The organism is Actimicrobium antarcticum (genome assembly GCF_039536745.1).
Lineage (GTDB): Bacteria > Pseudomonadota > Gammaproteobacteria > Burkholderiales > Burkholderiaceae_D > Actimicrobium > Actimicrobium antarcticum.
Genome location: NZ_BAAAZE010000008.1, coordinates 741,865 through 857,207, shown reverse-complemented (window position 1 = coordinate 857,207; position 115,343 = coordinate 741,865). Strand labels below are relative to the sequence as shown.

Annotated in this window: 108 protein-coding genes, 1 other RNA gene and 3 pseudogenes (1 of these 112 running past the window's edge); 53 read left to right on the top strand and 59 right to left on the bottom strand. The window is 58.5% G+C overall.

The features are described 5' to 3' along the window. The 6 genes from adk to ABD720_RS11855 form a co-directional block, all read right to left on the bottom strand. Positions 1-445, bottom strand: partial view of an adenylate kinase gene (adk, locus tag ABD720_RS11880; RefSeq protein ID WP_344763503.1) — the 5' portion only. Its footprint begins 212 nt before the window's first position; the window shows 445 of its 657 coding nt (coding positions 1-445); it begins with the start codon at positions 443-445; its stop codon lies beyond the left edge, outside the window. A 152-nt stretch (positions 446-597) separates the two neighbouring features. After that, positions 598-1,350 (bottom strand): 3-deoxy-manno-octulosonate cytidylyltransferase, encoded by a 753-nt coding sequence (gene kdsB / locus ABD720_RS11875; protein WP_344763502.1) that lies wholly within the window; start codon positions 1,348-1,350, stop codon positions 598-600. 95 nt (positions 1,351-1,445) lie between these two features. After that, positions 1,446-1,649: a Trm112 family protein gene (locus ABD720_RS11870; RefSeq protein ID WP_344763501.1), complete on the bottom strand. Its 204-nt coding sequence runs from the start codon at positions 1,647-1,649 to the stop codon at positions 1,446-1,448. Further along, positions 1,630-2,652, bottom strand: coding sequence for a tetraacyldisaccharide 4'-kinase (lpxK, locus tag ABD720_RS11865; protein WP_344763500.1), 1,023 nt, complete (start codon positions 2,650-2,652; stop codon positions 1,630-1,632). The genes ABD720_RS11870 and lpxK overlap by 20 nt, the downstream gene beginning before the upstream one ends. Before the next feature lie 10 nt (positions 2,653-2,662). After that, positions 2,663-3,100 carry an ExbD/TolR family protein gene (locus tag ABD720_RS11860; protein WP_344763499.1) on the bottom strand — a complete coding sequence of 146 codons (438 nt, stop codon included), beginning with the start codon at positions 3,098-3,100 and terminating at the stop codon, positions 2,663-2,665. 31 nt (positions 3,101-3,131) lie between these two features. Next, positions 3,132-3,737 (bottom strand): MotA/TolQ/ExbB proton channel family protein, encoded by a 606-nt coding sequence (locus ABD720_RS11855; protein WP_344763498.1) that lies wholly within the window; start codon positions 3,735-3,737, stop codon positions 3,132-3,134. A gap of 387 nt (positions 3,738-4,124) precedes the next feature. Here ABD720_RS11855 and xseA point away from each other — a divergent pair, with 387 nt between their 5' ends. From xseA to ahpF, 4 genes are all read left to right on the top strand, one after another. After that, positions 4,125-5,489 (top strand): exodeoxyribonuclease VII large subunit, encoded by a 1,365-nt coding sequence (xseA, locus tag ABD720_RS11850; protein WP_344763497.1) that lies wholly within the window; start codon positions 4,125-4,127, stop codon positions 5,487-5,489. Between the two features lie 135 nt (positions 5,490-5,624). Further along, positions 5,625-6,203: a superoxide dismutase [Fe] gene (gene sodB, locus ABD720_RS11845; protein WP_344763496.1), complete on the top strand. Its 579-nt coding sequence runs from the start codon at positions 5,625-5,627 to the stop codon at positions 6,201-6,203. Positions 6,204-6,379: 176 nt separating this feature from the next. After that, positions 6,380-6,943 carry an alkyl hydroperoxide reductase subunit C gene (ahpC, locus tag ABD720_RS11840; RefSeq protein WP_344763495.1) on the top strand — a complete coding sequence of 188 codons (564 nt, stop codon included), beginning with the start codon at positions 6,380-6,382 and terminating at the stop codon, positions 6,941-6,943. A gap of 171 nt (positions 6,944-7,114) precedes the next feature. After that, entirely contained in the window at positions 7,115-8,695 is a 1,581-nt protein-coding gene (gene ahpF / locus ABD720_RS11835; protein ID WP_344763494.1) for an alkyl hydroperoxide reductase subunit F, read from the top strand. Between the two features lie 84 nt (positions 8,696-8,779). On the opposite strand, the gene ABD720_RS11830 is transcribed toward ahpF, so the two are convergent. Next, positions 8,780-9,505, bottom strand: a complete 726-nt coding sequence (locus tag ABD720_RS11830; RefSeq protein WP_344763493.1) for a DUF2076 domain-containing protein — start codon at positions 9,503-9,505, stop codon at positions 8,780-8,782. A gap of 270 nt (positions 9,506-9,775) precedes the next feature. On the opposite strand from ABD720_RS11830, the gene ABD720_RS11825 reads away from it, so the two are divergent. After that, positions 9,776-12,163 (top strand): GspE/PulE family protein, encoded by a 2,388-nt coding sequence (locus ABD720_RS11825; RefSeq protein WP_344763492.1) that lies wholly within the window; start codon positions 9,776-9,778, stop codon positions 12,161-12,163. A 249-nt stretch (positions 12,164-12,412) separates the two neighbouring features. Then, on the top strand, positions 12,413-13,063 hold the full coding sequence (locus ABD720_RS11820) for a DUF642 domain-containing protein (protein ID WP_344763491.1): 651 nt from the start codon (positions 12,413-12,415) through the stop codon (positions 13,061-13,063). Positions 13,064-13,129: 66 nt separating this feature from the next. Here the strand turns inward: ABD720_RS11820 and ABD720_RS11815 are convergent, their stop codons facing one another. The 4 genes from ABD720_RS11815 to dacB all read right to left on the bottom strand — a co-directional run bounded on the left by ABD720_RS11815 (position 13,130) and on the right by dacB (position 17,820). Continuing rightward, positions 13,130-15,292 carry a prolyl oligopeptidase family serine peptidase gene (locus tag ABD720_RS11815; RefSeq protein ID WP_344763490.1) on the bottom strand — a complete coding sequence of 721 codons (2,163 nt, stop codon included), beginning with the start codon at positions 15,290-15,292 and terminating at the stop codon, positions 13,130-13,132. Between the two features lie 98 nt (positions 15,293-15,390). After that, positions 15,391-15,948 carry a hypothetical protein gene (locus tag ABD720_RS11810; RefSeq protein ID WP_344763489.1) on the bottom strand — a complete coding sequence of 186 codons (558 nt, stop codon included), beginning with the start codon at positions 15,946-15,948 and terminating at the stop codon, positions 15,391-15,393. 66 nt (positions 15,949-16,014) lie between these two features. After that, on the bottom strand, positions 16,015-16,305 hold the full coding sequence (locus ABD720_RS11805; RefSeq protein WP_344763488.1) for a DUF427 domain-containing protein: 291 nt from the start codon (positions 16,303-16,305) through the stop codon (positions 16,015-16,017). Positions 16,306-16,419: 114 nt separating this feature from the next. After that, complete coding sequence (gene dacB / locus ABD720_RS11800) at positions 16,420-17,820, bottom strand: D-alanyl-D-alanine carboxypeptidase/D-alanyl-D-alanine endopeptidase (RefSeq protein WP_344763487.1); 1,401 nt, start codon at positions 17,818-17,820, stop codon at positions 16,420-16,422. 91 nt (positions 17,821-17,911) lie between these two features. On the opposite strand from dacB, the gene ABD720_RS11795 reads away from it, so the two are divergent. Next, the gene (locus ABD720_RS11795) at positions 17,912-18,370 is read left to right on the top strand and encodes a MarR family winged helix-turn-helix transcriptional regulator (protein WP_344763486.1); all 459 of its coding nucleotides are present in this window, start codon (positions 17,912-17,914) and stop codon (positions 18,368-18,370) included. A 127-nt stretch (positions 18,371-18,497) separates the two neighbouring features. Continuing rightward, a complete protein-coding gene (locus ABD720_RS11790) occupies positions 18,498-18,917 on the top strand; it encodes an organic hydroperoxide resistance protein (protein WP_344763485.1) in 420 nt (139 codons plus the stop codon). A 198-nt stretch (positions 18,918-19,115) separates the two neighbouring features. On the opposite strand, the gene ABD720_RS11785 is transcribed toward ABD720_RS11790, so the two are convergent. Beyond that, the gene (locus ABD720_RS11785; protein ID WP_344763484.1) at positions 19,116-21,071 is read right to left on the bottom strand and encodes a helix-turn-helix domain-containing protein; all 1,956 of its coding nucleotides are present in this window, start codon (positions 21,069-21,071) and stop codon (positions 19,116-19,118) included. 38 nt (positions 21,072-21,109) lie between these two features. Between ABD720_RS11785 and ABD720_RS11780 the strand changes: the two genes are divergently transcribed. From ABD720_RS11780 to groL, 6 genes are all read left to right on the top strand, one after another. Then, positions 21,110-21,349, top strand: a complete 240-nt coding sequence (locus tag ABD720_RS11780; protein WP_344763483.1) for a hypothetical protein — start codon at positions 21,110-21,112, stop codon at positions 21,347-21,349. An 87-nt stretch (positions 21,350-21,436) separates the two neighbouring features. Beyond that, positions 21,437-22,717 carry a hydroxymethylglutaryl-CoA reductase, degradative gene (locus ABD720_RS11775; RefSeq protein WP_344763481.1) on the top strand — a complete coding sequence of 427 codons (1,281 nt, stop codon included), beginning with the start codon at positions 21,437-21,439 and terminating at the stop codon, positions 22,715-22,717. A 148-nt stretch (positions 22,718-22,865) separates the two neighbouring features. Then, positions 22,866-24,080, top strand: a complete 1,215-nt coding sequence (locus ABD720_RS11770; protein WP_344763479.1) for an ABC transporter substrate-binding protein — start codon at positions 22,866-22,868, stop codon at positions 24,078-24,080. A gap of 32 nt (positions 24,081-24,112) precedes the next feature. Beyond that, entirely contained in the window at positions 24,113-24,316 is a 204-nt protein-coding gene (locus tag ABD720_RS11765) for a hypothetical protein (protein WP_344763478.1), read from the top strand. Positions 24,317-24,529: 213 nt separating this feature from the next. Then, a complete protein-coding gene (groES, locus tag ABD720_RS11760) occupies positions 24,530-24,820 on the top strand; it encodes a co-chaperone GroES (protein ID WP_344763477.1) in 291 nt (96 codons plus the stop codon). Between the two features lie 97 nt (positions 24,821-24,917). Further along, a complete protein-coding gene (gene groL, locus ABD720_RS11755; protein ID WP_344763476.1) occupies positions 24,918-26,567 on the top strand; it encodes a chaperonin GroEL in 1,650 nt (549 codons plus the stop codon). 149 nt (positions 26,568-26,716) lie between these two features. Here the strand turns inward: groL and ylqF are convergent, their stop codons facing one another. The 3 genes from ylqF to ABD720_RS11740 all read right to left on the bottom strand — a co-directional run bounded on the left by ylqF (position 26,717) and on the right by ABD720_RS11740 (position 30,982). Next, positions 26,717-27,649, bottom strand: coding sequence for a ribosome biogenesis GTPase YlqF (gene ylqF / locus ABD720_RS11750; RefSeq protein ID WP_344763475.1), 933 nt, complete (start codon positions 27,647-27,649; stop codon positions 26,717-26,719). A 99-nt stretch (positions 27,650-27,748) separates the two neighbouring features. Further along, the gene (locus ABD720_RS11745; protein ID WP_344763474.1) at positions 27,749-29,965 is read right to left on the bottom strand and encodes a bifunctional diguanylate cyclase/phosphodiesterase; all 2,217 of its coding nucleotides are present in this window, start codon (positions 29,963-29,965) and stop codon (positions 27,749-27,751) included. A gap of 72 nt (positions 29,966-30,037) precedes the next feature. Next, a complete protein-coding gene (locus ABD720_RS11740) occupies positions 30,038-30,982 on the bottom strand; it encodes a histone deacetylase family protein (protein ID WP_344763473.1) in 945 nt (314 codons plus the stop codon). A 171-nt stretch (positions 30,983-31,153) separates the two neighbouring features. Between ABD720_RS11740 and ABD720_RS11735 the strand changes: the two genes are divergently transcribed. Genes ABD720_RS11735 through mltB form a run of 4 tightly spaced genes read left to right on the top strand, consistent with a single transcriptional unit; the run spans position 31,154 to position 36,264 of the window. Beyond that, on the top strand, positions 31,154-32,074 hold the full coding sequence (locus tag ABD720_RS11735; RefSeq protein ID WP_344763472.1) for an AAA family ATPase: 921 nt from the start codon (positions 31,154-31,156) through the stop codon (positions 32,072-32,074). Between the two features lie 10 nt (positions 32,075-32,084). Next, positions 32,085-33,092 carry a DUF58 domain-containing protein gene (locus ABD720_RS11730; RefSeq protein ID WP_344763471.1) on the top strand — a complete coding sequence of 336 codons (1,008 nt, stop codon included), beginning with the start codon at positions 32,085-32,087 and terminating at the stop codon, positions 33,090-33,092. Next, positions 33,089-35,119, top strand: coding sequence for a transglutaminase TgpA family protein (locus ABD720_RS11725; RefSeq protein WP_344763470.1), 2,031 nt, complete (start codon positions 33,089-33,091; stop codon positions 35,117-35,119). The genes ABD720_RS11730 and ABD720_RS11725 overlap by 4 nt, the downstream gene beginning before the upstream one ends. Next, on the top strand, positions 35,116-36,264 hold the full coding sequence (gene mltB, locus ABD720_RS11720) for a lytic murein transglycosylase B (RefSeq protein WP_344763469.1): 1,149 nt from the start codon (positions 35,116-35,118) through the stop codon (positions 36,262-36,264). The genes ABD720_RS11725 and mltB overlap by 4 nt, the downstream gene beginning before the upstream one ends. Here mltB and ABD720_RS11715 read toward each other — a convergent pair. After that, positions 36,251-36,790 (bottom strand): YaeQ family protein, encoded by a 540-nt coding sequence (locus ABD720_RS11715; protein WP_344763468.1) that lies wholly within the window; start codon positions 36,788-36,790, stop codon positions 36,251-36,253. The two genes, mltB and ABD720_RS11715, sit on opposite strands and share 14 nt — an antisense overlap. Positions 36,791-37,028: 238 nt before the next feature. Between ABD720_RS11715 and ABD720_RS11710 the strand changes: the two genes are divergently transcribed. Both ABD720_RS11710 and ABD720_RS11705 read left to right on the top strand, forming a co-directional pair. Next, complete coding sequence (locus ABD720_RS11710; RefSeq protein ID WP_344763467.1) at positions 37,029-37,625, top strand: DUF1415 domain-containing protein; 597 nt, start codon at positions 37,029-37,031, stop codon at positions 37,623-37,625. A gap of 451 nt (positions 37,626-38,076) precedes the next feature. Next, the gene (locus ABD720_RS11705; protein WP_344763466.1) at positions 38,077-38,412 is read left to right on the top strand and encodes a hypothetical protein; all 336 of its coding nucleotides are present in this window, start codon (positions 38,077-38,079) and stop codon (positions 38,410-38,412) included. A 130-nt stretch (positions 38,413-38,542) separates the two neighbouring features. On the opposite strand, the gene cysM is transcribed toward ABD720_RS11705, so the two are convergent. The 15 genes from cysM to gyrA form a co-directional block, all read right to left on the bottom strand. Continuing rightward, positions 38,543-39,445 carry a cysteine synthase CysM gene (gene cysM / locus ABD720_RS11700; RefSeq protein WP_344763465.1) on the bottom strand — a complete coding sequence of 301 codons (903 nt, stop codon included), beginning with the start codon at positions 39,443-39,445 and terminating at the stop codon, positions 38,543-38,545. Positions 39,446-39,544: 99 nt separating this feature from the next. Further along, positions 39,545-39,916 carry a ComEA family DNA-binding protein gene (locus ABD720_RS11695; RefSeq protein WP_344763464.1) on the bottom strand — a complete coding sequence of 124 codons (372 nt, stop codon included), beginning with the start codon at positions 39,914-39,916 and terminating at the stop codon, positions 39,545-39,547. Between the two features lie 118 nt (positions 39,917-40,034). Next, positions 40,035-40,961 (bottom strand): D-glycero-beta-D-manno-heptose-7-phosphate kinase, encoded by a 927-nt coding sequence (gene rfaE1 / locus ABD720_RS11690; RefSeq protein ID WP_344763463.1) that lies wholly within the window; start codon positions 40,959-40,961, stop codon positions 40,035-40,037. 2 nt (positions 40,962-40,963) lie between these two features. Continuing rightward, positions 40,964-42,337 carry a UDP-glucose dehydrogenase family protein gene (locus ABD720_RS11685; RefSeq protein WP_344763462.1) on the bottom strand — a complete coding sequence of 458 codons (1,374 nt, stop codon included), beginning with the start codon at positions 42,335-42,337 and terminating at the stop codon, positions 40,964-40,966. Positions 42,338-42,377: 40 nt separating this feature from the next. Continuing rightward, positions 42,378-43,553 carry a lipopolysaccharide assembly protein LapB gene (gene lapB, locus ABD720_RS11680; protein WP_344763461.1) on the bottom strand — a complete coding sequence of 392 codons (1,176 nt, stop codon included), beginning with the start codon at positions 43,551-43,553 and terminating at the stop codon, positions 42,378-42,380. Between the two features lie 41 nt (positions 43,554-43,594). Further along, the gene (locus ABD720_RS11675) at positions 43,595-43,909 is read right to left on the bottom strand and encodes a LapA family protein (protein ID WP_344763460.1); all 315 of its coding nucleotides are present in this window, start codon (positions 43,907-43,909) and stop codon (positions 43,595-43,597) included. 219 nt (positions 43,910-44,128) lie between these two features. Further along, the gene (locus ABD720_RS11670) at positions 44,129-44,434 is read right to left on the bottom strand and encodes an integration host factor subunit beta (protein ID WP_344763459.1); all 306 of its coding nucleotides are present in this window, start codon (positions 44,432-44,434) and stop codon (positions 44,129-44,131) included. 17 nt (positions 44,435-44,451) lie between these two features. Beyond that, entirely contained in the window at positions 44,452-46,170 is a 1,719-nt protein-coding gene (gene rpsA, locus ABD720_RS11665; protein WP_344763458.1) for a 30S ribosomal protein S1, read from the bottom strand. A gap of 168 nt (positions 46,171-46,338) precedes the next feature. After that, positions 46,339-47,034, bottom strand: coding sequence for a (d)CMP kinase (gene cmk / locus ABD720_RS11660; protein ID WP_344763457.1), 696 nt, complete (start codon positions 47,032-47,034; stop codon positions 46,339-46,341). A gap of 87 nt (positions 47,035-47,121) precedes the next feature. After that, entirely contained in the window at positions 47,122-48,447 is a 1,326-nt protein-coding gene (aroA, locus tag ABD720_RS11655; protein WP_344763456.1) for a 3-phosphoshikimate 1-carboxyvinyltransferase, read from the bottom strand. Further along, positions 48,447-49,355 (bottom strand): prephenate dehydrogenase, encoded by a 909-nt coding sequence (locus ABD720_RS11650; RefSeq protein ID WP_344763455.1) that lies wholly within the window; start codon positions 49,353-49,355, stop codon positions 48,447-48,449. The genes aroA and ABD720_RS11650 overlap by 1 nt, the downstream gene beginning before the upstream one ends. A gap of 16 nt (positions 49,356-49,371) precedes the next feature. Continuing rightward, entirely contained in the window at positions 49,372-50,478 is a 1,107-nt protein-coding gene (gene hisC, locus ABD720_RS11645) for a histidinol-phosphate transaminase (RefSeq protein WP_344763454.1), read from the bottom strand. Between the two features lie 93 nt (positions 50,479-50,571). Further along, positions 50,572-51,648 carry a prephenate dehydratase gene (gene pheA / locus ABD720_RS11640; protein ID WP_344763453.1) on the bottom strand — a complete coding sequence of 359 codons (1,077 nt, stop codon included), beginning with the start codon at positions 51,646-51,648 and terminating at the stop codon, positions 50,572-50,574. Positions 51,649-51,714: 66 nt separating this feature from the next. Further along, positions 51,715-52,818: a 3-phosphoserine/phosphohydroxythreonine transaminase gene (serC, locus tag ABD720_RS11635; RefSeq protein ID WP_344763452.1), complete on the bottom strand. Its 1,104-nt coding sequence runs from the start codon at positions 52,816-52,818 to the stop codon at positions 51,715-51,717. 3 nt (positions 52,819-52,821) lie between these two features. Next, positions 52,822-55,500: a DNA gyrase subunit A gene (gyrA, locus tag ABD720_RS11630; protein ID WP_344763451.1), complete on the bottom strand. Its 2,679-nt coding sequence runs from the start codon at positions 55,498-55,500 to the stop codon at positions 52,822-52,824. 253 nt (positions 55,501-55,753) lie between these two features. Between gyrA and ABD720_RS11625 the strand changes: the two genes are divergently transcribed. The 8 genes from ABD720_RS11625 to ABD720_RS11590 all read left to right on the top strand — a co-directional run bounded on the left by ABD720_RS11625 (position 55,754) and on the right by ABD720_RS11590 (position 63,636). Further along, entirely contained in the window at positions 55,754-56,443 is a 690-nt protein-coding gene (locus ABD720_RS11625; RefSeq protein ID WP_344763450.1) for an OmpA family protein, read from the top strand. Between the two features lie 297 nt (positions 56,444-56,740). Continuing rightward, positions 56,741-57,385 (top strand): outer membrane protein OmpA, encoded by a 645-nt coding sequence (gene ompA, locus ABD720_RS11620; RefSeq protein ID WP_344763449.1) that lies wholly within the window; start codon positions 56,741-56,743, stop codon positions 57,383-57,385. 119 nt (positions 57,386-57,504) lie between these two features. After that, on the top strand, positions 57,505-58,200 hold the full coding sequence (ubiG, locus tag ABD720_RS11615; protein ID WP_344763448.1) for a bifunctional 2-polyprenyl-6-hydroxyphenol methylase/3-demethylubiquinol 3-O-methyltransferase UbiG: 696 nt from the start codon (positions 57,505-57,507) through the stop codon (positions 58,198-58,200). Positions 58,201-58,256: 56 nt separating this feature from the next. Further along, positions 58,257-58,946, top strand: coding sequence for an HAD family hydrolase (locus ABD720_RS11610; protein WP_344763447.1), 690 nt, complete (start codon positions 58,257-58,259; stop codon positions 58,944-58,946). Between the two features lie 45 nt (positions 58,947-58,991). Further along, positions 58,992-59,353: a transfer-messenger RNA gene (gene ssrA / locus ABD720_RS11605) on the top strand. 90 nt (positions 59,354-59,443) lie between these two features. Then, positions 59,444-60,952, top strand: coding sequence for a DUF6538 domain-containing protein (locus ABD720_RS11600; protein ID WP_344763446.1), 1,509 nt, complete (start codon positions 59,444-59,446; stop codon positions 60,950-60,952). A 351-nt stretch (positions 60,953-61,303) separates the two neighbouring features. Next, positions 61,304-63,151: an HsdM family class I SAM-dependent methyltransferase gene (locus ABD720_RS11595; protein WP_344763445.1), complete on the top strand. Its 1,848-nt coding sequence runs from the start codon at positions 61,304-61,306 to the stop codon at positions 63,149-63,151. Beyond that, a complete protein-coding gene (locus tag ABD720_RS11590) occupies positions 63,151-63,636 on the top strand; it encodes a restriction endonuclease subunit S (RefSeq protein WP_344763444.1) in 486 nt (161 codons plus the stop codon). The genes ABD720_RS11595 and ABD720_RS11590 overlap by 1 nt, the downstream gene beginning before the upstream one ends. A gap of 211 nt (positions 63,637-63,847) precedes the next feature. On the opposite strand, the gene ABD720_RS11585 is transcribed toward ABD720_RS11590, so the two are convergent. From ABD720_RS11585 to ABD720_RS19340, 4 genes are read right to left on the bottom strand one after another with little or no spacing between them, the layout of a single operon-like run. Continuing rightward, complete coding sequence (locus tag ABD720_RS11585; protein ID WP_344763443.1) at positions 63,848-64,207, bottom strand: hypothetical protein; 360 nt, start codon at positions 64,205-64,207, stop codon at positions 63,848-63,850. Further along, positions 64,194-65,216 (bottom strand): MobV family relaxase, encoded by a 1,023-nt coding sequence (gene mobV / locus ABD720_RS11580; RefSeq protein ID WP_344763442.1) that lies wholly within the window; start codon positions 65,214-65,216, stop codon positions 64,194-64,196. The genes ABD720_RS11585 and mobV overlap by 14 nt, the downstream gene beginning before the upstream one ends. Then, positions 65,213-66,805, bottom strand: coding sequence for a replication endonuclease (locus ABD720_RS11575; RefSeq protein WP_344763441.1), 1,593 nt, complete (start codon positions 66,803-66,805; stop codon positions 65,213-65,215). The genes mobV and ABD720_RS11575 overlap by 4 nt, the downstream gene beginning before the upstream one ends. Positions 66,806-66,818: 13 nt before the next feature. Then, complete coding sequence (locus ABD720_RS19340; RefSeq protein WP_425547968.1) at positions 66,819-67,076, bottom strand: helix-turn-helix domain-containing protein; 258 nt, start codon at positions 67,074-67,076, stop codon at positions 66,819-66,821. A gap of 754 nt (positions 67,077-67,830) precedes the next feature. Between ABD720_RS19340 and ABD720_RS11570 the strand changes: the two genes are divergently transcribed. From ABD720_RS11570 to ABD720_RS11560, 3 genes are all read left to right on the top strand, one after another. Continuing rightward, positions 67,831-68,088, top strand: a complete 258-nt coding sequence (locus tag ABD720_RS11570; RefSeq protein ID WP_344763440.1) for a hypothetical protein — start codon at positions 67,831-67,833, stop codon at positions 68,086-68,088. Between the two features lie 367 nt (positions 68,089-68,455). Beyond that, positions 68,456-68,791 carry a hypothetical protein gene (locus ABD720_RS11565; protein WP_344763439.1) on the top strand — a complete coding sequence of 112 codons (336 nt, stop codon included), beginning with the start codon at positions 68,456-68,458 and terminating at the stop codon, positions 68,789-68,791. Continuing rightward, positions 68,775-70,037: a type II toxin-antitoxin system HipA family toxin gene (locus ABD720_RS11560; RefSeq protein ID WP_344763438.1), complete on the top strand. Its 1,263-nt coding sequence runs from the start codon at positions 68,775-68,777 to the stop codon at positions 70,035-70,037. The genes ABD720_RS11565 and ABD720_RS11560 overlap by 17 nt, the downstream gene beginning before the upstream one ends. Positions 70,038-70,284: 247 nt before the next feature. On the opposite strand, the gene ABD720_RS11555 is transcribed toward ABD720_RS11560, so the two are convergent. The 13 genes from ABD720_RS11555 to ABD720_RS11490 form a co-directional block, all read right to left on the bottom strand. Beyond that, positions 70,285-71,211: a F0F1 ATP synthase subunit gamma gene (locus tag ABD720_RS11555; RefSeq protein ID WP_344763437.1), complete on the bottom strand. Its 927-nt coding sequence runs from the start codon at positions 71,209-71,211 to the stop codon at positions 70,285-70,287. After that, positions 71,208-72,773, bottom strand: a complete 1,566-nt coding sequence (locus ABD720_RS11550; RefSeq protein ID WP_344763436.1) for an alternate F1F0 ATPase, F1 subunit alpha — start codon at positions 72,771-72,773, stop codon at positions 71,208-71,210. The genes ABD720_RS11555 and ABD720_RS11550 overlap by 4 nt, the downstream gene beginning before the upstream one ends. After that, positions 72,770-73,621: a F0F1 ATP synthase subunit B family protein gene (locus ABD720_RS11545; protein ID WP_344763435.1), complete on the bottom strand. Its 852-nt coding sequence runs from the start codon at positions 73,619-73,621 to the stop codon at positions 72,770-72,772. Before ABD720_RS11545 ends, ABD720_RS11550 begins: the two co-directional genes overlap by 4 nt. 3 nt (positions 73,622-73,624) lie before the next feature. Beyond that, positions 73,625-73,906, bottom strand: coding sequence for a F0F1 ATP synthase subunit C (locus ABD720_RS11540; RefSeq protein WP_344763434.1), 282 nt, complete (start codon positions 73,904-73,906; stop codon positions 73,625-73,627). Between the two features lie 64 nt (positions 73,907-73,970). Further along, positions 73,971-74,672 carry a F0F1 ATP synthase subunit A gene (locus ABD720_RS11535; protein WP_344763433.1) on the bottom strand — a complete coding sequence of 234 codons (702 nt, stop codon included), beginning with the start codon at positions 74,670-74,672 and terminating at the stop codon, positions 73,971-73,973. Then, positions 74,662-74,976 carry an N-ATPase subunit AtpR gene (locus ABD720_RS11530; RefSeq protein ID WP_344763432.1) on the bottom strand — a complete coding sequence of 105 codons (315 nt, stop codon included), beginning with the start codon at positions 74,974-74,976 and terminating at the stop codon, positions 74,662-74,664. Before ABD720_RS11530 ends, ABD720_RS11535 begins: the two co-directional genes overlap by 11 nt. Continuing rightward, entirely contained in the window at positions 74,973-75,335 is a 363-nt protein-coding gene (locus ABD720_RS11525; RefSeq protein WP_344763431.1) for an AtpZ/AtpI family protein, read from the bottom strand. The genes ABD720_RS11530 and ABD720_RS11525 overlap by 4 nt, the downstream gene beginning before the upstream one ends. Continuing rightward, entirely contained in the window at positions 75,328-75,717 is a 390-nt protein-coding gene (locus ABD720_RS11520; RefSeq protein ID WP_344763430.1) for a F0F1 ATP synthase subunit epsilon, read from the bottom strand. The genes ABD720_RS11525 and ABD720_RS11520 overlap by 8 nt, the downstream gene beginning before the upstream one ends. Next, a complete protein-coding gene (gene atpD / locus ABD720_RS11515) occupies positions 75,707-77,152 on the bottom strand; it encodes a F0F1 ATP synthase subunit beta (protein ID WP_344763429.1) in 1,446 nt (481 codons plus the stop codon). Before atpD ends, ABD720_RS11520 begins: the two co-directional genes overlap by 11 nt. 51 nt (positions 77,153-77,203) lie before the next feature. After that, positions 77,204-77,977: a PRC-barrel domain-containing protein gene (locus tag ABD720_RS11510; RefSeq protein ID WP_344763428.1), complete on the bottom strand. Its 774-nt coding sequence runs from the start codon at positions 77,975-77,977 to the stop codon at positions 77,204-77,206. Between the two features lie 144 nt (positions 77,978-78,121). After that, entirely contained in the window at positions 78,122-80,524 is a 2,403-nt protein-coding gene (locus ABD720_RS11500) for a phosphoketolase family protein (RefSeq protein ID WP_344763427.1), read from the bottom strand. A gap of 105 nt (positions 80,525-80,629) precedes the next feature. Then, positions 80,630-81,388, bottom strand: coding sequence for a polyphosphate kinase 2 (ppk2, locus tag ABD720_RS11495; protein WP_344763426.1), 759 nt, complete (start codon positions 81,386-81,388; stop codon positions 80,630-80,632). Between the two features lie 36 nt (positions 81,389-81,424). Next, complete coding sequence (locus tag ABD720_RS11490) at positions 81,425-81,643, bottom strand: hypothetical protein (protein ID WP_344763425.1); 219 nt, start codon at positions 81,641-81,643, stop codon at positions 81,425-81,427. A gap of 286 nt (positions 81,644-81,929) precedes the next feature. Between ABD720_RS11490 and ABD720_RS11485 the strand changes: the two genes are divergently transcribed. From ABD720_RS11485 to ABD720_RS11440, 10 genes are all read left to right on the top strand, one after another. Beyond that, complete coding sequence (locus ABD720_RS11485) at positions 81,930-83,246, top strand: glucoamylase family protein (protein ID WP_344763424.1); 1,317 nt, start codon at positions 81,930-81,932, stop codon at positions 83,244-83,246. A gap of 14 nt (positions 83,247-83,260) precedes the next feature. Further along, the gene (locus ABD720_RS11480; protein ID WP_344763423.1) at positions 83,261-84,784 is read left to right on the top strand and encodes a mercuric reductase; all 1,524 of its coding nucleotides are present in this window, start codon (positions 83,261-83,263) and stop codon (positions 84,782-84,784) included. A 235-nt stretch (positions 84,785-85,019) separates the two neighbouring features. Beyond that, positions 85,020-85,364: a PepSY domain-containing protein gene (locus ABD720_RS11475; protein ID WP_344763422.1), complete on the top strand. Its 345-nt coding sequence runs from the start codon at positions 85,020-85,022 to the stop codon at positions 85,362-85,364. A gap of 210 nt (positions 85,365-85,574) precedes the next feature. Next, positions 85,575-86,357 (top strand): COG4705 family protein, encoded by a 783-nt coding sequence (locus ABD720_RS11470; protein ID WP_344763421.1) that lies wholly within the window; start codon positions 85,575-85,577, stop codon positions 86,355-86,357. A gap of 28 nt (positions 86,358-86,385) precedes the next feature. Beyond that, positions 86,386-86,856: a hypothetical protein gene (locus ABD720_RS11465; RefSeq protein ID WP_344763420.1), complete on the top strand. Its 471-nt coding sequence runs from the start codon at positions 86,386-86,388 to the stop codon at positions 86,854-86,856. Further along, entirely contained in the window at positions 86,853-87,611 is a 759-nt protein-coding gene (locus tag ABD720_RS11460; protein WP_344763419.1) for a COG4705 family protein, read from the top strand. Before ABD720_RS11465 ends, ABD720_RS11460 begins: the two co-directional genes overlap by 4 nt. 39 nt (positions 87,612-87,650) lie before the next feature. Continuing rightward, a complete protein-coding gene (locus tag ABD720_RS11455; protein ID WP_344763418.1) occupies positions 87,651-88,205 on the top strand; it encodes a cytochrome b in 555 nt (184 codons plus the stop codon). A gap of 101 nt (positions 88,206-88,306) precedes the next feature. Further along, positions 88,307-88,972, top strand: coding sequence for a response regulator transcription factor (locus ABD720_RS11450; protein WP_344763417.1), 666 nt, complete (start codon positions 88,307-88,309; stop codon positions 88,970-88,972). Beyond that, positions 88,948-90,357 carry a sensor histidine kinase gene (locus ABD720_RS11445; RefSeq protein WP_344763416.1) on the top strand — a complete coding sequence of 470 codons (1,410 nt, stop codon included), beginning with the start codon at positions 88,948-88,950 and terminating at the stop codon, positions 90,355-90,357. The genes ABD720_RS11450 and ABD720_RS11445 overlap by 25 nt, the downstream gene beginning before the upstream one ends. Next, positions 90,354-90,788 (top strand): EamA family transporter, encoded by a 435-nt coding sequence (locus tag ABD720_RS11440; RefSeq protein ID WP_344763415.1) that lies wholly within the window; start codon positions 90,354-90,356, stop codon positions 90,786-90,788. Before ABD720_RS11445 ends, ABD720_RS11440 begins: the two co-directional genes overlap by 4 nt. Positions 90,789-90,872: 84 nt before the next feature. On the opposite strand, the gene ABD720_RS11435 is transcribed toward ABD720_RS11440, so the two are convergent. From ABD720_RS11435 to ABD720_RS11425, 3 genes are read right to left on the bottom strand one after another with little or no spacing between them, the layout of a single operon-like run. After that, positions 90,873-91,799, bottom strand: a complete 927-nt coding sequence (locus ABD720_RS11435; RefSeq protein ID WP_344763414.1) for a cation diffusion facilitator family transporter — start codon at positions 91,797-91,799, stop codon at positions 90,873-90,875. Positions 91,800-91,833: 34 nt separating this feature from the next. Further along, on the bottom strand, positions 91,834-93,153 hold the full coding sequence (locus ABD720_RS11430; protein ID WP_344763413.1) for a PQQ-dependent sugar dehydrogenase: 1,320 nt from the start codon (positions 93,151-93,153) through the stop codon (positions 91,834-91,836). Beyond that, a complete protein-coding gene (locus ABD720_RS11425; RefSeq protein WP_344763412.1) occupies positions 93,150-93,611 on the bottom strand; it encodes a DUF2231 domain-containing protein in 462 nt (153 codons plus the stop codon). The genes ABD720_RS11430 and ABD720_RS11425 overlap by 4 nt, the downstream gene beginning before the upstream one ends. A gap of 388 nt (positions 93,612-93,999) precedes the next feature. On the opposite strand from ABD720_RS11425, the gene gnd reads away from it, so the two are divergent. From gnd to pgm, 6 genes are all read left to right on the top strand, one after another. Further along, complete coding sequence (gene gnd / locus ABD720_RS11420; RefSeq protein WP_344763411.1) at positions 94,000-95,025, top strand: phosphogluconate dehydrogenase (NAD(+)-dependent, decarboxylating); 1,026 nt, start codon at positions 94,000-94,002, stop codon at positions 95,023-95,025. A gap of 1 nt (position 95,026) precedes the next feature. Then, positions 95,027-96,451, top strand: coding sequence for a glucose-6-phosphate dehydrogenase (gene zwf / locus ABD720_RS11415; RefSeq protein WP_344763410.1), 1,425 nt, complete (start codon positions 95,027-95,029; stop codon positions 96,449-96,451). Next, complete coding sequence (locus tag ABD720_RS11410; RefSeq protein WP_425547967.1) at positions 96,378-97,112, top strand: HAD family hydrolase; 735 nt, start codon at positions 96,378-96,380, stop codon at positions 97,110-97,112. The genes zwf and ABD720_RS11410 overlap by 74 nt, the downstream gene beginning before the upstream one ends. Further along, entirely contained in the window at positions 97,109-98,182 is a 1,074-nt protein-coding gene (gene tal / locus ABD720_RS11405) for a transaldolase (RefSeq protein ID WP_344763408.1), read from the top strand. Before ABD720_RS11410 ends, tal begins: the two co-directional genes overlap by 4 nt. 74 nt (positions 98,183-98,256) lie before the next feature. Beyond that, positions 98,257-100,359, top strand: coding sequence for a transketolase (tkt, locus tag ABD720_RS11400; protein ID WP_344763407.1), 2,103 nt, complete (start codon positions 98,257-98,259; stop codon positions 100,357-100,359). Continuing rightward, positions 100,356-102,014 carry a phosphoglucomutase (alpha-D-glucose-1,6-bisphosphate-dependent) gene (gene pgm / locus ABD720_RS11395; RefSeq protein ID WP_344763406.1) on the top strand — a complete coding sequence of 553 codons (1,659 nt, stop codon included), beginning with the start codon at positions 100,356-100,358 and terminating at the stop codon, positions 102,012-102,014. Before tkt ends, pgm begins: the two co-directional genes overlap by 4 nt. A gap of 47 nt (positions 102,015-102,061) precedes the next feature. On the opposite strand, the gene ABD720_RS11390 is transcribed toward pgm, so the two are convergent. The 6 genes from ABD720_RS11390 to ABD720_RS11365 form a co-directional block, all read right to left on the bottom strand. Continuing rightward, positions 102,062-102,991 carry a formate/nitrite transporter family protein gene (locus ABD720_RS11390; RefSeq protein ID WP_344763405.1) on the bottom strand — a complete coding sequence of 310 codons (930 nt, stop codon included), beginning with the start codon at positions 102,989-102,991 and terminating at the stop codon, positions 102,062-102,064. 227 nt (positions 102,992-103,218) lie between these two features. Continuing rightward, entirely contained in the window at positions 103,219-104,262 is a 1,044-nt protein-coding gene (locus ABD720_RS11385; protein WP_344763404.1) for a zinc-dependent alcohol dehydrogenase family protein, read from the bottom strand. 1 nt (position 104,263) lies between these two features. After that, complete coding sequence (locus ABD720_RS11380; RefSeq protein ID WP_344763403.1) at positions 104,264-104,512, bottom strand: hypothetical protein; 249 nt, start codon at positions 104,510-104,512, stop codon at positions 104,264-104,266. A gap of 32 nt (positions 104,513-104,544) precedes the next feature. After that, entirely contained in the window at positions 104,545-106,782 is a 2,238-nt protein-coding gene (locus ABD720_RS11375; protein WP_344763402.1) for a copper-transporting P-type ATPase, read from the bottom strand. Positions 106,783-106,927: 145 nt separating this feature from the next. After that, positions 106,928-108,175 carry an acetate/propionate family kinase gene (locus ABD720_RS11370; protein ID WP_344763401.1) on the bottom strand — a complete coding sequence of 416 codons (1,248 nt, stop codon included), beginning with the start codon at positions 108,173-108,175 and terminating at the stop codon, positions 106,928-106,930. Between the two features lie 31 nt (positions 108,176-108,206). Beyond that, a complete protein-coding gene (locus ABD720_RS11365) occupies positions 108,207-108,587 on the bottom strand; it encodes a hypothetical protein (protein ID WP_344763400.1) in 381 nt (126 codons plus the stop codon). Between the two features lie 14 nt (positions 108,588-108,601). Here ABD720_RS11365 and petA point away from each other — a divergent pair, with 14 nt between their 5' ends. The 3 genes from petA to ABD720_RS11350 all read left to right on the top strand — a co-directional run bounded on the left by petA (position 108,602) and on the right by ABD720_RS11350 (position 111,953). Next, positions 108,602-109,195, top strand: coding sequence for a ubiquinol-cytochrome c reductase iron-sulfur subunit (gene petA / locus ABD720_RS11360; protein ID WP_344763398.1), 594 nt, complete (start codon positions 108,602-108,604; stop codon positions 109,193-109,195). Between the two features lie 170 nt (positions 109,196-109,365). Continuing rightward, on the top strand, positions 109,366-110,697 hold the full coding sequence (locus ABD720_RS11355; RefSeq protein ID WP_344763397.1) for a DUF2254 domain-containing protein: 1,332 nt from the start codon (positions 109,366-109,368) through the stop codon (positions 110,695-110,697). 5 nt (positions 110,698-110,702) lie between these two features. Further along, complete coding sequence (locus ABD720_RS11350) at positions 110,703-111,953, top strand: cation:proton antiporter (RefSeq protein ID WP_344763396.1); 1,251 nt, start codon at positions 110,703-110,705, stop codon at positions 111,951-111,953. 244 nt (positions 111,954-112,197) lie between these two features. Here the strand turns inward: ABD720_RS11350 and ABD720_RS19335 are convergent. Next, positions 112,198-113,069, bottom strand: a pseudogene (locus ABD720_RS19335) (nucleotidyl transferase AbiEii/AbiGii toxin family protein). Continuing rightward, positions 113,066-113,671, bottom strand: a complete 606-nt coding sequence (locus ABD720_RS11335; RefSeq protein WP_344763393.1) for a type IV toxin-antitoxin system AbiEi family antitoxin domain-containing protein — start codon at positions 113,669-113,671, stop codon at positions 113,066-113,068. Before ABD720_RS11335 ends, ABD720_RS19335 begins: the two are co-directional and overlap by 4 nt. Positions 113,672-114,070: 399 nt before the next feature. Between ABD720_RS11335 and ABD720_RS11330 the strand changes: the two are divergent. The 3 genes and pseudogenes from ABD720_RS11330 (at position 114,071) to ABD720_RS11325 (ending at position 115,280) form a co-directional block, all read left to right on the top strand. Beyond that, positions 114,071-114,643: pseudogene (locus ABD720_RS11330) on the top strand (DUF3375 family protein). Beyond that, positions 114,577-114,927, top strand: a complete 351-nt coding sequence (locus tag ABD720_RS19330; RefSeq protein WP_425547975.1) for a hypothetical protein — start codon at positions 114,577-114,579, stop codon at positions 114,925-114,927. The pseudogene ABD720_RS11330 and the gene ABD720_RS19330 overlap by 67 nt, the downstream one beginning before the upstream one ends. Then, a pseudogene (locus ABD720_RS11325) lies at positions 114,870-115,280 on the top strand (Wadjet anti-phage system protein JetD domain-containing protein). Before ABD720_RS19330 ends, ABD720_RS11325 begins: the two are co-directional and overlap by 58 nt. The last annotated feature ends 63 nt before the right edge of the window (positions 115,281-115,343 follow it).

Here is a 115,343-nt window from a genome sequence, read left to right as displayed (position 1 = left end):
TCAGGTCATCCAGTCCGGCGACTTTTGGCGGATTGAAGGCAACATGGTAAGTACGCCCTGAACCGGGATGCACACGACGCCCGCTCATGCGCTCGATGATCGAGGCATCAGGAACATCAATCTCCAGCACGTAATCCAGATTGACGCCAGCTTCCTTGAGTGCGTCTGCCTGCGGAATCGTGCGCGGAAAACCGTCGAACAGATAGCCGTTGGCACAATCAGCATCGGTCAGACGTTCCTTGACCAGTCCGATGATGATGTCATCCGACACCAGACCGCCGGCGTCCATCACTTTTTTTGCAGCCATGCCGAGTTCCGTGCCTGCCTTGACGGCGGCGCGGAGCATGTCGCCTGTGGAGATTTGCGGGATGTTGTATTTCTCTTTGATGAAAGTAGCTTGTGTGCCTTTACCGGCACCAGGCGCTCCTAAGAGGATGAGGCGCATTTTGTTCCCTAACTAGTTTTGAATTCTTTTGGTGATTGTCTCGCACGACATGACCTGAGCATGACCGCGCAGGCTGTTGTATCACACTTACTTTGCACGAAACTTACCATACAATTTCGCCAACCCGATCGCCCACTTTGATTTGACCTGATTCATCGCGTGAAATGCAGCCGGACACGCGCCAGGTCCTCGGCCGTATCGACACCACCTGCCGGTGCACTGTGCGTCACGTGCACGGCAATCGGAAAGCCGTTCCACAGCACACGCAATTGTTCCAGCGCTTCGATCTGTTCAAGCGGACTCGGTGTCAGCCCCGGATACGCCTGCAGGAAATCATTGCGGTAGGCGTACAGGCCGATATGACGCAACGGCTGGTATCCATCAGGCATCACGGCCTGCGACACGGCAAACGCGTCCCGATGCCACGGCATGGCCGCGCGTGAAAAATACAGCGCCCGGTCGTGACGGTCCAGCACCACCTTCACCACATTGGGATTGAACAGATCGTCACAGTCGGTGATCACATGGGCGGCAGTTGCCATCGGCACCTGATCCGAAATCCGTGCTGCCGTCGCGGCAATCAATTCCGGATCGATCAGTGGCTCGTCCCCTTGCACATTGACCACCACAGCCTGCGCCGGCAAACCCAGCTCGGCTGCCACTTCGGCGATCCGGTCGGTGCCCGACGGATGATCGGCGCGGGTCAATCGCACTTCGACACCATGCAACTGACAGGCTGCAAAAATAGCTGCATGGTCGGTGGCGACGATGATGCGCGCCGCGCCCGACAGCTGCGCTCGCTCTGCGACCCGAACCACCATCGGTTTTCCTCCCAGGTCAGCGAGCGGCTTGTTGGGCAGGCGGGTCGACGCCAGGCGAGCGGGGATGATGACGATAAAGGACATGGGATGGGGTCTGATCTGGCGGCAATGCGGGGCGTCGGCAATTGGCTTGCCGGGCGGGTGCTGGGTGGTCAGCCTGACGTACTACAGCACGCTGACTACAGCGGCTCTCCGGCCGCCGGCAAGACCAGCTGACGCACCACGGTCTCGCGCGCTTCGTCGGCCCACATGATCGGGATGCCATCGCGAATCGGATAAGCCAGCTTGTCTGCCTTGCAGATCAATTCCTGTGCTTTCCGGTCGTAATCCAATGGCCCTTTGCAGATCGGGCAAACCAGTATGTCAAGCAGTCGGGTATCCACGCAATTTCTCCACGATGAGTTCGGTCAGCGGGCCGTCGATGTGCGCCGCCACAGGCACGACCCACAGACGCGGGTCGGTTTTCAATGCCTCGATTTGGACACATTTTACTGCATCCTTCTCCGTAATCAGGATGACGTCTGCCGAGATCCCGGCAAAGGGGTTATCGGAAAAATCATGATGATCCGGCAAAGGCATGGTCGTGATCGAGAGTCCTGCGGCGCGCAGCATGCGGAAAAATCGCTCGGGATTACCGATACCGGCAGCCGCCAGGATAGTTCCGCCGAGACCGGACAGCGCCACGGCACGCGACCGATCCGCGAGCGCTTCGGCAGTTGTGCCAATTAATGTCATTTGCAAGGTGGCGGGCGGAAAACCCGCCGGTACCTGCCGGGCATTGACAACCGTCACATCGCGCCGGCGGGACATCGGTTCGCGCAGCGGCCCGGCCGGCAGCAGCCAGCCGTTGCCGCCACCACGCTCGTCAAACAGGACGATCTCGGCAGCACGCTGCAACCGGTAATGCTGCAAGCCGTCGTCGGAAATGATGACATCGACCGCAGGATGGCGCAGCAACAACGCACTGGCAGCCGCAACGCGGTCGCGTCCGACCACCACCGGGCAGTGTCCGCGCTGTGCAATCAGCAGCGGCTCGTCGCCCACCTGCACTGGCAGCGAATCCGGCAGCACCTCGGCGACCGCATCCGGTTGTCCGCCATACCCGCGCGAAATCACGCCTGGCACAAACCCGGCCTGGCGCAATGCATCGACCAGCCAAAGCACCAGCGGTGTCTTGCCAGTGCCCCCCACGAAGATGTTCCCGACCACCACGACAGGCACCGGCATGCGTGTACTCGACAGCCAGCCGACGCGATACAAGTTACGTCGCAACGCGGTCAGCACGGCAAACAGGATGGACACGGGCCACAGCAGGCAGGCCAGCACGCCACGGCGCTGCCACGCTGCGGTCAGGCGCTGTTCGAAAGAGTCGGGACGGGAAGACAAGACGAGCGCGCTACTTGCCGCTGCCGGCACTCTGCGCAGCGAAGGTAATCCGTTCGAACCCGGCCAGGCGTGCTGCCTCCAGCACGTTAATCACCGACTGATGCGTCGCAGTCCCATCGGCACTGATGATGACGATCGGATCTTTTTTGCTGTCGCCCTTGCGATTGCCTGCGTTGCGCAATTCCTCCGCCAAACCACGCGCATCACGAAACGCCACCTGCACATTGTTGACCGCATAACGCCCTTGCGAATCCACTGCGACGTTGATCTCGAACGGACGTTCGACCGCTTTCTCGGCGTCGGCCGTTGGTAGCGTGATTTGCAGCTCGGTGAACTTGCTGTAGGTGGTACTCACCATCAAAAAAATCAGAATCACCAGCAGCACGTCGATGAATGGAATCAGATTGATTTCGGGATCTTCCCTGGTCTTGCCGCGTCGAAAATTCATTGCCTCGGTCCCTGGGCTGTTGGGTGGCCTGTCATTTCCGGTTGCCGTGCACGGTATCGACGAAGCGCACTGCCTGCTTTTCCATGTCGACCACGAAGGTATCGACCAGGGCGCGGAAATGGCGATAGAACACCAGCGCCGGCATCGCAATCGCCAGGCCAAATCCGGTGTTGTACAGCGCCACCGAAATGCCGTGTGCCAGTTGCGCCGGATTCGCACCGGTGGCATTTTGTGCGCCGAAAATTTCGATCATGCCGACCACGGTGCCAAACAACCCCATCAGCGGCGCCAGCGTGGCGATGGTTCCCAGCGTTGTCAGGAAGCGCTCCAGTTCGTGGGCACTGGCCATGCCGGCTTCTTCGATTGATTCTTTCAGGATGTCCCGTGGCGCATCGACATTGCGCAGGCCGGCCGCCAGGACCTGGCCGAGCGGTGAATTCTGCTCCAGATTGGCCAGTACCTCGGCGTTGATTTTGCCGTTGTGATAGACCCGGATGACTTCCTGCAAGAGCTTGGGCGGCAAAATCCGGCTGCGGCGCAAGTACAGCAGGCGCTCGACAACCAGAGCCATGCCAATGACGGAAGCAATTAAAAGCGGCCAGATCGGCCACCCAGCGGCTTGAATGATTGCGAACAAAACGAACTCCCTGAAGCAGGTGAAAGGAATGGATCCTGAATGTAACTTGTTGTGGCAAGCAGAGCAAGCAGCCTTCTCGGACTGTGATTGCAGAGAAAAATTCCGGCGCTGATTCGTATCACAACGGCAGTTGCCAAAACAGGTATCGTGTCTGCAAAATCGGCCATCGCGGGGCTCGGCGTGCTGTGGATAACTTTGTGGGCAACTTCTTGCGATGTTAAGCGATCCATTTACCAGTGCTGTCGCGCCTCCTGCAACCAACATTATTTATCCATAAATTCCTATTAAAATCAAAGACTTGAAAATGGTTCCACTCAACAGGAAATATACTTCAACACTGCTGGACCGCAGACATGCCTGTGGACAGATTCTCCTATGGAAGCGCCCATGAATACCGACTTGCTGTCAACGACCCCCGACGCTCCCGCCCCTGTTCTGAGCGTATCGGCGCTGAACCAGTCGGTTGCGCGACTTCTGGAGCGACACTTTCCGTTGCTTTGGGTGTCGGGCGAAGTGTCCAACTTCACCAAGGCTGCATCAGGACACTGGTATTTTTCGCTGAAAGATGCGTCGGCGCAGGTGCGTGCCGTGATGTTTCGCGGCCGTGCCCAATACGCCGGATTCATCCCGCGAGAAGGCGACAAGGTTGAGGTTCGCACTCTGGTGACGCTGTATGCGGCACGCGGGGACTTCCAGCTGAGTGTGGAGTCGATCCGGCGCGCTGGTGTCGGCAACCTCTTTGAAGCGTTTTTGCAGCTCAAGCAAAAACTGGAGTCCGAAGGCTTGTTCGATCCTGCACGGAAGCGCCGCCTGCCGGTGTTTCCGCGCACGATCGGCATCGTGACCAGCCCGCAGGCAGCGGCATTGCGCGATGTGCTGGCCACGCTGCAACGCCGCACACCGCACCTGAACGTCATCCTCTATCCGACGCCGGTACAGGGCGACGGCGCTGCGCAAAAAATTGCGCAGGCTATCACCACCGCGTCACGCCGGGCGGAATGCGACGTGCTGTTGCTGTGCCGGGGCGGCGGCAGCATCGAGGATCTCTGGTCGTTCAATGATGAATCGGTGGCGCGCGCCATCGCGGCCTGCGCCATGCCGGTGATTGCCGGCGTGGGCCACGAAACCGATTTCACGATTGCCGATTTTGCCGCCGATCTGCGCGCCCCGACCCCGACTGCGGCAGCCGAACTGGCGGCACGCCCGCGCGCGGAATGGCATGCGCTGGTTGAGGGCAATGCGCTGGCGCTGACCCGCACGGTCAGGCGCCGTCTGGCCGATCGGGGCCAGGGCCTCGACTGGCTTTCGCGCCGTCTGGTCAGCCCTGCGGCCATGATCCGCCATGAAAAAGTCAAGCTGGCGAGCTGGCAAATGCGCCTGGTCACTGCTACCCGTACGCCACTCACCACTGCGCGCCACGCACTGCAGCAGATGGGCAGCAGACTGACTTCGCAATGGCCGGACACCCGCCCTGCCCGACTCCAGGTTGCCGAAAACCGGCGTCGCATGACGACTGGCATCTCGATCCGGACAGCACGCATGCGTCAACAGTTATCTGCCCTGAGCGCACAACTGGAACTGCTTGCACCGCAACGCACACTGGAACGCGGTTACGCGATCATCACGGATGCGCAGGGCAACATCGCACGCTCGACCAGACAGTTGCAGCCGCGTGAAATGATCACGGTCCGGCTAGCGGATGGCAGCGCGCAAGTGGGAATTGCCAGCGTGCAAACGAACCTTGGCGACTGACTGCAGTATCGATTGCCGCATTGCGTGTCGCATTGATTTACTCGTGCAGCCTGTCGATGCAGGCCATCGGCTTACGACTTACAATGAAGCCCGCACAAATTTTGTACTTCTGCCCACACACCCGAAAGGACGACCATGGAACACACCCTGCCCGCTCTGCCCTATGCAATGGATGCTCTCGCGCCGCATATTTCCAAGGAAACACTTGAGTACCACTACGGCAAGCATCATCAAGCCTATGTCACGAACCTGAACAATCTGATCAAGGGCACCGACTTCGAAAGCGCCACGCTCGAAGAGATCATCAAGAAATCGTCCGGCGGCGTCTTCAACAATTCGGCCCAGGTCTGGAACCACACGTTCTACTGGAACTGCCTGACGCCGAACGGCGGCGGCGAACCGACGGGTGCGCTGGCAGATGCAATCAATGCCAAATTCGGCTCGTTCGACAAATTCAAGGAAGATTTTTCCAAGTCGGCTGTCGGCAACTTCGGTTCCGGCTGGACCTGGCTGGTCAAGAAAGCCGACGGCTCGGTTGACCTGGCAAACACCTCCAATGCTGGCTGCCCGCTGACCGGCGCCGACACACCGTTGCTGACCTGCGATGTCTGGGAACATGCTTACTACATCGACTACCGCAATGCGCGTCCGAAGTATGTCGAGACATTCTGGAAACTGGTGAACTGGGATTTCGTGGCAAAGAACTTCGCCTGATAGCCTGACCCGCAGTATCAGAGGGTTAGCTCCCACCGGGAACTGACCCTTTTTTTTAGTCTCAGCCAGGCTCATACCCTATCCCTATCGAATGCATTAAGACAATTGCATTTACGTTTTTACTGCACTTGGCTATTCTTCACTCACCCAATCACTTCAACAAAGCGAGAACCTCCATGTCTTTGATCAATACGAAAGTTGCACCCTTCACCGCCAACGCTTACCACAACGGCAAATTCACCACCGTCACTGAAGCTGATCTGCTCGGCAAATGGTCCGTATTCGTGTTCTACCCGGCTGACTTCACGTTTGTCTGCCCAACCGAACTCGGCGACCTGGCCGACAACTACGCGACCTTCCAGAAGCTTGGCGTCGAAATCTACAGCGTCTCGACCGACACGCATTTCACGCACAAGGCCTGGCACGATACGTCGGACACCATTGAAAAAATCACCTATCCGATGCTGGCAGACCCAACGGGCAAAATCACCCGTGCTTTCGATGTGATGATCGAAGAAGAAGGCCTGGCACTGCGCGGTACTTTCGTCATCAATCCGGAAGGCGACATCAAGCTGTGCGAAATTCATGACAACGGTATTGGCCGCGATGCCACCGAACTGCTGCGCAAAGTGCAAGCCGCTCAATACGTTGCCGCACATCCGGGCGAAGCCTGCCCGGCCAAATGGACCCCGGGTGCAGAAACACTGACTCCGTCGTTCGACCTGGTCGGCAAGATCTAACAGCAACAACTGAAATGCAAACTGGCGTGCCATCCGTGGCACGCCAACCGGCAGCACCTCCTCCCGAACAGCTTGGTCAAGCGGTGGCCCAGGCTACTCCGGCGGTGGAACTGCATCGTGACTTTTGCGCCAATTTGCGCTAACCGAACATCACTTTAAAGCGAGCTCAACATGCTGGATGCAAACACAAAAACCCAATTAAAAGCCTATCTTGAAAAAGTCGTCATGCCGATCGAGATCGACGCGTCGCTGGATGACAGCACCAAGTCGGCCGAGATGCTTTCCCTGCTCAACGACATCAAGTCGCTGTCCGACATGGTGACCCTGCGCGAACACCGCAATGATGGTCAGCGCACGCCGTCCTTCGCAGTCAACCGCGTCGGTGCGGACATGGGAATCCGTTTTGCGGGTATCCCGATGGGCCATGAATTCACCTCGCTGATACTGGCTCTGTTGCAGGCCGGGGGTCACCCACCAAAAACCGAAGCCGATGTCATCGAGCAGATCCGCAATCTCGACGGCGAGTTCCGGTTCGAGACCTACATCTCGCTGTCTTGCCACAGCTGCCCGGAAGTGGTCCAGTCACTGAACCTGATGGCGGTCATCAATCCGAAAATCCGTCACGTCATGATCGACGGCGCGCTGTTCCAGGATGAAGTCAAGGAACGCGAAATCATGTCGGTACCCAGCGTGTTCCTCAATGGCCAGCTGTTTGGTTCGGGACGCATGGAACTGGCCGAGATCCTGGCCAAGCTCGATACCGGCTCGGTCAAGCGGGATGCAGAAAAAATCTCGCAGAAAGACGTCTTCGATCTGCTGATCGTCGGTGGTGGCCCGGCCGGTGCGTCGGCAGCGATTTATGCCGCACGCAAAGGCATCCGTACCGGCATCGTCGCTGAACGTTTTGGCGGCCAGGTCATGGACACGATGGGCATCGAAAACTTCATTTCCGTGAAAGCCACCGAAGGACCGAAACTGGTCGCGGCGCTGGAGCAGCATGTGAAGGAATACGACGTTGACGTGATGAACCTGCAGCGCGCAGCAGCGCTGATCCCGGGCGACCTGATTGAGATCAAACTGGCCAGCGGTGCCAGCCTGAAAGCGCGTTCGGTGATTCTGGCGACCGGTGCACGCTGGCGCGAGATGAATGTCCCGGGCGAGCAGGAATACCGCAATCGCGGCGTCGCGTATTGTCCGCATTGCGATGGCCCTCTGTACAAAGGCAAGCGCGTTGCAGTGATCGGTGGCGGTAATTCCGGCGTCGAGGCGGCGATCGACCTCGCCGGGATCGTCAAGCATGTCACGCTGATCGAATACGACAGCCAGCTGCGTGCCGACTCGGTGCTGCAGCGCAAGCTGCACAGTTTGCCAAACGTCACCGTGATCACCAGCGCACAGAGCACGGAAGTATCCGGCGACGGTACACGCGTCAATGGTTTGCACTACACCGATCGCAAGAACGGCACGGCGCACACCGTCGATCTGGAAGGCATTTTCGTGCAGATCGGACTGCTGCCGAATACCGACTGGATCAAGGGTACGGTGGCATTGACCGCGCGTGGCGAGATCGAGATCGATGCCCGCGGCCAGACTTCGGTACCAGGCGTGTTTGCGGCCGGCGATGTGACCAACATCCCGTTCAAGCAGATCATCATCGCCATGGGTGAAGGATCGAAAGCGGCACTCAGCGCCTTCGACCACCTGATCCGCAGCTCGGCGCCAGCCGAAGCAGAGGTCGCTGTCGCCGCGTGAAGCAGGACGGTTGATGCATGAAAAAAGGGACGGCTGATTGCCGTCCCTTTTTTTGTCTGGCGAACCGGTACCGGAACATGCAGGTCAAGCGAACGAATCGTCTCCGTCAAACATGCTGTCATCGCTGGCCACGCTGGTATCAGCGATATCGGTCACATCGCTATCTGCCAGCGGTGTGGCCGCCGGTGTCGATGTCGCCGACGGGGTGCTGCCAACGCTGTCAGCCATCGATGAAAACGGGTTGGCCTGACCGGCTGCCGGAGCGCCCGCATGCGCGGCATCGCCATGATGCCCCATCAAATTGCCGATTCCCTGAAACAAAAACGCGCCACCGGCAACGCCCGCTGCAGTCGCCGCCATGGTGCCCAGAAAATTGCCCCCGCCACCGCCAAAAAAGCCGGCGGCGGCAGGTGCCTGTGCCGTCGCTTGCACGGGTATCGGCATCGCCTGCGCTGGCGCGGAAAAGGCAGGACGGCTATCGACCGACGTGGCTTGCACCTGTGTACTGGCCGTCACCGATCGCCCCCAGGCATTGCTGCCGCCATCGAGAAAACTGCTGGCAGCAGCAGCCGGAGCCACCGGGACAACCAGCGTACGCAGCTCCGCCTCAAGACTGGCAATCCGCTCATTGGCAGCAACGAGTGCCTGATCCTGCAGCAAGGCACGCTGCACCAGAAAATACGGCGCGTCGGGCTGGGCTGCGACTGCATCGGCAATCAACGTCGCTGCCTGCGGATCCCGGGGTGCGCCAGCGACGGCGCGCAACTGACCAAGAAAGTCAGTCAGCATGCGGGTTTCATTGGGACTCATCGTGACTCTCCATCGTGAAAAACAAGGTTCATGGCAGATGGGGCCAGTATCCTTCCGGCACAAGATGACATGGCATCGGAAAAAAATTTCATCGAGAAAACAAGTCAGTTACACTCCGCGAGTATCAGGCGTTGCCAGGCAGCCGCAACCCTGCGATCAAGGCCCCCATCAAGGAGAACGCGCAGTGTTACCCATCATCGCTCATCCGCTGTGCCACGCGGCGGAATCGCCAGCACAAAGTTGCAACGAAACTGGTCGTGGAACCGTTCGATGCTGACAGATTTCAACTGGCCGGTTCCGGCACATTACGACACGCTGTTACTCCCTGTCAGCGCGAACGAGGTCGACGACGAACCGGCCGAACTTACGATGCAGAATGGTCGGTCCCAAGAGGGCATACTGATGCATCTCGATGGCGCCGAAATGTATGTTGAATTTCGTACCCGGCGGTCTGCGTCGAGCGTGCGGATCGGCTTCACCAACCTGAGAATGCTGTGCCTGATCACGCCGGTCGCCATGCACAAGTTGCCGTTATCGGACGACGTCATCGCGACCGGCATCGCGATCGCATCGACACAGCAGAAATGCGTGGTCCACTACCACACCGGTGACCCGCTGATCCTGCAAACAATCAGTCTGGTCGCCAAAGCCTACGGTCTGTTTCTGTACCTCCCCGTGGAGGGAAGTGACAAGGTACTACGCTGCTTCATTCCCGCCGCCGCGATCAAGAATTACGAGATCGGCGACCAGCTCGGAAAAATGCTGGTCGCCGAAAAAATCGTCACCGAAAGCCACCTCAGTGCCGGCCTCGAAAAGCAGGAACAGCTGCGCTCGCAAAAGCTCGGGGATTACCTGAAACAGCAACATATCATCACCCAGGAAAACGTCGAAACGGCGCTGCAAAGCCAGAAAGGCAAGCCGCAATTGCGCCTCGGCGAAGCACTGCTGCAAGAAAACCTGATCACCGAAACACAGTTGGCCGACGCGCTGGCTGCCCAGACGCAAAATCGCAAGGTACCGCTGGGCGATATCCTCATCGAGATGAACATCGTCAGCCTGGATACGATCAAGCGCGTGCTGGCCCAGAAACTGGGTATTCCGTTCGTGACACTGCGTGGCTTCAAGTTTGATCCGGCTCTCACGAAAGCCATCCCGGGTGACTTTGTCCGCAAGTACAAGATGATGCCGCTGTACCAGACCCCGTCGCGCATGGTGGTGGCGATGGAAAATCCGCTGGCCCATCATGCCCTGCAGGAGCTGGCGTTTTACACCAAACTGAAGATCGATCCGGTGATGGCATCGGCCGATGAGCTGCGGACCGTGATTAGCCAGATCTATGGCGCAAAGGGCGATGGCGGCAACATTGCCGAGCTCGTTTATGAACTTGGCGCAGATGAAGTCAAATTCGACACACCAGTCGAAACCATCACCGAGTCGGACAATACGCTGGTCCGGCTGGTCAACAAAATCATCCTCGATGCGAATGACCAGGGCGTCTCCGACATCCACATCGAGAACATGAAAGGCAACCGGCCAACCAGGGTGCGCTTTCGCAAAGATGGTGTGATGCAAGCCTACTCGGAAGTGCCGGCGCAGTTTCGCAATGCACTGGTATCGCGCATCAAGATCATGTGCCGCCTGGACATCTCGGAAAAGCGCCGCTCGCAAGACGGCAAAATGAATTTCGAGCAGTACGGTCCGGCCAGCATCGAGCTGCGGGTATTGACCATCCCGACCACCGAAGGTCTGGAAGATATCGTCATGCGTATTCTGGCGGCGCCCAAGGCCGTCACGATCGAGAGCCTCGGCCTGTCGGAATACGGCATGGAAGGATTAAAAAAACTGGCCCTGAGACCACATGGCTTGCTGTTCGTGTGCGGTCCAACCGGCTCGGGAAAAACCACCACACTGCATTCGCTGCTGAACTTCATCAATACCCCGGAGCGCAAGATCTGGACCGTCGAAGACCCGGTTGAAATTACCCAGGATGGCCTGCGTCAGGTGCAGGTGCAAGCCAAGATCGACTGGACCTTTGCGGCCGTGCTGCGCAGCTTCATGCGAGCCGATCCGGACGTCATTATGGTGGGAGAAACCCGCGATCCCGAGACAGCGAAAACCGTCATTGAAGCGTCACTGACCGGCCATCTGGTGTTCTCGACCATGCACACCAACAGCGCGGCCGAGAGCGTTGTGCGGCTGCTCGATTTCGGACTGGACCCGTTCAACTTCGCCGATGCCTTGCTCGGTGTAGTCGGGCAGCGGTTGGCGCGCAGACTCTGCAATCAATGCAAGACATCCCATGCGGCGTCCGAGGAAGAGCTGGACATGCTGGCCAGCGAATACTGCTTTGAAACGGACCTCGACAAGACCGAGGTCCGGCAGCGCTGGCAGCGGCATTACGGTCGCGACGGTGGCCAGATAGCGCTGTTTTCAGCCAGCGGTTGCGATTCCTGCAATGACACCGGTTACAAGGGACGGCTCGGCGTGCATGAAGTGCTGATCGCCACCGCGGCCGTCAAGAAAAAAATTCATGCTCGCGCCAACGTGCCAGAAATTCTGAAGGTCGCGATGTCGGAAGGCATGATGACGCTGCGTCAGGACGGCATTGAAAAGATTTTTCAGGGGCACACTGACTGGGAGCAAATTCGCACGGTATAAAGTTGTCGTTCGGGCGCCTTCAGCCAAACAGTGCCCTTGATTGATCGCCCCTCGAAACGCTCTATTGTTGCTAAATCAGCCATGAATGTGAACTATTGATAATTCGGGAAAATAGCGGAACTAACAGCTTATGATCACTCCCGTTGGTGGTGTTATTAACAATTAACAACACCCTCAGAGAGTTTCACAAACCTGTTTCATACAACTATTTCTGGCGCTTCGCCCCTACCCGTTTATTGGAGTCACACCATGAAAATTCAAATTCTAATTGCTGGCGTCGCACTGGCAGTTGCGAGCATGGCGTCCCAGGCGGCGACCAACATCGTCACCAACGGCAGCTTCGAAGCGCAGCAGATTTCCAGCGCATGGACCTCGTTGGCCAGCATCAGCGGCTGGACGTCCACCGACAGTTTCGAAATCCAGCGCGGCAGCAATTTCGGTGGCCAGTCGAACTTCAACACCGCAATCGATGGCCAGCAGTACCTGGAACTGAATGGCCGCCAGCTCACCACCGTGTCACAAAACCTGTCGACCACCACCGGTGGACTGTATCAATTGAACTTCCTGTACTCCGGACGGCCCGACCAGATCACCAGCCAGAACAGCAGCATGGACGTACTCTGGAATGGCACCAGCATCGGCAGCGTGTCTGCCGCGGGCAATTCAGGATGGAAGACATTTTCGTTCAGCAATCTGGCTGCCGGCGTCGGTGGCGCTACGCTGTTGTCGTTCCAGTCCACTGGACCGACCGGCCAGCCTAGCTATGGCTCATACCTGGATGGCGTCAGCGTGAGCGCGGTTCCGGAGCCAGGTATCTCGGCGATGATGGTGCTTGGACTGGGCATGATCGCTTTCGCTGGCAGTCGACGCAACAAACAGACCAAGTTTGACGCAGCATAACTAACTGTCCAAGTCACAAAAAAGCCGGATCAGCTGATCCGGCTTTTTTATTGCTGATTTGCGCTGTCAGTCCTTGCCAGCAGCCGTCGTACGCAGCGGCGCCATGCCGAGCACCCGGATCAGGAAGCCCCAGCGATCCGTGACTTCCTCGATCAATTTTCCCGTGGGCTTGCCAGCGCCATGTCCGGCCTTGGTCTCGATACGTATCAGCACCGGCGCCGCGCCACCCTGCGCCGCCTGCTCGGCGGCCGCGAACTTGAAGCTGTGCGCTGGCACCACCCGGTCATCGTGATCGGCCGTGGTCACCAGCGTGGCCGGATAACAGGTACCGGCACGCAAGTTATGCAACGGCGAATACGCATACAGTGCCTTGAACTGCGTAGCGTCATCGGCCGAACCATAGTCCGAGGTCCAGGCCCAGCCGATCGTGAATTTGTGGAAGCGCAGCATGTCCATCACGCCCACCGCTGGCAAGGCCGCACCGAACAGCTCGGGGCGCTGCGTCAGTGCGGCGCCGACCAGCAGCCCGCCATTGCTGCCACCACCGATGGCCAGTTTCGTGGTCGAGGTGACCTTGTTGGCGATCAGCCATTCTGCTGCACCGATGAAGTCATCGAACACGTTCTGCTTTTGCAGCTTGGTGCCGGCCTGATGCCAGCGTTCGCCATATTCACCGCCACCGCGCAGGCTGGCCACGGCATAGACGCCGCCCATTTCCATCCAGGCCAGGTTGGCGACCGAGAACGCCGGTGTCAGCGAAATATTGAAACCGCCATAGCCGTACAGGTAGGTCGGATTGCTGCCATCGAGCGGGATGCCTTTCTTGTGCACGATGAACATCGGCACGCGCGTGCCATCCTTGCTGTTGAAAAAGACCTGGCGGGTTTCGTACTGCGCCGGATCGAATGCAATTGTCGGTTGCCGCACCACGCTGCTGGTGTCCGATGCGATGTCATACCGGTAGATGGTGCTGGGCGTGGTGAAACCGGTGTACGAATAAAAGGTCTCGGCATCGTCCCGCTTGCCACCAAAACCGGCCGCAGTGCCAATGCCGGGCAATGCCAACTCGCGCAGCAATGTGCCATTCAGATCGAACACCTTGACCTGGCTATGCGCATCCTGCAAATAGCTGGCAACCAGCCGGCCACCCGGCGCGCTGGCCGACAACAGCGTTTGCGGCGCCTGCGCGACCAGTTCTTTCCAGTGCGCCGGGGCCGGCTTGCGAATATCGATGGCAACGATGCGACTGCGTGGCGCCGCGTTGTCGGTCACGAACAGGAATACCGGGCCGTTGTTGTCGATGAACGTATAGGCAGCATCAAACCCGTCGAGCAGCGGCAACACCGGATTGCCAGCGTTGGCAAGATCCTTGTAATAGATCCGCGACTTGCGCTCGGTACCTTGCGAGATGGTGATGATGAGGTACTTGCCGTCATCGGTGACCGCGCCACCGAAACCCCAATCCTTGTGGTCCGGCCGGTCATACACCAGCGTGTCATCGGCTTGCGCCGTACCGAGCCGATGAAAGTACAGCTTCTGAAAATAATTGGTATCGGCCAGCTTGGTCGCTTCGTTCGGCGCATCGTAGCGACTGTAGAAAAAGCCCTTGCCGTCTTTGGTCCAGGACGCGCCGGAAAACTTCACCCAGCGCAATTCATCGTCCAGATCCTTGCCGCTGTCGATGTCTCGAATCTTCCAGTTGTTCCAGTCCGAGCCAGACACTGCGGTACCGTAAGCCAGATAGTTGCCATCGGGACTAACGGCCATACCAGCCAGCGCAATCGTGCCATCGGTGGCCAGCGTATTCGGGTCCAGCAACACGCGTGGCGCGGCGTCCAGCGTTGGCATGGTGTACAGCACCGCCTGGTTTTGCAGTCCGTCATTGCGACTGATGAAGTAGCGTCCGCCCTCCTTGAAGGGCACGCTGTAGCGTTCGTAATTCCAGAGTGTCGTCAGGCGCTGGCGTAACGCCGTGCGTTCGGGAATCTGTGCCAGGAACGATTGCGTGAGCTGGTTCTGTGCGCTGATCCAGGCCTGAGTCTGGGGACTGTTGCCGTCTTCCAGCCAGCGATACGGGTCGGCCACCTTGACGCCATGGTAGTCGTCGACCTGCCCGACTTTCTGACTGTCCGGATACGTCAGCCTGTTGTTATCATCCGGACATTGCGCGGCCATGACGCTATTGACCGACATGGCGGCGGCGAGAAGTACTGCGTGCTTGCGTTGCATGGAATGCGTCCATTTGAGGAGTCCGGAAACCGCCTTAGCGGCACTATCGAAAAAAGTCCATCGAAAGGATGGAGGGAGTGGCTGATCAACCGATCTCGCTACTCGATCGACATCATCGGCAGCCAATGCGTACTGGCATCGCCGACGCTGAGGTCAGAGGGACGCAGCGGCCGGACGCGGCGCTCCGGCGGTACCGAATCCGGCGTGATGAACGGGTCCATATCCACATCGTGCAGCGTGCCGGTCAGCTTGTCACCAGCCCACGCCAGTTTGTAATAGACGCCATTGAACGGATTCAGATGCTGCGATGCCGGCTTGGTGCGCATGAACATGAGCGCGTATTCCAGCGGCACCAGATCGGTGGCGCTGATCACCTGCGCCTCGCGGTTGACCGGGAACCAGCATAGTCGCTGTTGCGGGCCGCTCAGACACCGGAACGGTCGCATCGCCAGAAAGTACTCGCCGAACTCGGGCGCGATATCGACCGTGAACGCCGTCTTCTGATGTCCGGCATCGGTAAAGTTCACCGTCCCAATCTGGACGCGTTCGCCGGCAGCATTGCCCAGCACGATTTTTCGGGTACCGGTCATCGATTGGGCGTAGGCCGATCCGGCCACCAGCACGGCGAGGCACAACAGCAGGACTAGCTTGGTCATTCTCATCGCGGTCGTCCTGGTGAAGTAGTAAGCATCAAGCGTCAAGCTGCAAGCAACATGGAAAAATCAGGAAACGACCTGAACACCACGCCAGAAGGCAACGTATCCGGCAATCTGTTTGGCCGCCTCTTTCGGTTCAGGATAGAACCAGGCAGCGTCGCCATTGACCTGGCCATCGACCACCACGTTGTAGTAACTGGCCGCGCCTTTCCAGGGGCAGACGGTGTGCTTGTCGCTCGGCGTCAGGCACTCGGGGCGCACCGCACTGAGCGGAAAATAGACATTGCCTTCGACGACTTCAACATCGGCGGTGGCGGCTTGCGCAATGACTGCGCCATTCCAGGTGGCTGTGGGCATGATGACTCCGGTGGATTCGGTGATTGCTGAAAATACCACAGCCGGACATCGGCTGCTGCCAGTCTCAACCCCACAAGCCCGGCGCAACACTGGCGAGCGCCGAGCTGCATCGCCTCATTTGTTCTCGTACACCCATTGCAGCAGCGCGTCCTGCGCCTCGGCACCCCGTGCGGCATCCGCATGGTTGATCAGGAACGCCACTGCATACTGCCGTCCCGACGCCGCAAACACGTAGCCGGCGATGCTGCGCACATCCTGCAGGCTACCGCTCTTGATATGCGCGTGCCCTGCTACGCCGTCACTGCGCAAGCGCTGCTTCATGGTGCCGTCGTAGCCCACCAGCGGCAGCGAGGCGATGAATTCCGGCATGGTCGGTGAACGGAATGCCGCCACCAGCACCGTCCCCATCGTGCCGGCAGAAATGCGTTCGATACGTGACAGGCCAGCGCCGTTTTCGAGCACCAGTCCGGTCGCGTCGATGTTCTTTGCAGCCAGCCAGCGCAGCACGGCAGACCTGCCGGCGTCGACACTCGCAGGCTGCAGCGAGCCAGTCGTTCCGAGCGTCAGGAATAGCTGGCGGGCCATCACGTTATTGCTGAATTTATTGACATCGCGGATCAGCTCGGGAATCGCCGGCGAATCCCACTGTGTCAGTAGCAGTGCCTCCGGCGTCAGCGTGCCATCTACCACGCTGCCCTCCAGAGTTCCGCCCAGTTCGCTCCAGAGCTGGCGAAACACCAGCTCGAAATAACGGTTGCGAGGCATGTCGTACGGATGCAGTTGCCAGGTCTTCTCACCACAGCCGCTGGCAAACGAGCCGTCAAAACTGGCACGCTCGGCACCGAGTTGCGCCCGCATCGCCTGGCGCCAGTCACCAATACAGTCGCCAGTGGTCAGCTGTGGCGGCCGTGCCGTGTAGGCACCCAGGCCAGGGTCAAACGTCACCTGCACCTGGCCCTGCGCGGCATCCGGCGTGAACCGCACCGCCAGCGCGTGAAAATTGAGCAGCAGGGCATCCGGCGCGACGTTGTATGCCTTCAATGGGTCACCGTCGAACAGCGCCGGATCGACCACGGTGGCGTCGAAAGCGCCACGGTCGAGCACCAGATTGCCGCGGATGACGCGCACGCCCTGTGCCCGGATCTTGCGCAGGAATAGCCAGAAGTTTTCGACCACCAGTTTCGGATCACCGCCACCACGCAGGATCAGGTCACCCAGCAACTGGTCGCCGCGCCGCGTGCCGCGCGTGTAGGCGCGCGTGGCGAACGTGTAGGTCGGACCGAGCAGTTCGAGCGCCGCGTCGGTGGTCAGCAGCTTCATGGTCGAGGCCGGATTGAGGGCCAGTTCGGGATTGAGCGCGAGCACGCTTTTGCCGCTGGCGACATCGATCACCTGCAGCCCGACCGCCGCCGGCGCGATCCCGGCGCGCTTGAGCGCGGCGGCGACAGGCACCGGCAGAGCGGCATGGGCTGCACTGGCAAGCAACAAAGCGAGTAGCACTAGTTGGAGTCTCATCGGAATTCGCATAGCATTGGAACCAATTCGCCATAGTAATGTGACGACCGATTATCCCATGCGCGACTACCCGTCATATCAAGGAACACCTATGCCTTCTGCCAAACTCGCCACGGATGACATGCTGGCGCTGGACAACCAGTTTTGCTTCGCGTTGTACTCCGCTTCACTGGCGATGACCAAGACCTATAAACCCTTCCTGGAAAAACTCGGCATCACCTACCCGCAATATCTGGTAATGCTGGTGCTCTGGCAAAAGGACAATGTCCTGGTCAAGGACATCGGTGAAAAACTGTTCCTCGACTCCGGCACGCTGACACCCTTGCTCAAGCGACTGGAAGTGCTGTCGCTGGTACTGAGGTCACGTGACGAGATCGATGAGCGTCAGGTCCGCATCACGCTGACCCGCGAAGGCAAACTGCTCAAGCGCAAGGCACAGGCCATCCCGCAACAAATCCTCTGTGCCAGCGGACAGACGCCAAAAACCCTGGTGGACATGCGTTCGCAACTGATGCTGATCCGGGACGATCTGGTACGCAGCAACGAATGATGCCAGCAAGGCCATCAACAACATTGATCAAAATTAAATTGCACACAATCTAATTGCGCGTTAGACTCAGACACGCCATCGAAAAAGATGCCTCCTGAAGCACCAACACCATCCTATTGGAACCACCATGCAAATCATCTACACAGCAGAAGCCACTACCACCGGCGGTCGTGACGGCCGTTCGATCAGCAGCGACAAACAGCTCGACGTCAAACTGACCACACCACAAGCAATGGGCGGCAGCGGCGGTGACGGCACCAATCCCGAGCAGCTGTTCGCGGCGGGTTACTCGGCCTGTTTCATCGGCGCGATGAAGTTTGTCGGTGCAGCAACCAAGGTCGCCGTGCCAGCCGACACATCGGTCCATGCCGAAGTCGGTATCGGCCCGAACGACAAGGGTGGTTTCGGCATTGCCGTGACGCTGAACATCGCACTTCCGGGCATGGACAAGGACGTAGCGCAAACTCTGGTCAACAAGGCACATGAAGTGTGCCCGTACTCGAACGCTACCCGTGGCAATGTGGATGTGAAGATCGTGTTGGTTTGATGCTGGCTTGACCGCAACAACGAACGGCCGCCTCCGGAGTCATCTCCGGCGGCGGCCGTTTTTTATTGGAAGAACTGAGTGTACGTTGGCCTTACGCCGAATCGTTTCTTCCTCAGATGGCTGAACAAGCGAACTGCCAAGCACCGACCGAATTTCATGACCAATTGCGGCTAATTGCCGCTGGTCGCAGCAGAAGGTCTACTGCCGCAACGCCCAGATTCGTAGCGCGGCGTGAATGTCCAGACTGCGTTGAGCAAGTGCGCCCTCGCCCAGCAAGGCATGGATGGACTCCAGTCTCTGGCGAAAAGTGTTGATGTGAATCTTGAGGTCGAGGGCGACGGAGCGGGCGTTGTGTCCGGCGTCCAGAAACACCAGCAGCGTTTTACAAAGCTCGGCCTTGCGGGCGTCAGTGCCAGGATGCAGTTTGCCGAGCACCGACGCCAGGAATGCATCGATTTCCTCGCGTGATTTTCCGGCAAACAGCATTGAATACAAGGACAGCTCGGATTCGTTGAAGATGGAACCGCTGCGGCCAAGCGCGGGCAGCACGGCCAGACAGCGTGACAGCGTCTGATAGGTCGCCGGCATGTCGGATGCATGCGCAACCGGTTTCGAGACCACTCCGGTAACCACCTCACTCTTGTTTTCTGAAAGAAAACGCCATACTGCCTGTCGCAAATCCGTCCTGGTCGCGCTTGACGCGACAAAGATCAGCGCGCCGTCGATCTCGTCGAACAGGATATCGGCCAGATAGGGCGCGGCGCGCATCCGGCTCAGGATGTAGCCGAGATCGCCCTGCTCCACATTCAGCAGCAGCATGTACATCGATTTCGATAGATCAAATCCATGGTTCGCTGCGCGCTGAGCAAGCCGCACGGCGTTGTCCTGGGTGTAATTGAGGAGATCGCGCAAGATGACCGGCAGATCACGCCGGGCCGCAATCCCGGATTTATCCTCGGAAAGCAGCACGACGCCAGTCACCATGGAGCTGCGCTCGAAGATGCGAACGGCGACATCGTTCAACTCCTTGTCCGTATAAATGACCAATCCGCCCAGCAGACCTCGCCCGCCGATCACCGCCGACACGCGACAAACCTGATGATCGGTGACGAACGCCGGCACTGATTTCCCCAGCACCCTGCTTTCACCCAATGCTGCATGAATCTTGTCCGATATGGCGTACGAATCACCGCTCCGCTCGACCGCATCGCCGATCACCGCGCCCACTGCAAACAGCTCCTGCTCTCCCTGATCCAGAACCACAACGCGCCCATCCAGCATGGCAGACACCATCTCGCAGATTTCTTTCAATCCGCCGCCACGCGCAACCAGCGACGTCAGCCGCTCATGCGCTTCCGCAGCAATGTGGGTATCCGCACGCTGCTTCTCGAGGTCGCGATTGGCTGCACTGGCCTGCCGCAGTGCGTTCTGGGCTTGCTCGAAGAGCCGCGCATTTTCAATGGCGACTGCAGCATGGGCCGCCAAACTGGAGAGTATTGACATTTCCCATGTCTGATAAGCACGGACATAGCGATTCCCGACAAACAGGACGCCGTTCACACTGGAACCGGCCAGCAGTGGCACACCCAGTATCGAGCGGATGTCTTCCTCGGTTACCGCCGAATCGATCAGCTTGGTATGGGCAAAGCGGCTATCTGTTTCGTAATCCGACGAACAATACGGAGACCGATTGCGCGCGACAAAGCCGCAGATGCCGACCGCGCTGGGGACCCGGATTTTCCTGAAATTTTCCGAGAATGAGCCGTCGGACGCGCGGACATAAAAATCGCCTTGCTCGTCATCATAGACAGACAGGTATCCGATATCGCAGCCGAGCAACTTGCGAGCGCGATGGACGATCGCCTGCAGCACCTGATCGATATCGCGCAGCGCCGTCAGGTCCTGGGCAGTCTCGATCAGGGCCAGCAAGCCACGTTCGCGATGAAGATGCTGTTCCAGACGATCCTTGATGGCGATCGCCTTATGCACGCTATCGATCAACATGGCTTTCGACGGGTCGTCGGGCATCGCCTCGATGTTGGCGAGGGTCCGCACCAGGTCGTCTTTGGCCCCGTCCTGATGCAGCAACGTGACCAGTCCATGCTCGACACCAGCCCGGGAAATTGGACCCTCCAGCTCGCCGATTTGGGTCATGGTCGACCGGACGCTGTACACGTGTGCAGGTAATTGAAATGGGCGCGCTCATTCCGCAGCGCAGCATCAATATGGCTTTGACACATACATTTCTCTCTGACAGCTTGTTGTTTGGACTGCAGCATTTTCCGTCGACCTTATTTTTCAAGGCACTGAATTTTAATGATTTTTTTATGACAATTGAGATGAATGGCAAGAACTCAGATTCTCTCGGCGATCGGCCCGAAGGCAATTTCAAGAAACTTTATACACAAAATAGTCCTGTTTATGTGTTTTAAATACATATAAAACACGATGTGGTCTTCCTAAAATGTTGACATCGCATTGCGGGCGCGAGCCCAATCCCTCTACCACCCGGAAACACTATGAAAATCGATTCCCGACTGCCAAATTTTCGCGCCCTGGACCCCGCAGCTCGCCTGGACCAGATTGTTGCCAAGGTCGGCCTGACGCCGGATGAGCGCGCCCTGATTGCTGAGCCCAACGCACTGCCGCTCGAGGTGGCCAACGGCATGGTCGAGAACGTCATCGGCAAGTTCGAGTTGCCGTACTCGATCGCCGGTTACTTCCATCTCAATGGCCGCGACGTCCTGGTGCCGATGGTGGTGGAAGAGCCATCGGTGGTGGCGGCCGCTTCGTTCATGGCAAAAATCATTCGCCAAGCCGGTGGCTTTCAGACTTCCAGCAGCGGCCCGTTGATGCGGGCGCAAGTACAGATCATGGGATTGACCGACCCCTATGGCGCGCGCCATGCGGTCCTGAATCACAGAGAGGAATTGATCGCGATAGCGAATTCTCGCGACAAGGTGCTGATTGGTCTGGGTGGCGGCTGCAAGGATATCGAAGTCCATGTGTTCGAGGCAACCCCGCGCGGCGCAATGGTCGTGGTGCACCTGATCGTGGATGTACGCGATGCAATGGGAGCCAACACCGTCAACACGATGGCAGAGGCTGTCGCAGGCCGGATCGAGGCCATTACCGGCGGCAAGGTGCGGCTGCGTATCCTGTCCAACCTGGCAGATCTGCGACTGGCGCGCGCTCGCGTGCAAATTCCACCCGCCTTGCTCAAGACCGAAAACTACAGCGCTGATGAAGTCATGAATGGCATCGTCGATGCCTATACCTTTGCCGCGGTCGACCCATACCGTGCCGCCACGCACAACAAAGGCATCATGAACGGGATTGACCCGGTGATTGTCGCCACCGGCAACGACTGGCGCGCAGTTGAAGCAGGTGCCCACGCCTACGCTTCGCGCAATGGCCGCTACACATCGCTGACAACCTGGGAAATTTCGCAAAAAGGTGATCTGGTGGGCACCATCGAGATGCCGATGCCGGTCGGACTGGTGGGCGGCGCCACCAAGACCCATCCTCTGGCGCGCCTGTCACTGAAAATCATGCAACTCAAGTCGGCGCAGGAACTGGCCGAAATCGCCGTCGCCGTCGGCCTGGCGCAGAACATGGGAGCACTGCGCGCCCTGGCTACCGAAGGCATACAACGCGGCCACATGGCGCTGCATGCCCGCAACATTGCCATCGTGGCCGGTGCCACCGGCGCGGACATCGACCGGGTTGCGCGTGCAATGGTCGCGGCACACGACGTGCGCGCCGACTACGCTGCCGAATTACTCAGGAAACCATCCTGAGTGCAATGCGGCACACGACCACGCCAATGCCCGTGCCGCAAAAAAGGCAGAGGCTGCAGCCAGGGAATACGCAATGGCATGAATCAAACAGCAGAACAACCAAACTATAAATAACTGGTGACTTCCACCAGAAACATGGAGACGAATCATGAAGAAAAATTCCCTGAATACTATTTCAGCAGCGATCCTCATCTTGTGCGCGCTGAGCGGCAATGCGCTGGCCCAGGGCACGACCGATCAGCCGATCCGTATCGGCTTCATCACCGACATGTCCGGACCGTATGCCGATACCGACGGTAGCGGCGGGCTGGAAGCAATCCGCATGGCGGTGGACGATGCGGGCGGCAAGGTACTGGGAAGAAAGATCGAGATCCTCTCCGCCGACCATCAGAACAAGGCCGATACGGCTGCGGCAAAAGCACGCGAGTGGGTCGACCTGCACAACGTGAAACTGCTGATCGGCGGCGCAAACTCGGCGGCCGGACTGGCCATCAATAAAATCATGGCCGACAAGAAACAGGTGTACATCAATGTCGGCGCAGCGTCAGCCAAACTGACCAACGAGGAGTGCACGCCCTACACGGTGCACTATGAATACGACACCGTCGCGCTGGCCCGTGGCACCGGTTCCGAAGTGGTCAAACAAGGCGGCAAGTCCTGGTTCTTCCTGGTGGCCGACTATGCGTTCGGCCACTCGCTGTTTGCCGACACGTCTGACGTGATCAAGGCCAGCGGCGGCACCGTCGTCGGCTCGGTGAAACACCCGCCAACCGCGAACGACATGTCTTCCTACATCCTGCAGGCGCAGGCATCCAAGGCCCAGGTTCTCGGCCTGGCCAACGCCGGCGCCGACACCATCAACTCCATCAAAGGTGCGCGCGACTTCGGCTTGACCAAGAACATGAGATTGGCCGGCCTGCTCATGGTGATCAACGACATCCATGGCCTTGGCCTGCCGGTCGCGCAAGGTCTGGTCATGACGGACAGCTGGTACTGGGACAAGGACGAGCCGTCGCGCAAGTTCGCCAATCGCTTTTTTGCGAAATTCAAGCGGATGCCGAGTACGCACCAGGCTGCGGATTATTCGGCAGCCTCGACCTATCTGAAAGCGGTCGCGAATGCGAAGACCGACAACGCAGACGAGGTGATGGCCGAACTGAAGAAAATGAAACTGGATGATTTTTATAGCAAAGGCTATATCCGCGCCGATGGCCGGTATATCCACGATATGTATCTGATGCAGGTAAAGACCCCGGAGGAATCGAAGAAGCCCTGGGATTACCTCAAGATCATCGCCACCATTCCAGGCGAAGAAGCATTTACCAAAGTTGCCGATTCGAAGTGCTATCTGCTGAAGAAATAGGCAGTCGATGAGGACCTCCGACGGAGGTTCTCTTGTCATTGCCCGATCCGGCTTGTCGTCCGGCGTCATCGCAAAGTGGCGCGGATGCCGGCCTCATCGTGTACAGCGAACGCACGCTGGCGCGCCTGAATGACCGTGCGATGGCAGCGAATGACCGTACGATGGAAAAAGCACTGGAAATCACGAACCTGCATGCCCGGTATGGCGCGTCGCCTATCCTGCGTGACGCAAATTAAGCTGCGAACGATCACTTCCCCAAAAGTCTTTCTCACCATCGCTGCTTGAAAAACAAGGATGTCGCCCATATACTTAGCACTCGTCGGGAGAGAGTGCTAACAACTGTCCCCGGCCTTCCACTTTTCTGGTGCGGTAATGCTGCGCAGTGAAGTTATCTTTGCAGCAGTCTTGCCGCAAAACAATCGTAATCTACTGAATTTTAAGGAGTTTTCATGAACCTTCGTCCTTTGCACGATCGCGTCATCGTCAAGCGCCTCGACCAGGAAACAAAAACTGCGTCCGGCCTCATCATTCCTGAAGCAGCCGCCGAAAAACCGGACCAGGGCGAAGTACTCGCCGTCGGTAACGGCAAGATCCTGGAAGATGGCAAAGTCCGCCCACTGGATGTCAAGGTTGGCGATCGCGTTTTGTTCGGCAAATATTCGGGCCAGGCTGTCAAGGTCGACGGCGACGAATTGCTGGTCATGCGCGAAGAAGACATCATGGCAATCGTTCAAAAGTGATGCCACTGACCAGCCCGAGGCTGGTCACACTGGTGTCCGGCGCTGCGGCGGCAAGCCCGCACAGCGCACTTTCAACTGAATTCAAGGAGCTATAAACATGGCAGCTAAAGAAGTTATTTTCGGCGACGCCGCCCGTGCACGCATGGTCGAAGGCGTCAACATTCTGGCCAACGCAGTCAAGGTCACCCTGGGCCCTAAAGGCCGTAACGTCGTGCTGGAGCGCTCGTTCGGCGCCCCGACCGTGACCAAGGATGGTGTCTCGGTCGCCAAGGAAATCGAACTCAAAGACAAGCTCATGAACATGGGCGCGCAAATGGTCAAGGAAGTTGCTTCCCGTACCAGCGACAACGCCGGCGACGGCACCACCACAGCCACCGTGCTGGCCCAGGCAATTGTCCGCGAAGGCATGAAGTTCGTTGCCGCCGGCATGAACCCGATGGACCTGAAGCGCGGTATCGACAAAGCGGTTGCAGCGACCGTCGAAGAACTGGCCAAGATCGCCAAGCCATGCACCACCACCAAAGAAATCGCGCAAGTTGGCGCGATTTCGGCGAACTCGGATTACTCGATCGGCGAGCGTATCGCTGAAGCGATGGAAAAAGTCGGCAAGGAAGGCGTCATCACTGTTGAAGACGGCAAATCCCTGAACGACGAACTCGACATCGTTGAAGGCATGCAGTTCGACCGCGGCTACCTGTCGCCGTACTTCATCAACAATCCAGAGAAGCAGACCGCGACGCTGGACAATCCGTTCATCCTGCTGTGCGACAAAAAAATCTCCAACATCCGTGATCTTCTTCCGGTACTGGAGCAAGTCGCCAAGGCTGGCCGTCCACTGCTGATCATCGCAGAAGACATCGAAGGCGAAGCGCTGGCAACTCTGGTTGTCAACAACATCCGCGGCATCCTGAAGACCTGCGCTGTCAAGGCACCAGGTTTTGGCGATCGTCGTAAAGCCATGCTCGAAGACATCGCTATCCTGACCGGTGGTCAAGTCATCGCTGAAGAAGTTGGCCTGACACTGGAAAAGATCACGCTGGAAGATCTGGGCCAGGCCAAGCGTATCGAAATCGGCAAGGAAAACACCACCATCATCGACGGCGCTGGCCAGGCTGTTGCGATCGAAGCGCGCGTCAAGCAAGTGCGTGTCCAGATCGAAGAAGCGACCTCGGACTACGATCGTGAAAAGCTGCAGGAGCGCGTTGCCAAACTGGCCGGCGGTGTTGCAGTGATCAAGGTTGGCGCTGCCACCGAAGTCGAAATGAAAGAAAAGAAAGCCCGCGTCGAAGATGCACTGCACGCTACCCGCGCTGCCGTGGAAGAAGGCATTGTTCCTGGCGGCGGCGTTGCCCTGCTGCGCGCACGTGCCAACATCAACGTCAAGGGTGACAATCCTGACCAGGAAGCCGGTATCAAGATTGTCCTGCGTGCGATGGAAGAGCCACTGCGCATGATCGTGCAAAACGCCGGCGAAGAAGCCTCCGTCGTGGTTGCACGCGTGCTCGAAGGTACGGGTAACTTCGGTTACAACGCCGCCAACGGCACCTACGGTGACATGGTCGAAATGGGTGTGTTGGACCCAGCCAAAGTGACCCGTTCGGCACTGCAAAATGCAGCCTCGATCGCGTCGCTGATGCTGACGACCGATTGCATGGTTTGCGAACTGGCCGAAGACAAGCCAGCCGGTGGCATGGGCGGCGGCATGGGTGGTATGGGCGGCATGGGTGGCATGGACGGCATGATGTAATGTCGACCGGCAGGGACGGCGTTGCAACTAACGCCAATCCTGCCACGCAAGAAGTTAAAAAGCCTGCAAGGTGGCCACCTTGCAGGCTTTTTTTATTGTGCGACGCGTCTTGCCGGCATCAACGGATGCTGCAGCGCTCCGGCGAGAATTCAGTTCCGGTAGTTATCCGACACAGGCTCCACCAGCGCTGCCTTGGCAGCCGCTTTCGCTTCCTGCGCCGCCTGATACTCGGCCAGCAGCACCGCACGCGTCTCCGGCGTCTCCAGCGAAATTCGTCCCAGTGCGCCACTGCGATAATCCTGCAGCAAGGTATGCGCCGCCTTTTCCAGATCGACGCCCTTGCCCTTGAGTTTGAAACCCCGGCGCAAGGCGACGGCTTCAACGATCCCGACCCCATCCATGCCTTCCGGCTTGACGCCATAGCGGGCCGCCAGCAATTCGGGATAGCGCACCAGCAGCGCATCCCCAAGGAAGGTCGCGACTTCTTCTTCGATCAAGGCATTGCTGCCGATGGCATGGCTGGCTGCCAGCATCAGGCCGTCGCTGGGATGCTGGATTTTCGGCCAGAGCATGCCGGGGGTATCGGTGAGCACCATGTTATTGCCGAGGTACAGGCGTTGCTGCATCTTGGTCACGGCCGGTTCGTCCCCGACCTTGGCCACGCGCTTTTTCAGCAGCGCATTCATCAGCGTGGATTTGCCAACGTTGGGAATGCCCATGATCATAATGCGCAGCGGCTTCAGGGCGGTACCACGGTGCGGTGCGATCTTCAGGCACAGCGCAGGAATTTTTGCGACATCGGCCGGCAGCTTGCAACTGAGCGCGACTGCGTGGACATCCGGCTGGCGGTTGTAGTAGGCGATCCAGGCAGCCGTCGCGGCCGGGTCGGCGATGTCACTTTTGTTGAGGATTTTCAGGCACGGGCGCTGGCGCTCGCCGCGCAGGGTCTCGATCATCGGATTGCAGCTGGCCTGCGGCAAACGGGCGTCCAGCACCTCGATCACCATGTCGACCTTTTCCATGGCTTCCGCCGCCTTCTTGCGGGCGGCATTCATATGACCTGGGTACCATTGTATGGACATTGCGGATTTCATCCTGAGAAAAGCAGGTCGCCATTCTACCTGCAGCAGCCGCTCAGGACGGTGCGATGACCGCAAAAGGCTCAGACTGTCAGCACTGCGTCAGCGCGTGCCCGGATCAGTTTCGCCCCGGTACCGATCGGCCTGACCGGATTCCAGCGCGGGATCAAAGACCACGCTACGGGAACGTCCCAGCGACTTGGCCTGATACAGGGCCAGGTCGGCACGTCGCAACAGATCGGCCATGGTGTTGCCATGCCCCGGAGGAATCGCAATACCGACAGAAATACGCAGATCCAGTGCCACGGAGTTGACCTCGAATGGCGGTGCCACCGCCTGATGCAAGCGCTCTGCCACGAACATCGCCAGATCCGGCGTCGGCTCCTGCAACTGCAACAGCAGCAGGAATTCATCACCACCCAATCGGGACAGCAAGTCGAATTCCCGAATCACCGATTCCAGCCGGCTACTCAGTTGCTGCAACACCTGATCGCCGGCTGCGTGCCCGTGGGTATCGTTGATCTCTTTGAAATAATCCAGATCAACCAGCATCAACACCGCGTTGGTTTCGCCCAGCTCAAGCCGGCGAGACACCTCGTCCTCCATCGCGCGGCGATTGTACAGCCCGGTCAGCGAGTCATGGTGCGCCCGCCAATGCAGTTTCTTTTGCAATACCAGACTGGTCTGACGGTGATTCATGTCACCCAGGATGTGCAGCAATTCTTCCAGTGCCTCGCCGTCGGCTTGCTGCCACGGCTGTGACTGACCCTGGACCGACTCCAGCCACTCTGCAAACGAGCTGCGCGGCTCAAGGCGTCGGGTGCCATCCGGCAGTGACACGAGCAGTTTGTTCGGATCGCCACCCCAGCGGACTTGCCGCACCACTTCCTGGCGTGTCAGGAAACAGAATATCGCGTCTTGTTGCGGACCTTGCGCCAGCATCAGGCCGGCAACATCCAATGACATCCTGAATGGTTGCTTTTCCGTCACCAGCAGGTCGTCCCGGCTTGTCACCGTCGCCATGTTCAAGACCGGACCAAGGCGGGTCGCCACCTCGTCGAGCAAGGTTTTTGCCGTTGCGCCACGCGTATCCGGTCCACCGACGTAATCGACATTACCGATGCGTACGCCGAATCCGGTAGCTTCGAACACCGTCAGTAGCTCCGGCAGCGCGTCGTCGAGCGCCGTCGCTATCTGTGCACCCGCCACCAGCGCCAGACGCAGCCGATTGAATACATCAATGAATTCCAGACGGTGCTGCAGGGCCGCAATCTGGTTCAGTGCCAGGATGCGCATGCCGGTCACTTCGGCAATCAGTTCGCAGACTTCGCGCAAGCCTTCTCTGGCCAGTTGCGGCAAGCCCTTCGGCGCGTGGTGATGACAGGCGATCAATCCCCACAGCTTGCCGTCGCACACGATCGACAAGGTCAGCGTTGCCCGCACACCCATGTTACGCAGATAAGTCAGATGCACCTCCGACATGCTGCGTAACAGGCAGTGGCTCTGGTCAAGCGGACCGCCGTCAGGCAGCAGCGCAGGCACCAGCGTATCCGGCACCGCCTCGACATCGACCAGCACACGCAACCGGTTTGCCAGATACAACGCCCGTGCCTGACTCGGAATATCGGTTACGGGGAAACGCAAGCCCATGAACCTGGCTTCGCACTCGCCAGAGGTGTTTTCAGCCACGACTTCGCCACTGCCATCAGGCAAAAAGCGATACATCATGACCCGGTCGAAACCACTGACTTGCTGTACCACCTCGGCACAAACCGCGAAAAAAGAATCGAGCTGATTGGTTTCGCGCAAGCGGGCAATCACAGCCGTGATGTCGGGAAACGGATGACCGGGAGGCTCATCGGTCGCTGCTGCGTGCGGCAACCACTCCAGCACGAGCATGGCGCCGGATCGATGTACCAGGCATTCCCCAGACGCTGCCATTGACAATGCCGGTTCGGAACCAGTGCGCTCGAAACGGGGGCGCCAGGAGCGAACCACAGGGTGGGAAGCCGGCAGCAAGTCGGTCGTCAGCGCAGCGCTGGTGTCGATGCCCTCAATCCAGTCAGAGACCCGTGAACCGATCAGCGCCGACGCTGCCGGCAAGCCCGGCCAGTGGCGTGCCATGCCGCTGGACAGCTGGACGATGCGTTCACTGGCAGGGTCGACCACCATCAGGAATCCGTATCCCTGTACCGCACCCAGCAAATGGATTTTTTCTTGGGCGCAGGTTTTTTCCAGCTCTGCGGACATCGTGGGTGAAATCGGAATGAGGTCGGGCTGGTTCAATGTCGATACCTTCGGGGCGGAGTCGAACTGCATTGCGCGGCATGAGTCTGGTACGCCGGCGACGGTACGGCGACCGATCGCCGTGATATTACTGCGTCGCGACGATCAATCGATCTCCGCCAGCACCTTCAGATGCGCGACCACGCTGCGTCCGAGCGCCGACAGGTTATATCCCCCTTCCAGGCAACTGACGATACGGCCCTGTGCATATTGCCGCGCAATGTCCATCACTTGCCGGGTAATCCAGGCATAGTCGGCCTCGACCAATCCCATCTGCCCGAGATCATCTTCGCGATGCGCATCGAAACCAGCCGAGATGAAGAGCATCTGGGGTTGGTGGGCATGCAGCGCGGGCAGCCATTTTTCGGTGACGACTTTGCGTACTGCTTCGCCACCGCTGAAGGCTGGCACCGCCACGTTGACCATGTTGTGCAAGCCCGTCTTGCTGCCGGGGTCTTCACAAAATGGATAAAGGGCATCTTGAAAAAAACTGACCATGAGCACGCGCGGATCATCGCGAAATGCGTCATGCGTGCCGTTGCCATGATGAACGTCGAAATCGACAATGGCGACCCGGGCCAGCCCATGAAATTCCAGCGCGCGGTGGGCGGCAATCGCGACATTGTTGAACAGGCAGAACCCCATCGGCGCGCCGGGCGTTGCGTGATGTCCCGGCGGGCGGATCGAACAGAACGCATTGTCGAGTTCGCCGGCCATCACCGCATCCGTCGCTGCCACGGCGGCCCCGGCCGATCGCAAGGCAGCGGTATAGCTATACGCATTGAGCGACGTGTCCGGATCGATCGGATACAGATGCTCGGCACCTTCTGCCGGAACATTCTCGGCAACCAGTGCAATGGCTTGCGGCGTGTGTACGGTTTCCAGCATGGCCACCGTGGCCAGCGGCGCCTCGCGATGTTCAAGCAAGATGTCGATACGACTGGCAATGAGCTGGTCGTCGATCGCCTGCAAACGTGCTGGTGACTCCGGATGCCATGACCCCATGTCATGGCGCTTGCAATCGGAATGGGTAAAAAATCCTGTGCTCATAGGCTCTCGACGGTTGCGGCATTGCACTGGCGGACAAGTTCCAGCAGGCAATGCCTTGCGTTCTCGAATAGAATCAATCGGTCGTCTCCCCGGCTGACTTCGCCGGTTGGTTAGTGTAACCAACATTGCATGACAAAAACCGTATAGCCACCCACTCTCGCCAATAGACCCATGCTTTCAAACATTCACGCAGTGGCAAACCAGATCAACCAGATCGTGGTCGGCAAAGAGCACCAGGTGCGGCAGGCGCTCGTCTGCCTGCTGGCTGGCGGCCACCTGCTGATCGAAGACGTGCCGGGGGTCGGCAAGACCACGCTGGCCCATGCGCTGGCGATCTCGCTCGGGTTACGTTTCAACCGGGTCCAGTTCACCAGCGATTTGCTGCCAGCCGACGTCATCGGCGTCTCGATCTTTGATCGCGACAGCAGCACGTTCGTATTTCATCCGGGACCGATCTTCACGCAAGTGCTGCTGGGTGACGAGATCAATCGCGCCACGCCAAAAACCCAGTCGGCGTTGCTGGAGGCGATGGAAGAGCGCCAGGTGACGTCCGATGGCGTGACGCGCGACCTGCCGCAACCTTTCTTTGTGATCGCCACACAGAATCCGGGACACCAGATCGGCACGTTCCAGTTACCGGAGTCGCAGCTGGATCGCTTCCTGATGTGTTTGTCGCTGGGCTACCCCGATGCCGCGGCCGAACGTGCGCTGCTGATGGGCGACGACCGGCGCACCCTCCTCAAAGGCCTGCGCGCCGCGATGCAACCGGAGGAACTGCTCGCGGCCCGCGCCACGCTGGCGCAGATCCACACGTCCGACAAATTGATCGACTATGTGCAGGCGCTGGTGCTGGCCTCGCGCCAGAACGGCATGTTCCATGAAGGAATGAGCCCGCGCGCCGCAATCGCCCTGCTGCAGGCGGCACGTGCCTGGGCCGCGCTCGAAGGCCGCAATCATGTGATTCCCGAAGACGTGCAGGCGGTGCTGGTGCCCGTGATCGCCCACCGCTTGCGCCCGCTCAAATCCAGTAGTGCTTCAGCATTGGCGAGCCGCGACCTGGTCGCGCAGATGATGAAATCCGTCGCTGTCTGAGGTAGCCGGCATGACGCAAGAACGACTACCCGCACGCCTGCGCAACTGGTTCGCCAGGTCGATCGACCGCTGGCTGTTCCGGCTCGGCGGACCGGAGTCCGGCGAAGTCTTTCTGAACCAGCGTCGGGTCTTCATCGTACCCACCGGCGCCGGCTGGGGATTTGGCATCATGCTGGTGCTGCTGTTTGTCGGCTCGGTGAACTACAACCTGAACCTCGGCTTTGTGTTCACGTTTCTGATCGCCTCTTGCGCCGTGGTCGACATGCACCTGACCTTTCGCAATCTGGCCCATCTGTATCTGGCCGCTGGCCGTGCGGTCCCGGTGTTTTGCGGTGACGCCGCGCACTTCGAACTGCAGGTAATCAATCGCCGCAAACATGACCGCTATGCGATCTGGCTGGTGTTCCAGGGCGTTGACGACCCGGCGCCGGAGCAGGCCATCGATGTCGCGGCGCAGGCCAGCAGCAGCATCACGCTGAGTGTCGCCAGCACCACGCGCGGGTGGCTGCAGGCGCCGCGCGTCCGGCTGACCACGCGCTTCCCGCTGGGACTGCTGCGCGCCTGGAGTTACTGGCAACCGGACCTGCAGGTATTGGTCTATCCGCATCCCGAAGAATTCGCACCGCCACTGCCTATGCAGGCCGGCAATGTCGCACAAGGCCGTGGCTCGGCGGGGCAAGATGATTTTGCCGGCATTCGTGCTTACCAGCCGGGCGACTCGATGCGCCAGCTGGCGTGGCGCCAGATCGCCCGGGTCGACCTGGCGCTGGGTGGCAAGCTGGTGACCAAGCATTTCGAAGGCGGTGCGGCCAGCGAACTGACCATCGATTTCGCCGCCTTGCCGCGGGTCATGGATACCGAACTGAAATTGTCGCGCATGACGCGCTGGGTGCTCGATGCCGAGGCACGCGGGCTGCCGTACGCGTTCCGGCTCGGCGCCCTATACCTGCCACCAGCAAACGGCCCGACCCAGCAAGCTGCCTGCCTGCGTGCGATGGCAGAATTCGGATTGCCATGAACAACCCGACCTCGCTACGACAGCTTCTGATCCGACCGATGTCACGTGACAAGGCCGACATGCTGACGCTGATGAGTGCGTGCCTGCTGGTGCTGATACCGCATTTTTTCCATTTGCCGGGCTGGATTTCGGCTGGTGTGCTGGTGCTGATGGGATGGCGTGGCGGAATTACCTTTGCCGGCAAGCACCTGCCACCACGCTGGCTGCTGCTGCCGGTGGCGGCAGTGGCCATGACGGGGATCTACCTCGCGTACCGTACCTTTCTGGGACGCGACGCCGGTGTCGCGATGCTGACCTTGCTGCTGGTCCTGAAGCTGCTGGAAATGCACGCCCGACGCGACCTGTTCGTGGTGCTGTTCCTGAGCTTCTTTTTGCTGCTGACGAATTTCTTTTATTCGCAGAGTCTGCTGACTGCCCTGTTGATGGCGATGGCGGTACTGGCGCTGCTGACCGCGCAACTGTCGTTTCAATATACCGGCAACGTGCCACCGCTGAAAAAAAGGCTGCGCTTTGCCACGCTGATCGTCGGGCTGGCCACACCGCTGATGCTGATCCTGTTCCTGCTGTTTCCGCGTATTCAGGGACCGTTATGGGGCTTGCCGGGTGATGCCACAGGCGGGCGCACCGGCCTGTCGGAGTCCATGACGCCGGGGACGATTTCATCATTGGCGCAGTCCGACGAGATCGCCTTCCGGGTGCGCTTTCTGGACCCGGTTCCTGCCCAGGCCAGCCTGTACTGGCGCGCTGCGGTGCTGGGTAGTTTCGATGGCCGCAGCTGGACCCAGTATCCGCAAACACCAATGGCGCCAGGCAACGTGCTAGCGGTGGCTGGCAGCAAACCGACGCGCTATCAGGTCACGCTGGAGCCGCACGGACGCCGCTGGCTGTTTGCCCTGGAGTCGCCGCTGGAGCCACCGGTATTGAGCGGCAATAGCGCCTATCTGGCCAACGATTTCCAGTTGATGGCAAGCCAGCGCATCGGCAACCGCCTGCGCTACGAAGTCACCTCATGGACCGATTTCCGTCTGCAGCCCGGCCCCATGCAGCCAGCGCTGGCCGACGACATCGACCGCGCGCTGCAGCGTCCGGCTGGCTACAATCCGGCGACCGCCCGGTTCGCCCGACAACTGCTGGCGACCTCCAGCGACAGCGCCGAACTGATCCGGCTGGTGCTGGCGTACTTCCGGCGCGAGCCTTTCAGCTACACGCTGGAGCCGCCGCTACTCGGGCGCAATTCAGTCGATGATTTCCTGTTTGTGAGCCGCGCCGGGTTTTGCGAACATTACGCCGCTGCGTTTGTGGTTCTGATGCGCGAACTGGGCATTCCGGCCCGGGTAGTCACTGGCTATCAGGGCGGCGAAATCAATCCGCGCGATGGTTACATGGAGGTTCGCCAGAGCGATGCCCACGCCTGGGCCGAAGTCTGGCTGGAGCAACGCGGCTGGACGCGGATCGATCCGACCGCAGCGGTGGCGCCGGAACGGGTCCAGCGTAGCGTGGCAAGCCAGTCCGGTCGCAGCCTGTTCGGCGGGCTGGTCAGTTTTGCGCCGTCGCAGGAGTCGTGGCTGACGCTGACCCGCTTCAATCTGGATGCGATGTCGAACGCCTGGAATCAATGGGTCTTGAATTATTCGCCGGAACGACAAAAAAGCCTGATCGGCAAACTCGGCCTGGGGACGGTCGACTGGCAGATGCTGACCGCGCTGATGTTTGCGGTCGGCGGCATCGTGATGGCTGCAATGATGCTGCCATTGCTCCTGAACCGGCAAGCGCTGGACCCGGCCAGCAAGCTGTATGTCGAATTTTGCCGCCGCATGGCACGCGTCGGCCTGGTCCGCGCGCCGCATCAGGGACCGCGCGCGTTCCTGGCCAGTGTGGCGAACACCACGCTACTGCCGGCTGCGAAAAAAGACGCCGCAGTGCGCTTCCTGCAATGTTACGAGGCGCTGCAATATGGTACGGTGGGCACCCGCCAGCGCAGTGCTGCGCTGAACCAACTTCACTCCTTACTGACCGCCTGTCGATGACCTTCCCTTCTTGCTGCAAACCTGTCCTGCGTACCGCTCTGCTCACTCTCTCGCTCTCGCTCTGTCTCGCGGCCACTGCCTCGGCTGGCGACACCAAACGCAAGTCAGCGGCGGCGACACGCGCTACTGCGATGGCGTCGAACGGCTCCAGCCTCGGCGAATTTGCCGACTTCTCGCAATGGAAAGAGGTCACCGATTTCATTGACCTGATGGTGAATCGTCACGGTTTCGACCGCACCGAACTCGACACGCTGTTTCGCAAAACTCTGTACGTCGAAAGCGCCGTGCAATTGATGAAGCCGGCACCAGCCGGACGGCCCAAAAACTGGAATGCCTACCGGGCGCGGTTCGTGGAGCCTGTGCGCATCAATGGCGGCGTGAAATTCTGGAACGACTATGCGGACGCGCTGGCACGGGCCGAGGCACAGTTTGGCGTGCCGGCAGAAATCATCGTGGCCATCATCGGCGTAGAGACGGTGTATGGGCGCAATACCGGCAACTACCGGGTGATGGATGCGATCACCACGCTGGCGTTCAACTATCCCGATACGCCGACCCGCGCGGCACGCATGCAATTTTTTCGGGGCGAGCTGGAAAATACGCTGCTGTTTGCGCGCGATTCCCGTATCGATCCGCTGAGCCTGCAGGGATCGTACGCAGGCGCGATCGGCTGGCCGCAATTCATGCCGGGCAGCATCCGCGAATACGCGGTGGATTTTGATGGCGACGGCAAGATTGATTTGCGCAACTCGCCAGTCGATGCGATCGGCAGCGTGGCGAGTTTTCTGACGCGGCATGGCTGGCGTCGGGGCGAACCGACGGTTTTTCCGGTCACGAGTCCGACGCTCGTCGCTGCTGAAAACAGCAATGGCGCACGCGCCTGGGATGCGTTCATCGGACAGGGACTCTCCGCAAAATTCGGCGTCGATGAACTGACGGCAGCGGGCATCATGTCACCGGGACCACTACCGGCCGGCATGCTGTTCGGGCTGGTCGACTTGCAGAACGGGAGTGATGCCCCGGAATTCTGGCTCGGCACCGACAACTTCTTCGCCATCACGCAATACAACCGCAGCTTCTTTTACGCGATGTCAGTCATTGACCTCGCACGCGCCGTCCGGACCGTGCGGGCTACCGGCCTTTGAGCGTGGTCAGGTCGATTTGCAGCGTCTCGCCATTGCCGCTGACCCAGACTTCGCCATCCTGCATCGTGTATTGCAGCTGCATGTTGCGCTGGGCCAGTTTGGCCATTTCCAGGCTGCTGGCGGTCGACAGGTTGATGACTTCCAGATTGCGGGCGCGGTCGACGCGGCTGCCGATCTGATTCCACCAGATCGCACTGTTGCTGCTGTAGCTGTAGATGTTGACCTTGGCTGCGCGACCGCAGGCTTTCAGGATGCGACGGTCATCGGGCTGGCCGACATCGATCCACAGGTCGATTGCGCCGGTCAGATCCTTTTGCCAGATATCCGGTTCATCGGCATCGGCGATACCCTTGGCGAACACTAGCGCCTCGTGCGCGTGGCGTGCAAATGCCAGCAACCGCACCATCATCCGCTCATCGGTTTCCGACGGATGTCTGGCCAGCGTCAGGACATGGTTCTGGTAGTAATGCCGGTCCATATCGGCAATCTGAATATCTGCTTTGAAAATGGTTGCCTTGATAGCCATTCTGAATACGTTTCCTGAAGCGTGAGGTTGTGCCATTGCGGCTGCGAAGCATAGCCGATCGTTCACGCTTGCTGCTGAATTTGGTGGAAAAGAACCTGGCGCGACACCTCGTCAAACCGAGGTGAGCTGACCGGAAGTCGGCGCTGGAGCGGCCAGACGCTGAAATGGGCTGAAATCGGTATCGACGCAAGTTTTATAATGGCGTCCTGATTCTTTCTGCGCACCTGCGACATCCACGATGCCTACGACCATTCCCGACGACTCAACCATCATTCATGCGACACGACACTGGCTGGAAGCAGCCGTGATCGGTCTGAACCTCTGTCCATTCGCCAAGGCAGTGCATGTGCGAGAACAAATTCGCTACGTGGTGAGTTCGGCCACCACCGAGCATGACTTGCTGGACGTGTTGACCAGTGAGCTACGCGCATTGTCCGAGGCTGATCCGGCACAGGTCGAGACAACACTGCTGATCCATCCGGCGATGCTGACGGATTTTCTCGATTACAACGAATTTCTGGATGTGGCCGATCAGGCGCTCTGTGATCTTGAACTCGACGGCATCCTGCAAATCGCCAGTTTTCATCCGCAGTACCAGTTCGCCGGCACCCAAGCCGATGATATCGACAATTACACCAACCGTTCGCCGTACCCTACGCTGCATTTGCTGCGGGAGAGCAGCCTCGATCGCGCTGTTGCTGCGTTTCCGGAAGCCGCCACCATCTTCGAGCGCAATATCGACACACTGCGTCGGCTCGGTCATCAGGGCTGGAACGACCTCGGCGTGGAACCCGCTGATGACGCGTCATCGAAACGTGCCGATAAATCCGCCTGATCGCTCGATACAGAGCAACACATTTCCCTCAAGTATTTTCAAATAGTAATAACTGCCTCCTGATCACTTGAGAATTATCAAAATAACATCAACATCACTGTCTAAACTGAATCCGCAGGCAAAAGTTATCTTGAAGCTATGCGTTTGTTTGTCTGGCGATGTCCAGCGCAGTTCACGAGGATGACAACACGGCTAATTCTGGTCAACTACTGAGGGGCGCCAAGTTGTCTCTCGGGCTTCAGTCTAGCCGCCGTAAATACGTGTTGATTCCGACAACTTCGCTATTACTTGAACAAACAGCTAATTTATTTAAAACAATGTTTACGTGAAAAAAACCGGCTGGAAATGCAACTGTATGGATTTGTTGTAGTCAAAGCATTAATTGCCAAAAACCCACAGTAGTTGCGAATTTCCTTGTACACTTAACTTGCCTTATGGAATTATTTAGAATATGACCACTCAGTTAGAACACACCATGACTAGTAATCGACTTTCAGACCAATTAGCCTACGATCCCAATAATTTACTGGATTCGTTAATTGATAAACTCAGCTTGAAAAACGACGCCGCGTTGTCTCGTGCGCTCGAAGTTGCTCCTCCGGTGATCAGCAAGATTCGTCATCGTCGCTTGCCGGTTGGCGCGTCACTGCTCATCCGCATGCACGAAGTCAGCGATCTGAGCATCCGCGACCTGCGCGTCCTGATGGGCGACCGGCGCGATAAATTCCGGATCAGCGACAAGCAATTCAAGCCAAAAGAAAATGGCACCGACTCGGACGAGTCATAAAAAAACAGGATCAGCCGATATCATCGCCTGATCCTGTTTTTACATTGATGCGTACGCTACAACGCTACGATTGAGGCTGGACCGGTTTATGGTCGAGACGCGGTGCGTTTGAGCACGGCATCGACGTCAATCAGGCCGGGAATATTCCGGTAGACAAATAGCGGTCACCCCGATCGCAAACGATAAACACGATGGTAGCATTTTCGACGGTCTGCGAAATACGCAAGGCAACTTCGCATGCACCAGCGGCAGACGGACCGCAAAACACCCCCTCCTCGGCAGCAAGTCGACGCGCCATCGTTTCTGCTGCCGACTGGCTCACATTCTCTACCCGATCCACGCGCGACCTGTCAAAAATGCGCGGCAAATAGGCTTCCGGCCATTTCCGGATACCCGGAATTTGCGATCCTTCTTCCGGCTGTGCACCAATAATCTGGACGGCAGGATTTTTTTCCTTCAGATAATGCGAGACACCCATGATGGTGCCGGTGGTTCCCATCGCACTGACGAAATGCGTTACCGCACCATGGGTATCGCGCCAGATTTCAGGTCCCGTGCTTGTGTAATGTGCAGACGGATTATCCTGATTGGCAAACTGATCGAGAATGAGGCCCTCACCATCTTTCTGCATTTTTTCGGCAAGATCGCGGGCATATTCCATGCCGCCTGTTTTGGGTGTCAAAATAATCCTGGCACCATAGGCAGCCATGCTTTGCTTGCGTTCTTCGCTCAGATTTTCAGGCATCAGCAACACCATCTTGTAACCGCGCATCGCCGCTACCATCGCGAGGGCGATGCCGGTATTGCCGCTGGTGGCTTCGATGAGGGTGTCGCCGGGTTTGATGGTGCCACGCTCCTCGGCATGCCGGATCATCGATAATGCCGCCCGATCCTTGACCGAACCGGCCGGATTGTTGCCTTCGAGCTTACCCAGAATAATATTGTTGCGCTGGCGCACGCTGTCGCCACCAATCAGTTTGAGCTGGATTAACGGCGTATTGCCGATGGTATCTTCGAGAGTCAGGTAGGCCATGGAGTCACGTCGCAATTGAGTAAGCTGCCCATTCTAAACGCAGACGTCGCGCCGTGTGCTGGTGCATGCCCGGCACCGTCGGCACCAGCGCTGCACAGCTTACTTTTTTGGACCGGTATCGCGCTCGCCAGGCACCTCGCCAGCCCGGCCTGCTGCGCTGGCAGCGACCTTGCCATTGCCTGCGACAGATGACTGCCGGGGCTGGCCATCCACCGTCAACCCCGCATCGGACAACCGCATCGCGCTTTTGATCTTGATACCGTTGACCCGGTTTTCAAGGTCCGGCCAACCTTTGAACGGCCCGCCTTTTTTGCGTTCGTCGAGTATGGTCCGGGACAATTTCGGGCCGATACCGCGGATGCCATCCAGTGCGGCCTGGTCGGCCTTGTTGATCTCCACCGGCGTCTGGGCCAGTGCGATCCCGATTGAAGCAACAAGGCCAGCAACAGCCAGTACTATTTTTTTGAACATGGTTTGCCCTCGATAAAGTGGATGCAATGGAGAACACCAAGTATTTATCGAGGCAAGGGCCGCCCAGCACTTTTAGCGCGCCCGCACAGCAATCCCCCCGCCACCAGAGAAATGTGCGTCAGCCAAACAACTCTTCACTGGTCACAGTTGCCGTTCCCAGCTTGCCGACGACTATTCCACCGGCCTTGTTGGCCAGCCGCACCGCGTCCGGCAAGGATTTTCCGGCACCGAGCATGACTGCCATCGTCGCGATGACGGTGTCTCCGGCGCCAGAGACATCGTAGACTTCGCGCGCCATGGCCGGCATGTGCAGCACTTCGGCCTCCGTGAACAAGGTCATGCCTTCTTCGGAACGCGTCAGCAACAGCGCTTCGAGACGCAAGTTCTGACGCAACAGCTGCGCCTTGGCAATCAGCTCGTTTTCATCGCGCCAGCTACCCACCACACGCCTGAATTCGGACTTGTTCGGCGTCAGCAGCGAGGCACCGGCATACCGCTCGAAATCGTCCCCTTTCGGATCGACCAGCGTGCGTTTGCCGAGCTGCGTTGCGGCAGCGATCATGTCGGCGACATTGACCAGACTGCCCTTGGCGTAGTCAGACAGGACGACGACCGCGTAATCCGGCAACAGCGCATTGAAGCGCGTCAGTTTGTCGCGCAGCACGAACTCGCTCGGGGCTTCTTCAAAATCAATCCGCAGCAACTGTTGCTGTCGACCGATGACACGCAACTTGATGATCGTTGCAATGGCCGCGTCGCGACTCAGGAAGCTGCCGATCTGTAGATCAGTCAACTGCCGCTCGATGATATCGGCGGCTTCATCATTGCCGACGACGCCGAGCAACCCGACCTGCGCGCCCAGCATTGCGGCATTGCGTGCCACGTTGGCAGCACCGCCAAGACGCTCTTCGCGACGCTCGACCCGCACGATCGGCACCGGTGCCTCGGGCGAGATCCGGTTGACTTCGCCAAACCAGTAACGGTCGAGCATGATGTCGCCGGCCACCAGTATCCGGCTATCGGCGAAAGAAGGAAGCACAGCCATGATCAGGCCCGCGTCAGGATTGAGCGGCCGATGCCGTGGTACTCGAAACCGGCTGTCGCCATGGCTTCCGGCTCGAACAGATTGCGGCCATCAAAAATTACAGGTGCCTTTAGTAGCGTTTTGAGTAACCCGAAATCAGGGCTGCGGAAGGCTTTCCATTCGGTCACGATCGCCAGCGCATCCGCGTCTTTCAAAGCGTCGTTCGGGCTATCGCAAAAGTGGATGCGGGAGACTGCAGCCGCGTCCCCGGCAAAGTCCAGCGCGAGGGCACGCCGTGCTTCGGGCATCGCCACCGGATCGAATACGGCAACCGATGCCCCACGCTGCAGCAGTTCGTTGATCAGCACACGCGACGATGCCTCGCGCATGTCATCGGTATTGGGCTTGAAGGCCAATCCCCAGATCGCAAAGCGCCGGCCACTGAGATCTTCGCCGAAGCGACGCACGATTTTTGTGCCGAGCACATGCTTCTGGTGATTGTTGACCGCTTCGACCGCGCGCAGGATCAACAGGTCCTGGCCATATTCCCGTGCCGTACGTTCGAGCGCCTGTACATCTTTCGGGAAACACGATCCGCCATAGCCGCAGCCGGCGTACAGAAAGCTGTAACCTATGCGCGGATCGGAACCAATCCCCTGTCGTACCGCTTCGATATCGACGCCGACATGATCGGCCAGGTTGGCAAGTTCGTTCATGAACGAGATCCGCGTGGCGAGCATGGCATTGGCGGCGTATTTGGTGAACTCGGCTGACCGGACATCCATCCAGAAGGTGCGTTCATGATGCCGGTTGAACGGCGCGTACAGCTTCTTCATCAATTGACGCGCCTGCTCGCCGGCAGGCGTTGCGTCGCAACCGATCACGATCCGGTCCGGCCGCATGAAGTCCTCGACTGCAGCGCCTTCTTTCAGGAACTCCGGGTTCGAGACCACCGAGAACAGTGCTTCGCTGGCACGCTGAGACAGCTCGCCTTGCACCGCCGCACTGACCTTGTCAGCGGTACCGACCGGCACCGTCGATTTATCAACGATCACCTTGAAGCCGGTCATGTGCCGACCGATATTGCGGGCCGCAGCCAGCACGTACTGCAGGTCTGCCGAACCGTCTTCATCTGGCGGCGTACCCACTGCAATGAACTGGATATCACCGTGCGCGACACTGGCCGCCACATCCGTCGAAAACGTCATCCGCCCCGCAGCACGATTGCGCGCGACGACATCGCCCAGCCCGGGTTCGTGGATCGGAATCCCGCCGTCGTTGAGCAGATCGATTTTGCGTTGATCCAGGTCGAGACAAAAAACATCGTTTCCGAGTTCGGCCAGACAGGCCCCGGTGACAAGTCCGACATAGCCGGTACCGACAATCGTGATTTTCATGGAGATCTTTTACAAGTGTGCGCGGCCGCAGCCACGCAGGTTAATTCATGACATTGAGCTCTTCGGTGCGGCGCGGCGGATAGGTTTCCCAACGGCTGCAACCCGGACACTGCCAGTAAAACTGGCGCGCCTTGAAGCCGCAGTGACTGCATTGGTAACGTGCCAGCTTTTGTGCATACCCATGCACCAGATTTTTTACCAGCGACAGTTCGGGGCGGACTTCCGGCGGCGCATCCATCAGGCGCGCATCCAGCAATTTATCCAGCCCGAGCAGGGTGGGCGTGCGCCGCAGTTCATTGCTCACCAGTTGATTCGCTGCTTCGACGCCATCAAGTTCCAGCACGGCCTTGAAGACCACTTCCAGCAAGTCGATCGAGGAAGCTTCCGCCAGATATGATTTCAGCAGATTGGCGCCTTCTTGCGGACGCCCCAGCGCGCGATAGCCATCCATCAATCGCTGTGCCACCAGTGCCACGTGCGGCACGCTTTGCTGCTCGACCCGGCGCCATGCCAGCAAGGCGGCTTCAATATCACCCTTGGCCAGGTGGACATCGCCGATCAGCAAGGTCGCGCGGACATTCTTGCGATCGGCAGAGAGCGCTTTTTCAAGGACTTCCAGCGCGGCATCGGCGTGGGTATGCACCAGTTCATCCTGTGCGATTTCACAGTAAAACTGCGCGATTTCCTTTTGCCGGCCGCCTGCGCCCGACTCCTGCAGTGCATACGCGGCCTCGATAGCGCGGGTCCATTCCTTTTCGCGCTGATAGATCTCGAGCAGTGCACGACGCGCCTGTGCACTGTATTGCGTTTCCACAAGACGGTTGAAGGTTTCTTCCGCCCTGTCGAGCAGCCCGGCCTTCAGGTAATCCTGGCCCAGTTCGTATTGCGCGTGGACCTGATGTTCCAGCGGCAGATCTGGCCGGGCGAGCAGATTCTGGTGCACACGAATTGCGCGCTCGGTCTCGCCGCGGCGGCGAAACAGGTTACCCAGCGCAAAGTGCAACTCAACCGTCTCGGGGTCCAGCTTGACGATTTCGATGAACGCGTCGATGGCCTTGTCAGGCTGTTCGTTGAGTAAAAAATTCAATCCTTTGAAATAGCCTCGGGGCAGGCTGCGCGATTCGGAAAGCAATTGCCGGATATCGACACGCGCCGCAATCCAGCCCAATCCGAAAAAGACCGGTATGCCAAGTAACCACCAGATTTCAAATTCCATACGGTACCCGGGTGTTCAGTGATAAACGGGGATTACACAATTCATTTGCTCACGATCGAATCGGGTTGTGGAGGCTGGCTGCGGCTTGCCCGGGTCATTTCCTGCTCTTGCTGCATGGTCGCGATCACCTTTCGGTGCCGGCTCAGTTCACGGCGCTGACGTACGAACGACGGCAGCATACCAAACACGCCCAGGATGGCGCCGATCATGAAAAAGCTGAATAGCAGTAATACGAGCGGTCCACGTATTTCATAGCCGAGGAAAAAGTTTAGGGCAGCTTCTTGCGTGTTCTTGATGGCAAAGCCAAAGAAAATAATCGCAGCACAGGCGGATAGAATCTTGAACAAAAATTTCATGGGCATCACTCTCCTAGTTGGCCAGGACGATATCAGGTACATCAAACATGGTGCGGACAACCATGCTCCTCGGTACAACGCTGGTCGTTACTGCAACCCCCTGACGGCACCGCGCAATCCGGACATGCGATGACCACCTCCCGATCAGATGAGGCGCAGCAAAATTGTACGTGAAAAAAAACGGCATCCTAGGATGCCGTTTCATTTTTTGCAAACAACTCAGTCTTCCATGATCGGTTGCCCGACCATGGCATCGACCCGCTCACGCAGCTCTTTGCCTGGCTTGAAATGCGGCACCCGTTTTTCGGGAACCATCACCTTGTCGCCCGACTTCGGGTTGCGACCTATCCGCGGCGGCCTGCTATTCAGCGAAAAGCTGCCGAAACCGCGGATCTCGATGCGCTGACCGGTCGCGAGCGCGTCGGTCATTGCATCAAGTATGGTCTTGACCGCGTAATCCGCATCCTTCGCAACCAGCTGCGGATACCGTTCGGCCAAGCGAGCAATCAGCTCTGACTTTGTCATCTACAGACTCGGCAACATTAGTTCTTGTTGTCGAATTTAGCTTTGAGCAATGCGCCCAGGCTGGTTGTGCCGGAAGCAGCGTTCGAATCCGAAGCCGTCGACATCTTGCGCATTTCTTCTTGCGTTTCGACATTGTCTTTGGCTTTGATCGACAACTGGATACCACGTGCCTTGCGGTCGATGTTCAGAACCATGGCTTCGACGGTATCGCCAACCTTCAGGTGCGTACCGGCATCTTCCACGCGGTCGCGGGAGATTTCGGAAGCGCGCAGGTAGCCCTCGACTTCTTCGGACAACTGGATCACGGCGCCCTTAGGCTCGACCATTTTCACGGTACCGGTCACCAGCGAGCCCTTGTCGTTCATGGCTGCGAAGTTGTTGAACGGATCGCCTTCGAGTTGCTTGACGCCCAGTGAAACACGCTCGCGCTCGACATCGATGGCCAACACGATGGCTTCGAGCTCGTCGCCTTTTTTGAAGCGGCGAACCGCTTCTTCGCCTGTTTCGGTCCACGACAGATCCGACAGATGCACCAGACCGTCGATGTTGCCAGCCAGGCCGATGAACACGCCGAAGTCGGTGATCGACTTGATCGCTCCGCGGACTTTGTCGCCCTTCTTGTGGGTGACAGCAAAGTCATCCCAAGGATTGGCTTTGCATTGCTTCATGCCGAGGCTGATACGACGACGCTCTTCGTCGATTTCCAGAACCATGACTTCAACTTCGTCGCCCAGTTGGACAACCTTGTTTGGCGCCACGTTCTTGTTGGTCCAGTCCATTTCAGACACGTGGACCAGGCCTTCGATACCCTGCTCGACTTCAACGAATGCGCCGTAGTCGGTGAGGTTCGTGACTTTACCGAACAGACGGGTGCTTTGTGGATAACGACGTGACAGACCGGTCCAAGGGTCGTCGCCCAATTGCTTGACGCCCAGCGAAACGCGGTTCTTTTCCTGATCGTACTTGAGGACCTTGGCAGTGATTTCCTGACCGACGGTCAGCACTTCCGATGGATGACGCACACGACGCCATGCCAGATCGGTGATGTGCAACAGGCCATCGATGCCGCCCAGGTCCACGAATGCGCCATAGTCGGTGATGTTCTTGACGATACCGGTAACGACGGTACCTTCTTTCAGCGTTTCCATCAGTTTCTGACGCTCTTCACCCATCGACGCTTCGATGACGGCGCGGCGTGACAGAACGACGTTGTTGCGCTTGCGGTCAAGTTTGATGACCTTGAATTCGAGGGTCTTGCCTTCGAACGGGGTGGTGTCCTTGACTGGACGGGTATCGACCAGCGAACCTGGCAGGAACGCGCGAATGCCGTTGGTCAGAACGGTCAGACCGCCCTTGACCTTGCCATTGACGGTACCGATAACGATCTCGCCGGACTCCATCGCTTTTTCGAGCGAGAGCCACGATGCGAGGCGCTTGGCCTTGTCGCGGGACAGGATGGTGTCGCCGAAACCGTTTTCCAACGATTCGATGGCAACAGAAATGAAATCACCGACGTTGACTTCGAGCTCGCCATTGTCGTTTTTGAATTCTTCGATGGGAATGAACGCTTCTGACTTCAGGCCGGCGTTGACGATAACGAAGTTATGGTCAAGACGGACGACTTCAGCAGAGATCACTTCGCCGGAACGCATGTCCTGGCGTAACAACGATTCTTCAAAAAGAGCGGCAAAACTTTCCATACCAACAGCGGATTCAGTAGATGTGACAGTAGTCATAGCGAGGTTTTGAGCAGGTTGCCAATAGTGGTGTCGTTCAACGTGAACGGACCAGATAGAGGGTTAGGTTTGTTTGTGTCTCACAGTGCTTTGCGCGCTGCGGGACTCCGGTTATTGCTTGCGATGTTGCTTGCGATGTTGCTTGTATTCAGATGCAGGTGCATTTGTTCAATTGCCGGCGGGGTGCGAATCATCCCGCTTTCGTATGGCTGCATACCAGGCCAGCACCTGGTTGATTGCGGCTTCCGCAGTCATGTCCGAGGTCTCCAGCATATATGCATCCTCGGCTGGCTTGAGCGGTGCAATGGCGCGGTTAGCATCACGCGCATCACGTTCGTTCAGGTCTTTCAGGAGGTCGTGCATAGTAGCAGAGATTCCCTTGCCTATCAATTGCTTGTACCGCCGCGCCGCGCGCGCGTCGGCGCTGGCAGTCAGAAACACCTTCAGCGTGGCACGCGGAAAAATCACCGTGCCCATATCGCGTCCATCCGCGACCAGTCCGGGCGGCACCCGAAAGCCCAGTTGCAAGGCATACAGCGCTTGCCGCACCGTCGGCAACGTGGCGATGCGGGAAGCAAAGTTGCCGACCGCCTCGGCACGAATGGCTGCCGTCACGTCGTCGTTGGATAAAAACACATGCTCGCCATTGAAGTGGCAATGCAACGCTGCTGCTGCCTTGGCCAGTCCGTGCTCGTCGACCGGATCGACGCCCTTGCGGATCGCCGACAAGGCCGTGAGCCGATACAGCGCACCGGAGTCGAGATAATGGAATCCCAGCCTGAGCGCAACCTGGTGCGCAACCGTACCTTTGCCGGAGGCCGTCGGGCCATCAATGGCGATGACGGGGATTTTTGAATGGGACATGGTGTGAGATTTTTCTTGTGATGGAACGACTACCCGCCGAAGGTGCGAACCGACGTTAGTATAAAAGCGGCATTCATAGGAACCGGGTCAGATTACTCCGGAACGTGCAACGGTAGCGAATACCTCGAAGTAATCGGGGAATGTCTTGGCCACGCATTCCGGATCGTTGATGCGTACATGCGCACCTTTCTGGGCGAACCCGTCGAGGGACGCCAGCGAAAAACACATGGCCATCCGGTGGTCGTCGTAGGTATCAATGGCCGCAGTATGCAATACCGCAGGCGGCGTCACGCGCAGGAAATCTGCCCCTTCTTCGACGCTCGCACCCAGCTTGCGCAGTTCGGTGGCCATCGCATGAATACGGTCGGTTTCCTTGACCCGCCAGCTACCGATATTGCGCAGCGTGCTCGGCCCATCGGCGTACAACGCGGCAATCGCAATCGTCATCGCGGCATCGGGGATGTGATTGAAATCGGCGTCGATCGCGGTCAGGATGCCGTTCGAACGGGCTTCGATCCAGTTGTCACCCAGCGTGACCGTCGCGCCCATTTGCTGCAACGCCTCGACGAAACGCACATCCCCCTGGATGCTGTCGCGCCCGACGCCTTCGACCCGCACCGGCCCGCCGGCAATCGCGCCGGCTGCCAGAAAATAGGATGCCGACGACGCGTCACCTTCGACATGGATGATGCCCGGACTGCAATAACGTTGGCCCGCAGCGATGGTGAACGCCTGCCAGCCATCCCGCTCGACTTCGACGCCGAAGCGCCGCATCAGGTTGAGCGTGATCTCGATATACGGCTTTGAAATCAGCTCGCCTACCACCGTGATCGTCACCGACTGCTGCCGTGCAATCAATGGCGCGACCATTAGCAAGGCCGTCAGGAACTGGCTGGAGACATTGCCGCGCACCTGCAAGCCCTGCGGCGTGATCTGGCCCGACCGGATATGCAGCGGCGGAAACCCTGCCGCGCCGGTGTACTCGATCTGCGCACCGATCGCATTGAGCGCATCGACCAGGTCACCGATCGGCCGCTCGTGCATGCGTGCCACGCCATGCAGCGTGTAGTCGCCACCGAGCACGGCCAATGCGGCCGTCAGCGGACGGATCGCGGTGCCGGCATTGCCCATGAACAGGTCGGCATGCTGATTCGGAAAAGCGCCTGCAGCCCCCGGCACCGTGTAGTCCTGCGAGTCGCCGATCTGCTGCCATTGAATACCGAGCGACTGTAACGCCGCCAGCATCACGTCGGTGTCATCCGACGCCAGCAAATCCTTGATGTGGGTGATGCCGTCGGCCAGTGCCGCTAGCAGCAAAATACGGTTCGAGATACTTTTTGAGCCGGGCAAACGGACCACGCCTTGCGCCTGCTGCGCTGGCGCCAGATCGATATGGGAAGGGTAATGTCGCATCAGTCGCCGCCTTGTTTGTGTTGCTGTTCAGCCGCTTCGATGGAAGCAATCCAGCTGTGCCGGGCCCGCTGTGCGTTCGCGTATATCGCCTCTAACGCTGCGCCATCCCGGTTTGCCAACATCTGGCGCAGGTCCTGCAATTTGTCGAGATACGCATCGAGCTCGCCGAGCAACGCAGGCTGGTTGGCCAGTGAAATATCGCGCCACATTTCCGGCGAGGATCCGGCGATGCGCGTGAAGTCGCGGAAGCCGCTGGCGGCGTACTGGAACAGCAAACCGGCATGCGGCTTTTGGGCGATATCGTCGACCAGCGCATAAGACAGCAGGTGCGGCAAATGACTCACGGCAGCAAACACGCGATCGTGTTCGGCCGCATCGAGACGATGGATCACGGCGCCACAAGCCTGCCAGGCCGAGGCCACGCGCGCGATGTCGTCGGCGCTGTTTTCCGGCAACGCAGTGAGCACGACTTTTTTGCCCACGTAAAGATCTGCGATCGCTGCTTCCGGGCCGTTCTGCTCGCGTCCTGCGATCGGATGACCGGGAATGAACTGGCCGATCTTGTCGCCCAGTGCGGCCCGTGCCGCAGCGACGACATCGGACTTGGTGCTACCGGCATCGGTGACGACGGTTCCCGGCTGCAAATGGGGCGCGACCGCGCGCAGAATCGCGCCGGTCTGCGCGACGGGTGCGGCAATCAGCACCAGGTCGGCATCGCGCATAGCGTCCTCGACCGAGACGGCAATCTCGTCAATGATGCCGAGCGCCTGGGCCCGCACCAGCGCGTCGACAGTGCGGCCGACCCCGACGAATCGTGCGGTACTGCCAGAGTGCCGGAGTGCACGCGCAAACGAGCCACCAATCAGGCCGACACCAAAAATGGCAATTTTTTTAAGCACGACAGCCATCCTGTAAATCGACCGTTCAGGCCAGTATGCGTTTCAGTGCATCGATGAAGGTCGCATTCTCGGCCTGCAATCCGATCGAGACCCGCAACCACTGTGGCAAGCCGTAGTTTCCTACCGGCCGCACAATCACGCCGCACTTCAGCAGCGCCAGATTCACGCGCGCACCAGCGCCATCGTCATCACCCACACGTACCAGCACGAAATTGCCGAACGATGGCACGTATTCCAGACCGAGCGCATCAAAGACCTCGGTCAATTGCAGATAGCCGGCGCTGTTGAGCGTGGCACTTCTTGCCAGGAATTCATGATCGTTCAGCGCAGCAATCGCGGCAGCCTGCGCCATCGAATTGACGTTGAAGGGCTGGCGTATCCGGTTCAGCAGATCGGTGATCGACGGTTGCGCAATACCGAAACCGATCCGCAATCCCGCCAGTCCGAACGCCTTCGACAAAGTCCGTGACACCAGCAGGTTCGGATACTGCCGCACCCATTCGATCGAGTCGTATTGCAGTTCCGGCGCAAGGTATTCGTTGTAGGCTTCATCGAGCACGACCACCACGTGCTCAGGGACTTGCGCCAGGAACGCGGCGATGTCGGCTGCCGGCAGGAACGTGCCGGTCGGGTTGTTCGGATTGGCAATGAACACCAGCCGGGTGTGCGCGGTGATCGCTGCGGCCATTGCGGTCAGGTCGTGGCCGTACTCTTTTGCCGCAATCACCACGGCCTTGCCGCCAACGGCCTGGGTTGCCAGCGCATACACGGCAAACGAGTACTGCGCAAAAATCACTTCCTGGCCAGGCTCGACGAAGGCATGCGCCGCCAGTTCGAGAATATCGTTGCTGCCATTGCCGAGCGTGATCCATTCCTGCGCAACGTTGTATTTGGCGCTGATGACGGCTTTCAGTGCAAAGCCGTTGGCATCCGGATAGCGACCAAGGTCGGCCATGGCCGCATGCATCGCAAGGCGTGCCGACTCCGGCATGCCTAACGGATTTTCATTCGAGGCCAGCTTGACGATGCTGGCTTCTTCCAGGCCGAATTCGCGCGCGACTTCGGAAATCGGTTTGCCGCTCTGATATGGAGCAATGGCACGCACATAGTCAGGGCCGAATTGAGTGGACATGGATGGTTTTCCAATACGTGAGCGAGTGAATGGCGGGATGCAAAATGGCATCGCAAAAAGTGCATGTACGGGCACGCTGGCCCGCCGTCTGCCTTACAAACTGGCGGGATAAGACCCCAGCAATTTGAAAAAGGCAGCATTGGTTTTCAGTTCATCGAGCGCCCTGGCGACCTTCGCGTCTTGCGCATGGCCCTCGACATCGACGTAAAAGTAGTACTCCCACGTACCCATCCGCGCCGGCCGTGACTCGAACCGCGTCATCGAGACATCGTTCGCAGCCAGTGGTGCAAGCAGGTTGTAGACGGCACCCGGTTTGTTCGGCACCGACAGCACCAGCGAGGTCTGGTCCTTGCCACTCGGGGTGGTATGCAGGCGGCCGATAATGGCGAAGCGGGTGCGGTTGTGCGGATCATCCTGGATGTGCGCGTTGACCACTTGCAGATTGTATTTTTCACCGGCGATTTCACCGGCCACCGCGGCGACCTGCGGATCGTCGCTGGCCATGCGCGCGGCTTCGCCGTTCGAGGCGACGGCCTGGCGCGCAATGGTCGGCGTATTCATGTTCAGCCAGACCTGGGATTGGGCCAGCGCTTGCGAATGCGCACAGATTTGCGTGATGCCGTCGAGCGTGCCGGAGCGGGTCATCAGGCTCAGGTGTACCGGAATGGAAATCTCGCCGCTGATGGCCAGCGTGGTTTGCAGCAGCAGGTCGAGCGTGCGATTGATGACGCCTTCGGACGAATTCTCGACCGGTACCACGCCAAAGTCTGCGGTACCGGCTTCGGCAGCCCGGAACACTTCGTCTATCGACGTGCACGCAATGGCGTCGACGGCGCGGCCGAATTGCTGGTACACCGCCTGTTCGCTGAAGGTGCCGACAGGACCGAGGTAAGCCACCGTCACGCGTTTTTCCAGCGCACGACAGGCCGACATGATTTCGCGGAAAATCGTTTGCACATCATGCGCCACCAGCGGTCCCGGATTACGATCGGCCATGCTGCGCAAGACTTGCGCTTCACGTTCCGGCCGGAACACCGGCGCGCTCGTTTCGGCTTTGACGTGCCCGACTTCCTGGGCCACGCGGGCGCGCTGGTTCAGCAGCGCGAGGATCTGCGCATCGATCGAATCAATCTGCTCGCGCAGCGGTTTGAGTTTGTTATCCGTTGTCATTCGTCGGCCTGTGCATGGTCATGCCTAGCTGGCGGTGCACTGCACCTGCCTGTCTGCGGCACTGGTTCAAACGTGCGCGGCCTCGAATTCCTGCATCCAGGAGATCAACGCTTGCACGCCTTCAATGGGCATCGCGTTGTAAAGTGACGCGCGCATTCCGCCAACGGACTTGTGGCCCTTGAGCTGCAGCAGGTGGCGCTGTTTCGCGCCTGCCAGGAATGCGTCGTTCAAGGTCTCGTCGCGCAGGAAGAACGGTATGTTCATGCGCGAGCGATCGGCCTTTTCAACACGATTGAAATAGAGTTTGCTGCTGTCCAGATAGTCATACAGCAACGCTGCCTTGGCGATATTGCGCTGTTCCAGCACCGCCACGCCGCCCTGCCGTTTCAGCCACTGGAACACCAGACCGGCGATGTAAATCGCATAGGTCGGCGGCGTGTTGTACATCGAGCCATTGTCGGCCACGATTTTCCAGTCGAAGGCCGACGGGCAAATCGGCAGCGCATGGCCGAGCAGATCGTCGCGCACGATCACGATGGTCAGGCCGGCCGGACCGATATTCTTCTGGGCGCCGGCGAACAGCACGCCGTACTGGCTGACATCGATATGGCGCGACAGGATGTGCGACGAGACATCGGCCACCAGTGGCGCGCCGTTGGTCTGCGCAGCGATATCGGGTGCCGCGGAATACTCGACTCCATCGATGGTCTCATTGGTACAAATGTGCACGTAGGCCGCATCCGGCGACAGCGTCCAGTCGGCACGCGCTGGCACGTGATCGAAACCCGATGCTTTTGCCGAGGCCGCCACATTCACCTGCGCGTACTTGCCGGCTTCCTTGATTGACTTGCCGGTCCATGATCCGGTGTGAATGAAATCCACCACGGCCGGCTGCGGCTTGCGGCCCAGCAGGTTCATCGGCACGATGGCATTTTCGGCCAGCCCACCGCCCTGCAAAAACAGGATCTGGTAGTTATCAGGGACCGCCATCAGCTCGCGCAAATCACGCTGCGCTGCGGCCATGATGGCCATGAATTCCGGGCCGCGATGGCTCATCTCCATGACCGACATGCCACTGCCGTGCCAGTCCAGCATCTCGGCAGCTGCCTCGACCAGGACTTCACGCGGCAGTACCGCAGGACCTGCAGAAAAATTGAATACGTGCGTCATTATTTACTCTTGTGGTGCGTCGTCTGCTGCGTCTTTTACAGAGGCATCGCTAACGCCGGTCTCATCGCCGGACTCATCACTATCTGCCTCGATACCTTCCTCGACATCCGGTTCGACGATGCGTTGCAGACCGCTCAGCTTGGTGCCATCTTCGACGGCAATCAGCGTCACGCCCTGGGTCGCACGACCCATCTCGCGGATTTCGGCAACCCGGGTGCGGATCAGCACGCCACCGGTGGTGATGAGCATGATTTCGTCACTCGGCTCGACCAGCGTGGCAGCAACCACACGGCCATTGCGCTCGCTGGTCTGGATCGCAATCATGCCCTTGGTGCCGCGCCCGTGGCGGGTATATTCGACGATCGGGGTGCGCTTGCCGTAGCCATTTTCGGTGGCCGTCAGGACCGACTGCTGTTCGTTTTCGGCGACCAGCAGCGCGATGACCTGCTGCCCTTCTTCAAGGTTCATGCCGCGCACGCCGCGGGCGGTACGGCCCATCGGACGCACATCGTTTTCGTCGAAACGCACGGCCTTGCCGGAATCCGAAAACAGCATCACGTCATGCTGGCCATCGGTCAGTGCCGCGCCGATCAGGAAATCGCCTTCGTCCAGATCGACCGCAATGATGCCGGCCTTGCGCGGATTACTGAAGTCGCTCAACGGGGTTTTCTTGACCGTACCCAGGCTGGTCGCCATGAAGATGTAACGGTCTTCAGGGAAGCTGCGGTTGTCGCCCGACACCGGCAGGATCACGGTGACTTTTTCGCCATCGAGCAACGGGAACATGTTGACGATCGGCTTGCCGCGCGAATTGCGAGAACCCTGCGGCACTTCCCACACCTTCAGCCAGTACAGACGACCACGGTTGCTGAAGCACAGGATGTAGTCGTGGGTATTGGCGATGAAAAGCTGGTCGATCCAGTCATCTTCCTTGGTCGCCATCGCCTGCTTGCCACGCCCGCCACGCTTCTGCGCACGGTATTCGGAAATCGGCTGCGACTTCATGTAACCGGTGTGCGACAAGGTAACGACCATGTCCTGCGGCGTGATCAGGTCTTCGGTGCCGAGGTCGGTGGCATTGTGTTCGATGAACGAACGGCGCTCGTCCTTGGCGCCTTCGCCATATTCCAGCTTGGCGGCGGTCAGCTCGTCGACGATGATCACGGTAACGCGTTCCGGCTTCGACAGAATGTCGAGCAGGTCGGCGATCTGCGCCATCACTTCTTTGTACTCGTTGACAATCTTGTCCTGCTCCAGGCCGGTCAGGCGCTGCAAGCGCATCTGCAGGATTTCCTGGGCCTGGTCGTCCGACAGCTTGTACAAGCCATCCGGCTGGATACCGTAATGCTTGGGCAGGTTCTCGGGACGGAAGGCATTGATGCCGCCTAGCGCTTCTTCGCCGGTACGCACCAGCATTTCGCGTACGACCGACGAATCCCAGGCGCGCGCCATCAGCTCGACCTTGGCGATCGGTGGTGTTGGTGCGGCCTTGATGATGGCAATGAAGTCGTCGATATTGGCCAGCGCAACGGCCAGGCCTTCCAGCACATGACCACGCTCGCGTGCCTTGCGCAATTCAAAAATGGTCCGCCGCGTCACCACTTCGCGACGATGCGACAGGAAGCATTGCAGCATCTGCTTGAGGTTCAGCAGCTTGGGCTGGCCATCGACCAGCGCCACCATGTTCATGCCGAACGTGTCCTGCAATTGCGTCTGCTTGTACAGGTTATTGAGGACGACTTCCGGCACTTCGGCGCGCTTGAGTTCGATGACAACGCGCATGCCGGATTTGTCGGATTCATCCCGGATATCCGAAATACCATCGAGTTTCTTGTCGCGCACGAGTTCGGCGATACGTTCGAGCAGCGACTTCTTGTTGACCTGGTACGGCAGCTCGTCAACGATGATCGCGGTGCGGCTTTCCTTGCCATACTCTTCGAAGTGCGTCTTTGCGCGCATCACGATACGGCCGCGCCCGGTGCGATAGCCATCGCGCACGCCGGAGACGCCGTAAATGATGCCGGCCGTCGGAAAGTCCGGCGCCGGAATGATTTCGATCAGCTCATCGATCGTGCAATCGGCATTGCGCAGCACATGCAATGCGCCGTCGATGACTTCGGTAATATTGTGTGGCGGAATGTTGGTCGCCATGCCGACGGCAATGCCGGACGCACCATTGATCAGCAGGTTCGGAATACGGGTCGGCAAGACCGTTGGCTCTCTTTCCTTGCCGTCATAGTTCGGTACAAAATCAACGGTGTCCTTGTCGATATCGGCAAGGATTTCATTGGCAATCTTGTCCAGCCGACACTCGGTGTAACGCATCGCCGCAGCGTTGTCGCCATCGACCGAGCCAAAGTTTCCCTGACCATCCACCAGCGTGTAGCGCAACGAAAAATCCTGCGCCATCCGCACCAGCGTGTCGTAGATCGACTGGTCGCCGTGGGGATGGTACTTGCCCATGACTTCACCCACCACGCGCGCGCATTTGACATACGGCCGATTGAAGACGTTGTTCATTTCATGCATCGCAAACAGCACACGGCGATGCACCGGCTTGAGCCCATCACGCACGTCCGGCAGTGCACGTCCCACAATCACGCTCATCGCGTAATCGAGATAGCTTTTCCGCATCTCGTCTTCAAGGGAAATCGGGATTGTTTCTTTAGCGAATTGATCCATTGGCAGTTGGGGTGTGCTTTGACTAAGGTTAGGGTGCGTTACGCATGCAGCGCTGGCGTCGCAATTGCGGGTTTCAGGCGTGATATTTTAGCATGCGGACCAGCAAATCCCCGCTTTTTAGGCCGTACAAGGCCTGCTTGCCCGGCAGGTTAAATCTGACTGGACGAGAAAAAAATATGTTTAAATAAGGTTCAAATTTTGACAACACCGTGGTGTCGCCCGGTCTGCGGCGGCATCAACAATGAAAAACCCTATGTTCAATAAACTGGCTCTTGGCCTGATATCAGGCTTGGCCGTCTTTGACGCGTCAGCGCAATCGCTTACCAATATTCAACTCGATCCCCGGCAAGGCGCCTACGCCCAGGACAGCCGCGGCGCGGTAACCCGCAGCGGTACGGGCTTGTGCTGGCGTACCGGCTATTGGTCGGCAGAAGATTCGGTATCTGGCTGCGATGGCGATCTGGTCTCGCCAATGGCAAAACCGACCGCACCCGACCTGAATCCGTCGACTAGCGTCGCAGCAAGCGCACCGTTAATCGTGGCGCCACAGACGGCACGCCGATGCGATTTCACGATGTCCGTTTCGAGCGATGACAGCTTCTCATTCGGAAAGGCAACACTCTCTGCTGCAGCGGGATTGCGCCTGGAGCGCGACTTCAGACAACAACTGGCACAGTGCGGCAATGTGGAATCCATCAACATCACGGGGTACACGGACAGCCTGGGACTCGCCAGCATCAATCAACGCTTGTCGCAACAGCGTGCCGCCGCAGTAGCCGCGCGACTTCAGAACACGGTGGCACAAGAAAAAGTGACCGTCATCGGCATGGGCAGCACACAAAAAACGACTTCATGCAGCGACACCCTTCCTCGCGCCATACTCCTTGCCTGCCTTGCCCCAGACCGTCGTGCAATCATCGCGGTGCGAGGCGAGGCGCGCTGACGAAAAAGTGCGACCTCAGGCTTGCGCCAGCCAATGCACAAGGACGATAGCATTTGGGATTTTTTTAGCACTCATGTTGTAAATAAGCGTCAAAGTATCAAAAACCTGAAATGACTGATTTGACAACCTTCGCCACAGGGAGAACCTTGTGACAGAATGGCTCGGAGTTAAGCCGCTGCAGCACGATAATTCTCTTGCACGACGGTGCTGTGCAGCGTGGTAATATCCATTTTTTTTTGATGTCGTAGCATTTGTTGCGCAGTTTGTTCTGCGGATATCCCAACCGAGAGGAGAAACATGAATAAATTAGTAAAACTCGTCTTCGCTGCGTCCGCAGTCGTTGCCCTTTCTGCCCAAGCGCAGGAAAACATCCAGGCCAAGACGCCAACAAGCGCCTATGTCCAAGATGCACGTGGTGTAATCGTTCGCGATCCATTCGGTCTGTGCTGGCGCACCGGCTACTGGACCCCGGCTGATGCCGTACCAGGCTGCGATGGTGAAATTGCCAAACCAGCTCCTGCTCCAGCTCCGGTAGTTACACCAGCCCCAGTTGCTCCAGCAGTCGTCGTTGCACCAGCACCAGTTTCCGAAAAAGTTACTTTTGCCGCCGACGCATTCTTTGACTTCGACAAATCAGTGTTGAAGCCAGAAGGCAAAGCAAAGCTGGATGATCTTGCATCGAAACTGCAAGGCATGAACCTCGAAGTCATCATCGCCGTCGGTCATACTGACTCCGTTGGTACCGATGCTTACAACCAGAAACTGTCGGTTCGCCGTTCAGAAGCCGTCAAAGGCTACCTGGTTTCAAAAGGTATCGAAGCCAATCGCGTCTACACCGAAGGTAAAGGCGAGAAGCAACCTGTAGCAGACAACAAGTCCGCAGCAGGCCGCGCCAAAAATCGTCGCGTTGAAATCGAAGTTGTTGGTACCCGTACCAAGTAATTTCGTCACGCTGCACGATAAACCCCGCTCCGGCGGGGTTTTTTTATGGGCGCCTGCTTTGCGTTTTTTGTCTTTCTGCGCCTGTGCAGCTACCCGGCATTCCCGCTATGATGGAGCGCATGAACGCAGACCCTCAAGAACTCAAAAAATTCAGTGATCTCGCCCACCGCTGGTGGGATCCCACTTCCGAATTTCGGCCGCTCCATCAAATCAATCCGCTGCGCCTCGAATGGATCAACGCTTGCGTTGCGCTTTCCGGCAAAACCGTGATCGACATCGGTTGTGGCGGCGGCATTCTGGCGGAATCGATGGCCAGTAAAGGTGCCACGGTCACCGGCATCGATCTCTCGGAAAAAGCATTGAAAGTCGCTGATCTGCACAGCCTGGAATCCGGCGTACAGATGCGCTACGAATTGATATCGGCAGAAGACATGGCTGCGCGCGAACCTGGCGCCTACGATGTCGTCACCTGCCTCGAAATGCTGGAACATGTTCCCGACCCGGCTGCCATCGTGCGTGCATGCGCCACGCTGGTCAAACCGGGTGGACGGATATTCTTTTCCACCCTCAACCGCAACCCGAAATCCTATCTGTTCGCCATTCTGGGCGCCGAATACCTGCTCCGGTTGCTGCCACGTGGCACGCACGACTATCGCAAATTCATCACGCCCGCCGAATTGTCGCGGTATGTTCGTGAAGCAGGATTGGATATCGATACGCTGAAGGGCATGACGTACAACCCCTTCCTCAAATCGTATTCGTTGAATCAGAATACCGATGTCAACTACATGATCGCCTGCACGCGCCCGGCATAAACCATGCGCCAGACCGGTTTTCCCGTTATTTACACGACTTCATGCTGGCGGACCCAATGACGCAACACGCAAGACCTGGTGCCATTCTGTTTGATCTCGATGGCACGCTGGTCGACAGCGCCCCTGACCTGGCGAGTGCAATGAACCGCATCCAGCAGCAACGCGGCTTACCGATCACGCCCTACGCACAGTTACGCCCCCGTGCGTCGGCAGGTGCGCGCGGCCTGATCAGCGCTGCCTTCGGCATGACACCCGACGACGACGGCTACGAATCGCTGCGTGTCGCGTTTCTGGACAACTATGCAGCGGCCATTGCCGTGGACAGCATTCTGTTTGATGGTGTCGCCCGGATGCTCGCCACTTTGCGCGAACAAAACATCGCCTGGGGCATCGTGACCAACAAGGCAGCACGTTTTACCGATGCGCTGGTACCGCAACTAGCCCTGTCCAACGCCGCCTGCGTGATCTCCGGCGACACCACACCGCATGCAAAACCGCACCCTGCCCCGCTACTTGAAGCCGCCCGCCGGATAGGCATTGATGCAAACCAGTGCTGGTACGTGGGTGACGATCTGCGCGACATCGAAGCCGGTCGCGCTGCGGGCATGGCCACTGTCTCGGTTGGCTGGGGCTACGGTGACCCTTTCAATCCGCAGCCGTGGAATGCCGACATGCATGTCGCATCGCCAGCAGAACTCGTCGCGCTGATCACGGGCCTGAAAAACAGTGGCCAGCCAGCCAACTGAAATCAACACGCATGACCCACGTGATGGGCTACAATGGATGCGCTTGGGGGCGACCTGGTTTCGACAGGGGTTGCAAAGCAGCGCAGGGCATACCGAGGGCTGGTCACCTCGTAAATACAACCAGAAAAAACATAACTGCAAACGATAACTCGTACGCACTAGCAGCTTAATTGCTGTCTAGCTCTACACCATCTCTTCCCTGGGGTGGGCTGGCAACAGCTGTAGAGTCATTCACAGGGAATCGCTCTGAATCGGGTCACTTGATTCAAGGCTAAATCCAAGGTGACTCGTCTTGCCACAGCGTGTGCGTCCGCGTTGGCCGGATTAAATCAAATGGCAGCACTAAGTATGTAGAACTGTCTGTAGAGTACTTCTGGACGCGGGTTCGATTCCCGCCGCCTCCACCACGCTTTTGCTAAGTCTTTGTTTTTTTTAAGACTAGCACGTTTTCGGTGATGCTCAAAACGATTTTTTAGGTATCGTTTTGAGGATCGTTTATGCCGAAGCCTTATTTCCTGTCCCGCCCATCTGGTCTTTTCTGTCGTTTTTTGGTGCCAATTGACGTGCGCGCGCAGTTCGGTTCACGCTATCTCGTTCGCGCGCTTCATACAGCAGATTCTGACCGAGCCCGCCTCTTGGCAGCTATACTCGCATTTGCTCTCATACAAGTTTTTAAAAGATTGCGACAAGGCGAGATTATGGACATCAAGAAGCTACTGGAGGACATGGACACCGGTTCAATACGCACGTGGCGTGCAGCTAAATTAACGTTGCCTAACGGAACGGTTGTTGAAAACGTCGATATTGCCGACGACGAGGACCAGACTCGTTTCAATACCTTTCTTGCGGCGACGGGCGCATCAGCCTCTCCAACCGTCGTCATTGCGAAAAGCCAGCTATTGTCAGCCTGCATAGACGACTTCCTGACAGAGAGAAAGAGCGGCCTACTTTCCGACAAAAATCTCGCCGATTATAATTATGTTCTGCGTCGCATCCTGCTCGACCTTTGCGGGGACCAACCAATCGATGACCTCGGCATACAAGACGCGAATCGTGTCGTTAAAGCGCTGCAAGCATGGCCCAGCAATGCGACGAAAAATCCCGCGCTTAAAAATCTAAATGCTGAGCGCACGATGCAAGAGGCCGCGATGCGCAAACTTCCGCTAATCGGCCCGAGAACGTGCGAAAAATATTTGGATCGCCTACGTTCGTTTTTTACCTGGGCCAAAGACGCTGGTCATTGGACGAAATCGAATCCGTTTGCCAAGCGACGCACCATGACCAAAGAAAAACGCGGAGAGCAGCAAAAAAGGCCGTTCGAAGACGATGATTTGACCCGAATTTTTGATCCAGCTTTGCGAACCCATCACTCTGACGATCCACACAAATTCTGGGGGCCCCTGATTGCGTTGTTTTCCGGCGCACGCGTCAACGAAATTGCCCAGCTATATATCGAGAATATTCAGCAAATCGGCGCGGTGTGGGTAATCAAATTCACCGATGATCATGACGATCAAAGACTTAAAAATGCAGCGTCCAAGCGTGTTGTACCGCTACACCGCAAGCTGATCGAACTTGGATTTTTAGAATACGTTGAAGATGTAAAACGCTTCGGATTTCCGCGCCTTTTCCCGAACCTGCCATATTCACGCATCAACGGCTACGGAGACGCGATTGGCGATTGGTTCAATGGCCGCTATTTGCGTTCAGCTGCGGCGGGAAGCAAGGTGCCGCGCGCTGGGATTGATGATCCGAAAAAAACTTTTCACAGCTTTCGGTACGTTGTTATTAATCGTCTGTACTGCATTACCAACAAGAAGACCCTGATCGCAGAGATCACCGGCCACGAACGCGGCAGCGACGTATTAACCAATATTTACATCACTCCCTCAGAGGCTAAAGAGCGCGAAGCGACGATGAATCTTTTGGACTATCCTTTTCTGTCATTTGCGAATTATGTCCCAGGACAGTACAGCGGTTTTTTCAAACGGTTGAAACGGAAATGATTTTTTTAGTGGGAATATCAATGGACGATAAACGAGCGATCTTGAATTTTTCCTGGACTCCGCACTAAAAGCAATGACACCAGCGCATGATCTGTTCAGTTATCCATCGTCTTCGCGTGCATCGACATCTCGGAGAGCGGCCATGCATATTACAATGGAACGAAGCAAAGACCGATCCAGACAGGTAAAGGAATTGCTGATAACTGGAACAAATGTCGGTAGAAAATCGTGAATCTTCTCTATTTTAAAAAACTACCCTAAATATCGCAACGAAATACCCGCGCTCGCCGGTCGGAATGACTTGCAAACCGAAGGTCATAGCCGTCTATAACCACAACTATCCACCACCACATGACAAGAAAATCCGAATTCTCCTCCTACGTCTTCATAAAAAATGATCTTGGCAATATGGGCTGGAACACAAGAAATCCATCTAAAGGAAACAACGGACAGGTCTACACACAACAAGAATGTCTTGATCATCCGGAGCTCGCAGCCGGACTAAAGCGACAGCGGCCAGAATACGTTGTAAAGGTACACGAGGACGTATTTTGGATCATTGAAGCAAAGGGGACACACGAGAAGATCGATGATGCCTATAACGAAGCTCTTGGCTACGCCAAAGACGTAAATAAATCCAAAATAGTCAAGGCACGTCTAATTACGGGCGTTGCCGGAAACGACGACGACGGTTACCTGGTAAACACCGCCTTTCTTCATCTAGATGGCCGCGTCTCACCGGTAAAATATAACAACCGAAAAATAACGGGCTTTCTTTCCCCCGATCAAGCACGATATTTATCGGACAACGACACCGCGGACCTGAATGAACTTGTTACAAACGAAATTCTGCTCCTATCCATTGCTGAAAGCATAAACGAAGAACTCCACAAGGCTTCGATAAACAAGGATCTTCGAGCTACCGTAATGTCGGCAGTTTTACTCTCAATGGTATCCGACACCCTCCCAAATTTTAATGGATCTCCAGACGTATTTATTAAAGACATCAATAACCGCGCTGAAGACGTTCTGATCACTCATGCGAAACGCGAGTTTGCAGAGTACATAGAATTGAGATTGCCTCAGGAGGAGGCTGCAAAGAATAAATACAAAGCTGCGGTCGTTCGGGTGTTCTTCCTCTTGCGAAAGATAAACATCAAAGCTGCCATGGACGGCAGTCACGATTTGCTCGGTAAATTTTATGAGGTTTTCCTTAAATATGGCAATGGCGCCAAAGACATCGGAATTGTTTTGACGCCGAGACATATCACTGAATTTTCTGCGGAGATTCTAGACATTAAAGCCTCTGACTTAGTCTATGACCCGGCATGTGGAACCGGGGGATTTTTGGTCGCAGCATACGACCGTGTCCGTCGAAATGAGCCAGCGAAAGTTGAGATGTTTAAGAAACATCGAATTTTTGGTGTAGAGCAGCAAGCCAACGTCGCTGCTCTTGCAATCGTCAATATGATTTTCCGAGGCGATGGAAAGAACAACATCATCAATGGGGATTGTCTCTCCATCAATCTGAATCGAAAAATTCGAAACGGTGAGGCAAGTGCGGAATATCAGAATCACACTGGCGACCGGAAAGCCGTCTCGAAAGTTCTGATGAATCCCCCATTTGCCCTGAAACGCGACGACGAACAAGAGTTCACATTCATTGACCACGCTCTTGATCAGATGCTGGATGAGGGCTTACTATTGACCGTTGTGCCCGTCTCTGTGATGTATGCGAGTGGGCGGGAATTGGAATGGAGAAAACACCTTTTGGCGCAAAATACGCTGTTAGCGGTAATTGGCTTTCCCAATGACCTTTTCTATCCACAAGCATCGGTAGAACCAGTCATTGTGGTGATTCGAAAAGGCGTTCCTCACGAACAGAACGGAAAATGCCTATTCGTCAGAATATCGGACGATGGTTTCATAAAACTGAAGAAGAGGAGACTACCCCATGGTAGGCCATATCAATTGGATGCGCTTCAGGGCAGCATATTCAAATTTATTCATGGTGGCGTACTTCCCGAGGTAGACGGCTTGATCCAAACTAAGCCCGTGGATCTCACTGATCCTCACCTAGAGCTCATACCGCAACAGTATCTCGACAACGCCAAACTAGACTCGGACGAGCTTCGCCGCTCACTTAGTACGATTCAGTCTGAACTTGTCTTTCAAGAAATTCGCAGGGGATTGAACTAATGAAAATGCATGAGCTATTCGCTATTACAGTAGCAAAATCGAAGAGTACCGATGACTATGTTGTAGGCGAAGTTCCGTTTGTTACAAATACTGAAATCAATAATGGCGTTGTGCGGTATGTAGAGCCTTTTGACGAAGACAAAGTCTTTAAAGGTCCAGCCATATGCATTTCGGGCTTGGGCTATGCAACTGTGCACTACGGAGAGTTCCTACCCAAGGGGAACGGCGGGGACTCCTGCACCATTTTGAAACCTAAGAACGCACTGAAAAAGTCGGAAGTTCTGTACTACGCGGCTCTTTTCAACACGCTTCATAGCTGGCGGTTCTCCTTTGGACGGAAGGCAAGCCGCCGACGTCTAGAAAACCTTGAGATGAGGCCGTTGCATACAAAAGCACCGATCAAATTGTTGGCAGAGATTGAAGCCAACAACAACATGATGAGTAGCCTACTTGCCGAGAAGGAAGCGCAGCTCAGAGACGGCTAACCCGGCCGCTAACAATAACAGCCCAAAAGTTACGCTTTTGGGTCCCCTCCGTTCTTCGCGCTTCGGCGGCCGGCTACGTCGATATTTAAAAAAGCGCTAACCGGAAGCTTGGCAGCCTGGCAATTCGGCGTAGGTACGTTAGCTGCCTTTTCAGTCCGACACTGGTAGTGAGTCCAAGTCTGAGCCAGTACACTCAAAGCCGCTTTGTTTTTCAAAAGTTACGATTACGGATTTCAGACAATGTTAATTTGTGCTGCTTCGCTTCGGTCCCATTTTGATTGTCATTTTCTAGCCTTTTAATCGCTTGCGGTGGCTTGTTCTTAGCAGTGCAAAATTTTATTGGTATGTATCCGGCCGACCCAGTGCTAAGTCTGATTCCAGCGCGACAGGTGCCCACTAAGATGATGACGCTATTAACTGAACCTATTTTGCTATTGGGTTCGAATGTGTCAATACCAATCCATTCTGCTAGAGCGCACCCGCCACAACCGTTCCGATAGTCGTCACGAGTGTCTTCCAATTTTTCTCGAAAAATACTCTCTAGTGTTTCTATGCTATTATAACGTGCCATTTGTCATCCTCTTTAAGTAGCGCTGGTTTTGGTGATGCGGGTCAATATATCCTTCATCCGTCGGGTCGCTGGATAATGATTCCCTTAGTCGGTTTATCAGATACTCATTATCCTTACGAAAGAAGGAAGCCTCCTGCTTAAATTTTTCGACCTTGGAATTCAATCGCATTTCTTCATTTGCAGCATCCCTTCGCATGCGTTCGATAGTGTTGGTAAGGACGACAACTCGGGATGATTTATCTACGGCGATTCTGTCCTTAACAGACAGATCAGAATTTATTTCATTTATCTTTTTACGAAGCGCGGACATCGCTTCAGTGCCAGCAACACTGTTCTTTTGTTTCAGCGTCGCAAGTTCCTCTTCGTGACGCGCCATGCGATTGGTTTTTATACCCAACGCACCTGCCAAATGGTCAACAGAGGAAAGAGGGGCGATTCGCACAACTGTATTCATCGCTTGATAAAATCTTTTCACTTTTTGATGCGTGGCATCCGAACCCTTGATTCCCCGCTCCAAACCAAAAGGGATACCAACTTGGTTGTGAAAATTCGTTTGCATGCTCGAGAGCTTTTCACGTCCCCCAAGATATTCCTTTGCTGAGAGCCTTCCGTCAGGGGTGATAGGCAAAACGTAAGCAACAAGATGAGGAGTTTTTTCATCTAATTGCAGATTTGCACAAATAATATTCGCTCCTCCATGCTTTTCATTGAGCCATTTCAATGCAGCATTGAAATAACCACGCCGCTGGCAAGCGTCCTGAAAATATTCCGGGCTAGCGGTTACAAGATACTCGATGCAAAGCACTGCATCCTTACGTCGCTTTTCGGGCAATCTAAGTTGAATGGCTGCCATTAGCTCCGCAGTATTTGTTGCACCCAGCGCTAGATTCAGATGCGTGCGTTTCGAATCAGCATTTAGCGTCACGCGTTCCCGATGAGTGTGCTGGCTCGACGCAGCGATAGAGCCAAAACTCTTCAGTTTTTTCGTGCGCAGTATAGCGAAGCTCATGATATTTCTAACGTAAGTTGCCCCTTCACCAGAAGGGTACTCACTACACTTTGCTGCGCAAAGCACGTTCGCTCTTCGAGAGTGGATCTTGGGGAACGCGGCCGCCTCGAATGCATTGTATCGGCCTCATAACCACCAATTCTTCCTACGACAATGCGGTCACCCTTCATTTCATGGCTCTGGAAACCCTCCCGTGCTTTACTTGGATAACTATGCGTAACTGTCCGCACATCAAGCGGAGATGACGCATCGGGGTCGGTTTTTGGACATGGCTGTGCTTGACAAAGCTTCCAAGCTCGCGAGTGCGTATTGATCGCTTCTAAGTCGATCAACATCCCGTTAATTTTTCGAGTGCCGGATCCTCGCCTGGTGTACCAAATGGCACAATTGCTAATCGCGTCATCGCCCCGCACTGTTTGTAAAACTTCCAAAAAATCAGCGTATTGATTGCCTGTTGCCGCCATGTGCAGCGCTCTACCTTGTTCACTTAATTGATTAAATTGCGGTGTCGCAACACGTATGCGGCGAATTTCATCCCAGATGGTTGCGCTACCTTTGATGTCAAAAAACTGGATCGCACGCCCGCCCCAAGTCGCGCGGTGTGCATCGGAGCGTGTAGCAGTGTCAGCAATGTCGGCATTAGTTCCGTCGTACTGCGCGCCGGTGGCTTTCAAAATATATTTCATTAGGTAGCTCGCGGCGCTCGCACGTGTTGGGTCAATTTCAACAATTTTTGAAAGCGGCGCTGCACCGAAATACTTTTCAATTTTCTCGGTAAAGTCCGCCACACGCGCCTGATCAATCCAAACCAACGCGTGCCAATGGACACAGCCATCTTGATGTTGCTCTTCGACGCGTACACCCATAGTTTTTCCAAATCTTTTTTGGAAGTCTCTCCATTTTCGTTGCAGTTCATCGTGTCCTTGGGCCGGCGTCATGCCAGACCACGACCTTCGCCCTTTGGACGGATTGGGGTGGTATTCAGACGGAAGCGTCATCGTTAGAAAATGGCCGATTAACCCGCGCCGTGTACAAAATTCATCGAGTCCAAGCACTCGACAATAATGTTTTGACGCGCGTTTTTCAGGGCTGTTGTAAACCGCTGCTAACGAGAGTCTGGTCTCGATCCCATTTCCTGACATCGAGACCATTTGTGACTCTTCGAGATATTTCTTCTGTGATTTAATCTGATTTTTCCGCGATTTTAGAACCGAGTCACACACAATTTGCATCCCGCCCTTTCCGATTAATTGATTGGAATGTGCGCGTAGATCCAGCGTTTGTCGCGCATCACGAAGAAGTTTTTTGCGAAACCACAACCCGACATTTGCGACATGTGGTGCAGGAATGCCGATTCGGTCGATTAAGCTCGCAAATGGCGCAAGCTCCTCAAAGGGGTCGAGGCCGCTATGCCGCGCCTCAATGCAAAGCTCCGCCATGCGAAGCGCCATTCCGGCAATCCGGTACCCGTCGATTTGCAGCGTATCAAAATCGACATGTGGATAGCTGGCGTTATATATTTGTGTTTCAAGATCATTCGGCAACACAAGCGCCGCCCGGTTTTCAGCCGCAGTCAATAGGTCAGTCATTTGGTCGCACCGGTTAGCGAGAAAGGCGCGTTTTTTGAGCGGTTGACTGTTGTCGTTGAAGATAAGTTTGCGGTCGATTCGGGTCGCTTCGACCGACTAGGGCAAGGATGTCAGAGGTACTAACAAGCCGCCTGCCGCCAAATTTAAACGTCCGAATCGGGCAATTGCCGGCGGATATTTGGTTATAGAGAGTCTGGGAGGCGACGCCCAGCATGAGGGCGGCTTCGCGGATTGAAATAGCCAATGGGCTATTATTGATAGTTGATTTCATTTTCAGCACACACCAATTTTGGACTGTGCGTCCCCCGTGGGGCGGTCACAGCGCATTTCGATTATGAAATGCTGGGGGTGCTGAATACCGGTCTCCATACCCTGACTGGAGCCGTTTTAATAAAGTTCCGATCGCCATTCGGAATGCTTACGCGTTGGTCACAGGATTTCAGCTATAACCCTAACCAGGGGCGATTGCTGATCGCCGCCTATTCCGCGTAATTCGGCACCAATTCAGGCGCTGGCTCAAACGGGTTACATGCCACTAAATAGCCTATCGTATAGGCTGGCATTTGTCAAAAACCGCTGCTTTTCTGCTATCCTTGTTTTGTTTTCCAGGTATCGTTTTGGGTATCGCCTGAAGAGGCGAAACCGCACTTCGCGGACTTTTTCCTACTGAACTTTTCTTTTGCAATCAATGGGATGCACGTTGCGTGAAGGGGTCTCCCGCCGCCTCCACCATTAACACGCTAAGCCGTTGATTATTCAACGGCTTTGTCGTTTCTTGACGTCCGATCTTGCTTGCCACCACAACCAGGCACCCCAAATCGGCATAGAAATGGCATACACCCTTCGCACACCTTCACCAATTACTATCCGGCACACGCTCCATGGCTACAGGAAAAACGAGACGTCACCATTGACCAAGCCTCGCGCGTTGCCAAAGCAGCCAATGATGTCCACGCAGACCACTTTGACGTGCCGGTGTCAGATATCGACGACCATATAATTGCCGCCACACTTACGCTTCAGTGATGTTGTCGTCTGGGGAAAATCCGCTGTATGTCGCTGAACAAATGGGGCATGCCGATTGGAGTATGTTGATTAGTGTTTATAGTCGGTGGATGCCCAGCGTCGACAACCTTGCCGGGCAACGGGTCGCTGATGCAAATAGCAAAGTATGGGACTCTCTTGATTTGCTGATGGCGAGCAAGCGAACGGCTGACGAAAGCTGCATGTCAGACGTTGACGATACCGATGATGACCTCGATGAGGATGCTTTTGAGATGTGAATAAAGAGCGCGGTTTGAAAAGTAATTTACGAGGGGCGGCGACATCGTTGATGTCACCGCCCCTAATGCATTATTACCAGCAACCAGCATTTGAGATAAATACCAAAAACGCGACAATGTTAAGCACATACCACGCAATAAAACGACACACCTTAGAAGGTACGGTGGGGTTGTAATAGGAAATGGCATATCCGGATTCTTGTGTGGAGTCGTCTGCAGGCTCCCAATGCCGGCACGCTGCTGACACGCATCATAGAGTCGTCGCCATACTACATAACGGCTCATCCATGGTTCAATCACATACATAATACTGTTCATAGATAAAGCGTTACATGTTATAACGACCTATCTATGAATGGAGTATCTCATGCCGAATAAGCTCTCGAAGGCTGAAAACTGGCCAACACTGGTGCAGGACCGGCTCACTGCATGGGGTAAGTGCATTAACACGCAGCGTCTGCGTCAGCGTATCGCTGTCGCTGATTTGTCTGCCCGACTCGGTATCTCCCGGACGACGCTGCTACGGATGGAAAAAGGCGACCCAGGTGCCGGTGCAGGCGCTTATCTGACTGCGCTTCTTGCGCTAGGCATCATCGATCAGGCGGCACCAGCACTGCCTGCGGCGCTTTGGCAAGGTGACTATGGTCAGCGCGTCAAGCTGAGCCGGCAGGAAAAGGGAGCTGACGATGCTGAGTATTTCTAAACCGATATACATCTACCTGCAGCGGCCAGATAGCGGCGAGTGGGTCACAGTTGGCCGGTACAAGGCGGGCCAGCCCGGAGAAGGTTTTTTCAAGTACGCCCCCTCCTACCTTGATGCCGGGCTTGCCTGGGCCATTGACCCGCGAAACTTACCGTTTTTGCCGGGCACCGAGGTCACGGCGCCACGGTATCAAGGCCTGCATGACGTGTTGCGAGATGCCTGCCCGGACGCATGGGGACAGGCTTTACTACGCCGGGAACATACTCTGCCGGAAGATGCCTCGTTGCTGCACTATTTGCTCAAAGCCAGCAATCTTGACCGCTGGGGTGCGCTTGCCGTAGGTCCAAGCGCCAAACCGCCTGACGCGAAAGCTAACACCTCTGGCCTGCCTCAACTCAGTGAGGTTATTGAAGAATTGACGGCACTCGCGGAGCGCCGTCCTGCGATACGCGCAAAGCTTCGTGCAAGGTTGGTCCAGACGGCCAGCGTGGGTGGTGCGCGGCCGAAAACCACGGTGCAAGGCGACAACGGTCAGTTTTGGCTGGTAAAGCCGGAAATTACAAGCGATGTTGCCAATATTCCTCTGCTCGAACACGTGGCTCAGCAGTGGGGTAAGGCAAGTGGATTAAATTTTGCCCAGACAGTCTTTCACCCTGCCACAGGGGGCAGGAATGCGGTGCGGGTTCTACGGTTTGACCGAACCGGCCGGCAGCGCCACATGTGTGTGAGCGCCGCGTCGTTGTTGCAGGCCGAATATCCGGGGCTCCTCCAGACGGACCGCTGTAGCTATCCGCGTTTGGCGGAAGAACTGCGGTTGGCAGGTGCGCCAGTTGAAGATCGTGTCGAACTGTTTGGGCGCATGGTGTTCAATGCGGTATGCGGCAACGATGATGACCATGTGCGTAACCATGCCATTGTCTATAACGCGGAGGGGCGCTGCTGGCGGCTCGCGCCGGCTTTCGACGTCGTGCCTGACCCGGTGGAAACGCCAGTTCGCCTTCACATGCAGTTATCTCAGGGTCGCTTCGACATTTCTCGGGACGCGGTGCTGGCTGACGCACATCGTTTCGGCTTTACGAGTGCAACGGAGGCAGCAACCTGCCTCGATGCCCTGCTGGCACGTATCACGGCTGGCTTTGACGCCGTCGCGCATTGGCTTGACCAGGACTGGAAAAAGGTACTGCACGAACGGTTGTCTCACAATGTTGGCGTCCTGAGCAGAGGGCAAGGACTCAGCGAGAGGTAGGCACGTCTGACGCACTTAGGAACCGACGGTTTGTTAAGCAGAATACCTTGACTGCCTGCGCCTTCTCCGCCGCGAGGGCAATGCCGCGCCGTTTATCGCAGCCATGCAGAAGATTCAGCGCTGGGCGGCCGCTTTCGATGATCAGGACCTCATGCGCGACTTCGTCAAAAAGCAGCGAGAAGCCGCGGCACAGGACGCTGTCTCGTGTCCCGCATACTCGACTGGCCTGGCAAGGACTGCTGACACTTCAATTGCCACGAACCGACAACGATTCATACCCCGACACCACGTCAAACAACTCCTCGTCAATCGAACTCTGGCGCAGGCCATGAAACGCACCATGCAGATTTTCCAGCAATTCATCGATGTTCTTGTCGGCCCGTTCCATGGCCGCCAGACGACTCGCGTTCTCGCTTGCGAGCGATTCGGCGCATGCGCGAAATAGCGAGATGTACAGGTATTCGCGGATCAGGGCGCGCAGCGTCGTCGTATCTGCACGCCGGTCTTCTTGCCGGTCCGCGCCCATGACTTCCGGCGAAATTTTCGATGGCCAATCGACTTTCGCCAGCTTGTGCAGCCATTCGCCGTCAAGCGGCAATAGCCGTTGGCTGACCGGCGCGAATACCGCGCCCGACTGCGGGCTGTTATGAAAGACGTACAGACGCGCCGACTCTTCCCGAGCGCCATGCGCTTCGGTATCGATTTGAATTTGCCCGACCAGTGGCGCGATCGCCTTGACCGAGGTTGGCACGGAAAACAATCCCATCAGCCGCAATCCGGAATCGGCAAGGCGGGCATGGACGCGTTCGCCGACCGCCCATACCTGCACGTCGCCGGGCATGCCTGACAATGTCTCGATCGCAAAGTCGGCCACGACATCATTGAACTGCCCGACCAGTCCCTGGTCGGAACCGAACACGATGGCGTTGACCGGATCAGTCGCACTGCCGGCGTGCGGCTTCCGGTCAGAGCGCCGCAAGCGTGCCGGATCACTGGTGCGCACACAGGCGCTCAATCCCAGTTCGACAGTCCGGTAGTAGTCGGCCAGCGCCAGAACCGATTGTTCGTACTGGCCGATATTCGACGCGGCCAGTGCTTTCATGGTCCGGACCACCGATTGCAGGTCGCCTGCGCTGTCGATCTTGCGCCGCAGATTGGCCATGCTGTTGCTCATGGCCGGACCTTGCCCGGCGGTGTGGCCTGCGCAGCCGGCTGAAACGATGCCAGCGCAGTACGGGCGACATCGACAATCGTCGTGCGGTCCTCGTCGCTCAATTTTTTTGCGGTCTCGAAGCGCGCGCGCACGTCTTGCGGGATGTGTTCGGCAGCGTCTTTCGCGGCCTGCTCGGCCGCCGTCATGCGCTCCAGCGGCACTTGATCGAACAGGCCGGCGCTCAGCGCCAGCAAGGTGATGATCTGTGCGGGGACTGCCACGGGCGAGAATTCCGGTTGCTTGAGACAGGCCCGAATCCGCTGGCCATGTTCGATGATCTTGCGGCTGTCGTCATCGAGTCGTGCGCCGAAGCGGGCGAAGGTTTCCAGTTCTTCAAACTGCGCATAGCCGAGCTTGAGATCACCGGCCACTGCGCGGTAGGTGGCGCGTTGCGCCTTGCCGCCGACACGCGACACCGATTTGCCGACATCGACGGCCGGCAGCACGCCGAGTTCGAACAGCGACGGCGACAGGTAGATCTGTCCATCGGTAATCGAAATCAGATTGGTCGGTATGTACGCCGAGATATTCTGTGCTTCGGTTTCGATGATGGGCAACGCCGTCAACGAGCCGCCACCACGTTCCTTACTGAGATGCGTGGAGCGCTCCAGCAATCGCGAGTGGATATAAAAAATATCACCGGGAAAAGCTTCGCGGCCGGGCGGGCGCCGCAGCAGCAGCGAGAGCTCACGATAGGCGCGTGCATGTTGCGTCAGGTCGTCGTAGACGATCAGCACGTCGCGCCCTGCTTCCATGAAATATTCGGCAATGCTGGTCGCCGCATACGGTGCGATATACGTCCGCCCGGGCGGGTCGTTGCCTTCGGTGACCACTACCACCGTGTAGGCCAGCGCGCCCTGCTCGCGCAGCACGGCCACCGTTTTGGCGACCGCCGAGGCGCGCTGACCGATAGCGCAATACACGCACACGACATCGTTGTCACGCTGGTTGAGTATGGTGTCGAGCGCGATCGCCGTTTTGCCGGTTTGGCGATCACCCAGGATCAGTTCGCGCTGGCCGCGTCCAATCGGAATCATCGCATCGACGACCTTCAGACCCGTTTGCAGCGGCACCGTCACTGGCGCGCGGTCCATGATGGCCGCTGCCGGGCGCTCGATCGGCAGCCGCATCTCGGTCATCAGCGCACCGTTGCCGTCGAGCGGACGGCCGAGCGGGTCGATCACGCGTCCCAGCAGCGCGTCGCCGACGGCTACATCCATCACGCGACCGGTACGCAGCACCTGATCGCCGGCGTTCAGCAGCGCGTAATCACCGAGCAGCACCACACCGATTTCATCAGCATCGACGTTGAAGGCGATGCCGAAAATATCGCCGGGGAACTGGAGCAACTCATCGGAACCAACGCCAGGGAGTCCGGCCACTTTGGCAATGCCGGTGGTGACGCTGATGATGGTGCCGACCTCGCGCAACGTGAGCTGGGCAGTGTAGGTATCGCGTACCTGACTGATCCCGGCGAATGCGCTATCGAACGCGGTTTGCAGGCCGCCGGACTGGATTGTCACGGCGTGGCCTCGACTGCCGTAGCGGATGCCGCTTGCGGGTTTGGTCCCGTCAGAGACGCCGGTACGGCAGGCGCTTTGGACACGGGTTGCGCCTTTTCTTGCAACAGGTCCGCAACGCCGGCCTCCAGCGTCTGCAGATACTCCGCGATGTTCCATCCTGCCTTTTGTCCGTTCGCGCTCAACTCGATGCCACTGACCAGATCGGGGGCGACCTCGAACCTGAGCGGGATGTCGGCGGCAAACAGGTGTTTGACCGCGTCCTGTATCGCGCTGCACTGCGCCGCCGGCAACGCGAATGCACTACGCACCAATGCGGGACTGGAGCCGGACTTGAGTGCGTCGGAAAATCTGGCCCTGGTCGGCTCATCCAGTGCCTGCAAGCGCTGTACAAAAACCCCGGTCACGCTCTGCTCCAGGCTGGTCGTGGCCAGGTCGGCCAGGGTCTTGCGCGCGATCGCGAAGACTTCCTGCTGCGTGCGGCTGCTGATGGCCTGCTGCAAATTCCTGGCGTCATTGTTCAGCGCGGCTTGCTGCTTGACGCGCAACGCCTCTGCCGTCTTGCGCGCGTCTTCCTGCAACCGCCGGCCTTCGGCCCTGGCCGCCTCGGTTGCCTGGCTCAACAGGGTTGCGCGCTGCTGGTCGAAGGCAGCATTTTTTTGCTGGAAGGTGTCACGTTCTTTTTGCGCTTCGGTTTTTTTGGTGTCGGCATCCGCCAGTTCAGCGGCGATTTTTTTCTCGCGCGCAGCGATCGCATCGAGGATAGGCTGGTACAGAAAGCGCTTCATCAACCACACCAGAATGACGAAGTTGAGCACTTGCGCCCCAACGGTAAACCAGTCGATTAACACGGCCTATTTCCCGGGTGTCTGGGAAATTACATAGTTCCAGAACGGGTTGGCAAAAATCAGAATCATCGACACCACGAAGCAGTAGATCGCAGTGGATTCGATCATCGCCAGACCGACGAACAGGGTGCGCGTGATGGTGGCAGAGGCATCCGGTTGCTGCGCCAGTGCCGTCAATGCCGTGGCGACTGCGCGCCCTTCCGCCAGCGCCGGTCCGAGGCAGCCAAAGCTGGTGGTGACACCCGCGCACAAGATTGACGCCACCGCGATCATTGACATGTTGTCCATGGTATTTCCTTCGTTGATTGATGAAATTTACAGCCGGTATGCAGGGCCGGGATTCAAAGATGGCTCAGGCATGCTGCGCCGGTTCGGATATCGCTCCGGGTTGATTCACACGCGTCGCAGCAGCGATATACACCGCTGCCAGAATGCTGAAGATGTACGCCTGCACCATGCCGGTTAGCAAACCAAGTGCGGTCATCACGATCGGAAACAGGAACGGCGTGATGGTCAGCAGGATGGCGATGATCATCGCGCCGCTCATCATGTTGCCGAACAGGCGCACTGCCAGGGCCAGCGTGCGCGACAGTTCGCTGATCAGGTTAAACGGCAGCATGATCACGGTCGGCTCGATGTAGGACTTGAGATAGCCGCGCATGCCCTGTTGCGCAATACCGAAATACGGTACCGCCACAAAGACGCACAACGCGAGCGCGGCGGTGGTCGAGAGCGAACCGGTCGGTGGTTCATAACCGGGGACGACGGTGAACAGATTGGCCGTCGCGACGAACAGGAACAGCGTGCCGATAAACCCGATGTATTTTTTGGGATTCGGCAGGCCCACTTCGTCGATCTGCGTCAGGATGGCCGAGACGATAATTTCCAGCAGATTCTGCCAGCGCGTGCGCTGCAGATCCATCGACAAGTTGCGCGTGATCAGCTTTGATCCGATGACCAGGATCAGCATCAGTGCCCAGGTGAAGACGATGGTGGCGTTGAGTTTGACAAATCCGTGCTGCCAGAAAATCAGCTCGTCCGGGCTAAGGCGCATGAGAGGCTTTCTGTTTGGCACCGACGCCAGGTTCCACAGGCAGTCGGGTTGCCCACGTCACGCCAGCACGCGCGGCCATGAAGCCGAGCAGGCACAGTACCAGGCGTTCCCAATGGGTGCCTGCGACCACATAAAATCCCGCCAGCGTGATTCCCATCCGGACCAGCAGGCTGACCAGTATCCACAGCGCCGGGCGCGGTGACGCCATGCTTTTACGGATCGTCCACCACAGGCCGCCATAGAACAGCAAGCCGAGTGCGATGCCAGCCACAGCTGCCAGCAATAGCAACAACGGGTCATTCATTGTGCAGCTCCTTGATCGTCATTGTGTTCGTCGCGCAGTTCGTCACCCTGTTCGTCACGCAGTTCGTCACGCATAGCGCGATCTTCCTTGTCGACCCAATGCCAGGCATTGAAACAACCGAGCACCAGTCCTGCCATCAGCAGCGCCAGTGTCCAGCCGTGCCGGCCCGGATGATGGGTGTCGAGCCAGATGCCGAGCGCCGCACCCAGCAGGGTTGGCACCACCACCGACCAGCCGATCAATCCCATCATGCCCAGTCCGAACCAGACACCCTGCGTGCTGCGTCGCGCCTTCAGCTTGCGGTTCGCCCTGGCCCCGATTTCGTCGGCCAGGTTTGGCGGTGTCGGCTGGTCACCCATGCTGGAACCGCGCGAAGCGATGCAAAAATCCGGATTCGAGTTTCGCCATGACCGTGCGCACGCTTTTCTCCTGCTCATCCAGCGCCGAAAATTCCTGCTCGACCGAGTCCCGTAATTGCGCCAGATCGGTACCCTGGATCGCACGCCGCACCGACACCAGCACGTCGTCTCCGGCCTTGATCAGTATGCCTTCATCGACCGCCACGAAGACCTCGCCGTCGGCATCGGATTGATACGTCAGGATGCCCGGCACCAGCGCCGCGACGCAATCACGCCGGCGCGGCAACAGGCCGAATGCGCCATTGCGCGTCTCGGCGACGATGCGCGCCACGTCGTGCGTATCGACGAAGATTTTGTAGGGCAGCAGGATCTTAAGATGCATGGGGCGTTGCCTCTGCTTCGACCGGCGCGGCAGCCCTGTCGGCCTTCGCTTTCATCGTCGCTTCATCGATACTGCCGATCATGTACAGCGCACTTTCCGGCGTGTCCCTGAACTCGTCATTGAGGATGCGCTCGCAGCCATCCAGCGCATCTTTCAGGCTGACCAGCTTGCCGGTCAGGCCGGTGAATTGCTCGGTCGTAAAAAATGGCTGCGTCAGAAAGCGCTCCAGCCGGCGCGCCCGCCCAACCACATTGCGGTCTTCCGGCGACAGCTGCTCCAGGCCCAGCATGGCGATGATGTCTTTGAGCTCGGCGTACTGCGCGAGAGTGCGCCGGATTCGTTGGGCCAGCGCGTAATGCCGCTCGCCAACGATGCCGGGTGTGGCCATCTTCGAACTCGATTGCAGCGGATCGATCGCCGGAAACAATCCTTCGCTGGCACGTTTGCGCGACAGCACGATAGATGCCGACAAGTGCGAAAAGGTATGCACCGCCGCCGGGTCCGTGAAATCGTCGGCCGGCACATACACCGCCTGGATCGAGGTGATCGCCCCGCTGTCGGTGTTGGCGATGCGTTCCTCCAGCCCGGACAGCTCGGTGCCCATCGTCGGCTGGTAGCCTAGCCGCGATGGCATCTGCCCCATCAGGCCGGACACTTCCATGCCAGCCTGGATGAAGCGAAAAATATTGTCGATCAATAGCAGCACGTCGCGATGCTCATCGTCGCGAAAATATTCGGCCATCGTCAAGGCCGCGTGGCCGACCCGGAAGCGGGCGCCGGGCGGCTCGTTCATCTGGCCAAACACCATCACCATGTTCGGCAGCACGCCCGCTTCTTTCATGTCATGGTGCAGCTCCTGCCCTTCGCGGCAGCGTTCGCCGATGCCGCAAAAAATGCTCACGCCCTGCTGATTGCCGACCATGTTGTGGATCATCTCGGTCAGCAGCACCGTCTTGCCGACACCGGCGCCGCCAAACAGCCCGGCCTTGCCGCCGCGCTCCAGCGGTACCAGCACGTCGATCACCTTGATGCCGGTTTCGAAAATGGCCGATTGCGTTGAACGCCGGGCCAATGGCGGCGGCTCCCGATGTACGGAACGCCATTCGACATCGGTCAGCGGTGCTTCACGATCGATGACATTGCCAAACACGTCGAACATGCGCGACAGGATCTGCTTGCCGACAGGTACTTTCAATGGGCCGCCAGTGTCCTCGACCGGATCACCACGGGCCAGTCCCTGGGTCGGGGTCATCGCGATTCCACGCACCAGATGCGCATCCATCTGGGCCAGCACTTCGATGGTTATTTGCTGGTCTTTTCCGGCCCGCAGCACGGTATGAATCGGCGGCAGATGGGTCTCGAAACGGATATCGACGACGCTGCCCCGCACGGCGGCGATCCGGCCGCGATTCGATCCCGCGATGTTGTTGTCCATAGTTGCTTACGCCTGTTGCTTGCTCATGTTACTGCCTGGCCGGATGCGCATTCAGCCTTCCTTGTTCCAGTATCCGCGGCGCGCATGGGTGTCATGCAGGCGTGTTTCAGCATCGCGGTCGAGGATGGTCGACTCGTCATAGGCCGGGCTCTGCTTGATCGCGTCCTGCGTGAGCGTGGTGAATACCCGGCTATCGAGCCAGTCGATGCGGTCGATCCAGCTGGTGGCGATCAGCACTTTTTTGCTACCCGGCCACCAATTGCTGGTGTCGACCAGCAGATACCGAATGGCCCACGAGTCGACGTCGTAAATGAAATCATCGATATGACCGATATTGCCATCGCTGGCCTCGACGAAATAGCCGCGCACGTTTTTCATGCTGCGCAGGTGTACATCTTCGGGCTTGACATCGGACTCACGCTGATCGCGCTCTTCCTGCGAGTGCGAGAGTCCTGCCGGCGGAATCAAGGGGTACTCTCCCATCGACCACAGCCCGGCATCATTCCAGTACGGCGGGTAACCGTAGTAGCCCAGATAGGCGCGTTCGTGCTGGCGCGAGACCGGCTTGTGGGTGTCGACATCGGGGCTGTCTTTTACCTGGGAACGTGTCAGCGAGACATTGACGATCGCGTCGCTGGCCAGCGGCGGCACCACCGAATACGGCGAGATCAGCACCCTGCGACTGACGAGCCACGTACCGGTGTCAACCACCAGGTAGCGGATCGCCCATGCCACATCATCGAAATAGGCGTCCTCGACATTGCCGATCTCGCCATCGGTTGCGTTGACGATGGATTTGGTTAGCGTGCTTGCGTTTTTCAACATGATTCACTCTCCTGGTTGGTTGGTCGGTTGGTTGGTCGGTTGGTTGGTCGGTTGGTTGGTCGGTTGGTCGGTCGTGTTCGTCACGTCGCGTTGCGGGGTTGCTGGCTGCATTGCCGCGCCCGGGTTCAGGCGCCGGGGGCAGGTTCATGGTTGAGCGCCCCAGGTCCAGTTGCGGATGTCAGGCATATCCTCGCCGTAGCGATCGATGTACTGTTTGTGTTCGATCAGCTTGTCCTGCAGTCGCTGCTTCACTGCAGCGCCCTGCGCACCGGTCTGCGGCAGGCGGTCGATGGTGTCGATGACCAGATGGAACCGGTCCAGATCGTTCAATACCGTCATGTCGAACGGTGTGGTGATGGTGCCCTCTTCCTTGTAGCCGCGTACGTGGATATTGCCGTGGTTGGTGCGCCGATAGGTCAGGCGGTGGATCAGCCACGGGTAAGCATGGAACGCAAAAATAACCGGCTTGTCGGTCGTAAACAGCGCATCGAAATCGAGGTCGCTCAAGCCGTGCGGATGTTCGTTTTCCGGTTGCAGCTTCATCAGGTCGACCACGTTGACGACCCGGATGATCAGGTCGGGCAACTGGGCGCGCAGGATCGACACTGCGGCGAGCGTTTCCAGCGTCGGCACATCGCCGCAACATGCCATCACCACGTCGGGGTCGGGGCTGCCCTGCGCGGGGTTGACCTGCGCGTGAGACGGCTCATTCCCGGCCCAGGACCAGACCCCGATCCCGGCGCTGCAATGCGCCACGGCAGCATCCATCGTCAGCCATTGCGGCGCCGGATGCTTGCCAGCGACCATGACGTTGACGTAATGGCGGCTGCGCAGACAGTGGTCCATGACCGACAACAGGCAGTTGGCGTCCGGCGGAAAATACACCCGCACCACGCTCGCCTTCTTGTTGACCACCACATCGATGAAGCCGGGGTCCTGATGCGTGAAGCCGTTGTGATCCTGACGCCAGACGTGCGACGCCAGCAGATAGTTGAGCGACGCAATTTTTTTTCGCCACGGCAGCTGCGCCGTGACCTTCAGCCATTTGGCATGCTGGTTGAACATCGAATCGACGATGTGGATGAAGGCTTCGTAGCAGTTGAACAGCCCGTGGCGACCTGTCAGCAGATAGCCTTCCAGCCATCCTTCGCACTGGTGTTCGCTGAGCATCGAGTCCAGCACGCGCCCGTCCGCGGCCAGGAATTCATCACCCGGCTTGATGCTCGCTTCCCACTGGCGGTCGGTCGCTTCGAACAGCGCACCCAGCCCGTTGGAGAGTGTTTCGTCCGGACCGAAGCAACGGAAATTACGTTGCACGCGATTCATTCTTGCGACGTCGCGCAGGAACGGTCCGACCACGCGGGTGTCGCCGATACCGCGAATGCCCGGCGTTGCCACCTCGACCGCGTAGTCACGAAAATCCGGCATCTGCAGGTCGCGCAACAACAGCCCGCCATTGGCGTGCGGATTGGCACCCATGCGGCGCTCGCCCTGCGGCGCCAGCGCGGCCAGCTCCGGCATCAGGCGTCCTTGCGCATCAAACAGTTCCTCCGGCCGATAACTGCGCAGCCAGTCTTCCAGCAACTGCAGATGCCCGGGATGCGCGGCCGGGTCAGAGATCGGCACCTGATGCGCGCGCGAGGTGCCTTCGATCTGCTTGCCGTCGACGATGGCGGGACCGGTCCAGCCTTTGGGCGAACGCAGCACGATCAGCGGCCAGCGCGGACGCGTGAAGTGGCCGTCGCGTCGCGCCTCCTGCTGGATGGTTTGGATCTGCTCGATCACGCTGTCGAGGGTTGTCGCCATCGCCTCATGCATCAATGCCGGCTCGTGTCCTTCGACGTAATACGGCGTCCAGCCATAACCGCGCAACAGCTGATCGAGTTCATCGGGCGCGATGCGCGCCAGGATGGTCGGGTTGGCAATCTTGTAGCCGTTCAGATGCAGGATCGGCAGCACCGCGCCATCGGAAATCGGATTGAGAAATTTGTTGGAGTGCCAGGCCGTCGCCAGCGGTCCGGTCTCGGCCTCGCCATCGCCGATCACGCAGGCCACGACCAGCTCGGGATTGTCGAACACCGCACCGAAGGCGTGACTGAGCGAATAGCCGAGCTCGCCACCTTCATGGATCGAACCCGGACATTCCGGCGACGCATGGCTGGGTATCCCGCCCGGAAATGAAAACTGCAAAAACAATTTTTGCAGCCCTTGCTCGTCCTGGCTGATGTCGGGATAGACCTCGCTGTAGGACCCTTCGAGATAGGTATTGCCAACCACCACCGCCCCGCCGTGACCGGGGCCGCAGACGTAAATCATGTTGAGATCGTATTTCTTGATCACGCGATTCAGGTGGACGTAAATAAAATTCTGTCCGGGTGCCGTGCCCCAGTGCCCGAGCAACATGCGTTTGATATCGGCAAGCGCCAGCGGGCGTTTCAATAGCGGATTGTTGCAGAGGTAAATTTGCCCGACTGCCAGATAGTTGGCCGCACGCCAGTAGGCGTTCATGGCATCGAGCAGGGCGGGCGTGAGCGTGGTGGAGGTCATGGTTTACCTGTCCTGAATTGTGCGCAAAAAAAAGTCCTCATCACTGCTTGTCAGTGAACGCCAAAAGAACAAGCGGCGACCTTGTCGATCCGGCGCGACGCGCGTTCATCGGGCAAGCCTGTGGTCGCACAGACATTCCGGCGTGAACTGGAAAACGATGTCTCGGTCGGGTGCAGGAATCGTCTTGCTGCGCCCGGCGTAGTGCAGACGGGAGAGAATGTCACGCATCAGATTCAGGCGCGCGTGGCGCTTGTTGTCGGTGCGCACAATATGCCAGGCCGCACCATCTGCATGCGTGGCCAGCAGCATGGCATCGCGCGCCTGTGTGTAGTCGTCCGAGTGGTCCAGCGCCACATTGTCGATCGGGCTGCTTTTCCACTGCTTGAGCGGATCGCGCTTGCGGTCTGCCAGTCGTGCCTTCTGTTCGTCCTTGCTGATGTCAAGGTAGTACTTCAAAAGTTTGATGCCGGAATTGACCAGCATCTGCTCGAAGCGGGGGGCCGATTCCAGAAATTCCCTGGCCTGCTCCTTCGAGCAGAACCCCATCACCCGTTCCACACCGGCGCGGTTGTACCAGCTGCGATTGAACAGGACCAGCTCCTGGTTCACCGGCAGGTGCGGCACATAGCGCTGGAAGTACCACGCCTTTTCATCACGATCCGAGGGTTTTCCAAGCGCGACTACCCGGGTTTCGCGCGGGCTCAGGTGTGCCACGATGCGCTTGATGCTGCCGTCCTTGCCCGACGAATCGCGCCCTTCGAGCAGCACGAGAATGCGTTCGTCATGGGCAATGAAGTGCCTTTGCAACTTGACGAACTCCACCTGCAGGTCGTGCAATTCCGACTTGTAGCTGTTATGCGGCATCGCGTTTCCCTGATGTGATCTCCGGCGAGCCTGTACTCACGGGGTTTCCGATGTGATTGCTGAAGCGATAGTGTGGCTCGGCGGATTGGGCATTCTGCCGAACAGGGTGCGATCGCTATCCTGTGACTGGCCCATGAATTGTCTCTGTTCCCCATCAGGTATCTCGTCGCCCGGATACAGATTCTTGCCCGGGCAGGTGGTGACATCGATGGCACGGACATTGCGGCCGTGCGCTTTACTGAGAGTTCGCAGCAAGATTTCGCTCCTTTAGACAGCGTGTGCAACGTCAGGGCGCAACGTCTTGTTGGCTTACGGTGGACCCACGGCAGATGCCCGTCTATGCGCCAACGCACTTACAGAAATCTGCACGACGTCCATTGCCGGATAGACCATTGTTCTGTGCGCCAGCACGCTGACGCGTACCGGCAATAGCGCATAGCCTGAAGCAACACCCTGCCTGGTCCTTAATCCTCGCCCCCCATTCGAACCCGCCACCAGCGACGTCAACTACGGAACGTGCCCAGTGCCGTCACCTTCAGCCATGCAAGCACTTCAACCCGATCGCAACGCGGCGACCGACTGTCCGCCCGACGACACGCTGCTGGACGATCTGCAGCGCGGCGCCTTCGATTATTTTCTGCGCGCCCACAATCCGCGCAACGGTCTGGTAGCAGACACCGCGCGCGATGGTGCGCCGTGCAGCATCGCGGTGATCGGCTTCGCCCTGTCGGTGTTTACGGTGGGCGTAGAGCGGGGCTGGATGGAACGCGTCGATGCGGTGCAGCGCACGCTCGTCACGTTGCGCTTCCTGATGGCGAGCGACCAGTCGGGCAGCGCCCGGGCCACCGGCTATCGCGGCTTTTACTTTCACTTCCTCGATATGGACAGCGGCACGCGCGTCTGGCTTTCGGAGGTCTCGATGATCGACACCGGGTTCCTGATGGCAGGCGTGCTGACTGCAGCAACATACTTCGACGCCGACACGCCCGACGAGATCGAACTGCGCCGCCTGGGCGACGCGCTGTATTGCCGGGTCGACTGGCGCTGGGCGCAGCGCGAAGGTGGCGCGATGTCGCACGGCTGGAAGCCGGAGTGCGGCTTTCTGAACTATGGCTGGGAAGGCTACAGTGAAGCGCTCCTGCTCTACGTGCTCGGTCTGGGATCGCCAACCCATGCGCTCACCAACCAGTGCTTCTGCGCCTGGACCGGAACCTACCAATGGGAAAACCTGTACGGGATCGATTTTTTGTATGCCGGACCGCTGTTCATCCATCAGTTCTCGCATGCGTGGATCGACTTTCGCGGCATACGTGATGCCTTCATGCGCGAAAAAAAATGTGACTACTTTGAGAACAGCCGGCGCGCCACTCTGGTTCAGCGCGAGTATGCAATACGCAACCCCGGCAGCTTTACCGGCTATGACCGCGACTGCTGGGGCCTGTCGGCCGGCGACGGTCCGCAGGCCGACGCGCGCCGTATCGCCGGTCGATATCAGACCTTCTTCGGCTACGCGGCACGCGGCGTTCCGTACGGCCCGGACGACGGCACGATCTGTCCGTCAGCGACGCTGTCGTCGCTGGTGTTCGCCCCTGAAGTGGTGCTGCCCGCGCTGCGCGCCATGTGGACACGATCCGGCGGCCACGACGCCACTGCGATTCGTGCCAGCGGCTTCAACCCGACCGTGGCCGAGGCGGGTCCGCACGGCTGGGTCGCGGCGGGCGAATTCGGCCTCGATCAGGGGATGACCGTACTGATGATCGAAAACTATCGCAGCGGACTGCCGTGGCAACTGAGCCGCGCCAATCCGGTCGTGCGCGCCGGGCTGCGCCGTGCGGACTTCAAGGGAGGCTGGCTGTAGCCGGCGCGGAAGCGATGCATTACTCCCAGCCACAGCAGCATCTGCCCCACCTCGGTATCGACGACAACGAACTGTGTCGTAATGCCAAGCCGCCCGACTGGCGCAATCCGGTACCACGTGAGCCCTATCACCTGATCGTCATTGGTGCCGGGCCGGCCGGTCTGGTGGCTGCCCGAGCCGCTGCGGCACTCGGTGCCCGCGTCGCCCTGATCGAAAAACATCTGCTGGGGGGACTCTCGCTGAACTATGGTTGCGTACCGTCGCAGGCACTGATCCGTACCTCGCGCCTGTATGCCGAGATGCGCAATGCCGAAGCTTACGGCGCCCGGTCGCCATCGGACATCCAGGTTGATTTTCCGCTGGCAATGGCGCGCATGCGGCGCATTCGTGCGCGTGCCAGCCGCGTCGACTCGGCACCACGCATCGCCGCTGACGGCGTCGATCTCTTCTTTGGCACAGCGACCTTCGTCGGGCCCGACGTGATCGATGTCGATGGGCTGCGCCTGCGCTTCAAAAAGGCACTGATCGCCACGGGGTCGCGCTCGTTGCTGCCATCGATTCCAGGCCTCGACGCCGCCGGCTACCTAACCAACGAGACCCTGTTCGACCTGACCGAGTTACCGAAAAGCCTGCTGGTCATCGGCGGTGGTCCGGTCGGCTGCCAAGTGGCGCAGGCGCTGTGTCGCTTCGGCTGTCGTGTTGTCATTACCCATTCCGAACCGCTCTTCCTGCCGAAAGAAGAACGCGACGCAGCCCAATTGCTGGCCGACGCCATGGCGCGCGATGGTGTCGAAATTCATCTCAACACGAAGGCCGTCAACGTACGCGTCGAGGGCGGCAAGAAGCGCATCGAGACGCTCAACGATGGCAACGTCGCCACCATCACGGTCGACGAAATCCTCACTGGCATCGGCCGCAGGCCAGCACTCTCGGGCCTGAACCTCGAAGCGGCAGGCGTGATCTACGACGTCAACGAGGGCATCGCGGTCGACGACTTCCTGCGCACCTCGAACCTGCGCATTTTTGCCGCCGGCGATGTCTGCCTTGAACACAGATACACCGACACCGCCGAAGCATCAGCCCGCATCGTCGTGCGCAACGCGCTGTGCTTCGGCAGGCAACGCATGAGTGCGCTAAAAATTCCGTGGTGCACCTACACCGACCCCGAAATCGCCCACGTCGGCATGTACGTGCGGCAGGCACGCGCACGCGGCATCCCCGTAAAAACCTTCACGGTACCGATGCACGATGTCGACCGCGCACTCACCGACGGTGAGGAAAAAGGCTTCGTGAAAATCCACATCCGCGACGGCACCGACGAAATCCTCGGTGCGACCGTCGTGGCGCGCCATGCTGGCGAGATGATTAACGACTTGTCGCTGGCGCTGATCGCCGGCATCGGCCTGAAAACGATCGCGGGTGTCATGCACGCTTACCCGACGCAGGCCGAAGGCATCAAAAAGGCGGCGATGGCGTACGCCTGCACACCGCCGTCGCGATGGATGGTTTGGCTGAGGCGGCTATGGTTCGCCCGCTGAGTGCGGCACTCGCGCATGCCGGACAGCATCGGAGGTTACCGCGATGGAAGAATCGAGCGTCGTGGTTGCACATGCTTGTATTCGAACCGGTGTCGTCGCACCACTGCGTGTTCCAGTACGGTGGCGAAAAAACCAGCGACGCGCCCGAAAATTCTCTGCGCTGCTCGGTGCCAGCTAAGTCTGCAGCCGCACGATCTGTGTCACGCAACTGATTGCGTTCAACCGGAGAATCACCATGCGCCACGACAAACTTGCCCTCCTCGCTTTCGTACTAGCCGCAGCAGGCACCGCCTCCTGTGCCGCTGAAGTCCCTGCGGCTCAACCACCTGCCAGCCTCAAGCCACTCACCGGCGCGAAGCTCGCGAGCACTGCCAGGATCACGATGGCGGATGCGCGTGCCATTGCGCTGAAAGCGCATCCTGGAAAAATCACCGACGAAGAACTTGAGAACGAAGACGGTGGAAGCGGATTGCGCTATTCGTTCGATATCAAGGTCGCCAAGGGCACACAGGAAGTCGGTGTGGATGCGATGACAGGCAACCTTTTGGAAAACAAACTTGAAGGCAAGAATCCTGACTGACGACAGGGTTCCGATCGCCATTGCCGGGGAGGTACGCCCGTGTTCGGGCACACCCTTCCAGGTCGCCATAAGAATTTTCATCCGCTGATCGCTATGCGTACAACGTGATTGTGACGAGGGTGAGCATGCAAGCAGGCCGCCTATGGCTGGCCTAAGTTTGTCCGGTCAGACTTTGGCCAATCGCACAAGCACATCGACGGAGATAACACGATGCACAAGCTGTCATTGCCCACATCAAAACACTGGCTGAACAAAGTCCCCGAAGTCACCATTTCCTTTTGGATCATCAAGATCATGTCCACCACGGTGGGCGAAACAGGCGCTGATTTTCTGGCGGTCAATGCAGGATGGGGACAGGGCATAACCCGGGTGGTCATGGGCGCGCTGCTGCTGGCGGCGTTGTGGATTCAATTGCGCACACGGCGCTATACCCCTTGGCGTTATTGGCTAACGGTCGTATTGGTGAGCGTCGTTGGCACGCAGATCACCGACCTGCTTACCGATGGTCTGGGTGTCAGTTTGTATGTCAGCACGTCGGTGTTTGCTATAACACTTGCCGCCATATTTGCGGTCTGGTATCGGCTGGAGCACACCCTGTCCATCCACGAGATTGTCACCCGAAAAAGAGAGCTGTTTTACTGGTCGGCCGTCCTGTGCACCTTTGCACTCGGAACCGCTGCTGGCGATCTGGCGACCGAAGCGCTGGGACTTGGCTTCACGTGGGGGGTGTTGTGCTTCGGCGGCCTGATTGCCGCCACCGGCCTGGCCTGGCGCCTTGGCGGTAACACCGCGCTGACCTTCTGGGTGGGCTACATCCTGACGCGCCCCTTCGGCGCTGCATTGGGCGACCTGCTGACCCAGGCAAAATCCTACGGCGGCTTGGGCATGGGTGCCATGTGGACCAGCATCCTGTTTTTAGCGGTGATCGTGATGCTGGTAACCATTGCGCAGCGTGCCATGGGCAATCGTCGACACAATCAGGCAGCCGGATAACCGTTATTTGATCACTCAAGGAAAATTCATGCGCGTCGTTCATTTATGCATTCGTCCCATTGCCGGCGGATTGGCTGCCGCCTTACTGTTGGCTGCGGCTGGATGTTCCAGACCAGAGCTCACGGGTTCGTCAGTAACCGGACCGACCGCCACGTCTCCCGACTCCGGGCCACAAGCAAATACCGGTTCCAGACTCGGTGAATTGGCTGCATTCCGCGAAATTGCCGCCGATGTTTCCAGCATCGTCGACAAAGGCGAACTGCCAGCAGCCAGGAAACGCGCAAAAGATCTGGAATTGGCCTGGGATTCAGCCGAGGCAGGTTTAAAGCCACGCGCTGCCGCCGATTGGCATGTTTTGGACAAGGCCATCGACCATGCATTATCCGCACTGCGTGCCGACACGCCCGATCCTGCCACCTGCAAAATAGCGATGACCGACCTGCTGAAAACCTTTGATGGATTACAAGGCAATATGACCACCGGGCACAAATCACCATGACCAATCCAACGCAAAACACGTTAAACAAGGTGCCCGAAGTCACCTTGCTGTTCTGGATCATCAAGATTGCCGCGACGACGCTTGGCGAAACCGCCGGAGATGCTGTCTCGATGTCGATGCATCTGGGCTATCTGCTAGGCACGGCGATTTTTGCGGCGATATTTCTTGCTGCGGTCGTCGCCCAGATCAGGGCCAGGACCTTTCATCCGATGCTCTACTGGACCACGATCATTGCCACCACCACGGTCGGCACCACGCTGGCGGACTTTGCCGATCGCTCTCTTGGCATTGGTTACGCTGGCGGTTCGACCTTGCTGCTGGCACTGCTGCTTGGCGCATTCTTTATCTGGCATCGCAGTCTCGGCACCGTCTCCGTGAACGATTTGCGCTCGCCGAAAGCAGAAATGTTTTACTGGGTGACGATCATGTTTTCCCAGACATTGGGCACCGCGCTGGGCGACTGGACAGCCGGTTCGATGGGACTCGGTTACACCGGCGCGGCGCTGGTATTCGGAACACTGCTGGCGATGGTCGTGGTGGCTTACTATTGCACCCGTGTGTCGCGCACCATGCTGTTCTGGACCGCATTCATTCTGACCCGTCCTCTTGGTGCCGTTGTCGGAGATTTTCTCGACAAACCACTCAGCGCCGGTGGTCTGGCGCTGAGCCGCTATAGCGCATCGGCGGCGCTGTTTGCCTTCATCGTTGTCAGCCTTCTGGTGTTCAGGCAGAGGCCGGCAACACGTCGCCATTGAATCCTGATCCGATTTTTTATTTAAAAAGGGAAGCACAGCATGAACCTGACATTCAAGGATGCAGCAGAAACCGGCCCGGCCTATACACGCACCTCCCGTGTCGTTCACTGGCTGGTCGCCGTGCTGATCATCGGCATGATTGCCCTTGGCTGGTACATGATGTCGATCGAAGACGATCCGGGTAGCGACACCTATTTCACGCTGCACAAATCAACCGGACTCATTGTGCTGGTGCTGGTGCTGTTTCGCCTCGTATGGCGATTGGGCCATCGGCCGAAGGCGCTGCCACTATCACTACCGGGATGGCAATTGATGGCATCAAAAGCGTCGCATTGGTCGCTGTATGGCGCCATGATTGCGATGCCCATCGTCGGACTGGCGGGCGCGTTACTGAGCAAGGACGGCGTCAGCTTTTTTGGTGCTGCATTGCCCCGTGTCTTTACTGCAAATCATGATCTCGCCGAGGTGTTCTTTTCGATTCACTCGGTGATTGCCTGGATTCTGGTCGCACTGATTTCGCTGCATGTTCTGGCCGCACTGAAACATCTGCTGGTCGACAAGGATGGGGTCTTTCAACGAATGTGGCATTCCTGATCAGGACGCCGTGACACGGGTGCGCGGCATGGTGCGTACACTCACGCGCAGAATCGCTGCAGGAACGGTGCGTCAATAGCTTGTTTTGGAGGGGGGAAACGATGCGAGTCTTGCTGGTCGAAGACGACACCATGATCGGCGAAGCCATTCAGGGCGCCTTGAAAGATGCGTCTTACGCCACCGACTGGGTGAAAAACGGGCAGACGGCGCTCACGACGCTGGCGTGCCAGCACTATGACCTGGTGTTGCTCGATCTCGGTCTGCCCGGCATGGATGGGCTGGAGGTGCTGTCGAGCCTGCGCGCCAGAGACAACCCGGTTGCCCTGCTGGTGATCACTGCCCGCGATGGTCTCGATGACCGGCTGCGCGGTCTGGACGGCGGCGCCGATGACTATGTGCTCAAGCCCTTTGCAATGGCGGAACTGCTGGCCCGCATGCGCGCGGTGTTGCGGCGCAAAGGCGGCAACGCAAAGGCAGTACTCGGTAACGGCGTGGTCGCTCTGGACCCGGCCACGCGGGAAGCGATGGTCGAATCCGGCGCGCCGGTACAGCTGTCCAATAGAGAATTTGCACTCTTGCAGGCCTTGCTGGTACGGCCAGGGGCCATCCTGTCTCGCAGCGACCTTGAAGACCGGATGTATGGATGGGGCGATGAGGTCGACAGCAATGCGGTCGAGTTCCTGATCCATGCACTGCGGCGCAAGCTGGGCAGCGCCATCATCAAGAATGTCAGGGGAGTGGGATGGATGGTTTCAAAGAGCGCCTGAACGCGTCAATCAGGGTCAAGCTGTCGTTGTCGCTGTCGCTGGCCATTCTGGTTGTTGCGGTAGTCGCTGGCCTCTTCTCGTTCGTCTCCGCATTCGATCAGGCCCACGCGCTGCAGGACGATACGCTGAAGCAGGTTGCAGCGCTGTTCGATCGCCACCATCTGCCGTTGACCCAGCCTGGCGACGATGGGCGCGCCAACGACAGCGATGAAGAGTCGCGCGTCATCGTCCAGTCTCTTGGAGACAGCGGCAAAGCGCTCACGCCAGCCGATGGCGGGATGGCGCTGACGATTCCGCTGACGCTTCCGCCGAACCTCGCTGACGGCCTGCATACACTGAACTCCGGTAACGAGCCGTTCCGCGTTCTGGTCAAGACCATGGCCGGCGGCGCGCGCATCGCCGTGGCGCAGGAAACCGGTGTACGCAACGAGATCGCACGCGCCAGCGCCTTGCGCACCGTCATGCCATTCCTGATTCTGGTTCCCATCCTGCTGCTGATCGTTGCCAACCTCGTGCGCAAGATGTTCCGGCCGATTGCCGCTCTGTCGACCGAAATCGACCAGCGCGCCGAACAGGAATTGCACCCGGTAGCAGCAGACCATGTACCTGTCGAAGTACGCCCGTTTGTCGTGGCGATCAATCGCTTGCTGGCCCGCGTTGGGCAATCCATGGAGGTGCAGCGCCGCTTTATTGCCGATGCTGCGCACGAGCTTCGCTCTCCGTTGACGGCGATGTCACTGCAAGCGGAGCGCCTGGCAGAAGCCGACATGTCGGACCTCGCGCGGGAACGATTGGCGACACTGCAGCGTGGCATCGAACGCGGCCGCAACCTGCTCAATCAACTCCTGACGTTGGCCAAGGCCCAGGCAACACCCGAGCGTCCGACGTTACCGGTTTCGGTTCAGGCGATCTATCGTCGCGTTCTGGAAGACCTCATGCCGCTGGCCGACACCAGGCGCATCGACATCGGTGTCGAAGGCGGGCAGGACGCCCAGGTCATGGTGAGCGAGCTCGACATGATCGCGTTGGTCCGCAACCTGGTCGACAATGCCATTCGCTACACGCAACACGACGGACGGATTGATTTATCGGTGACCACCGAGGGCGCCATCGCCGTCCTGCGCATTCAGGACAACGGGCCCGGCATTGCGCTGGCCGAGCGGGAACGGGTCTTTGACCCTTTTTACCGGACGCTTGGCAGTGACCAGGTTGGCTCGGGACTGGGGATGTCGATCGTCAAGGCCATTTCGGACCGGATCGGCGCGCAGATTACCCTGGGCGTTTCAGACGCAGTGACAGGTTCCGGCCTGCGCGTATGTCTGCGTATTCCGCTGGCGCAGGCTACTCGGGGATCGCTCCCACACACCCCCACAGGAAACACATGACGACCTCAACCAGCTGGTTTTACTGGGCCATCCTGTCCGCCGTTTTTGCGGCACTGACGGCCATTTTTGCAAAGATCGGTATTCAGGGCGTCGATTCCGATCTGGCGACGCTGATCCGCACCGCAATCATCATCGTCGTCCTGTCCCTGTTCGTGGCATACACGGGCAAGTGGACCAATCCTGTCGAGCTGTCCGCGAAAACCTGGCTGTTCCTCGGCTTGTCCGGGCTCGCCACGGGTGCATCGTGGGTATGCTACTTCCGGGCGCTCAAGATAGGAGATGCCACCAAAGTCGCGCCAGTGGACAAGCTCAGTCTGGTGCTGGTTGCGGTGTTTGCATTCGCTTTCCTGGGCGAGCGTCCGTCGCTGCGCGAATGGTCCGGTATCGCCATGGTCGCCGGAGGCGTTCTGCTGCTCGCGTTCAAGCGTTGACGCGCCCGGTTGGCCGGCCAGCAGTACCGATATCCCTGCCAGCGCAATGCGGCAGATGCGCGGCGCCTGTTGACGCCCCCCACGTCATGGAGGCGTATCGCATATCGCTGCGGCAAGCGGATTCGCTTCGATATAAATCCGCTTCACCATACCGAAGCGCGCACGGATAGTGCGTTCGATGCGGCCTACGGCTGCGACGACCTCGTTGCCGGTCGCACCCTGGCGGAAGCGCACATCGAGCGTCACCAATACCTCGTCCGGACCGAAATACATGGTCAGTGGCGGTGCTGCCGAAACCACGGCGGGATCGTCCAGCGCCAGCAGGCGGATGGCAGCTGCCGTCTCGGGGTTGACGCCTTCCCCGACCAGCAGGCTGCGGCTTTCATGGATCAACAGCGTGGCCACAGCGAACAACAGGATGCCAATGGCGACCGACGCAGCACCGTCGAGGATCGGCATGGCGAAGCGATGGCTGAAGTAAATACCCGCTGCTGCCAGCAGCAGGCCGGCCAGTGCCGCGCTGTCTTCGGCAAACACGGTAAAGGCACCGGGGTCCTTGCTGGCACGCAGCGCTTTCCAGAACGACTGGTCGCCCTGCTTTTTAAGTAACGCGCGCAGGGCAATCGCAAAGCTGGCGCCCTCGAACACGGCCGCCGCACCGAGCACGACGTAGTTCCAGGTCGGGTCAGTCATCGGTTCCGGGTGCAGCATGTGCAGCACCCCCTCGTACGCCGAGATGCCGCCGCCGGCACCGAAGATCAGCACGGCAACGATCAGGCTCCAGAAATACAGTTCCTTGCCATAGCCGAACGGGTGCTCGGCATCGGGTGGCCGTTGGCTGCGTTTTAGTCCAACCAGCAGCAGCAGGCCGTTCCCGCTATCGACGGTGGAATGGATCGCTTCCGACAGCATCGCGGAGCTGCCGGTAATGCCAGCGACAATGAACTTGGTGACTGCAATCGCGACGTTGCTCGCGATTGCGCCATACAACACGATGCGGGAATCGGACATGCCACTCCTTATCGTGCGAATCCGGGCGATCGTTTCATCGCGGCCCGCTGGCCGTGACCGACCAGACCGTATTTCCGACATCATCGGCAATCAGCAACGCGCCATCTGCAGACTGGGCGAGACCGACAGGTGCACCGAAGAGCGACTTCTGATCAGATGACGTGAAACCGGTAACGACAGAGAGCTTCTGACCCGTCGGGCGACCATCCACGAAGCTGACGTAACTTACTTCGTAACCAGCCAGAGGGGACCGATCCCAGCTCCCGTGCTCGCTGATGAAGGCGCCGCCACGGTATATGGCTGGCAGGTTGTTCCCCGTGTAGAAAAACAGTCCCAGCGGCGCCACGTGAGAGGCCAGCGCGAAGTCGGGCTGGAGTGCCGTCTGCACCAGGTCAGGACGCTGGGGCTTGACGCGTTGGTCGACGTGCTGGCCGTAATAACTGTAGGGCCAACCGTAGAAGCCCCCTTCTTTGACCGACGTCATGTAGTCCGGAACCAGGCTTTCGCCGATCTCGTCGCGCTCGTTGACGATGGTCCAGAGCTTGCCGGTTTGCGGCTCCCATTGCAGTCCGGTCGGGTTGCGCAAGCCGGCGGCAAAAATCCGGCTGGCCCCGGTGGCGACATCGACTTCAAGAATATTGGCGCGCCGGTATTCGACGGCCAGGCCGTTCTCGGTGATATTGCTGTTCGAGCCGACACCGACGTAAAGCTTTTTGCCGTCCCGACTTGCGAGCAGCGCCTTGGTCCAATGATGATTGATGGTGTCTGGCAAGTCGGCAAGTTCACTGCCGGGTTCGGTGATGCTGGTCGCGCCCGCGGTATAGGGATACTGCATGATCCTGTCGGTATTGGCCACATACAGCGTCTGGCCGATCAGCTGCACCCCGAATGGCGAGTGCAACTTGTCGAGGAAAACATGCTGCTGCCACTTGCCGGAGCCCGGCTCCTTGCGCAGTAGCGTGATGCGGTTTCCGCCTTTCGCCCCTTTGCCGGAACGGCCTTTGACGATGCCCGCAATGAGCTGCTTGGGGGTCGTCACGGGTTCAGTGCCGGGGCCGTTCGCTTCGACCACCAGCACATCACCGTTGGGCAGTGTCAGGAGTTGGCGGGGGTGCTGCAGGCCGTCGGCGATCTTTTCTATCTTCAGTCCGCTGGCGACGGTGGGATGCGCGTCACCCTGCCATCCGGTACCTTTTGGCACCTGCATCGGCGGCACCAGAAAATTTTGCGCCGCTGGCAACACAGGTTCGCGTCCGACTTGCTGGCGCGGATCGATCCCTGCTTTTTCACCGCATCCGGCAAGTACCAGTACCAACGCTGCCGGGATGGCTGTCATCCATGTCGAGTTGTTCATGCTTGCACCCTGAGATCATTAGTCGAATTCTGCAGGGCCACGAGGACGCTGCCGGCGGCCATAAGGGCTACGGTCAGTATCGACAGCAACAATCCCTCCGGCATGATTCCGTAGGCGTCCCGGCTATGCACGAACGCGTTGACGATAGCGGCGGCGACGCCTGCCAGAACCATGAAGAAGGCGCCCTTGTCGCGCACCGTGCTCCGCCTGCTTCCGGGAAACCAGACCCAGGCAAGATTGATGAAGCGTGGAATCACCGCAAAAACCAGTCCGATGGAAATCAACCAGGCGGCTGCTTTGAACCACATGACATCTGCGCTGCTGACATACACCGCATCGAATATCAGCGCCCCGACAAAGAAGCCGAACGGGATGGGGTTGAGCAGGTCGAACAGGACTGCGGCTGTGACGGATGGCGGCTTGTGACGGCCGGGACTGCCTCTGAAATTGTCGCTCATGTTTTCTCCTTGAAATCTGATGGATCAAACCAGCGATCAAGTTAAAACATGGACACCCGGTTGTCAGTACGCCAGCACACTCAGGCAGGTCGTTTACGGCACTGTTCAAGGCAGGAATGCGCAAGCTGCCATTGCCTGCAGGTCGCACGACACAGTCCGGCAGTGCCCGGTTTTCTTAGCATCGAACGTCGGTGACGCACAGCAAAAAGAGCTCCTCTATGTTAGGCAAGTCACGGAAGTTGAGTGACGACCTGCGTAAGCTCAAGCCCAGAACCGGGTGGGAAGTCCCTGCAGAAAACCCGGAGTCATCGCGCATCACGTTCCGATATCCCTTGCACGCATCCGAACCGTGCGCCCGCCCGACCAACAAGCTCCGGAGAAAGTCACAATGCAGATAGGCATGATCGGATTGGGCCGCATGGGCAGTGACATGACGCGTCGGCTGATGAGCAAGGGGCACGTGTGTGTCGTGCATGACATCCATCCTGCCGCTGTCGCCGCGCTTGAACAGGACGGTGCAACCGGTACGGCTAGCCTGGCGGATTTCGTCTCCCGACTAAGTACGCCTCGCGTGGTCTGGATGATGCTACCGGCCGCGATCGTCGACCAGGAACTGGCTGAATTGTGTCCGCTGCTGGAAGCCGGCGACATCGTCATCGACGGCGGCAATTCGTACTACCGCGACGGCATCCGGCGCGGCGCCGATCTGACCCGGCGCGGCCTGCATTATGTCGACGTCGGCACCAGTGGCGGAGTGGCAGGACTTGCGCGCGGCTACTGTCTGATGATCGGCGGTGAAACCGATATCGTCGATCACCTCGGACCGGTTTTTACCGCACTCGCGTCCGGCATCGATGCCGCACCACGTACCCCCGGCCGCGCGGCCGGGCATTACGCGGGCACTGCGGAACAGGGTTTCCTGCACTGCGGGCCGCAAGGCGCCGGGCACTTCGTCAAGATGGTTCACAACGGAATTGAGTACGGTGTAATGGCCGCGTATGCCGAAGGATTCAACATCCTGCGCAATGCCAATGCCGGCAAGCGTACTCACAGTGCCGACGCCGAAACCACGCCGCTGCAAAACCCGGAGTTTTACCAGTACGAGATGGCGTTGCCCGACATCGCCGAGGTATGGCGGCGCGGCAGCGTGATCGAATCCTGGCTGCTCGACCTCACCGCCACCGCCTTGCTGCAGGACCCGACGCTGGACAACTTCAGCGGCCGCGTCTCCGATTCCGGCGAAGGGCGCTGGACCGTTGCCGCGGCAATCGACGAAGGCGTACCGGCGCCGGTAATCAGCGCCGCACTGTTTGCACGCTTCAGCTCGCGCGACAACGCCGCCCCCGCCAATCGCGTGTTGTCGGCGATGCGCAAGGAATTCGGCGGGCACGATGAAAAGAAAGAAGGCAGCTGACATGACCGACAGTGACGTGGCCGCCCTGCCGTCCGATGCGCTGGTGCTGTTTGGCGTGACAGGCGATCTGGCCCGCAAGAAAATTTTTCCTGCTCTGTATGCGATGGTCAAACGCAACCGGCTGTCCGTTCCGATCGTGGGCGTCGCTTCGTCGGACTGGTCGGTCGAGCAGTTGCGCTCGCATGTGCAGGAGGGTCTGGAGCAGGCCGGTCCGATCGACGACCCGGCTGCGCTCACTCGCCTGCTCGCGCTGCTCAGTTATGTCAGCGGTGACTACAACGACAGCGCCACCTTCGTCGCGTTAAAAAAGGCACTCGACACGGCGCGCCGCCCTGCCTATTACCTGGCCATTCCACCCGCGCTGTTTGGCCCCGTAATCAAAGGACTGGGCACGGCCTGCATGACTAAAGACGCGCGCGTGGTCGTCGAGAAACCGTTCGGACGCGATCTGGCGTCGGCGCGTGAACTCAACCGGATGGCGCGCTCGGTGTTTGCGGAGGATGCGATCTTTCGCATCGACCACTATCTCGGCAAGGAGGCGATCATGAACATCCTCTATTTCCGCTTCGCCAATGCCTTTCTGGAACCGATCTGGAACCGCAACTATGTAGCGCGTATCCAGATCACGCTGGCCGAAGATTTTGGTGTCGACAGTCGCGGCAAGTTTTACGAGAGTGCCGGCTGCCTGCGCGATGTCGTGCAAAACCATCTGTTCCAGATCGTCGCGCTGCTGGCGATGGAAGCCCCCGCCTACCGCGGCTATGGCGCCGTGCATGCCGAGAAATCCAAAGTTTTTCAGGGCATGCGCCCGATGCAACCGGACGACCTCGTGCGCGGTCAGTACGACGGTTACCGCGATGAACCCGGAGTGGCACCGGACTCCGATGTCGAGACATTTTGTGCGCTGCGCTTGTTCATCGATTCATGGCGCTGGGAAGGTGTGCCGTGGTATCTGCGCTCCGGCAAATGCCTGGCGGGTACTGCCGCCGAGGTGCTGGTCGAATTCAAGCCACCGCCACAGCGGCTATTCGAGGATTCGCTGCCGGCCAACGGGCGCACCAACTACATCCGCTTCCGGCTTTCGCCCGACTCCACCATCGCCCTCGCCGCACGCATCAAACACGTCGGCAAGGAATTCATCGGCGACCAGCGCGAGCTCTATCTGGCCGAACAGCAAGCCGAAGAAATCGCACCCTACGAGCGGTTGCTCGACGATGCGATGGCGGGCGACGGCGCCCTGTTCTCGCGCGAAGACGCTGTCGAAGCTGCGTGGGCGGTGGTCGATACGGTCCTCAGGACGCATGATCCGGCGCTGCCCTACGCACGCGGCAGCTGGGGGCCGACCGCGGCTGATGCGATCATCGGCCCGGGCGGCCGCTGGCACAATCCTGACGTGTCGGAGGCACACAGTGACAGCACAAACTGAGGTTATTTTTCTGCTCGATGTCGATAACACGCTACTCGATAACGATTGCATCACGACCGATCTGGACAACTACCTGCAGCGCGAATTCGGCCAGGAAAGCCGCGACCGCTACTGGACGATTTTTGAAAGCCTGCGCGCTGAGCTGGGATATGCCGATTACCTCGGCGCGTTGCAACGCTACCGGCTCGACGACCTGACCGATCCGCGCATGCTGTCGATGTCCCTTTTTCTGAGCGATTACCCGTTTGCGCAGCGCCTGTATCCACGTGCGCTCGATGTCATCACGCATCTCGCACAATGGGGACCCACGGTAATCCTGTCGGATGGCGACGTGGTGTTCCAGCCGCGCAAAATACATAGATCGGGGTTGTGGCAGGCAGTCGATGGAAGGGTGCTGGTCTACATCCACAAGGAACGCATGCTCGACGCGGTAGCCCAGCGCTACCCGGCGCGGCATTACGTGATGGTCGACGACAAATTGCGCATCCTCGCCGCCATGAAAACGCTCTGGGGCGAACGCCTGACCACGGTCTTTCCACGTCAGGGGCACTACGCGCTCGACCCGAAAAATACCAGCACCTATCCCGCCGCCGACATGACGGTTGAACACATCGGCGACCTGATGGACCATGATTTCTCACCGTTGACGAGGCTGCCATGAAAGCACCTATCGAATTACACGCGCTCGGCCAGAGTCTGTGGCTAGACAATATCACCCGCGCACTGCTCGACAGCGGCACGCTGCAACGCTACATCAGCGCGTATTGCGTGACGGGACTGACATCGAACCCGACCATCTTCGACCAGGCCATCAGCGGCACTGCAGACTACGACGCAGCGATCCGGCAAAAGGTCAGCGAAGGTAAATCCGGCGAGGCGTTATTTTTCGAGCTGGCGCTGGAGGATTTGAAACGCGCAGCCGCGCTATTACTCCCGGTGCACACTGCAACCGGCGGCATGGATGGCTGGGTGTCGCTGGAAGTCTCGCCGCTCATGGCCGACGATGCGGCAGCGACTATCGCGGCGGCCAAACGCCTGCATGCGAGTGCCGACTGCGCCAATCTGTTCATCAAGATTCCTGGCACGAGCGCCGGCTTGCAGGCGATCGAGGAAACGATTTTTGCCGGGGTGCCGGTGAATGTCACGCTGCTGTTCTCGCGCGAGCAGTACACGGCGGCAGCGGATGCGTACTGGCGTGGAATACAGCGCCGCATCGATGCCGGACGCGATCCGAAGGTCCATTCGGTGGCGTCGATTTTCATCAGCCGCTGGGACAAAGCCGTCATGAAAACAGTCGCGCCGGAATTGCGTAACCGCCTCGGTGTGGCGATCGGCAAACGCACCTACAAAGCGTATTGCGATCGGCTGGCATCGCCACAATCAAAAAAATTCGCCGATGCCGGCGCGCTCACGCAACGCCTGCTGTGGGCCAGCACCGGCACCAAGGACCCGCAAATTCCGCCGACCTTTTATATCGAAAATCTGGCTGCGCCGAACACGATCAATACCATTCCGGAACAGACCTTGCAGGCATTGGCGGCCCATACGGAATCGTTCACGCTCATGCCGGAAGATGGCGGCGACGCCGAGGTTGTGCTGGGCGAGTTTGCCAAGGCCGGATTCGATGTGGAGACACTTGCGACCCGGCTGCAGGTCGAGGGGGCCGGCTCGTTCACGACATCCTGGAATGACCTGCTGGCCGTGATCGCCGCGAAAAGCGCGCTCGCGTGACGGCATGGTCCGAAGCCATCCGGGCTGCCGATTTTTTTGTATCAGATGCAATGTGAGCAATGGAGCACACCGCAATGACGTCAACGCAACTCGACCAACTCTGCATCAACACCCTGCGCACGCTGTCGATCGACGCAGTCCAGCAAGCGCATTCCGGCCATCCCGGTACGCCCATGGGTGCGGCACCAACCGCGTACTGCCTGTGGCAAAATTTTCTGCGCTTCGACCCTGCCGCGCCCAACTGGATCAACCGCGACCGCTTCGTGCTGTCGGCCGGACATGCCTGCGCGTTGTTGTACAGCCTGCTGCATTTGTGCGGCGTCAAAGCCGACAGCGCGAGCTATTCCACGGAAGATAGGCTGAACCAGCGACTGGCAGTGACGCTGGATGACCTGAAAACCTTTCGCCAGCTCGGCAGCCGCTGCACCGGTCATCCCGAATCCGGCTGGACCTCCGGTGTCGAAACCACCACCGGCCCGCTCGGGCAGGGCGCAGCCACCAGCGTCGGCATGGCGATGGCCGAACGCTGGCTGGCAGCAAGCTATAACCGGCCCGATTTCGATCTGTTCAGCTACAACGTGTATGCGCTATGCAGCGACGGCGACATGATGGAGGGCATTACCAGCGAGGCCGCCTCGCTGGCCGGACATCTGAAACTATCCGGCCTGTGCTGGGTTTATGACGCCAATCGGATCAGCATCGAAGGCGCGACCGCACTGACTTTTACCGAAGAAGTGGCGACGCGCTTTAGCGCCTACGGCTGGCAGGTGCTACAGATCGACAACGCGAATGATCTGACCGCATTGCGCGATGGCTACCAGCGTTTTCTGGCATCGACCGACCGCCCTACCCTGATCATCGTGCGCAGCCACATCGGCTACGGCGCGCCGCACAAGCAGGACAGCAGCAACGCGCACGGCGAACCACTCGGCGCCGAAGAAGTACGCCTGACCAAGGAGTTTTACGGCTGCGATCCGGACGCGCAGTTCGACGTGCCCGACGGCGTCATCGCGCATTTCAGCAGCCAGTTCGGCCAGCGCGGCGCGACCGCGCGCGCCGACTGGACAGCCCTGTTCGCAGGCTATCGCAGCCAGTACCCTGATCTGGCCGAGCAGCTGGCCCAAATGCAACGACGTGATTTGCCGCGTGGCTGGGATGACGCGTTGCCCGACTTTGCTGCGGACGCAAAAGGCCTCTCGACACGCGATGCCTCTAGTCAGGTACTGAATGCAATTGCGGCCCAGATGCCGTGGTTGCTGGGCGGATCGGCAGACCTGGCGCCATCGACCAAGACCCATCTGACGTTTGACTTTGCCGGTGACTTTCAGCCGCCGGGAGACGACCCGAAGACCAGCTATCGCGGGCGCAATATGCACTTCGGCGTGCGTGAACATGCGATGTGCGCGATCGGCAGCGGCCTGAGCCTGTCGTACCTGCGCCCGTACGTGTCGAGCTTTCTGATTTTTACCGACTACTGCCGCGGTGCGTTGCGACTCGCTGCCATGATGGAGTTGCCGCTCATCGCGATCTGGACGCACGATTCGATCAGCCTCGGCGAAGACGGCCCGACGCACCAGCCGATCGAACAGCTGGCATCGTTGCGCGCCATGCCCGGCATGATCGTGCTGCGACCAGCCGACGCCAACGAAGTGGTCGCCGCATGGCGCGTCATCATGCAATTGACGGACAAGCCGGTCTGCCTCGTGCTGACGCGTCAGGCACTGCCGACGCTCGATCGCGCAAGCTGTGCCAGCGCCGATGGCGTGGCGTACGGCGCCTATGTTCTGGCCGACGCCGTCGACGGCAAACCCGATGTTCTGCTCCTGGCCACCGGCAGTGAAGTCGCGCTGTGCATGGCGGCTTATGAAAAGTTGACCGCCGACGGTATCAGGGCACGCGTGATCAGCATGCCATCGTGGGAATTGTTTGACAGTCAGTCGCAAGACTATCGCGATCAGATCATGCCGCCGACTGTGATCGCCCGTGTGGCGGTCGAGCAGGCCTCGGTGTTTGGCTGGGAACGCTACACCGGTCTGACTGGTGCGATCATTGGCATGCGCAGCTTCGGACTATCGGCACCTGCAGCAGTCGTCACACAGCATTTCGGATTCGAGTCGGCGCATGTGGTGGCCGCAGCCAGAGAACAACTCACGCGGCAATTGCCGAACCAATCATGAAGATCAGTTCACTCGCCGGCAAGCCGGCACCCGCAGAATTACTGGTCGATGTCGCCAAACTGGTGACCGCCTATTTCTGCGACACGCCCGATCCCGAAAACCCGTTACAGCGCGTCGCCTTCGGTACCTCCGGCCATCGCGGCTCGGCGTTTGCGCGCAGCTTCAATGAAGCGCACGTGCTGGCGATCAGCCAGGCGATTTGCCTGTACCGCAAACGCCAGGGTATCGATGGCCCGCTGTTTCTCGGCATCGACACCCATGCGCTGTCCGAGCCGGCCTGCGCCAGCGCGCTGGAAGTGCTGGCCGCCAACGGCGTCGAGGTGATGCTCGCGGCGCGCGGCGACTACACGCCGACGCCCGCCGTGTCGCATGCGATTCTGGCCTGGAACCGGGGCCGCACGTCCGGACTGGCCGACGGCATCGTCATCACGCCGTCGCACAATCCGCCTGACGACGGCGGCTTCAAATACAACCCGCCCAACGGTGGCCCGGCCGACACCGAGGTGACCGGCTGGATCGAAAAACAGGCCAATGCATTTCTTGCCAGCGGGCTGGCTGGCGTACAGCGCATGACGCTGGATCAGGCACGGCGTGCAGCGACCACGCACCAGCATGATTTTTTGAACGCGTATGTGGGCGACCTCGGCAACGTGCTGGATATGGAAGCGATTCGCGGCGCACAACTCCGCATGGGCGTCGATCCGCTCGGTGGCGCTGGCGTGCATTACTGGTCGGCGATTGCCGAGCAGTACAAGCTCGACTTAACCGTCGTCAATCCGCATGTCGATGCCACCTTCCGCTTCATGACGGTCGATTGGGACGGCCAGATTCGCATGGACCCGTCGTCCTCGTATGCGATGCATAGCCTGATCGCCATTAAGGATCGCTTCGACATCGCATTTGCCTGCGATACCGATCACGACCGGCATGGCATCGTCACGCGCAGCGCCGGCCTGCTGCCGCCGAATCACTATCTGGCGGTGGCCATCGATTATCTGTTCCGGCATCGACCGGCATGGCGTGCCGACGCGGCCATCGGAAAAACCGTGGTCAGCAGTCAGCTGATCGATCGCGTCGCCGCCCGCCTCGGTCGCAGATTGATCGAGGTGCCGGTCGGCTTCAAATGGTTTGCCGCCGGTTTGCTGGACGGCTCGCTCGGCTTCGGCGGCGAAGAAAGTGCCGGTGCTTCGTTCCTGAGTCGCGATGGCAGCGTCTGGACCACCGACAAGGATGGCATGGTGCCGGCCCTGCTATCGGCCGAAATCACGGCGCGAACCGGACGCGATCCGGGCGCTCTCTATCGCGACCTGACGCAGGCGCTCGGCACCCCGGTCGCTGCACGGGTCGAAGCCGCCGCCACGCCGCAGCAAAAAGCCCGATTGGCAAAACTCACGCCGCAGCAAGTCACCTCGACCACCCTGGCCGGCGAAAAAATCGACACCATCCTCACCCGCGCCCCCGGCAACGATGCCGCCATCGGCGGACTGAAAGTCATCACGGCACACGGTTGGTTTGCAGCCCGCCCGTCTGGCACCGAGGATATCTACAAGATCTATGCCGAGAGTTTTGATGGCGAGTCGCATCTGCGTACTATCCTGGCCGAGGCGCAGCAGATCGTTGATGCGGCACTCGGCGCGGAGGAGCCTGGGGATTGACGAGGAATTGCAGGACTAGCGGCCCATCCCGGGCCACGACAAACGGCTCAGATCTCGCCATGAATCTGACCGTAGGCAAGCACCGCAAACAAACCCGTTCCACCCAATATATTGCCGATGAGGATAGGAAAAATGTGATGACCGAATGCGGTGAAGATGGTCATCTCACCCATCAGGACCAGATTAAAAATTTCGTTTGATCCGGCAACGACGTGGGTAAATCCGGCTGCCGCAATCAGCCAGGTAAATAGAATGATCACAACCACTTCGGAGCCTTTCGCCGACGGCAACATCCACACTAGCGCCGCAATAAAAAAGCCGGCAGGAATGCCCCGCACTAACGCACTTGCTGGCGATATTTCCGCCAGGTGACGCGAGATGTCCAGCACTGACGACAGGATTTCAGCTGGCAGGATGCCGCCGTGAATAGCCAGCGCGGCCGTAAAAAACGTCCCAAACATATTCGCGGCGAACACGATAGCCCACAGACGCGCGGTCGCGTAAAAGCGGTCTCGGGTCGGACTCGCTAACACGGGGAGCACGACCGTGAGGGTATGTTCGGTGAACAGCTGGAGCCGGCACATAATGACCAGCACAAAACCCAATGTGTAGCCCAGGCTTTGGATGATCGCCAGATACGGTACTTCGGGAGACAGTCCGGCACGGATGACACCCTCCGCCAGAACGGATGTCGAAATGCCGATACCTGCCGCCACGCCTGACCACCAGAGCGAGGTTTTTGGACGGCGCAATTCTTCTTCGCCTTCGCGCAGAATGATGGAATAGACGGTCAGTGCGGATAGCTTGCCATTGTCGGCGACGACCTCCCGCTCCTCCCGGGTGAGCGACTTTTCCGTGACCGTCGGGGAATTCTGTTCCGCTTCCCGCTGCGCCACTTTGGCGCGGGAGTCTTCATCCCGCCCCTGCTCATCTGAAGAGACATCGGAAGCGGATTGATTTTTTTTCTGGTCGTTCATGTCAGGATTTTTTCGCTCGATATATTGACTGGATTGTCTGCGGACGTTGACGGTTTGAGATGCATGTCTTAGCCGTCAATCATAGGCGAAAATGAATCATGAATCCTGCTCCCGATGAACGGCATTCTTTTTGGTATATCGCTTCACCTTGCGGGATCGGACTTCGGCCTTGAAAAAACAGGCTCGTTGATCACGCAAGGCGCTGCATGCTGCGTGATGAGGCCTGCTCAGTCACCAGCCTCGATAATTACCTTCAACGCATTGGTATCGGCCGCACGTTCAAAGGTGTCATAGGCCTCCATGATCTGATCGAGCTTGAAGTGATGCGTGATCAGGCGGGTCGGGTCGATTTTTTTTGCCATCACGGTTTTCATCAACATCGGTGTGGTCGCCGTATCGACCAATCGGGTCGTAATCGAGACGTTCTGCGACCATAATCGTTCGAGATGCAACTCCACTTTTTGACCATGCACGCCGATGTTGGCAATGACGCCGCCGGGTGCGACCAGATCCTGGCAGAGCTGGAATGTGGCTGGCACACCGACGGCCTCGATTGCCGTATCGACGCCACGTCCTTGCGTCAAGGCCATCACCTTTTCAACCGCTTTGCCGTCCGCGCTGTTGATGGTGTGCGTCGCCCCGAATTGTCGAGCGAACTCCAGACGACTGTCGTCCAGATCAATCATGATGATGTCGGACGGCGAATAAAGCTGCGCCGTCAGCAATGCTGCCAGGCCGATCGGGCCTGCTCCGACGATTGCCAGCGTTGAGCCCGGTGCGACTTTGCCATTGAGAACACCACATTCAAAACCGGTCGGCAAAATATCGCTAAGCATGACCAGTGCCTCTTCATCTGCACCGGCGGGTATCGGATAAAGGCTGGTGTCGGCATGCGGGGTGCGAACATATTCGGCCTGCGTGCCATCAATCTGATTGCCGAGTATCCAGCCACCCGTGGTGCAATGCGAGAACATGCCACGTCGGCAGTACTCGCATTTTCCGCAAGACGAGATACACGAAATCAGCACGCGGTCGCCCACCTTGAACGCAGTCACGCCGGCGCCCACGGCGTCGACGATGCCCACACCTTCGTGTCCGAGTATGCGTCCTGGCGTACACGTGGCGACATCCCCCTTGAGGATATGCAGGTCGGTGCCGCAAATCGTCGTCTTGACGATTTTGACGATGGCATCACCTGCGGCCTGAATTGTCGGTTTCGGACGGTCTTCAAGTGCTTTCAATCCTGGGCCGTTAAAGACAAATGCTTTCATGTTATCTCCTGGAATAAAGATTGCTGATGTGCGATATGTCGCCACTTTGCGACTGTTTCTCCGCCAGTGCGCCGCCACCGGGCGGCGGCCAAATGATTTGTCCGGCAATGCCCGACATGCTGCGAATACTTTTACTTTTTTGGTGATACTCCATGCAGAATTCTTTAGTGCCACCATAAAATTTAACGGCAATAGCGGGCGGCAATGTAATGGTCTTCTGCGTCTCGATGGCTTGAGCGCAGTACATCATTTTGTCTGTGCATCGGTAGATTCAGCAGGCGCTCAACTCGGATGGGACACTGATTTAACCGCGACTTGAGTATTCGTCTCATCTTTGAGCTTCAGCGTGCGCAAACGCAGCGCATTCAGGATCACCGATACAGAACTAAGCGACATGGCAAGCGCTGCAACGATCGGACTAAGCAAAATGCCAAACACGGGATAGAACACGCCAGCAGCAACCGGAATGCCGATGCCGTTGTAGATGAACGCGAACACCAGGTTCTGGCGAATATTGCGCATCGTCGCCCGGCTAAGAACGACGGCACGGGCGATCCCTGCGAGGTCACCATTGACCAGCGTGATTCCGGCACTTTGAATCGCGACTTCGGTTCCGGTTCCCATGGCAATGCCGACTGCTGCTTCGGCCAGCGCCGGGGCATCGTTGACGCCATCACCGGCCATGGCGACGATACTTCCCTCGGCCGTCAGCTTTTTGACGATGGTAATTTTGTCCTCGGGCAGGACGTCGGCTTTGACTTCCTTGATGCCAAGCTTTCTGGCGACGGCCTCCGCGGTGGTCTTGTTATCCCCCGTCACCATCACGATCCGGATGCCCTCCTTCGTCAAACTGTCGAGGGCCGCTTGAGTGCTTTTTTTGATCGGGTCGGCGATCGCGATGACGCCACCGGGCTTGCCATCCACGGCGAGAAACAGCGCGGTTGCGCCATCGCTGCGTAGCGCGTCGGCCTTTTGTTCAAGGTCGCCCAGCGTCACGCCGAGATCCGTCATCAGTTTCGCGTTGCCCAACGCAACCATCCTGCCACCAATTTTCCCGCTTACGCCCTTGCCGGTGATGGAAGCAAAGTCGGTAGCCTCTTGCATGGTCGCCTTGCTTTCTCGTGCGGCAGCAACAATAGCGGCGGCGAGAGGATGTTCGCTGGATTGCTCGAGACTGGCTGCCAGCGGCAAGATGTCCGACTCCGTCATTCCCGCTGCGGGAACAATGGCGGTCACCCTGGGTTTGCCTTCCGTCAGCGTGCCGGTTTTATCGACGACCAGTGTGTTAACTTTTTCCATGTGCTCCAGCGCCTCTGCCGACTTGATGAGCACGCCCGCACCGGCGCCTTTGCCGATGCCTACTCCGATGGACATTGGCGTGGCCAGGCCAAGTGCGCAAGGGCACGCGATGATGAGAACCGAGACTGCAGCGATCAATGCGTAAGAAAGCGCGGGGTCCGGACCCCAGACCGCCCAGGCAGCGAACGTAATGGCCGCTGCGGCAAGCACGGCAGGAACGAAATAGCCCGACACCTTGTCTGCCATTCGCTGAATCGGTGCGCGGCTGCGTTGTGCTTCGCTCACCATCGTCACGATGTGCGCAAGCACCGTGTCCGCGCCCACTTTGTCGGCCCGCATGATCAGCGAGCCGGTACCATTGACGGTGCCGCCGATGAGTTTGTCACCGGGCTGCTTGGCCGATGGCATCGACTCGCCACTCACCATCGATTCATCCACCGCACCCTTGCCCTCGAGTACCTCGCCATCGACCGGCACACCGTCACCGGGTCGGATGCGCAGGCGGTCGCCGACCTGAACCTGGTCCAGCGCGACTTCTTCATCGGCCCCGTCAGCCGTCAGGCGATACGCTGATTTAGGCGCGAGTTTAAGCAGGGCGCGAATTGCCCCACCAGTCTGCTCGCGCGCGCGCAGTTCCAGCACCTGCCCCAGCAACACGAGAACCGTGATGACGGCGGCGGCTTCAAAATAGACGGCGACCGTGTCGTCCATCCCGCGAAATCCCGCCGGAAAAATTCCGGGTGCGAAGGTCGCAAACAGGCTGTAAAGATAAGCAGCGCCCGTTCCGAGAGCAATCAGACTGAACATGTTCAGGCTGCGGTGCACTACCGATGCCCAGGCGCGCTGGAAGAAGGGAAATCCGGCCCACAGGACGACCGGGGTTGCGAGCACAAATTGTATCCAGATAGAGATGCGCGGCGGGACGAGATCGTGCATGCCGAGCGCAGGAATATGGCCGCCCATTTCCAGAATAAAGACCGGCAACGCCAGCGCCAGACCGATCCAGAAGCGGCGGGTCATGTATGCCAGTTCGTGATCAGGTTTGACTTCGGCTGTCATAGTGACAGGCTCGAGCGTCATGCCGCAAATCGGGCAGTTACCCGGCGCGGACTCGCGTATCTGTGGATGCATCGGGCATGTGTAGATGGTGCCGGACGCCTCGGGCGAGGTAGCCTCCGGCATGGTTGCAGCGGCACCCTTGGTTAGCACGTCTGCGCTCATGATGTCCCTCTTTCCGAGACATCATCGATCCGATATATCGCGGCGGGTAATTCAGCGAAGGTGCACCACCGGTCACCCCCGTCGTGCTGATGCAGGTTTCGGCTTTTCACCTTCAGCTGTGCGTGATCGGAGGTAACGGCATCAATTATTGTGAACATGGAGCTTTCCTTTCAGGTTGGATGAGCGCCAGCGTATGCTGCGCAATCATCCATTCTTCGTTGGTGGGAATGACCCAAACCGACACCTTGCTGTCGACTGTTGAAATGCGCGGCCCGCCGGCAGCATTCGCATTTTCGTCCAGCGTTACACCGAGCCAGCCCAACCTGGCGCACAGCGCGGCACGCACTTGCACCGAGTTTTCGCCGATGCCGGCAGTAAACACGAGTGCATCCAGTCCACCCAGCACGGCGGCGTACGCGCCGACGTATTTCATCATCGCGTACGTAAAATAATCCAGCGCCGCGAGCGCGCGCGCATCTGCGCTTTTCTGCAGCACGCGCATGTCGCCGCTGATGCCGGACAGGCCGAGCAGACCGGCGCGTTCGGACAGCATCTTTTCCAGCGTGGTGGTATCGAACTGTTTGCTGCGCAGCAGATACAACAGCGCGTCCGGCGGCAGGTCGCCGGAACGCGTCGCCATCGGCAGGCCGGACAGCGTCCCGAACCCCATCGTGGTATCGACGCTGCGCCCATCCAGCAGAGCGCACATGCTGGCACCGCCGCCGAGATGCGCGACGATGACGCGGCGCGCGGCCGGTGCAAATTTTGGCAGCTGGTGGCTGATGTAGTCGTACGAAATACCGTGATAGCCCCAGTGACGCACACCGCTATCGCGGACCTCTTTCGGCAGCGCATAGGTCTGCGCGACCCCAGGCATCGTGCGGTGAAACGAGGTGTCGAAGCAGGCCACCTGCGGCAGATCCGGGTAGGCTTCGGCAAAAGTTCGCGCGCCACCCACGTCGTAAGGCTGGTGCGATGGCTCCATCATTGCCAGCGAGTCCAGGTAGTCGAGCACGTCGCCGTCGATCAGTGTTGGCGCACCGTAACGCTCGCCTCCCAGGACGACGCGGTGTCCGGCCGCGACCAGTTCGATGTCGGTCAGGTTGGTTTTCAGCCAGGCGAGCACGAAGCGTAGCGCTGCCTTGTGATCGACCGCGTGGTGTTTGCCCCAGGCATGTGACTCCATCGGTTTTCCGTCTGCATGCTTGACGACAAAATGCGGGTCGGCAGTCATGTTGTCGATGCGGCCTGCACAGAGCAGTTCAGGCGATACGCCAGCGTCGGCTGCATAGACACCAAATTTGAGGCTGGTGGAGCCTGCATTGAAGACGACGATCGCTCGTACGGAAGATTGCCTGGCGTGCGGAGCGCGGCTACCCTGGCGAGGTCGCATGGTTACCATGTTGTGCACCCGTGCTCCATGTTCAATCTCCGGGGAAGTTGATCCAGTGTTTGAATACACCGCAGTCGTTCTTCCCAGTCAGCGTATTAACGGCTGCACTTTGCCGGATCTTTTTGATGCTGTCTGTTCGCTGGTGCGCAGATTGAAGTCGAAGAATGGCGGAAAATCCAGACTTGGTATCAGTGCTCAAGCATCTCTGCAAACCAAGGTGCGACCGCACAATCATTTCCAGCGCATTCACTGTGCCATAGGCAAGTCGCTCGATACTGGCGTCAGAAAACCTCGCCGCCGGTCCGGCCACGCTAGCAACCATCACCACGATTCTTGCGCTCCCTGCACAGAGAGCCCATCGGGCACACCAGACCGGAAAAATCCAGGCGTTCACCAATTTGGCGATCGCCACTACAAGGAAAAAACATGGACATGACACTGGACGACATCAAGCGCAGGAAAATGCTGCAGACCGCGGCCACTGCGGTGGGCGGCATTGCAGCCATTAGCGTAGCCATTCCCTTTATCGAGAGCATGCAGCCGAGCGAAGCCGCCAAAGCGGCCGGTGCGCCAGTCGAAGTCGATATCGGCACGATCCGACCTGGCCAGTTGCTTACCGTTGCCTGGCGCGGCAAACCGGTGTGGATACTGCATCGCACCGATGCGATGCTGGCATCGCTCGACCAGCATGATGCGTTGCTCGCTGACCCCCTATCGAAGCAGGTCCAGCAACCTGCCGCTGCGGCCAATCCGTCCCGGGCGCTTCGCCCACCGTTCCTCGTTCTGGTCGGAATCTGCACCCATCTGGGATGCGTGCCTTCGTTCCGGCCGGAGCCGGGTGGCGCCGAACTTGGTCCGCAGTGGCCGGGGGGATTCTATTGTCCCTGCCATGGTTCCCGCTTCGATCTTGCGGGCCGCGTATTCAAAAACGTTCCGGCACCGCTGAACCTGGTGGTGCCCGAGTACAGCTACCTCGGCGACTCGCGTCTGGTGATTGGTGCGGCGCCACCGAAGGCCTGACGGCGTCAGTACTTCGCCACCGCCATCTCGGTCCGTATGTGATGTAGCACATGGACCGTCGTCCGTTTGTGCAACATCATCACGTCATCGAGACAGCGCGATGGCTCGCCGCAGCAGCCATCCTGGTATCGCTTGCGTAGCCGATCTCATCTTTCCCAAGGCTTCGTCCCATGAATGCACGCTTTCGTCAGTTTCTCAGTACGCTCGCCGAGACGTTCTGGGTGGTTCCTGCAGCATTGGTGATCGCCGGAATCTGCCTCGCCATCGGCCTTCTGCACATTGACCGCTCGGGGACGTTGCCGCAAGCATTAACCCGCAGCGCCTGGATTTACAACGGCGGTGGCGCGGGTGCCAGGACGCTGCTCGGCGTCATCGCGTCATCAACCATCGGCGTCGCCGGCACGGTCTTTTCGATCACCATTGCTGCCCTCTCGCTCGCGGCGGGACAGATGGGGCCGCGCCTTTTGCAGAATTTCACGCGCGATCGCGGCGTGCAGCTCACGCTGGGTGCTTTTCTTGGCACGTTCTCGTATGCGCTGATGGTGGTGCGCAGTGTGAGGACCGACGAAGAAGGCGTCTTCACGCCGCATCTGGCACTCACGGTCGGCATCGTGCTGGCATTTGCCTGCGTGGGCACGCTGGTGTATTTCGTGGCCCACATGGCCAGCCGCATCAATGTCGATACGGTGGTCAATCTGGTCAGCGAGGACGTGCGCGTGGCAGTCCGATCGCTCAGAACCGAAGAGCAACAGGGCGACGTGCCGCCGGCCAGTTTCTGGACAGGCATGTCGGAGGTGCCCGACAACCGGCGCGGTTACCTGAACCATCTGGACCAGTCGGCACTGGCGGATTGGGCTGCGCAGCATGGCACGGTGATTCGCCTGCTGGTTCGGCAAGGTGACTATGTTTTTCCCGGAGCGCCGATCGCCCTGACGACGGGTTCGATTCCCGAGGTGGCAGCGGCGATTCGCAATGCGACGGCGTTAGGCGAGACACGCGGCAGCGCCGGCAATGCCGGACACGCAGTTCGACAATTGGTCGAAGTGGCAGTCCGTGCGCTGTCACCTGGCATCAATGATCCTCACACGGCAATGAGCGTTCTGGATCGACTCGGCGCAGCACTGTGCGACATCGCCGGCCATCATCTTCCCAATGGTGTGTCGACACGCAATGACGCCGTGGTGCTGGTGGTTCCGAACACGGGTTACCACGGCATGGTCAACATGATGTTTCACATGATCCGGCAAAACGCGGCGGGCAGCACCGCCGTACTGATACGCTTGCTCGACGTTCTGACAGCGGCGATCCTGTGCGAGAGCGTTGCCGACAGAAGAGCCATCCTGGCGCATCACGTGGAGCTGGTCTGGGCAGACGCGCAGCGCAACCTCGGCAACAAGACTGACCTGGATGATGTGTTTGCGCGCTATCTGATCTTTCAACGGGCAGTGCAAGACGGCGCACTCGGTATGATCAACGCCAGCTCTGGCAACCAGCGAGGATAAAACCGATGCTCGATGTCGCTGCAGTCTGCCTGACTTTCACTGCGCTGCTGGCGTACCTGAATCATCGCCTGACGAAGCTGCCGACCACTATCGGCGTGATGGTGATTGCCCTGGCGCTATCGCTGGGCATGGTTGGACTGGACGCGCTCGGACTGGACCACGGCCTGCGCGAGTACGAAGAGTCGTTCATCCGTTCGATAGATTTTTCGGATGTGCTGATGCAGGGCATGCTGTCGTTTCTGCTGTTTGCGGGGGCGCTGCATGTGGACCTGAGTGCATTGAAAAAGTACCGCTGGCAGATTGCATCACTCGCGCTCGTGGGTACGATAGCGTCCACCGCCGTTGTCGGTGTCGCGATGTGGCTGGCGTTGCCCTTCGTCGGCATCGACTTGTCGCTGCTGCATTGTCTGGTGTTCGGTGCGTTGATTGCCCCCACCGATCCGATTGCCGTGATGGGCATACTCAAGTCGGCCGGCGCGCCCAAACGGCTTGAACTGGTCATCGCGGGCGAGTCGCTTTTCAATGACGGCGTTGGCGTCGTGATCTTCGCCATACTGGTGGGTATCCTGGCCAGCGGCGAGGTGCCGACGACAGGTGCAGTCACCACATTGCTGTTGCGCGAAGCGGGTGGCGGCATCCTTTTTGGCCTGGTACTGGGCTATGGCGTCTTTCACATGCTCAAAAGCATCGATCAGTATCAGGTCGAAGTGCTCGTGACGCTGGCAGCAGTCATGGGTGGCTACGCCCTCGCCAGCCATCTGCACATTTCTGGCCCACTGGCCATGGTTGTCTGTGGCCTGATGATCGGCAACGGGGGCCGCGCGCTGGCAATGTCGGACAACACGCGGCGCCACCTCGACGTGTTCTGGGAGCTGCTCGATGAGATCCTGAATTCGGTGCTGTTCGTCCTGATCGGCCTTGAAGTCATCCTGATCACGTTTTCGCCGGCTCTGTTGGTGGGCGGCGCTCTGGCGATTGCCATCACGCTCGCCACGCGCTGGCTCACCGTGGGTCTACCGGTCATCGCGCTAAAGAATTTATTCAGGCTGCCACACGGTGCATCCCACGTTCTTGTCTGGGGCGGACTGCGCGGCGGCATCTCGGTCGCGCTGGCGCTGTCCCTGCCCAACAGTGCGAGTCGTGAAGTCGTGCTGGCGCTGACTTACTGCGTGGTGGTTTTTTCGATCATGGTGCAGGGCATGACGATAGGGCAGGTGGTTCGGGCGGCGATTATGGAACCTCGGGCTGCGTCCTGAGTTGAGTCGCGAACATACCGATTTCCGGACCGCAGGTATGGGGATCACCCTTTTCGTTGCCGCCACTGTTGATCAGCGCTTGATCGGTGTCATTTTCAACGTCGATTTCTCAATGCATCACCAATCCCTGGCTTGCAAGTCCTTGTTTATTCGCCGCTCCCCTGGCGAGTTCGGACCGCCTGCAGTTGCCATCTACGGGATGAATCGTATTGACATGAATACTGCTCAAGTCGTCTCGACAACCTTACCGAGGTTGGTCTGGCAGCGAGATGGCGCGCCGCAAGGCCGGTTCCAATGCGCTACCCAAGGTTGCGACAATATCAGGCAGCGCTTGTTGGGCGAGTTCATTCTTCTTGATGAACGCATGCCACAGCGCTTGCCGTGATGGATCGGCGGCAAACTCGTTGGTAAGACCGATCGGAAGTGAGGCCGAGACTGCCGTTCCGCGTCGAGCGAAGGTGGCAGCGATTGCCCTGGCCAGAATCTCGGCGTCCAGGGTTTCGCGCTGCAACAAGACCGACAAATCGCGATAGTCCTTCAGTCTACTGTTGGTCATGCCCAACACAGCAATGGCGTGCAGTTTTTCCGCAATGACGGTGTACACCGGATAGGTTCTCAACCGTGGTGCCGGAAAATCATCGATCAGGACCGGGTAGACGGCATTAATCGGCCCGGGTGTGACGGCGTCGCCAAACCCAATGTCGATCTGGTCTTGCACCGGGCTTTGGCAATTTCACCCGCGATCAGGACCCGTGCACCGGCATAGCCAGCATCTTTTCGAATCTCCTCGACGGTGACAGATGTCGGATCGAAAGTGATGCCGTCGCTGACCTCAACGCTGGCGATGTCTCTGAATGTCCGGGCAATCGATTCAAGGTCGCCGGGCCCGAAACCCAGCAGGTCAGCGTCCCGTGTCGCACGATGCGGCATGTCGTACCAGAGTGTGAACAGCAAGGCTCCCTTGAGCAAAAAACAATCGGCATAGGCTGACAGGCTCATCCGATACAAAATGCGTTCCAGGGCAAAACGTATCAGCACCTGGTTAAAATCCACCCCCTGTACCTTGGCGACATTGAGCAGACGTGCCCGCACCGACGCGGGAAGATTTTTGGTCATTCGATCACCTCAAGATAGGGCCGCATCACGTTGGTGACACGACAAATTTTGGCGTAACGCCAGATCTCGTCCACCGATGCTTTTTTCTGCGCTCGAGCATCCTTGAGCGCTTCGATAGCAACGTCGAGTCCGATATTGTTACGGTGCTTGAAGCAATCCGCCACGGTCTTGGCCACACAGTAGACTCGTAGTTTGACTTGATCTCGCTCAAAGACCTCAATCCCTTCCGAATAGGCAGCGCTCGCAAACTGAACCATCTTTACCGGGGGATAGACGATTTTCGGTGTGTGACTACCGCGTGGCATGGCGATCCATATCTGGCGCGGCAGCTGCGTGGTCAGTTCATGAAATTGCAGGGCGGTCAGCAGGCAAAACACCGCCTGCGGCACCTTGGTGGCGATGGCGACCAGACTCTCATGTTCGGAACTTTGCGTGTCGGGGAGACGGTAGATGCCTCGACCGACCTTCTCAAGCAGGCCCTTGGCCGTCATGCGCGTCAGAACCACCCGAGGTGCTCCGATGGCATCGAGATCGCTTGAGCGCAGCATCCCTTTCTTTGCCAGCAGATTCAGGATGCGTTGAGTGTGGGTGTCGTGGTGCATTGCCCGGTAGTGTGTTCCTTTTATTCGTTACTTTCAAGTATGTGACGAACTATTGGAACATATAATTGACTTGTGAATATTGCTGGCACAGGAAAAACCTGGCTTGTTAACCGAGATGTTTTTGATGTGAAATCCACACGTTTGAAATCAAATCCTGGCGTTGCCAATAACGAAGCCGACAAAAGAAACGATCCAGAACCGGTCCTTGGGGAATGTCCATCGGAAGGTCATCATGCGTGTTGAAAATACACTGGTGCCGGGCACACCTCATTGGTTGCGCTGCCGAACCCTGAAAACATCACCACCGATACCGCTACAATTACGAATGCCAATCAAGTCTGGCACCGAAAGCCCGCAACCAGACAGTCAACCTCACGCCCACCCCACAAACAGGACCGCATGCCCCTCGATTACCCGACACTCGACCTGCTCAAGCAGTCCCATCCGGCGTGGCGCCTGCTGCGTTCGGATCATGCGCCGCTGGTCGCGAGTTTTCTGGAGCGCGTGTTCATCACTCCCAACCGCCGCGTGATGGCCCAGGCCGCGCTAGCCGAAGCGCTGGAAGATGAATTGTTCGGTCTGCGCCAGCGCTACGGAGCCACCACCTATCCGAAACCTGCGCTGGACTATCTGAATGACTGAGCCAATACCGACAAGGGCTGGTTGCGCAAGTTTTATCAGCAGGGTTCCGATGAACCTCATGTCGACCTGACGCCCTCCACCGAAAAAGCAATTACCTGGCTCGGCACGCTGACGGCACGCAGTTTCGTCGGCACCGAATCGCGCCTGCTGACACTGTTCGAATTGCTCCGGAAAATCAGCAGCGGCATCGCACCGTCGCGCAACTATCGCATCAGCTACGGCGCTTTCTGGCTGACCAGGCTTGGCTGCAAAACCGCCGCATCTTGGATATCCTGCGCGGCATCGAATCGCGGGCACTGGCATTGCGCCAGACGCAGCCGACTGGCGTGATGATGCACATCGACGACACCGCCGCAGAGTTCGAATTGGCGATGGAGGGCACGCTCTGCACGCCCGCCATCAAACCGGTAATTGCCGACATGGTCATGCAGTCCGGCGCGGCGGACGAGCAGGACGATCTCGCCACCATGCACCCGCTGCAGCAGAGCCTGGCCGAGCTGGTCGCGTATTTGCGGCCAGCTCGGCCAGGCTCGGTCCGGCGGTCACGCGCGTCTTCATCACCGAAAACGAAATCAATTTCCTGGCGTTGCCGGCGTATCGCGACAGCCTGGTGATCTTCGGTGCAGGGTATGGCTTCGAGATGCTGCGTAGCATCGAATGGCTCGCACGCCGCCGCATGCATTACTGAGGCGATATCGACACACATGGCTTTGCGATCCTGGATCAACTGCGTCACCCGTTCGGGCAGGTGGCGTCATTGCTCATGGATCAGGCGACGTTGATGGAATTTTCGGGATACTGGGAGCAGGAAGACAAGCAGACTCTGCGCGATCTGCCTTGCCTGACACCGCCGGAGATGGCCCTGTACAACGCCTTGCGTGACAACAAACTCGGCGACAAGGTGCGTCTGGAGCAGGAGCTGATCGGATTCGGCTGGGTGCAGTTGGCACTGTCACGGCTCGACTGACCAATTCGCGCCTCCAGATCGGATTTGCAACATCTTGCTGAGCAATGTTTCCCGGCGCCAGCG

Bases quoted from the DNA above. Each gene is read 5' to 3' on its own strand.
- ABD720_RS11670 (WP_344763459.1), bottom strand. From the start codon at position 44,434: ATGACAAAGTCAGAGCTGATTGCTCGCTTGGCCGAACGGTATCCGCAG.
- ABD720_RS11740 (WP_344763473.1), bottom strand. From the start codon at position 30,982: ATGAGCACAGGATTTTTTACCCATTCCGATTGCAAGCGCCATGACATG.
- cysM (WP_344763465.1), bottom strand. From the start codon at position 39,445: ATGGCCTACCTGACTCTCGAAGATACCATCGGCAATACGCCGTTAATC.
- ABD720_RS11455 (WP_344763418.1), top strand. From the start codon at position 87,651: ATGAACCTGACATTCAAGGATGCAGCAGAAACCGGCCCGGCCTATACA.
- ABD720_RS11525 (WP_344763431.1), bottom strand. From the start codon at position 75,335: ATGGGTGACCAGCCGACACCGCCAAACCTGGCCGACGAAATCGGGGCC.
- ppk2 (WP_344763426.1), bottom strand. From the start codon at position 81,388: ATGCCGCATAACAGCTACAAGTCGGAATTGCACGACCTGCAGGTGGAG.
- groES (WP_344763477.1), top strand. From the start codon at position 24,530: ATGAACCTTCGTCCTTTGCACGATCGCGTCATCGTCAAGCGCCTCGAC.
- tal (WP_344763408.1), top strand. From the start codon at position 97,109: ATGAAAGCACCTATCGAATTACACGCGCTCGGCCAGAGTCTGTGGCTA.
- ABD720_RS11745 (WP_344763474.1), bottom strand. From the start codon at position 29,965: ATGCAGTTCGACTCCGCCCCGAAGGTATCGACATTGAACCAGCCCGAC.
- ABD720_RS11805 (WP_344763488.1), bottom strand. From the start codon at position 16,305: ATGCCCACAGCCACCTGGAATGGCGCAGTCATTGCGCAAGCCGCCACC.
- sodB (WP_344763496.1), top strand. From the start codon at position 5,625: ATGGAACACACCCTGCCCGCTCTGCCCTATGCAATGGATGCTCTCGCG.
- ylqF (WP_344763475.1), bottom strand. From the start codon at position 27,649: ATGTCCATACAATGGTACCCAGGTCATATGAATGCCGCCCGCAAGAAG.
- gnd (WP_344763411.1), top strand. From the start codon at position 94,000: ATGCAGATAGGCATGATCGGATTGGGCCGCATGGGCAGTGACATGACG.
- ABD720_RS11830 (WP_344763493.1), bottom strand. From the start codon at position 9,505: ATGAGTCCCAATGAAACCCGCATGCTGACTGACTTTCTTGGTCAGTTG.
- ABD720_RS11460 (WP_344763419.1), top strand. From the start codon at position 86,853: ATGACCAATCCAACGCAAAACACGTTAAACAAGGTGCCCGAAGTCACC.
- gyrA (WP_344763451.1), bottom strand. From the start codon at position 55,500: ATGGATCAATTCGCTAAAGAAACAATCCCGATTTCCCTTGAAGACGAG.
- ABD720_RS11430 (WP_344763413.1), bottom strand. From the start codon at position 93,153: ATGAACAACTCGACATGGATGACAGCCATCCCGGCAGCGTTGGTACTG.
- ABD720_RS11565 (WP_344763439.1), top strand. From the start codon at position 68,456: ATGCCGAATAAGCTCTCGAAGGCTGAAAACTGGCCAACACTGGTGCAG.
- petA (WP_344763398.1), top strand. From the start codon at position 108,602: ATGGACATGACACTGGACGACATCAAGCGCAGGAAAATGCTGCAGACC.
- ABD720_RS11485 (WP_344763424.1), top strand. From the start codon at position 81,930: ATGCAAGCACTTCAACCCGATCGCAACGCGGCGACCGACTGTCCGCCC.
- ABD720_RS11465 (WP_344763420.1), top strand. From the start codon at position 86,386: ATGCGCGTCGTTCATTTATGCATTCGTCCCATTGCCGGCGGATTGGCT.
- ABD720_RS11820 (WP_344763491.1), top strand. From the start codon at position 12,413: ATGAAAATTCAAATTCTAATTGCTGGCGTCGCACTGGCAGTTGCGAGC.
- ABD720_RS11685 (WP_344763462.1), bottom strand. From the start codon at position 42,337: ATGAAAATCACGATTGTCGGTACCGGCTATGTCGGACTTGTCACCGGG.
- ABD720_RS11775 (WP_344763481.1), top strand. From the start codon at position 21,437: ATGAAAATCGATTCCCGACTGCCAAATTTTCGCGCCCTGGACCCCGCA.
- ABD720_RS11370 (WP_344763401.1), bottom strand. From the start codon at position 108,175: ATGCGACCTCGCCAGGGTAGCCGCGCTCCGCACGCCAGGCAATCTTCC.
- ABD720_RS11560 (WP_344763438.1), top strand. From the start codon at position 68,775: ATGCTGAGTATTTCTAAACCGATATACATCTACCTGCAGCGGCCAGAT.
- ABD720_RS11610 (WP_344763447.1), top strand. From the start codon at position 58,257: ATGACGCAACACGCAAGACCTGGTGCCATTCTGTTTGATCTCGATGGC.
- ABD720_RS11445 (WP_344763416.1), top strand. From the start codon at position 88,948: ATGGATGGTTTCAAAGAGCGCCTGAACGCGTCAATCAGGGTCAAGCTG.
- kdsB (WP_344763502.1), bottom strand. From the start codon at position 1,350: ATGTCCTTTATCGTCATCATCCCCGCTCGCCTGGCGTCGACCCGCCTG.
- ABD720_RS11825 (WP_344763492.1), top strand. From the start codon at position 9,776: ATGCTGACAGATTTCAACTGGCCGGTTCCGGCACATTACGACACGCTG.
- ABD720_RS11650 (WP_344763455.1), bottom strand. From the start codon at position 49,355: ATGGCTGTCGTGCTTAAAAAAATTGCCATTTTTGGTGTCGGCCTGATT.
- ABD720_RS11350 (WP_344763396.1), top strand. From the start codon at position 110,703: ATGCTCGATGTCGCTGCAGTCTGCCTGACTTTCACTGCGCTGCTGGCG.
- ABD720_RS11425 (WP_344763412.1), bottom strand. From the start codon at position 93,611: ATGAGCGACAATTTCAGAGGCAGTCCCGGCCGTCACAAGCCGCCATCC.
- lapB (WP_344763461.1), bottom strand. From the start codon at position 43,553: ATGGAATTTGAAATCTGGTGGTTACTTGGCATACCGGTCTTTTTCGGA.
- ABD720_RS11380 (WP_344763403.1), bottom strand. From the start codon at position 104,512: ATGATGTACTGCGCTCAAGCCATCGAGACGCAGAAGACCATTACATTG.
- ABD720_RS11730 (WP_344763471.1), top strand. From the start codon at position 32,085: ATGACGCAAGAACGACTACCCGCACGCCTGCGCAACTGGTTCGCCAGG.
- groL (WP_344763476.1), top strand. From the start codon at position 24,918: ATGGCAGCTAAAGAAGTTATTTTCGGCGACGCCGCCCGTGCACGCATG.
- ABD720_RS11770 (WP_344763479.1), top strand. From the start codon at position 22,866: ATGAAGAAAAATTCCCTGAATACTATTTCAGCAGCGATCCTCATCTTG.
- ABD720_RS11585 (WP_344763443.1), bottom strand. From the start codon at position 64,207: ATGGCACGTTATAATAGCATAGAAACACTAGAGAGTATTTTTCGAGAA.
- ABD720_RS11785 (WP_344763484.1), bottom strand. From the start codon at position 21,071: ATGACCCAAATCGGCGAGCTGGAGGGTCCAATTTCCCGGGCTGGTGTC.
- cmk (WP_344763457.1), bottom strand. From the start codon at position 47,034: ATGTCCCATTCAAAAATCCCCGTCATCGCCATTGATGGCCCGACGGCC.
- ABD720_RS11715 (WP_344763468.1), bottom strand. From the start codon at position 36,790: ATGGCTATCAAGGCAACCATTTTCAAAGCAGATATTCAGATTGCCGAT.
- ABD720_RS11410 (WP_425547967.1), top strand. From the start codon at position 96,378: ATGCGATCATCGGCCCGGGCGGCCGCTGGCACAATCCTGACGTGTCGG.
- tkt (WP_344763407.1), top strand. From the start codon at position 98,257: ATGACGTCAACGCAACTCGACCAACTCTGCATCAACACCCTGCGCACG.
- ABD720_RS11510 (WP_344763428.1), bottom strand. From the start codon at position 77,977: ATGTTGAAAAACGCAAGCACGCTAACCAAATCCATCGTCAACGCAACC.
- mobV (WP_344763442.1), bottom strand. From the start codon at position 65,216: ATGAGCTTCGCTATACTGCGCACGAAAAAACTGAAGAGTTTTGGCTCT.
- hisC (WP_344763454.1), bottom strand. From the start codon at position 50,478: ATGTCCACTCAATTCGGCCCTGACTATGTGCGTGCCATTGCTCCATAT.
- ABD720_RS11600 (WP_344763446.1), top strand. From the start codon at position 59,444: ATGCCGAAGCCTTATTTCCTGTCCCGCCCATCTGGTCTTTTCTGTCGT.
- ABD720_RS11710 (WP_344763467.1), top strand. From the start codon at position 37,029: ATGCCTACGACCATTCCCGACGACTCAACCATCATTCATGCGACACGA.
- ABD720_RS11535 (WP_344763433.1), bottom strand. From the start codon at position 74,672: ATGCGCCTTAGCCCGGACGAGCTGATTTTCTGGCAGCACGGATTTGTC.
- ABD720_RS11790 (WP_344763485.1), top strand. From the start codon at position 18,498: ATGCAAATCATCTACACAGCAGAAGCCACTACCACCGGCGGTCGTGAC.
- ABD720_RS11540 (WP_344763434.1), bottom strand. From the start codon at position 73,906: ATGGACAACATGTCAATGATCGCGGTGGCGTCAATCTTGTGCGCGGGT.
- ABD720_RS11570 (WP_344763440.1), top strand. From the start codon at position 67,831: ATGTTGTCGTCTGGGGAAAATCCGCTGTATGTCGCTGAACAAATGGGG.
- ABD720_RS11355 (WP_344763397.1), top strand. From the start codon at position 109,366: ATGAATGCACGCTTTCGTCAGTTTCTCAGTACGCTCGCCGAGACGTTC.
- mltB (WP_344763469.1), top strand. From the start codon at position 35,116: ATGACCTTCCCTTCTTGCTGCAAACCTGTCCTGCGTACCGCTCTGCTC.
- ABD720_RS11470 (WP_344763421.1), top strand. From the start codon at position 85,575: ATGCACAAGCTGTCATTGCCCACATCAAAACACTGGCTGAACAAAGTC.
- ABD720_RS11385 (WP_344763404.1), bottom strand. From the start codon at position 104,262: ATGAAAGCATTTGTCTTTAACGGCCCAGGATTGAAAGCACTTGAAGAC.
- ABD720_RS11475 (WP_344763422.1), top strand. From the start codon at position 85,020: ATGCGCCACGACAAACTTGCCCTCCTCGCTTTCGTACTAGCCGCAGCA.
- ABD720_RS11810 (WP_344763489.1), bottom strand. From the start codon at position 15,948: ATGACCAAGCTAGTCCTGCTGTTGTGCCTCGCCGTGCTGGTGGCCGGA.
- ABD720_RS11500 (WP_344763427.1), bottom strand. From the start codon at position 80,524: ATGACCTCCACCACGCTCACGCCCGCCCTGCTCGATGCCATGAACGCC.
- serC (WP_344763452.1), bottom strand. From the start codon at position 52,818: ATGACGCACGTATTCAATTTTTCTGCAGGTCCTGCGGTACTGCCGCGT.
- pgm (WP_344763406.1), top strand. From the start codon at position 100,356: ATGAAGATCAGTTCACTCGCCGGCAAGCCGGCACCCGCAGAATTACTG.
- ABD720_RS11780 (WP_344763483.1), top strand. From the start codon at position 21,110: ATGGGCGCGCTCATTCCGCAGCGCAGCATCAATATGGCTTTGACACAT.
- ABD720_RS11795 (WP_344763486.1), top strand. From the start codon at position 17,912: ATGCCTTCTGCCAAACTCGCCACGGATGACATGCTGGCGCTGGACAAC.
- ABD720_RS11555 (WP_344763437.1), bottom strand. From the start codon at position 71,211: ATGAGCAACAGCATGGCCAATCTGCGGCGCAAGATCGACAGCGCAGGC.
- xseA (WP_344763497.1), top strand. From the start codon at position 4,125: ATGAATACCGACTTGCTGTCAACGACCCCCGACGCTCCCGCCCCTGTT.
- ABD720_RS11530 (WP_344763432.1), bottom strand. From the start codon at position 74,976: ATGAATGACCCGTTGTTGCTATTGCTGGCAGCTGTGGCTGGCATCGCA.
- ABD720_RS11390 (WP_344763405.1), bottom strand. From the start codon at position 102,991: ATGAACGACCAGAAAAAAAATCAATCCGCTTCCGATGTCTCTTCAGAT.
- ABD720_RS11435 (WP_344763414.1), bottom strand. From the start codon at position 91,799: ATGTCCGATTCCCGCATCGTGTTGTATGGCGCAATCGCGAGCAACGTC.
- ABD720_RS11695 (WP_344763464.1), bottom strand. From the start codon at position 39,916: ATGTTCAAAAAAATAGTACTGGCTGTTGCTGGCCTTGTTGCTTCAATC.
- ABD720_RS19340 (WP_425547968.1), bottom strand. From the start codon at position 67,076: ATGAAATCAACTATCAATAATAGCCCATTGGCTATTTCAATCCGCGAA.
- ABD720_RS11520 (WP_344763430.1), bottom strand. From the start codon at position 75,717: ATGCATCTTAAGATCCTGCTGCCCTACAAAATCTTCGTCGATACGCAC.
- ahpF (WP_344763494.1), top strand. From the start codon at position 7,115: ATGCTGGATGCAAACACAAAAACCCAATTAAAAGCCTATCTTGAAAAA.
- ABD720_RS11375 (WP_344763402.1), bottom strand. From the start codon at position 106,782: ATGAGCGCAGACGTGCTAACCAAGGGTGCCGCTGCAACCATGCCGGAG.
- rpsA (WP_344763458.1), bottom strand. From the start codon at position 46,170: ATGACTACTGTCACATCTACTGAATCCGCTGTTGGTATGGAAAGTTTT.
- rfaE1 (WP_344763463.1), bottom strand. From the start codon at position 40,961: ATGGCTGTGCTTCCTTCTTTCGCCGATAGCCGGATACTGGTGGCCGGC.
- dacB (WP_344763487.1), bottom strand. From the start codon at position 17,820: ATGAGACTCCAACTAGTGCTACTCGCTTTGTTGCTTGCCAGTGCAGCC.
- ABD720_RS11725 (WP_344763470.1), top strand. From the start codon at position 33,089: ATGAACAACCCGACCTCGCTACGACAGCTTCTGATCCGACCGATGTCA.
- ABD720_RS11705 (WP_344763466.1), top strand. From the start codon at position 38,077: ATGACCACTCAGTTAGAACACACCATGACTAGTAATCGACTTTCAGAC.
- ABD720_RS11860 (WP_344763499.1), bottom strand. From the start codon at position 3,100: ATGAATTTTCGACGCGGCAAGACCAGGGAAGATCCCGAAATCAATCTG.
- ABD720_RS11335 (WP_344763393.1), bottom strand. From the start codon at position 113,671: ATGCACCACGACACCCACACTCAACGCATCCTGAATCTGCTGGCAAAG.
- ABD720_RS11450 (WP_344763417.1), top strand. From the start codon at position 88,307: ATGCGAGTCTTGCTGGTCGAAGACGACACCATGATCGGCGAAGCCATT.
- ompA (WP_344763449.1), top strand. From the start codon at position 56,741: ATGAATAAATTAGTAAAACTCGTCTTCGCTGCGTCCGCAGTCGTTGCC.
- ABD720_RS11590 (WP_344763444.1), top strand. From the start codon at position 63,151: ATGAAAATGCATGAGCTATTCGCTATTACAGTAGCAAAATCGAAGAGT.
- atpD (WP_344763429.1), bottom strand. From the start codon at position 77,152: ATGGACAACAACATCGCGGGATCGAATCGCGGCCGGATCGCCGCCGTG.
- ABD720_RS11625 (WP_344763450.1), top strand. From the start codon at position 55,754: ATGTTCAATAAACTGGCTCTTGGCCTGATATCAGGCTTGGCCGTCTTT.
- ABD720_RS11815 (WP_344763490.1), bottom strand. From the start codon at position 15,292: ATGCAACGCAAGCACGCAGTACTTCTCGCCGCCGCCATGTCGGTCAAT.
- ahpC (WP_344763495.1), top strand. From the start codon at position 6,380: ATGTCTTTGATCAATACGAAAGTTGCACCCTTCACCGCCAACGCTTAC.
- zwf (WP_344763410.1), top strand. From the start codon at position 95,027: ATGACCGACAGTGACGTGGCCGCCCTGCCGTCCGATGCGCTGGTGCTG.
- ABD720_RS11675 (WP_344763460.1), bottom strand. From the start codon at position 43,909: ATGAAATTTTTGTTCAAGATTCTATCCGCCTGTGCTGCGATTATTTTC.
- pheA (WP_344763453.1), bottom strand. From the start codon at position 51,648: ATGACAACGGATAACAAACTCAAACCGCTGCGCGAGCAGATTGATTCG.
- ABD720_RS11595 (WP_344763445.1), top strand. From the start codon at position 61,304: ATGACAAGAAAATCCGAATTCTCCTCCTACGTCTTCATAAAAAATGAT.
- ABD720_RS11575 (WP_344763441.1), bottom strand. From the start codon at position 66,805: ATGACTGACCTATTGACTGCGGCTGAAAACCGGGCGGCGCTTGTGTTG.
- aroA (WP_344763456.1), bottom strand. From the start codon at position 48,447: ATGCGACATTACCCTTCCCATATCGATCTGGCGCCAGCGCAGCAGGCG.
- ABD720_RS11480 (WP_344763423.1), top strand. From the start codon at position 83,261: ATGCATTACTCCCAGCCACAGCAGCATCTGCCCCACCTCGGTATCGAC.
- ABD720_RS11735 (WP_344763472.1), top strand. From the start codon at position 31,154: ATGCTTTCAAACATTCACGCAGTGGCAAACCAGATCAACCAGATCGTG.
- ubiG (WP_344763448.1), top strand. From the start codon at position 57,505: ATGAACGCAGACCCTCAAGAACTCAAAAAATTCAGTGATCTCGCCCAC.
- ABD720_RS11440 (WP_344763415.1), top strand. From the start codon at position 90,354: ATGACGACCTCAACCAGCTGGTTTTACTGGGCCATCCTGTCCGCCGTT.